This is a genomic window from Acinetobacter sp. GG2, assembly GCF_000292385.1.
GTDB lineage: Bacteria > Pseudomonadota > Gammaproteobacteria > Pseudomonadales > Moraxellaceae > Acinetobacter > Acinetobacter seifertii.
The window spans coordinates 57,672-173,014 of record NZ_ALOW01000034.1 but is presented as its reverse complement, the minus strand read 5'-3'; the positions used below and the strand labels follow the sequence as shown (position 1 = coordinate 173,014).

At 40.2% G+C, this 115,343-nt stretch carries 104 protein-coding genes, 2 tRNA genes and 2 pseudogenes (2 of these 108 cut by a window edge); 29 read left to right on the top strand and 79 right to left on the bottom strand.

Annotated elements, in window-relative coordinates:
* From B554_RS0110460 to def, 3 genes are all read right to left on the bottom strand, one after another.
* Positions 1-2,029, bottom strand: partial view of a TonB-dependent copper receptor gene (locus tag B554_RS0110460; protein WP_019458006.1) — the 5' portion only. 86 nt of this gene lie to the left of the window's left edge; 2,029 of the gene's 2,115 nt are visible here — the first part of the coding sequence; its start codon is at positions 2,027-2,029; its stop codon lies off the left edge, out of view.
* A gap of 74 nt (positions 2,030-2,103) precedes the next feature.
* Positions 2,104-2,529 carry a DUF2946 family protein gene (locus B554_RS0110455; protein WP_004705923.1) on the bottom strand — a complete coding sequence of 142 codons (426 nt, stop codon included), beginning with the start codon at positions 2,527-2,529 and terminating at the stop codon, positions 2,104-2,106.
* Positions 2,530-2,564: 35 nt separating this feature from the next.
* Positions 2,565-3,095 carry a peptide deformylase gene (gene def, locus B554_RS0110450; protein WP_004705924.1) on the bottom strand — a complete coding sequence of 177 codons (531 nt, stop codon included), beginning with the start codon at positions 3,093-3,095 and terminating at the stop codon, positions 2,565-2,567.
* Between the two features lie 122 nt (positions 3,096-3,217).
* Here def and B554_RS0110445 point away from each other — a divergent pair, with 122 nt between their 5' ends.
* From B554_RS0110445 to B554_RS0110435, 3 genes are read left to right on the top strand one after another with little or no spacing between them, the layout of a single operon-like run.
* Positions 3,218-4,372, top strand: coding sequence for a LysM peptidoglycan-binding domain-containing protein (locus tag B554_RS0110445; protein ID WP_019458005.1), 1,155 nt, complete (start codon positions 3,218-3,220; stop codon positions 4,370-4,372).
* Positions 4,373-4,392: 20 nt separating this feature from the next.
* Positions 4,393-5,523 (top strand): DNA-processing protein DprA, encoded by a 1,131-nt coding sequence (dprA, locus tag B554_RS0110440; protein ID WP_019458004.1) that lies wholly within the window; start codon positions 4,393-4,395, stop codon positions 5,521-5,523.
* A 50-nt stretch (positions 5,524-5,573) separates the two neighbouring features.
* Positions 5,574-6,143, top strand: a complete 570-nt coding sequence (locus tag B554_RS0110435; RefSeq protein ID WP_019458003.1) for an L-threonylcarbamoyladenylate synthase — start codon at positions 5,574-5,576, stop codon at positions 6,141-6,143.
* A 390-nt stretch (positions 6,144-6,533) separates the two neighbouring features.
* On the opposite strand, the gene B554_RS0110430 is transcribed toward B554_RS0110435, so the two are convergent.
* A complete protein-coding gene (locus B554_RS0110430) occupies positions 6,534-7,454 on the bottom strand; it encodes a DMT family transporter (protein ID WP_081400353.1) in 921 nt (306 codons plus the stop codon).
* 106 nt (positions 7,455-7,560) lie between these two features.
* Positions 7,561-8,214, bottom strand: a complete 654-nt coding sequence (locus tag B554_RS0110425; RefSeq protein ID WP_081400352.1) for a TetR/AcrR family transcriptional regulator — start codon at positions 8,212-8,214, stop codon at positions 7,561-7,563.
* 135 nt (positions 8,215-8,349) lie between these two features.
* Here B554_RS0110425 and B554_RS0110420 point away from each other — a divergent pair, with 135 nt between their 5' ends.
* From B554_RS0110420 to B554_RS0110405, 4 genes are all read left to right on the top strand, one after another.
* Positions 8,350-9,564 (top strand): MFS transporter, encoded by a 1,215-nt coding sequence (locus B554_RS0110420; protein ID WP_019458000.1) that lies wholly within the window; start codon positions 8,350-8,352, stop codon positions 9,562-9,564.
* A gap of 20 nt (positions 9,565-9,584) precedes the next feature.
* On the top strand, positions 9,585-10,349 hold the full coding sequence (locus B554_RS0110415) for an AraC family transcriptional regulator (protein WP_019457999.1): 765 nt from the start codon (positions 9,585-9,587) through the stop codon (positions 10,347-10,349).
* 121 nt (positions 10,350-10,470) lie between these two features.
* Positions 10,471-11,016 carry a glutathione peroxidase gene (locus tag B554_RS0110410; protein WP_019457998.1) on the top strand — a complete coding sequence of 182 codons (546 nt, stop codon included), beginning with the start codon at positions 10,471-10,473 and terminating at the stop codon, positions 11,014-11,016.
* Between the two features lie 145 nt (positions 11,017-11,161).
* Positions 11,162-11,761, top strand: coding sequence for a hypothetical protein (locus B554_RS0110405; RefSeq protein WP_019457997.1), 600 nt, complete (start codon positions 11,162-11,164; stop codon positions 11,759-11,761).
* 61 nt (positions 11,762-11,822) lie between these two features.
* Here B554_RS0110405 and B554_RS0110400 read toward each other — a convergent pair whose 3' ends face one another.
* The 10 genes from B554_RS0110400 to B554_RS0110355 form a co-directional block, all read right to left on the bottom strand.
* Positions 11,823-12,242 carry a F0F1 ATP synthase subunit epsilon gene (locus tag B554_RS0110400; RefSeq protein ID WP_004705935.1) on the bottom strand — a complete coding sequence of 140 codons (420 nt, stop codon included), beginning with the start codon at positions 12,240-12,242 and terminating at the stop codon, positions 11,823-11,825.
* A gap of 17 nt (positions 12,243-12,259) precedes the next feature.
* On the bottom strand, positions 12,260-13,654 hold the full coding sequence (atpD, locus tag B554_RS0110395) for a F0F1 ATP synthase subunit beta (protein ID WP_004705936.1): 1,395 nt from the start codon (positions 13,652-13,654) through the stop codon (positions 12,260-12,262).
* A 30-nt stretch (positions 13,655-13,684) separates the two neighbouring features.
* Complete coding sequence (gene atpG, locus B554_RS0110390) at positions 13,685-14,554, bottom strand: F0F1 ATP synthase subunit gamma (protein ID WP_002114131.1); 870 nt, start codon at positions 14,552-14,554, stop codon at positions 13,685-13,687.
* 77 nt (positions 14,555-14,631) lie between these two features.
* Entirely contained in the window at positions 14,632-16,176 is a 1,545-nt protein-coding gene (gene atpA, locus B554_RS0110385; protein ID WP_004705937.1) for a F0F1 ATP synthase subunit alpha, read from the bottom strand.
* A gap of 46 nt (positions 16,177-16,222) precedes the next feature.
* Positions 16,223-16,759, bottom strand: coding sequence for a F0F1 ATP synthase subunit delta (locus B554_RS0110380; RefSeq protein WP_004705938.1), 537 nt, complete (start codon positions 16,757-16,759; stop codon positions 16,223-16,225).
* A 12-nt stretch (positions 16,760-16,771) separates the two neighbouring features.
* Positions 16,772-17,242: a F0F1 ATP synthase subunit B gene (locus B554_RS0110375; RefSeq protein WP_002054137.1), complete on the bottom strand. Its 471-nt coding sequence runs from the start codon at positions 17,240-17,242 to the stop codon at positions 16,772-16,774.
* Between the two features lie 38 nt (positions 17,243-17,280).
* The gene (atpE, locus tag B554_RS0110370; RefSeq protein ID WP_000424060.1) at positions 17,281-17,526 is read right to left on the bottom strand and encodes a F0F1 ATP synthase subunit C; all 246 of its coding nucleotides are present in this window, start codon (positions 17,524-17,526) and stop codon (positions 17,281-17,283) included.
* An 84-nt stretch (positions 17,527-17,610) separates the two neighbouring features.
* Positions 17,611-18,486: a F0F1 ATP synthase subunit A gene (gene atpB, locus B554_RS0110365; protein ID WP_004705939.1), complete on the bottom strand. Its 876-nt coding sequence runs from the start codon at positions 18,484-18,486 to the stop codon at positions 17,611-17,613.
* 104 nt (positions 18,487-18,590) lie between these two features.
* Positions 18,591-18,989: an ATP synthase subunit I gene (locus B554_RS0110360; protein WP_004705940.1), complete on the bottom strand. Its 399-nt coding sequence runs from the start codon at positions 18,987-18,989 to the stop codon at positions 18,591-18,593.
* A gap of 170 nt (positions 18,990-19,159) precedes the next feature.
* Entirely contained in the window at positions 19,160-19,999 is an 840-nt protein-coding gene (locus tag B554_RS0110355) for a metal ABC transporter solute-binding protein, Zn/Mn family (protein ID WP_019457996.1), read from the bottom strand.
* A gap of 127 nt (positions 20,000-20,126) precedes the next feature.
* On the opposite strand from B554_RS0110355, the gene B554_RS0110350 reads away from it, so the two are divergent.
* From B554_RS0110350 to znuB, 3 genes are read left to right on the top strand one after another with little or no spacing between them, the layout of a single operon-like run.
* Positions 20,127-20,624 (top strand): transcriptional repressor, encoded by a 498-nt coding sequence (locus tag B554_RS0110350; protein ID WP_002054239.1) that lies wholly within the window; start codon positions 20,127-20,129, stop codon positions 20,622-20,624.
* A complete protein-coding gene (gene znuC, locus B554_RS0110345; RefSeq protein ID WP_004705942.1) occupies positions 20,597-21,385 on the top strand; it encodes a zinc ABC transporter ATP-binding protein ZnuC in 789 nt (262 codons plus the stop codon). Before B554_RS0110350 ends, znuC begins: the two co-directional genes overlap by 28 nt.
* Positions 21,386-21,388: 3 nt before the next feature.
* Positions 21,389-22,198 carry a zinc ABC transporter permease subunit ZnuB gene (gene znuB / locus B554_RS0110340; RefSeq protein ID WP_019457995.1) on the top strand — a complete coding sequence of 270 codons (810 nt, stop codon included), beginning with the start codon at positions 21,389-21,391 and terminating at the stop codon, positions 22,196-22,198.
* Here znuB and B554_RS0110335 read toward each other — a convergent pair.
* Positions 22,195-22,824: a LysE family transporter gene (locus B554_RS0110335; RefSeq protein WP_019457994.1), complete on the bottom strand. Its 630-nt coding sequence runs from the start codon at positions 22,822-22,824 to the stop codon at positions 22,195-22,197. The two genes, znuB and B554_RS0110335, sit on opposite strands and share 4 nt — an antisense overlap.
* A 157-nt stretch (positions 22,825-22,981) precedes the next feature.
* Here B554_RS0110335 and B554_RS0110330 point away from each other — a divergent pair, with 157 nt between their 5' ends.
* Positions 22,982-23,902: a Dyp-type peroxidase gene (locus B554_RS0110330; RefSeq protein ID WP_019457993.1), complete on the top strand. Its 921-nt coding sequence runs from the start codon at positions 22,982-22,984 to the stop codon at positions 23,900-23,902.
* 131 nt (positions 23,903-24,033) lie between these two features.
* Here B554_RS0110330 and B554_RS0110325 read toward each other — a convergent pair whose 3' ends face one another.
* A complete protein-coding gene (locus B554_RS0110325; RefSeq protein ID WP_019457992.1) occupies positions 24,034-24,471 on the bottom strand; it encodes a hypothetical protein in 438 nt (145 codons plus the stop codon).
* A 238-nt stretch (positions 24,472-24,709) separates the two neighbouring features.
* Positions 24,710-26,407, bottom strand: a complete 1,698-nt coding sequence (locus B554_RS0110320; protein WP_019457991.1) for an NAD-dependent malic enzyme — start codon at positions 26,405-26,407, stop codon at positions 24,710-24,712.
* 496 nt (positions 26,408-26,903) lie between these two features.
* On the opposite strand from B554_RS0110320, the gene argS reads away from it, so the two are divergent.
* Both argS and B554_RS0110310 read left to right on the top strand, forming a co-directional pair.
* Positions 26,904-28,694: an arginine--tRNA ligase gene (gene argS, locus B554_RS0110315; RefSeq protein WP_004705948.1), complete on the top strand. Its 1,791-nt coding sequence runs from the start codon at positions 26,904-26,906 to the stop codon at positions 28,692-28,694.
* A 139-nt stretch (positions 28,695-28,833) separates the two neighbouring features.
* Positions 28,834-29,454 carry an SPOR domain-containing protein gene (locus B554_RS0110310; RefSeq protein WP_004705949.1) on the top strand — a complete coding sequence of 207 codons (621 nt, stop codon included), beginning with the start codon at positions 28,834-28,836 and terminating at the stop codon, positions 29,452-29,454.
* Positions 29,455-29,497: 43 nt separating this feature from the next.
* Here B554_RS0110310 and B554_RS0110305 read toward each other — a convergent pair whose 3' ends face one another.
* The 6 genes from B554_RS0110305 to B554_RS0110280 form a co-directional block, all read right to left on the bottom strand.
* On the bottom strand, positions 29,498-30,166 hold the full coding sequence (locus B554_RS0110305) for a glutathione S-transferase (RefSeq protein WP_019457990.1): 669 nt from the start codon (positions 30,164-30,166) through the stop codon (positions 29,498-29,500).
* Between the two features lie 112 nt (positions 30,167-30,278).
* Positions 30,279-30,686 (bottom strand): OsmC family protein, encoded by a 408-nt coding sequence (locus B554_RS0110300; RefSeq protein ID WP_019457989.1) that lies wholly within the window; start codon positions 30,684-30,686, stop codon positions 30,279-30,281.
* Entirely contained in the window at positions 30,683-31,630 is a 948-nt protein-coding gene (locus tag B554_RS0110295) for a pirin family protein (protein WP_004705952.1), read from the bottom strand. Before B554_RS0110295 ends, B554_RS0110300 begins: the two co-directional genes overlap by 4 nt.
* Before the next feature lie 159 nt (positions 31,631-31,789).
* Positions 31,790-32,095, bottom strand: a complete 306-nt coding sequence (locus B554_RS0110290) for a DUF3861 domain-containing protein (RefSeq protein WP_019457988.1) — start codon at positions 32,093-32,095, stop codon at positions 31,790-31,792.
* Between the two features lie 24 nt (positions 32,096-32,119).
* A complete protein-coding gene (locus tag B554_RS0110285) occupies positions 32,120-32,509 on the bottom strand; it encodes a Fur family transcriptional regulator (RefSeq protein ID WP_019457987.1) in 390 nt (129 codons plus the stop codon).
* 13 nt (positions 32,510-32,522) lie between these two features.
* Positions 32,523-33,050, bottom strand: coding sequence for a PadR family transcriptional regulator (locus tag B554_RS0110280; protein ID WP_019457986.1), 528 nt, complete (start codon positions 33,048-33,050; stop codon positions 32,523-32,525).
* Positions 33,051-33,323: 273 nt separating this feature from the next.
* Here B554_RS0110280 and B554_RS0110275 point away from each other — a divergent pair, with 273 nt between their 5' ends.
* Entirely contained in the window at positions 33,324-33,821 is a 498-nt protein-coding gene (locus B554_RS0110275; protein WP_000549856.1) for a GNAT family N-acetyltransferase, read from the top strand.
* A gap of 55 nt (positions 33,822-33,876) precedes the next feature.
* On the opposite strand, the gene guaA is transcribed toward B554_RS0110275, so the two are convergent.
* A complete protein-coding gene (gene guaA, locus B554_RS0110270; RefSeq protein WP_004705956.1) occupies positions 33,877-35,445 on the bottom strand; it encodes a glutamine-hydrolyzing GMP synthase in 1,569 nt (522 codons plus the stop codon).
* Positions 35,446-35,832: 387 nt separating this feature from the next.
* On the opposite strand from guaA, the gene B554_RS0110265 reads away from it, so the two are divergent.
* The gene (locus B554_RS0110265; protein WP_171057791.1) at positions 35,833-37,050 is read left to right on the top strand and encodes a DUF445 domain-containing protein; all 1,218 of its coding nucleotides are present in this window, start codon (positions 35,833-35,835) and stop codon (positions 37,048-37,050) included.
* A gap of 67 nt (positions 37,051-37,117) precedes the next feature.
* On the opposite strand, the gene B554_RS0110260 is transcribed toward B554_RS0110265, so the two are convergent.
* Positions 37,118-37,555 (bottom strand): DoxX family protein, encoded by a 438-nt coding sequence (locus B554_RS0110260; protein WP_004705959.1) that lies wholly within the window; start codon positions 37,553-37,555, stop codon positions 37,118-37,120.
* A 194-nt stretch (positions 37,556-37,749) separates the two neighbouring features.
* On the opposite strand from B554_RS0110260, the gene B554_RS0110255 reads away from it, so the two are divergent.
* Positions 37,750-38,391 (top strand): DedA family protein, encoded by a 642-nt coding sequence (locus tag B554_RS0110255; protein WP_025465185.1) that lies wholly within the window; start codon positions 37,750-37,752, stop codon positions 38,389-38,391.
* Positions 38,392-38,399: 8 nt separating this feature from the next.
* Here the strand turns inward: B554_RS0110255 and B554_RS0110250 are convergent, their stop codons facing one another.
* The 5 genes from B554_RS0110250 to B554_RS0110230 all read right to left on the bottom strand — a co-directional run bounded on the left by B554_RS0110250 (position 38,400) and on the right by B554_RS0110230 (position 41,233).
* Positions 38,400-38,990: a LysE family translocator gene (locus tag B554_RS0110250; protein ID WP_004883927.1), complete on the bottom strand. Its 591-nt coding sequence runs from the start codon at positions 38,988-38,990 to the stop codon at positions 38,400-38,402.
* 214 nt (positions 38,991-39,204) lie between these two features.
* Complete coding sequence (locus B554_RS0110245) at positions 39,205-39,591, bottom strand: hypothetical protein (RefSeq protein ID WP_005071968.1); 387 nt, start codon at positions 39,589-39,591, stop codon at positions 39,205-39,207.
* A 10-nt stretch (positions 39,592-39,601) separates the two neighbouring features.
* Positions 39,602-40,444 (bottom strand): ParA family protein, encoded by an 843-nt coding sequence (locus B554_RS0110240; RefSeq protein ID WP_019457983.1) that lies wholly within the window; start codon positions 40,442-40,444, stop codon positions 39,602-39,604.
* A 75-nt stretch (positions 40,445-40,519) separates the two neighbouring features.
* On the bottom strand, positions 40,520-40,912 hold the full coding sequence (locus B554_RS0110235) for a SirB2 family protein (RefSeq protein WP_019457982.1): 393 nt from the start codon (positions 40,910-40,912) through the stop codon (positions 40,520-40,522).
* 12 nt (positions 40,913-40,924) lie between these two features.
* On the bottom strand, positions 40,925-41,233 hold the full coding sequence (locus tag B554_RS0110230) for a BolA family protein (RefSeq protein ID WP_019457981.1): 309 nt from the start codon (positions 41,231-41,233) through the stop codon (positions 40,925-40,927).
* A 230-nt stretch (positions 41,234-41,463) separates the two neighbouring features.
* On the opposite strand from B554_RS0110230, the gene B554_RS0110225 reads away from it, so the two are divergent.
* Both B554_RS0110225 and B554_RS0110220 read left to right on the top strand, forming a co-directional pair.
* Positions 41,464-41,539, top strand: a tRNA-Gly gene (locus tag B554_RS0110225).
* Between the two features lie 45 nt (positions 41,540-41,584).
* Positions 41,585-41,660, top strand: a tRNA-Gly gene (locus B554_RS0110220).
* Positions 41,661-41,833: 173 nt separating this feature from the next.
* On the opposite strand, the gene B554_RS0110215 is transcribed toward B554_RS0110220, so the two are convergent.
* From B554_RS0110215 to abaR, 9 genes are all read right to left on the bottom strand, one after another.
* The gene (locus tag B554_RS0110215; protein WP_019457980.1) at positions 41,834-42,595 is read right to left on the bottom strand and encodes a 4'-phosphopantetheinyl transferase family protein; all 762 of its coding nucleotides are present in this window, start codon (positions 42,593-42,595) and stop codon (positions 41,834-41,836) included.
* Positions 42,588-44,453: an alpha/beta fold hydrolase gene (locus B554_RS0110210; RefSeq protein WP_019457979.1), complete on the bottom strand. Its 1,866-nt coding sequence runs from the start codon at positions 44,451-44,453 to the stop codon at positions 42,588-42,590. The genes B554_RS0110215 and B554_RS0110210 overlap by 8 nt, the downstream gene beginning before the upstream one ends.
* A gap of 52 nt (positions 44,454-44,505) precedes the next feature.
* The gene (locus tag B554_RS0110205) at positions 44,506-45,777 is read right to left on the bottom strand and encodes a hypothetical protein (RefSeq protein ID WP_019457978.1); all 1,272 of its coding nucleotides are present in this window, start codon (positions 45,775-45,777) and stop codon (positions 44,506-44,508) included.
* Positions 45,774-49,424, bottom strand: a complete 3,651-nt coding sequence (locus tag B554_RS0110200; protein WP_019457977.1) for an outer membrane lipoprotein-sorting protein — start codon at positions 49,422-49,424, stop codon at positions 45,774-45,776. Before B554_RS0110200 ends, B554_RS0110205 begins: the two co-directional genes overlap by 4 nt.
* Positions 49,425-49,448: 24 nt before the next feature.
* Positions 49,449-53,408, bottom strand: a complete 3,960-nt coding sequence (locus tag B554_RS0110195; RefSeq protein ID WP_019457976.1) for a non-ribosomal peptide synthetase — start codon at positions 53,406-53,408, stop codon at positions 49,449-49,451.
* The gene (locus B554_RS0110190) at positions 53,405-53,665 is read right to left on the bottom strand and encodes an acyl carrier protein (RefSeq protein ID WP_001030690.1); all 261 of its coding nucleotides are present in this window, start codon (positions 53,663-53,665) and stop codon (positions 53,405-53,407) included. The genes B554_RS0110195 and B554_RS0110190 overlap by 4 nt, the downstream gene beginning before the upstream one ends.
* Positions 53,662-55,437, bottom strand: coding sequence for an acyl-CoA dehydrogenase (locus tag B554_RS0110185; RefSeq protein ID WP_081400359.1), 1,776 nt, complete (start codon positions 55,435-55,437; stop codon positions 53,662-53,664). Before B554_RS0110185 ends, B554_RS0110190 begins: the two co-directional genes overlap by 4 nt.
* Before the next feature lie 51 nt (positions 55,438-55,488).
* On the bottom strand, positions 55,489-57,378 hold the full coding sequence (locus tag B554_RS0110180) for a fatty acyl-AMP ligase (protein ID WP_019457974.1): 1,890 nt from the start codon (positions 57,376-57,378) through the stop codon (positions 55,489-55,491).
* Positions 57,379-58,138: 760 nt separating this feature from the next.
* Complete coding sequence (gene abaR / locus B554_RS0110175) at positions 58,139-58,855, bottom strand: LuxR family transcriptional regulator AbaR (RefSeq protein WP_019457973.1); 717 nt, start codon at positions 58,853-58,855, stop codon at positions 58,139-58,141.
* Positions 58,856-59,672: 817 nt separating this feature from the next.
* On the opposite strand from abaR, the gene B554_RS0110170 reads away from it, so the two are divergent.
* On the top strand, positions 59,673-60,089 hold the full coding sequence (locus B554_RS0110170; protein WP_004705983.1) for a DUF4902 domain-containing protein: 417 nt from the start codon (positions 59,673-59,675) through the stop codon (positions 60,087-60,089).
* 63 nt (positions 60,090-60,152) lie between these two features.
* Positions 60,153-60,719, top strand: coding sequence for an acyl-homoserine-lactone synthase AbaI (abaI, locus tag B554_RS0110165; protein ID WP_081400350.1), 567 nt, complete (start codon positions 60,153-60,155; stop codon positions 60,717-60,719).
* A 142-nt stretch (positions 60,720-60,861) separates the two neighbouring features.
* Here the strand turns inward: abaI and B554_RS0110160 are convergent, their stop codons facing one another.
* The 7 genes from B554_RS0110160 to B554_RS0110130 all read right to left on the bottom strand — a co-directional run bounded on the left by B554_RS0110160 (position 60,862) and on the right by B554_RS0110130 (position 69,466).
* The gene (locus B554_RS0110160) at positions 60,862-62,223 is read right to left on the bottom strand and encodes an MFS transporter (RefSeq protein WP_029767766.1); all 1,362 of its coding nucleotides are present in this window, start codon (positions 62,221-62,223) and stop codon (positions 60,862-60,864) included.
* A gap of 120 nt (positions 62,224-62,343) precedes the next feature.
* Positions 62,344-63,369 (bottom strand): enoyl-CoA hydratase/isomerase family protein, encoded by a 1,026-nt coding sequence (locus B554_RS0110155; RefSeq protein WP_019457969.1) that lies wholly within the window; start codon positions 63,367-63,369, stop codon positions 62,344-62,346.
* Positions 63,370-63,381: 12 nt separating this feature from the next.
* Complete coding sequence (locus B554_RS0110150; RefSeq protein ID WP_019457968.1) at positions 63,382-64,155, bottom strand: enoyl-CoA hydratase; 774 nt, start codon at positions 64,153-64,155, stop codon at positions 63,382-63,384.
* Between the two features lie 21 nt (positions 64,156-64,176).
* Positions 64,177-65,304 (bottom strand): acyl-CoA dehydrogenase family protein, encoded by a 1,128-nt coding sequence (locus tag B554_RS0110145; RefSeq protein WP_019457967.1) that lies wholly within the window; start codon positions 65,302-65,304, stop codon positions 64,177-64,179.
* 11 nt (positions 65,305-65,315) lie between these two features.
* Entirely contained in the window at positions 65,316-66,965 is a 1,650-nt protein-coding gene (locus tag B554_RS0110140) for an AMP-binding protein (RefSeq protein WP_019457966.1), read from the bottom strand.
* Between the two features lie 81 nt (positions 66,966-67,046).
* Positions 67,047-67,937, bottom strand: a complete 891-nt coding sequence (gene mmsB / locus B554_RS0110135; RefSeq protein ID WP_019457965.1) for a 3-hydroxyisobutyrate dehydrogenase — start codon at positions 67,935-67,937, stop codon at positions 67,047-67,049.
* Positions 67,938-67,948: 11 nt separating this feature from the next.
* Positions 67,949-69,466, bottom strand: a complete 1,518-nt coding sequence (locus B554_RS0110130; protein WP_019457964.1) for a CoA-acylating methylmalonate-semialdehyde dehydrogenase — start codon at positions 69,464-69,466, stop codon at positions 67,949-67,951.
* Positions 69,467-69,631: 165 nt separating this feature from the next.
* Here B554_RS0110130 and B554_RS0110125 point away from each other — a divergent pair, with 165 nt between their 5' ends.
* A complete protein-coding gene (locus tag B554_RS0110125) occupies positions 69,632-70,513 on the top strand; it encodes a LysR family transcriptional regulator (protein WP_019457963.1) in 882 nt (293 codons plus the stop codon).
* 62 nt (positions 70,514-70,575) lie between these two features.
* Here the strand turns inward: B554_RS0110125 and B554_RS0110120 are convergent, their stop codons facing one another.
* The 5 genes from B554_RS0110120 to B554_RS0110100 form a co-directional block, all read right to left on the bottom strand.
* A complete protein-coding gene (locus B554_RS0110120) occupies positions 70,576-72,000 on the bottom strand; it encodes an amino acid permease (RefSeq protein WP_081400358.1) in 1,425 nt (474 codons plus the stop codon).
* Positions 72,001-72,377: 377 nt separating this feature from the next.
* Complete coding sequence (locus tag B554_RS0110115; RefSeq protein ID WP_019457962.1) at positions 72,378-73,817, bottom strand: amino acid permease; 1,440 nt, start codon at positions 73,815-73,817, stop codon at positions 72,378-72,380.
* A 161-nt stretch (positions 73,818-73,978) separates the two neighbouring features.
* Positions 73,979-74,338 (bottom strand): RidA family protein, encoded by a 360-nt coding sequence (locus B554_RS0110110; protein ID WP_005037543.1) that lies wholly within the window; start codon positions 74,336-74,338, stop codon positions 73,979-73,981.
* Between the two features lie 10 nt (positions 74,339-74,348).
* Positions 74,349-75,452 (bottom strand): alanine racemase, encoded by a 1,104-nt coding sequence (gene alr / locus B554_RS0110105; protein ID WP_019457961.1) that lies wholly within the window; start codon positions 75,450-75,452, stop codon positions 74,349-74,351.
* 20 nt (positions 75,453-75,472) lie between these two features.
* Positions 75,473-76,738, bottom strand: a complete 1,266-nt coding sequence (locus B554_RS0110100; RefSeq protein WP_019457960.1) for a D-amino acid dehydrogenase — start codon at positions 76,736-76,738, stop codon at positions 75,473-75,475.
* 136 nt (positions 76,739-76,874) lie between these two features.
* Between B554_RS0110100 and B554_RS0110095 the strand changes: the two genes are divergently transcribed.
* Positions 76,875-77,342 carry an Lrp/AsnC ligand binding domain-containing protein gene (locus B554_RS0110095; RefSeq protein WP_001247568.1) on the top strand — a complete coding sequence of 156 codons (468 nt, stop codon included), beginning with the start codon at positions 76,875-76,877 and terminating at the stop codon, positions 77,340-77,342.
* A gap of 40 nt (positions 77,343-77,382) precedes the next feature.
* Here the strand turns inward: B554_RS0110095 and B554_RS0110090 are convergent, their stop codons facing one another.
* Positions 77,383-78,528: a DUF1624 domain-containing protein gene (locus B554_RS0110090; protein WP_019457959.1), complete on the bottom strand. Its 1,146-nt coding sequence runs from the start codon at positions 78,526-78,528 to the stop codon at positions 77,383-77,385.
* A gap of 74 nt (positions 78,529-78,602) precedes the next feature.
* Here B554_RS0110090 and B554_RS0110085 point away from each other — a divergent pair, with 74 nt between their 5' ends.
* Entirely contained in the window at positions 78,603-80,693 is a 2,091-nt protein-coding gene (locus B554_RS0110085; protein WP_019457958.1) for a TonB-dependent receptor, read from the top strand.
* A gap of 44 nt (positions 80,694-80,737) precedes the next feature.
* Here the strand turns inward: B554_RS0110085 and B554_RS0110080 are convergent, their stop codons facing one another.
* The 7 genes from B554_RS0110080 to B554_RS0110045 form a co-directional block, all read right to left on the bottom strand.
* Positions 80,738-81,118, bottom strand: coding sequence for a nuclear transport factor 2 family protein (locus tag B554_RS0110080; RefSeq protein WP_019457957.1), 381 nt, complete (start codon positions 81,116-81,118; stop codon positions 80,738-80,740).
* A 25-nt stretch (positions 81,119-81,143) separates the two neighbouring features.
* Positions 81,144-81,524, bottom strand: coding sequence for a ribonuclease E inhibitor RraB (locus B554_RS0110075; RefSeq protein ID WP_019457956.1), 381 nt, complete (start codon positions 81,522-81,524; stop codon positions 81,144-81,146).
* Between the two features lie 127 nt (positions 81,525-81,651).
* The gene (locus B554_RS0110070; protein WP_019457955.1) at positions 81,652-82,317 is read right to left on the bottom strand and encodes an RluA family pseudouridine synthase; all 666 of its coding nucleotides are present in this window, start codon (positions 82,315-82,317) and stop codon (positions 81,652-81,654) included.
* A 110-nt stretch (positions 82,318-82,427) separates the two neighbouring features.
* Complete coding sequence (locus tag B554_RS0110065; RefSeq protein WP_019457954.1) at positions 82,428-83,129, bottom strand: DUF1003 domain-containing protein; 702 nt, start codon at positions 83,127-83,129, stop codon at positions 82,428-82,430.
* A gap of 80 nt (positions 83,130-83,209) precedes the next feature.
* Positions 83,210-83,713, bottom strand: a complete 504-nt coding sequence (locus B554_RS0110060) for a DUF2867 domain-containing protein (RefSeq protein WP_019457953.1) — start codon at positions 83,711-83,713, stop codon at positions 83,210-83,212.
* 488 nt (positions 83,714-84,201) lie between these two features.
* Entirely contained in the window at positions 84,202-85,401 is a 1,200-nt protein-coding gene (locus tag B554_RS0110055; RefSeq protein WP_019457952.1) for an MFS transporter, read from the bottom strand.
* A gap of 197 nt (positions 85,402-85,598) precedes the next feature.
* Positions 85,599-86,183 carry a TetR/AcrR family transcriptional regulator gene (locus B554_RS0110045; protein WP_019457950.1) on the bottom strand — a complete coding sequence of 195 codons (585 nt, stop codon included), beginning with the start codon at positions 86,181-86,183 and terminating at the stop codon, positions 85,599-85,601.
* Positions 86,184-86,499: 316 nt separating this feature from the next.
* Between B554_RS0110045 and B554_RS0110040 the strand changes: the two genes are divergently transcribed.
* On the top strand, positions 86,500-87,201 hold the full coding sequence (locus tag B554_RS0110040; RefSeq protein WP_019457949.1) for an SDR family NAD(P)-dependent oxidoreductase: 702 nt from the start codon (positions 86,500-86,502) through the stop codon (positions 87,199-87,201).
* Between the two features lie 309 nt (positions 87,202-87,510).
* On the opposite strand, the gene B554_RS0110035 is transcribed toward B554_RS0110040, so the two are convergent.
* Both B554_RS0110035 and B554_RS0110030 read right to left on the bottom strand, forming a co-directional pair.
* Positions 87,511-87,984: a DUF4844 domain-containing protein gene (locus tag B554_RS0110035; protein WP_019457948.1), complete on the bottom strand. Its 474-nt coding sequence runs from the start codon at positions 87,982-87,984 to the stop codon at positions 87,511-87,513.
* 129 nt (positions 87,985-88,113) lie between these two features.
* The gene (locus B554_RS0110030; RefSeq protein WP_019457947.1) at positions 88,114-89,343 is read right to left on the bottom strand and encodes a beta-ketoacyl synthase N-terminal-like domain-containing protein; all 1,230 of its coding nucleotides are present in this window, start codon (positions 89,341-89,343) and stop codon (positions 88,114-88,116) included.
* A 678-nt stretch (positions 89,344-90,021) separates the two neighbouring features.
* Between B554_RS0110030 and B554_RS0110025 the strand changes: the two genes are divergently transcribed.
* Entirely contained in the window at positions 90,022-90,306 is a 285-nt protein-coding gene (locus B554_RS0110025) for a hypothetical protein (protein WP_025465182.1), read from the top strand.
* A gap of 192 nt (positions 90,307-90,498) precedes the next feature.
* Complete coding sequence (locus tag B554_RS0110020) at positions 90,499-90,843, top strand: hypothetical protein (RefSeq protein WP_019457946.1); 345 nt, start codon at positions 90,499-90,501, stop codon at positions 90,841-90,843.
* Positions 90,844-91,566: 723 nt separating this feature from the next.
* On the opposite strand, the gene B554_RS0110015 is transcribed toward B554_RS0110020, so the two are convergent.
* The 7 genes from B554_RS0110015 to B554_RS0109990 all read right to left on the bottom strand — a co-directional run bounded on the left by B554_RS0110015 (position 91,567) and on the right by B554_RS0109990 (position 100,191).
* Complete coding sequence (locus B554_RS0110015; RefSeq protein ID WP_019457945.1) at positions 91,567-92,142, bottom strand: DUF4126 domain-containing protein; 576 nt, start codon at positions 92,140-92,142, stop codon at positions 91,567-91,569.
* 122 nt (positions 92,143-92,264) lie between these two features.
* Positions 92,265-92,399: a zinc ribbon-containing protein gene (locus B554_RS19005; protein WP_001983336.1), complete on the bottom strand. Its 135-nt coding sequence runs from the start codon at positions 92,397-92,399 to the stop codon at positions 92,265-92,267.
* A gap of 470 nt (positions 92,400-92,869) precedes the next feature.
* Entirely contained in the window at positions 92,870-94,696 is a 1,827-nt protein-coding gene (locus B554_RS0110010) for an NACHT domain-containing protein (RefSeq protein ID WP_019457944.1), read from the bottom strand.
* Positions 94,697-94,773: 77 nt separating this feature from the next.
* On the bottom strand, positions 94,774-97,380 hold the full coding sequence (gene acnD, locus B554_RS0110005; RefSeq protein WP_019457943.1) for a Fe/S-dependent 2-methylisocitrate dehydratase AcnD: 2,607 nt from the start codon (positions 97,378-97,380) through the stop codon (positions 94,774-94,776).
* Positions 97,380-98,537: a 2-methylcitrate synthase gene (gene prpC, locus B554_RS0110000; protein WP_002050577.1), complete on the bottom strand. Its 1,158-nt coding sequence runs from the start codon at positions 98,535-98,537 to the stop codon at positions 97,380-97,382. The genes acnD and prpC overlap by 1 nt, the downstream gene beginning before the upstream one ends.
* 66 nt (positions 98,538-98,603) lie before the next feature.
* Complete coding sequence (gene prpB, locus B554_RS0109995) at positions 98,604-99,488, bottom strand: methylisocitrate lyase (RefSeq protein WP_004706036.1); 885 nt, start codon at positions 99,486-99,488, stop codon at positions 98,604-98,606.
* Complete coding sequence (locus B554_RS0109990) at positions 99,481-100,191, bottom strand: GntR family transcriptional regulator (protein WP_001153627.1); 711 nt, start codon at positions 100,189-100,191, stop codon at positions 99,481-99,483. The genes prpB and B554_RS0109990 overlap by 8 nt, the downstream gene beginning before the upstream one ends.
* Before the next feature lie 45 nt (positions 100,192-100,236).
* Between B554_RS0109990 and B554_RS18625 the strand changes: the two are divergent.
* Positions 100,237-100,371, top strand: a pseudogene (locus B554_RS18625) (hypothetical protein).
* Between the two features lie 335 nt (positions 100,372-100,706).
* A complete protein-coding gene (locus tag B554_RS0109985; RefSeq protein WP_003655711.1) occupies positions 100,707-101,921 on the top strand; it encodes an aromatic amino acid transaminase in 1,215 nt (404 codons plus the stop codon).
* 49 nt (positions 101,922-101,970) lie between these two features.
* Here the strand turns inward: B554_RS0109985 and dld are convergent, their stop codons facing one another.
* The 4 genes from dld to lldP form a co-directional block, all read right to left on the bottom strand.
* On the bottom strand, positions 101,971-103,677 hold the full coding sequence (dld, locus tag B554_RS0109980) for a D-lactate dehydrogenase (RefSeq protein WP_019457942.1): 1,707 nt from the start codon (positions 103,675-103,677) through the stop codon (positions 101,971-101,973).
* A 380-nt stretch (positions 103,678-104,057) separates the two neighbouring features.
* The gene (gene lldD / locus B554_RS0109975) at positions 104,058-105,209 is read right to left on the bottom strand and encodes an FMN-dependent L-lactate dehydrogenase LldD (protein ID WP_019457941.1); all 1,152 of its coding nucleotides are present in this window, start codon (positions 105,207-105,209) and stop codon (positions 104,058-104,060) included.
* Complete coding sequence (gene lldR, locus B554_RS0109970) at positions 105,206-105,958, bottom strand: transcriptional regulator LldR (RefSeq protein ID WP_019457940.1); 753 nt, start codon at positions 105,956-105,958, stop codon at positions 105,206-105,208. The genes lldD and lldR overlap by 4 nt, the downstream gene beginning before the upstream one ends.
* A 19-nt stretch (positions 105,959-105,977) precedes the next feature.
* Positions 105,978-107,645, bottom strand: coding sequence for an L-lactate permease (gene lldP, locus B554_RS0109965; protein WP_171057789.1), 1,668 nt, complete (start codon positions 107,643-107,645; stop codon positions 105,978-105,980).
* Positions 107,646-108,018: 373 nt separating this feature from the next.
* On the opposite strand from lldP, the gene B554_RS0109960 reads away from it, so the two are divergent.
* Positions 108,019-109,389: a phosphomannomutase/phosphoglucomutase gene (locus B554_RS0109960; protein WP_019457938.1), complete on the top strand. Its 1,371-nt coding sequence runs from the start codon at positions 108,019-108,021 to the stop codon at positions 109,387-109,389.
* 44 nt (positions 109,390-109,433) lie between these two features.
* Here the strand turns inward: B554_RS0109960 and B554_RS0109955 are convergent.
* From B554_RS0109955 to B554_RS0109930, 6 genes and pseudogenes are all read right to left on the bottom strand, one after another.
* Positions 109,434-109,982: pseudogene (locus B554_RS0109955) on the bottom strand (GDP-mannose 4,6-dehydratase); the annotation flags it as partial.
* A 44-nt stretch (positions 109,983-110,026) separates the two neighbouring features.
* The gene (gene pgi / locus B554_RS0109950) at positions 110,027-111,697 is read right to left on the bottom strand and encodes a glucose-6-phosphate isomerase (RefSeq protein ID WP_019457937.1); all 1,671 of its coding nucleotides are present in this window, start codon (positions 111,695-111,697) and stop codon (positions 110,027-110,029) included.
* Entirely contained in the window at positions 111,694-112,956 is a 1,263-nt protein-coding gene (locus tag B554_RS0109945; protein ID WP_019457936.1) for a nucleotide sugar dehydrogenase, read from the bottom strand. The genes pgi and B554_RS0109945 overlap by 4 nt, the downstream gene beginning before the upstream one ends.
* Positions 112,957-113,063: 107 nt before the next feature.
* Complete coding sequence (gene galU / locus B554_RS0109940; RefSeq protein WP_019457935.1) at positions 113,064-113,939, bottom strand: UTP--glucose-1-phosphate uridylyltransferase GalU; 876 nt, start codon at positions 113,937-113,939, stop codon at positions 113,064-113,066.
* A 20-nt stretch (positions 113,940-113,959) separates the two neighbouring features.
* On the bottom strand, positions 113,960-114,580 hold the full coding sequence (locus B554_RS0109935; RefSeq protein WP_019457934.1) for a sugar transferase: 621 nt from the start codon (positions 114,578-114,580) through the stop codon (positions 113,960-113,962).
* 451 nt (positions 114,581-115,031) lie between these two features.
* Positions 115,032-115,343, bottom strand: partial view of a glycosyl transferase gene (locus tag B554_RS0109930; protein WP_019457933.1) — the end only. The gene runs 678 nt beyond the window's last position; the window shows 312 of its 990 coding nt (coding positions 679-990); its start codon lies off the right edge, out of view; it ends in the stop codon at positions 115,032-115,034.

Genomic DNA, 115,343 nt, shown 5'->3' with positions numbered 1-115,343 from the left:
CCGCTTTATTTAAGTGTTCTGTGTAGGTCTTATCTAATACGTTATCGATACCAACAGAGACATCAATATCTTTACGAAGGTTGTAACTTCCGTTTAAAGAAAGTGTTGAGAATCCTTTACTTGGTTTTAGATCATATCCCACGATATTACCTTGATGTAGACTCACACGGTTTTGCTCAGCAACCGCTCGCCACAACAGACCCAAGTTATACTTGTCAGCTACATATCGAATATTTAATCGACCTTCTAAAGGTGAAATTTGAGGTAGCGGCTTGTTATCTGTGGTGTTTTTACCCCATGCATACATCGCACTCAAATCTGCTTGAATATGGTCAGTAAATTGGTATCCAATACCCGCCTCTGCACCAGCAATAGTCGCGTCAACATTTTTGGCACCCGCAGTAATATCATTACTCATATCATGCCCACCCATTCCCATACTTGGGTGATGGTGGTAACTCATTAAGATGTAGTCATCTACTAAACCTGCATAAGCTGAAGCCCATGTATTTAAAGCTCCATGTTGTTGCTGGAAGCCTAGATCCAACTGCAATGTTTTCTCAGGGTTGACACCGTTAAAGGTATTGGTTGAACCAGCGTTACCATGTTTAGGCGAGAAAAGCTCCCAATAATCAGGCATACGCTCTACATAACCTAAACCAATATAGCTTTTTAAGTCATGCTCAGGATGTTGATTTTCCCAGCGAACGAATGCACTCGGTAACGTCTTTTCAAGCTTTGTATTAAAGCCTTGTGCTTTAGAGTCGGCACGTTCATCTTCAACTGTGACTCGATCTAAACGCACACCTGTGACCAGTTTGTTGAGATCGTTCCATTGATAACCAAGTTCACCAAAAGCACCGTATGATTGAAAACGCATATCTTGACGATATGGAATATTCATTGAAGGCATATTTGGCGATGACATGCTACCGCCATGTTTATTAAATTGAGAATCTACACCTGTGATTAGGCTCCACTTATTCCATTCAGAGGTCATGGCTAAGCGCGAATTTAGTGTACGGCGTGTCACTTCCATTGCCATCGCGTTTGGCATAAGCATGGTCATACCACCATGGTTCATTTCAACTAATGGCGGAGTACGTAAGCTAAAGTTATCCATAATATGGTCGTTATAGCTGTAGTTCACCTGCCCTTCAATTTTCTTAATGACATCAGTGATGTTTTTCTTTTCGAACCGGAGACCTAGGCTTTCACGTGCAAATTGAGATCCGTCCATTGAACGTCCAGCATAAAGCGATTCACCATCAGATTTCCCACCCGTGAGCTCGATCCACGTGTTTTCATCTGGAGTGAAGCCAAGTGCTACATCAGCATTCCACTTTTTCCATGCTGAAGGTACGGTATTTCCATCACCGTCTTGATAACTATTAGACTCTGAACGGTTGGCATTTAAACGAATATATTTTTTTTCATCGCCAATTGCCGCTTCAACATTATGGTCAATACGTCCATATGAACCTAGCAGGACACTCGCTTGTCCACGATAAGGTTTTTCAGAGGTGAGCTTTTCAGGCTGACGTTCAAAAAGCACAGTAGCTGCTGAACCTGTATTGGCATATTGAACAGTTTGCGGACCTTTAATGACAGAAATACGGTCATAACTTTCTGGAGAGATATAAGAAGTTGGAGCATCCATACGGTTTGGACATGCACCTAGGTTTTCCGTTCCATCTGTCAAAATTTTGATGCGTGAACCAAACATGCCTCGGAATGTCACATCACCATTTGTTCCACCGCTTTGTATTGAGTTGAAGCCCATAATACTTTGTAGATAGTCTGCCCCATCTGTAGCGGGTACTGGCTGAATTGGTTGTTTCGGATCTGCATGTACAATCAGACCATTTGCATCGTTTCCTTGCTGTGCTGTAACAACAATAGGTGCCAATGAATGAAGCGATTTTGAATCGGCATCATTTTTTTCTGAATCGGCAAAAGCGAAACCCGAATGAGAGACAGCAAGCATCGCAACCCATAAAGGCTGTAATAAGAATTTAGAATGTGGCATTTTTTATACGCTCTAAAACATAAATAAAGTGATATCGAAGTCAATAAAGACCCCAACAAAAAATTGCTTTTTATTTATGCAAATAGAGGCGGTGCACGCCCTTGCGGGAGTAAGAAAAGTCGCTGTAGCGCAAAATAAACATGTCGAAATGCTTGTTGATAAGCGACTAAGCGAACTTGTATACGAACAAGTACTTCTTTTACGCCAAATTCGGGCGGTAAAACCAGATTGGCATAGACGGTACAATATTGACACTGGTGGTTTGCATCATGGTGGTCATGATGTTCAGGTAATTGTGCCTGCTCGATATGACGCTCATGATGCATATGCATGGTATGTGACATGGTTTCCATCTGCGCCTTGGGTTTAAGCAAAGCGCGGGTAATAGTTTCACAGACCGGAGCAATTTGATATTGCTTCGGCAATAGCGGCTGTAGAAATACCGCAATCTGTAAAAACACTGCTGCACATGCGAGCAACAGACCACTACGAAAAACCAAAAATCACATCCACACTATAATGTTTGAAAAAACTTTTAACGTTTCACCGCAACTTTTTCACGCTCGCGTTGACGAACAATTTTTTCGACTTTTTCGCGTGCGCGCTGACGTTTAAGTGGCGACAAATAGTCCACAAACAATTTGCCTTTTAAGTGATCCATTTCATGTTGGATACAAACAGCGAGAAGTCCGTCAGCTTCTATCTCAAATGCTTGACCTTCAAGGTTAATTGCCTCGATTTTCACACGTGACGGGCGATCAACTTTGTCGTATATTTGTGGCACTGATAGACAGCCTTCTTCGTACGGCTGCGTCTCTTCAGTCAGTGGAGTTATTTTGGGGTTAATGAAAACCAAAGGTTCATCTTTAGATTCAGACAAATCTATGACGATAAGCTGAATATGACGATCGACCTGAGAAGCTGCTAAACCAATACCTGGTGCCGCATACATGGTTTCAAGCATATCTGCTGCAAGTTGACGAATTTCATCAGTAACTTCTTCAACAGGCTTAGCAATGGTACGAAGACGGGGATCAGGAAAACTTAAAATAGGTAATAAGGCCATACTGACGTCCTCACTTATGCCATTGATTAAAAAACCAAATGAAGGAAATACTTCATCGAAAAATTGTGTGTTAGCCGCCTATTATAACGCATCTGCACGCATAATTTTTAGGAATTATCATAATGAAAAAGGTTTTTGACGGCATGGTTCAATTTCATGCTTTGGGGATAAAAAAGCATTTACTTGCTTTAGCACTCTGTACAGGAGTTGCATTTGGTACGGTAGCAGAGGTTCATGCTGCCAGTCCGAATCATAATCCGCCTTCTCTTAAAAGCAATGCACCCAATGTGTATGTTGTAAAACGTGGAGATACCTTATGGGATATTTCCGGTCATTTTCTAAATAAACCATGGCGTTGGCCTGAAATCTGGGCAAGCAATCAACATGTGAAAAATCCGCACTGGATTTATCCAGGTGACAGATTACTACTGTGTAGCTTAGATGGACGACCATTGGTAGGTAAAGATGAAGGAGATGGCTGTGTAGGTATTATTCGTCGTTACACAGGCCAAACCACAAACTTGCAACCACAAGTTCGTGTCGAAGCATTAAATAACAGTGTACCGGTTATTCCACTTGAACATATTAAACAGTGGTTAGAGCACAGTACTATTTTACCAGCCGATTCAATTGCCAACACACCTTACATTGTTGGGACAGCAGATCAACGTGTACTTGCAGGAAAAGGCCAAACTATTTATGCAAGAGGAAAAGGTCTAGTTGAAGGTCAGCGCTATGCTGTTTATCGCGAAGGCGAACCTTACTATTTCACAGACAGTAAAGGTAAAAAGCATAGCTTAGGCATAGAGCTGTCACAGGTTGCTTCTGGTGTTGCGATGTCTACTGAAAAAGACATTACCACATTGGAACTTACCGATAGCTATGATGGTGAAGTCCGTCGTGGCGATCGTGTTATGCCTGAAGAACAAGCTAATTTACCAACATTATTTTACCCCGTAGATGCTAAGCAAGTGACTGATGGCGGCAAAATTATTCGCGTCATGGGATCAATTGGTAGAGCTGCAAAAAATAGTGTCGTGACTTTAGACCGCGGTACAGCACAAGGTGTTCAGGTTGGTCAAGTTTTTGATATTGATCAACAAGGCGAGACCATTCGCGATCCAAAAACAAAAGAACCAATTCAGCTACCTGGTCAACAAATTGGTAGTTTAATGGTCTTTAGAACTTTTGATCAGCTGAGCTATGCTTATGTTCTAGAAAGCAGCTTACCAATTAAAGTCGGTTCAAGCATTCAGCCACCTCGTTTTACTGATTAGTGCTGGATGTACCATTTACAATGCTTACCCAACTTTCTTCACACCATTACCACACACTTAAAGTGTGGTATTTGGTGCAACACTCGTTAGTTAGCTTCAAAAAAATTATTGATTATTTTGGAGATTGTGAAAAAGCCACTCAACCTGATGGTTTAGCAAAGTGGCAATCTCTTGGCTTACATGCTAATCACTTAAAGCGTCTAAATGAGTTTCAAACGGCGCAAGGTCAAACCGAGTTTGAACGACTTATACAACAAGTTCAGCAGCATACTGATTTTATTTTAACGCCAGATGATGCTGGCTATCCAACTCAATTACTCCCTTATACAGATCATCCACCTGTTATTTTTGGAAAAGGTCAGGCACAAGCATTATTACAACCGCAAATTGCGATTGTCGGTAGCCGAAAACCTAGCCCACATGGTCGTCAGGTGGCTTATGATTTTGCCTATTATTTAAGTGAAAAGGGTTTTTATGTAAGTAGCGGCTTGGCATACGGCATTGATGAAGCAGCTCATCAAGGTGCATCTGTTCATCAACGTACGATAGCAGTGACAGGTACAGGTTTAGACAGTACCTATCCAGCTCAAAATAAAAAATTGGCAGAACATATTCTGGCTCAGAACGGCGCCATCATTAGTGAGTTTTTACCGGGAACACCACCACTACAGCAGCATTTTCCACGTAGAAACCGAATTGTTAGCGGTCTGAGTTTAGGCGTATTAGTTGTAGAAGCGACTTTAAAAAGTGGCTCCCTCATTACTGCCAATAAAGCAGCTGAGCAAGGCAAAACCGTATTCGCCATTCCAGGCCATATTTACAGTGAATTTCATCAAGGTTGCCATCAACTTATTCGTGAAGGTGCAATTTTAGTCGACCATCCTGAACAAATTATTGAAGACCTCGCCCTACCCACCCAATGGCAGAGCCAACAAAACTCAACAGAGGAGGCAATCGTTTCTTGCACCCCAGAAATTCCAGAGCATTTGATTAATCTTTATCAGTCTTTAGACTGGGTAGGCCAAAATATTGACCAGCTTGTTTTGCATCATTCACAACCTGTTTCTGAACTCACCTCATCATTGATGGAACTAGAACTACTCGGTTTATGTATGCAACAATCAGGATTGTATTTACGTTGTCGTTCTTAATATTAGAGCGCACAATAACGACTCTGTTTGATTGAAAGGAAAGTATTACCATGATTACGACCTCAGTGACCGAAGCAGCCGAATGTTTACAACAAGGTCAAGTTTTGGCATATCCAACTGAGGCAGTCTGGGGACTAGGCTGTGACCCGTTTAATGAGCAAGCTTTTCAAAAAATTCTTGAATTGAAGCAGCGTCCTATCGAAAAAGGCGTCATTTTATTAGCTGGCCACATTAGTCAAGTCGAGCATTTGCTGACTTCTTTACCGCAAACGACTCAACAAGAGATTATTGACTGCTGGTCTAATCATCAACCATCAGAAAGAGCTACGACTTGGTTATTGCCAGCTGATCAACATATACCTTCATGGATTAAGGGCGAACATCCCCTTGTAGCTGTACGAGTAACAACACATCCTTTATGTGTGGCATTGTGCAACGCTTTTCATGGTTTTATTGTGTCGACGAGTGCTAATCCTAGTGGACAAGAACCTGCTCATTCACTACAAGATGCCTGCCAATACTTTGGTTCACAATTAAACTATCTCAATGGCGACTTAGGGCAAAGTCAGCAACCAAGCCGAATCATTAATGCCTTAACTGGTGAAGTCATTCGTCCTTAATTGTAGACAAAAAAAAGCTCAGTTATATAGGGATAACTGAGCATAAAAAAGGATGGGTATATACCGCATCCAGAGGGTTTGGATATCTCTGGAACGAAAGAAAAATTGCTTAAAATAGCGTCTTTCGTAGTGGACGCTATTATGTGGTAAGAGACTATAGTAGAGAAATATATAATTTCTCTAAAAAAAGCATGAAAAGTGTAGGGAATTTAGATTTTTTCGCTTATAAGTTAAAATTATATTAATATTTTTACTCGTCTTTTTTAATATTTATATTTCAACTTGTTTTTATAATCTATTTATAAATCATATAGAAAAACTTTAACTAAGAAAAAAATGGCATATTTTCATCAGTTTTTTCTAAAATATGCCATAGTTTTTTTAATGACTTTAGTTTTGCTCTTGAATTAAGTCTGTTTTTTTAACACTGACCTTTTTTTGAGCCATAATGATACCAATTAAGATCACGATGCCACCTAAGGTATGGTAAATGGTCCACTGTTCAGATAACCAAATGCTTGCAATGACTGCCGTAAAGACAGGAACCAAGTTCATGAAGATGCTGGTTCTATTTGGGCCAAGTTGTTGTACGGCTAACATCCAAACTAACGGCGCAATTAAAGAGGCAAATACTCCAGCATAAATTGCACTTGGCGCATTTGCTGCATTCAAGCCATCAAGACCAAACCAGAAAATTAAAGGCAGATGAAATATCACAGAAAACCCAATCTGCACATATAAGCTTGTCATGATTGGAAGTGGAAGCTGCCATTTTTTAAGGAAGACTCCATAAAATGCGTAGAAGAACACGGCAATAATCATTAATGCATCACCAAGATGTCCACCACCACTTAACAGCTTATGAATATCTCCTTGGGACATGACATATAGCAAACCTGCGAAAGATAAAATACTGCCAAAAACTGCAAATCGATTAGGCACATCTTTTAAAATCGCAAGAGAAACAAAAATAGTAAAGATAGGAATGAATGCGTTCACAATCCCCATGTTAGTTGCAGTGGTATAGTGAGCTGCTGTATAAGCAAGACCTTGATATAGCACCATTCCAAATGCACTTAGCACAGCAAGCTTAGGCAAATATGGTTTTACTAACTGTCTCTGTCTCCAAACTGACACAATCATAAATGGAGTCAAAATGATAAAAGCAATTAGCCATCGATAAAAACTAATGCTCACCGGAGAGATATAATCCGAGACGTATCGAGTGACTACAATATTTAAAGACCAAATCAATACTGCCAAAATGGGGAAAATAAATGCCCATTTGTGATATTTCATGACCTGACTCATAGTAATACACCCTCTACAAAAGAGATTTTATTTTGGAGAATGTCTTAATAAATTGAAATATCGCATTTCCGACATTGATATTGAACTTAGGACATTACTAATTTTTTTAAAATAATGCCCAAGCTTTCATGGCATGCTCTACCACTTTGTGTAGTTGCTCGGTACTCGCGCCATCTCTCGCTTGAATCGTCAGCCCTTGAATAACTGTGGCATAGAAATCTGTCATTTCTTGAAGAGGTGCATCGGCAACTAAGTCACCCTGCTCTACCCCCTGCTCTAGACGTTTTAATAACTTTTCTTTGGTCTTTATTCTCTTATCTAATAAATTTTGCTGTACGTCTTGCGTTGCATCAGAACAATTCATAGCTGCAACTACCAACATACAACCAGCTGGCTTATTAGGTTGAACCAATCTTTTTACGTTGTCATAAAGATATAATTCAAAAGCAATTTTTGCTGTTTTGGCTTCTAAAAAAATTGTTTCTATAGGACATGCTTCATGAGCTAAGTAGTAATCAATACTCTTATAAAACAAGCCTGCCTTATCACCAAAAGTACTATATAAGCTTGGTGCTGTAATTTCTAAAGCCTGCGTTAAGTCACTAATCGACGTTGCTTCATAGCCATGTTCCCAAAAAAGTAACATTGACTTCTCTAACACTTGCTGCTCATCAAAGCATTTAGGGCGTCCACGCTTCTTTTTCAGCGTTTCTTCATTAACAACAAGATCTGTTTCATGCCTATTTGTCATAAAGATCACATCTATTTTTATAACAATCGTTATTAAATTAATTGACGTTCGATTTTTTATCAACTATTTTATTTTCATAATGATCGTTAGTTAATTAAAAAATTGCCTTTCTTCACTCCAAATTTAGCCAAGTCAGGATTTCTTATGGAACAATCTACTACTTCTAAAGCACGACCCACGACCTCCACTCAAGGGAGCTGGTTTGCCATTTTGGCCGTTGCCATTGCAGCATTTGCATTAGTAACAAGTGAATTTTTACCAGTCGGTGTTTTAAATAGCGTTGCGGCTGATTTGCATATTTCTGTAGGTACAGCTGGTCTTATTATTACTGTCCCTGGCATTATGGCAGCGATTGCAGCTCCGCTATTACCTGTTTCAGTCAAACAACTTGACCGTCGTTATGTGCTTATTTTACTCACTGCAATTATGGTCATTGCCAATACCATTACTGCTTTTGCTGAAAACTTCCATGTTTTATTACTGAGCCGCTTAATTTTAGGTATCTCAATCGGTGGTTTTTGGGCCACAGCTATTGCATTAAGTGGCAAGCTCGCACCTGCACATTTGCCTATTGCTAAAGCCACTGCCGTAGTTATGGCTGGTGTAACCTTTGCGACTGTATTAGGAGTACCAATTGGAACTTGGCTAAGTGAGTTTTATGGGTGGCGTAGTGCATTTGGTATTACAGCTGCGATCGGTCTTGTTGTACTCGTACTTCAACTGATTTTCTTACCTAAACTTGTACCAGACTCAGCAATTCATATTCGTGATTTACCTGCATTATTGCGCACACCTAAAGCACGTAGCGGAATGCTGATAGTCTTATTAATTGGCCTTGCTCACTTCTGCGCTTATAGTTATTTGGCGCCTTTCTTTAAGAATATTGCAGGATTTAACGGTACCACCATTAGTTCATTATTATTGCTTTACGGAATTGCTGGTATCTTTGGAAACGCGTTTGCAGGATATAGCGGTAACTTAAATGTCCGTTACACTCTAGCCTTCGTTGGAACATGCTTTGCAATCGTGTTTTTCGGCTTCCCTATCTTTGCTATTCATGAATTTGGTGCCATCGTTCTTACTGCATTATGGGGCTTCGCATTTGGTGCTTTCCCTACCTCCGCCAATATTTGGATGTTTGTACATGCACCCCATGCCGTAGAAAAAGGTATGCCGCTCTTTGTTGGTATGTTCCAAGTCATGATTGCTACAGGTTCATTATTAGGTGGTTATGTAGTTGATCATTTCAATGAAAATACTTTAATTTATGGTGTATTAAGCTTCGTTGCTTTAGCATTAATTAGTACATTTACTTTTGCCAAAGGCTTAAATAATCCTAAAGTAACTTGTGAAAATTAAATATTACTTAGAGTAAATAGATGAAAAATGAGGGCCAACAATTTTCCTTATTGAACCATATAGAAGTTCATGAATTTCTATATGAAAAAGAAGATATTGTTCGTCCTCATGCTTCACTTTGGGGAGATTTTAATTTCAGTTTGAATGGTATTTTGGAAATGCAGGTAGAAGAACAAATCTACTTATCTCCTCCAAGCTATGGACTTTGGATTCCACCTCAAACGGTTCATCAATCTACTCATATCGATCATGAAATTCACTATATCTGTATTCGATTACACCCTAGCCTCTGTTCTATTTTAGGTAATGTCTGTAAATGCTTTAGTATTCAGCCTTTCTTTCGAATCCTCGTTTTACAAATTGTGGAACAGCAAAAACAAAATGGAAAACCTGAATATTTAGAACATCTTTTGCAAGTTCTATTTGATCAGTTACAACAAGCCACAGCATACTCTCATTACTTACCCCAAACACGTCATCCAGTTTTACTACCAATTTTGGAAAAGCTTTCAGACCCATTATTTTTTAATCACTCTTTACAGCAGTTACTTCAGAATTTTTCAGTCAGTGATCGTCATTTATTGCGTTTAAGCCAACAAGAGTTACAACTTTCATTATCAGAATGGCGTAATCGAGCCAAAATTGTTTACGCCATTCATCAAATTCGACAAGGCATGCCAATTAAACGTTTAGCATACGATTTAGGTTATCAACACAGTTCCAGTTTTATTGAATTTTTTAAGAGATATACAGGCCAGACTCCTGTTCAAATCAGAAACAATTAGATCGCAGACAGTTTTTTCTTCTCTTTTTATTTTTTGAACACGAATATTATTGCACTCCTCAAGAATAGCAGTTAAAACAAATGCGTTACTTGATATCAATTACAATCTTTAGGAAAGACTCATGACTCAATCTGTATATCACATTCCAGTAAAATCCATTTCAGGCGAAGCGGTTGACCTTGACCAATATAAAGGTAAGGTTTTATTAATCGTAAACACAGCATCTAAATGTGGTTTAACTCCACAATACGAAGGCTTAGAAAAGCTTTATCAAGCAAAGAAAGATCAAGGTCTTGAAATCTTAGGTTTTCCTGCAAACAACTTTAAAGAACAAGAACCTGGTTCAGATGAAGAAATTCAACAATTCTGTTCATTAAACTACGATGTTAATTTCCCACTTTTCTCTAAAATTTCTGTAGCAGGTGAAGATAAACACCCGCTTTATCAAGCACTCACAACAGCTCAACCAGAACGCGTTGGTGAAGGTCCTTTCCGCGAGCGTTTAGAAGGCCTAGGTATTCCAACTAACCCAGCACCAGAAGTTTTATGGAACTTTGAAAAATTCTTAGTGAATAAAAATGGTGAAGTTGTTGCTCGTTTTGCACCGAACTTAACAGCAGACGACGAACAAATTGTAAAAGCAGTTGAAGCAGAACTCGCTAAATAATTTTTATAGCGATTTAATAAAAAAGAGTGCTGTAGCACTCTTTTTTATTGTCTGGTCAAAATGTTGTTCATTTGCAACAATACCTTATTTCTACATATTTTATGCATATAGTACGCACTTGCTTTAGTTGGTATTGTTTGTAGTTATGAAAAAAGTTTTACAAGGTGCATTTCTTCCTTTTGTGATTTTTGCTTCAGGTATGCTATTACTTGGATGTGATCAAGCACAAGATCGTGCAAAAGATCAAGACTCTGCTCAAGCTACTGAACAAACACTAGATCAAACTGATAATTCTCAAGAAGAAACTCTGCCTAAAAATAATAAAAATGAATTAAAAAATGGGAATGTTTTTTATATTGTTCGAGATGCTGCGAACTTACAACTCAAAGCCGGTGACTATATTGAAAAGCTTAAGGATACTCAACTTGATGTTGAGCAAGCCATTCAAGATAAAGATCAGCAAGAGCTAAAAACAACTGTAACGACACTAAAACAGCAGTTAAAAGGCTTAAATCAAGCACTACTTAGTTTAGATATTAAAAGTCAGGAAGTTGAAAATATTCGTCAAAACTTATTACAGGCAAATCAACAAGTTTTAAGTATGCCTTTATTAAATGGAAAATTACAACAAATCGATTTTGATCAAATTGAGAAACAGCTCAATACAATCCAAATGGATATGGTCAAACTTGCTGCACTAATTGTGGCAGGAGATGACAAATCAGATTCAAAAACTGATTCTTAATTTTCTTTTTAGCAATAAAAAAAGCCACCGTAAGGTGGCTTTTTCAATCTCAAACCGCGTCTTATTGAGCGCGGTTTTTGATTTTACGGATTGTTTCAAGCTGACCTGCAATCTCTGAAAGAGATGCTAAAGCAGCAGCTGAGTCCAAATCACTCTTTTGGTTTGCAAGCAATTGTTCAGCATTTTTACGTGCTTCTAAAATTGCTGCTTCATCCAAATTGTCAGCACGGATAGCAGTATCTGCAAGAACCGTTACAACATGAGGTTGAACTTCTAAAACACCGCCAGATACATAGACGATTTCTTCTGTACCATTTTCCAACTGAACACGAATCGGGCCCGGTTGAAGCAAAGTAACAAGTGGAGCGTGTCCTGGCAAAATACCAAGCTCACCACCTGCACCTTTCGCGATTAACATCGATACTGCGCCAGAGTAAATAGACTCTTTAACACTTACGATATCACATTGCATAGTCGCCATGAGATGATCTCCTTAAATTAGAGTTTCTCAGCTTTAGCAATCACTTCGTCAATACCACCAACCATATAGAACGCTTGTTCTGGGATGTGATCGTATTCACCAGCTAATAGACCTTTAAAGCCACGAATCGTTTCTTTAAGTGGTACTAATTTACCAGGAGCACCAGTAAATACTTCAGCTACGTGGAATGGTTGAGAGAAGAAACGTTGGATTTTACGCGCACGGTAAACAACCAATTTATCTTCTTCTGCCAATTCATCCATACCCAAGATTGCGATGATGTCTTTAAGCTCTTTATAGCGTTGCAATACGTTTTGTACTGCGCGCGCAATTTCATAGTGCTCTTGACCAACAACTAATGGGTCTAACTGACGTGAAGTTGAGTCAAGTGGATCGATCGCTGGGTAAATACCAGAAGATGCGATGTCACGGCTCAATACTACTGTTGCATCTAAGTGAGCAAATGTAGTTGCAGGCGATGGGTCTGTTAAGTCATCGGCAGGTACATATACTGCTTGGATCGATGTGATCGAACCAGATTTAGTAGATGTAATACGCTCTTGAAGAACACCCATTTCTTCTGCAAGTGTAGGTTGGTAACCTACCGCAGATGGCATACGACCTAACAATGCTGATACTTCAGTACCCGCAAGTGTATAACGGTAGATGTTGTCGACGAACAATAATACGTCACGACCTTTACCATTTTCGTCTTTTTGATCACGGAAGTATTCAGCCATAGTCAAACCAGTTAACGCTACGCGTAAACGGTTACCTGGTGGCTCATTCATCTGACCGTAGACCATTGCTACTTTGTCAAGAACGTTAGAATCTTTCATTTCGTGATAGAAGTCGTTACCTTCACGAGTACGCTCACCAACACCAGCAAACACAGATAAACCTGAGTGTGCTTTTGCGATGTTGTTGATCAATTCCATCATGTTAACGGTTTTACCAACACCCGCACCACCGAATAAACCAACTTTACCACCTTTTGCAAACGGGCAAAGTAAGTCAATTACTTTAATACCAGTTTCTAAAAGGTCAGTAGAAGCTGCTTGTTCAGCATAAGAAGGCGCTTGACGGTGAATCGGCAAACGTTCTTCAGTCGCAACAGGACCTGCTTCATCGATAGGGCGACCTAAAACGTCCATGATACGGCCAAGCGTAGCTGGACCCACTGGAACAGAGATCGGTGCGTTTGTACTAGTTACATTAAGGCCACGTTTAAGACCTTCTGTAGAACCCATTGCGATGGTACGAACAACACCATCACCAAGTTGTTGCTGAACTTCTAAAGTAGTTTCAGTACCGTCAACTTGGAGAGCGTCATAGATCTTAGGAACGCTTGTGCGCTCAAACTCGACGTCGATAACCGCGCCGATGATCTGAATGATACGACCGCTACTCATTGCTGTCTCCTCAATTCAAACTTAATAATGTTAAACGGCAGCGGCACCGCCAACGATCTCGGAAATTTCCTGAGTAATCGCGGCTTGACGCAGCTTGTTGTAAATGAGTTGTAGGTCTTTAATCAATTGTCCTGCGTTGTCTGTCGCTGCTTTCATCGCGACCATACGAGCTGACTGCTCACATGCAACGTTCTCAATCACACCTTGATAAACCATAGACTCGATATAGCGAACCAACAAACCATTTAACAATTCTTCTGCTTCTGGTTCGTAGATATAGTCCCAACCATAAGTACGGTTGAGATCATCGCCTTCTTCTGCTGGTGCTAAAGGAACAAGTTGTTCTACTTTAGGCTGCTGAGTCATTGCATTAACGAAGCCATTTGATACGAGGTAGATACGATCTAATTCGCCTTTATCAAATGCATCAAGCATAACCTGCACTGAGCCAGTTAACTGTTCCAAACTCGGCGCATCGCCAAGTTGGGTAGTTGCACCAAGCACTTTACCGCCGTAATTCTTAAAAAACGAAACCGCTTTTTGACCAATTAAAGCAAATTCAACTTCAATTGACTGCTGTTGTTGTGCTTTGACATGCTGCACAACTTTCTTGAACAAGTTAATGTTCAAGCCACCTGCCAAACCACGATCTGAAGACACTACGATATAGCCAACACGCTTAACTGGGCGGTCAACCATATAACGGTGTTTGTATTCAGGGTTTGCTTGTACCAAGTGAGCAATTACACGGCGCATATTATCGGCATACGGACGGCCCTGAGCCATGCGCTCTTGCGCACGACGCATTTTAGAAGCAGCTACCATTTGCATCGCGCGAGTAATCTTTTGCGTGCTCTTGATACTAGCTACTTTGGCGCGAATTTCTTTTAAATTTGCCATACGCTTAACCTAGTATTCGAAAGCCCTTTCGAGCTTCCGAAGGTTGATCCGTGAACCAAACTTAACTAAAACTGAACTTAGTAAGTTTGAGTCGCTTTAAAGCTTTCAATACCTGCTTTGATTGCTGCTTCGATGTCTTTGTTGTAATCACCAGTTTCATCGATTTGTTTCATCAACGGAGCATATTCAGAACGGAAGTAAGCAATTAACGCAGCATCAAAGTCTACGATTTTCTTAACTTCTACGTCAGCCATATAGCCTTCGTTAGATGCATAAACAGAAACAGCTTGGTCAGCAATTGAGTAAGGAGCATATTGTTTTTGCTTCATTAACTCAGTTACACGTTGACCATGTTCAAGTTGCTTACGAGTTGCTTCATCAAGGTCAGAAGCGAACTGAGCAAACGCAGCCAATTCACGGTATTGTGCTAAAGCGGTACGGATACCACCAGACAATTTTTTGATGATCTTAGTTTGAGCAGAACCACCAACACGAGATACAGAGATACCCGCGTTCACAGCAGGACGGATACCTGCGTTGAATAATGATGTTTCTAAGAAGATCTGACCGTCAGTAATCGAAATTACGTTCGTTGGTACGAATGCAGATACGTCACCCGCTTGAGTTTCAATAATTGGCAATGCAGTTAAAGAACCAGTTTGACCAGTTACTGCGCCATTAGTGAATTTCTCAACGTAGTCAGCAGATACACGTGAAGCACGTTCAAGAAGACGTGAGTGAAGATAGAATACGTCACCCGGATACGCTTCACGACCTGGTGGACGACGTAAAAGCAATGAAATTTGACGGTAAGCAACAGCTTGCTTAGACAAATCATCATAAATGATAAGAGCGTCTTCACCACGGTCACGGAAGTATTCACCCATTGTACAGCCAGAGTACGGAGCTAAATACTGCATTGCAGCAGGATCAGCAGCCGCAGCAGCGACAACAGTTGTATACGCCATAGCGCCAGTTTCTTCTAGCTTACGTACAACGTTTGCAATTGTTGATTGTTTTTGACCAATCGCAACGTATACACATTTAATGCCAGAGTTTTTCTGAGCGATGATCGCATCGATCGCCATTGCTGTTTTACCAGTTTGACGGTCACCAATAATCAACTCACGCTGACCACGACCCACAGGAATCATGGTATCAACTGATTTATAACCAGTTTGAACAGGCTCGTCTACAGATTGACGCCAAATTACGCCTGGTGCTACTTTTTCAACAGCATCAGTTAATTTTGCATCAATTGGGCCTTTACCATCAATTGGGTTACCCAAAGCATCTACTACACGGCCAAGAAGTTCAGGACCAACTGGAACTTCTAAAACACGACCTGTACAACGAGCTTTTTGACCTTCTTGAAGGCTTAGGTAGTTACCTAAAACAACGGCACCCACTGAATCCTGTTCTAGGTTCAGTGCCATACCAAATAAGCCGCCGTCGAATTCGATCATTTCACCGTACATTGCATCAGCAAGACCGTGAATACGCACGATACCGTCGGATACCATAACAATGGTACCTTCGTTTTTAGCGGTCGCGCTGGTGTCCAGATCTCCGATACGCTGTTTAATGAGCGCACTGATCTCGGATGGATTCAGTTGTTGCATTGCGCTATTCCTCAATCTTTTATTAGTTCAGTCTTCATCATTTGCATTATGCAAGAAGACGAGTACGCATTTTTTCAAGCTTGTTAAGCGCAGAATCATCTATCACTTGATCGCCTGCACGAATAACCACACCTGCAATCAAAGCAGGATTAACTTCTACAGAAACATTAACTGCTGCCTTGAAGCGTTTTTCTAACGCATGTGCAAGCAATTGTTCCTGAACAGAAGTTAACGGAAACGCCGATTCAATCACGACATCAACCGTATTGTTATTCTGTGATTTAAGCTGTTCATATTCTGCTGCAATTTCAGGTAACAACACTAATCGATCGTTATCTGCAAGAAGTGTCAAAAAGTTAGACACTGCTTGAGATTGATCTTCACCTAAAACTTTAGCAAAAAGCTTCACTTGCTCCGCAGGAGTAAGTTCAGGGCGATTTAAATAAGCGGAAAATGCTTCGTCTTGCACCGCAGCACTGAGCACTTGTAACGCATTCGACCAATTGTCTGTTGCACCTTGCTCAGAAGCATAAGCAAATGCTGCTTTGGCATACGGACGTGCCAACGTCAAGAGTTCAGCCATAATTCGCCTCGCTTAAAGTTTAGCAGCCAGCTGAGACAGCATGGCGTTATGAGCTTCTGCATCAACTTGTTGGTTCAGGATCTTTTCTGCACCAGTTACTGCCAAGGCAGCTACTTGTTGACGTAATTCTTCGCGAGCAGAATTGATCTCTTGATCAACAACTTCTTTAGCTTGTTGACGAATACGCTCACCTTCAGCCGCAGCTTGAGTACGAGCTTCTTCGATCAATTGCGCTGCACGACGGTTCGCTTGTTCGATCAATTGAGCCGCTTGTGCTTTAGCTGCATCAAGTTCTTGCTTCACTTGCGCTTGTGCATCGGCAAGGTCAGCTTTCGCTTTTTCTGCTGCATTTAAGCCATCAGCGATTTTACGCTGACGCTCACTAATCGCATTGATTAGTGGTGGCCAAACAAACTTCATGCAGAATGCGACAAAAAACGCAAACGCAATCGCTTGACCAATCAATGTGAGGTTGATATTCATTGCAATTCCTCAAATAGTGGATTTAGGAATTAAGATGATTAACCTACAAATGGATTAGCGAAGATGAAGAACAAGCCAATACCAACACCGATCATAGGCACAGCATCAAGAAGACCCGCGATTAAGAACATACGAGTTTGAAGTTGTGGAGCTAATTCTGGTTGACGAGCTACAGCTTCTAAAAAGCGACCACCCAAAAGACCAAAACCAATCGCAGTACCCAAAGCACCGAAAGCGATCAAGATAGCAGATGCAATTGCAACTAGACCTAAAGTGAGTTCCATGAAAAATTCCTCAGAGGTTAGGTTATTACCAAATTAAATTAAAAAAATTCAGCCCAACCATCATTTGATAGTTAGGCAATACCATTAATGTTTTTCGCTTGCCATGCTCAAGTAAACGATGGTAAGCATCATAAAGATGAATGCCTGCAACGTGATTACAAGAATGTGGAAGATCGCCCAAGGCACAGATAACGCCCATTGAATCCAAAACGGCAATAATGCAATCAGGATAAAGATTAACTCACCGGCATACATGTTACCGAACAGTCGGAGAGCCAATGAAATAGGACGAGCAAGGAATGTTACCAATTCCAAAATCAAGTTCACTGGAATAAGCAACGCTTTTGCAACTGGATTACTTGGGTTAAATGGGTTAAGTGCCAACTCGCCTACGAAACCGCCAACACCCTTCTCACGGATGCTGTAGAACAAGATAAGTACAAATACAGATAAAGACATACCAAGGGTAATGTTTGGATCTGTAGATGGAACGATCTTGAAGTAAACGTGGTGAGGGTTCATACCAAATACGTTAGCACCAATAAATGCAGCTACTTGAGGAATCCAGTCAACTGGGATCAAGTCCATTAAGTTCATGAGGAAAATCCACACGAAAATAGTAAGTGCAAGTGGAGCGATTAAACGTGATTTGCCATGAAAAGTATCACGGACACTTGAGTCAACAAACTCAATGATCATTTCAATTGCAGATTGGAATTTTGTTGGAACACCAGCTTTCGCAGTTTTCGCAACCATCCAAAATAACAAACAGAAAATCACACCAAGGCCAATTGACCAACCCATTGAATCCAAGTGAATTGCAGTGAACCCCATCGAATGAGCTTCTTCAGCAGTCTCAGCCAATTTCCATGTACCATCTGGCATTTTGCCATAGGTCATATTGGTCAAGTGATGCTTGATATACTCTGTCGAAGTGAGGGCATGTTCTTCAGCAGCCATAAATCACACCTGGTCAATGTCAATTACTAAAAAGAAGGGAAACGAACATCGGCGTACTGTCGATATCTCGCCACCCTCCAAAAAATCTTCAATTCTTCTTGTTTCTATACTCGTTTTTGTAGACGTGAAACCCAAAAAGGAGCAACCCACGACATCATTTGAACGAGGATAAAACCAAACAGCAATGCTAACGGTGATAAAGGTTTAACATTGCTCAAAATCAAAATAAATCCAACGATCATGATTGCAAATTTGCCTAACATGCCCCTATACATGTTAGACAGCACTTGTTTCGATGCTCTCGCACCTGCTGTTCTGAAGGATTGCCACGCAAAATAACTGGTAGCAAGCCAGCAGACCAATGCACCAAGTGCCGCACTTAATGCTGCTGTCATGTCTTTTATGCTCCACGCCACAAGTGCGGAAACAGGGATCATGCATGCTTGTAAGAAGACCAAAGCTTTTGCTAATCGTCGGTCAATCAAGCGACTAGTTTGGCTCATTATTTATCCACTCACAGCATAAATGCTTGACAAGTTTAGCTGATGATCGCTTTTAATCGCAGGCATTATAGAGTTACACCCCTGAACATGCAATCTTTTCCCGACTTTAGTCGGGGTTTTTCGTGACAGGTGGTGCTGACGCTACAGTCAGCCTTTGTTTACTTTTTATCTTACTTTTGCGTATTTAATACGCATTTATCGGTTTTTATAGCCAGTTTCTTCCATGCTGTTACAAAATCGTCCTCATTATTCATACTTTCATCAACGGGTTGGAAGGTAATACTGCCCAGTTTCTGATATTGACCTTTTGTTGTGAAACTTTCTGCAAGTAAACACATCTGAGGTTTTGGTCGATTATCATTAAGATACTTAATTTGAGCCGCTGTAGGCGCAACATGCGGATCATCCGTTAAAGCGCCTGCAAACTTTAAATTAAGCGAGCGTTCCAAATACTGATAAGCATCATGATAAGACCAATAAGGTTTACCATTACTTGAGCTATCGTAAGCTTGAGCTGCCTGCAACATATTCCGAGCAAATGCATTAGCATTATTCCAATACTTCGCTTTACTTTCAGGATGCTGCTGCGAACGCAAAGCCGCAATAAAAAAACCAATCCGCACTGCATTGTTTGGTTCTAACCAGACATGCGTATCTACAGTATTTGGTAAAGCAGCGCCACGCGTATTACGCTGCGGCAAAACAGAAAGAATACCACTGTCTAATAAAGAAATTGCTTTCTTATTGTTACTCAGCAATTTATTTAGTGGAGCTTCATGGGCTTTTCCTAACCAGATCACTAAAGAAGCATCATTAATAGCTTTACGATGCGCCGGGGTGAGTTGTACGTCATGCCCACTTTGACCTTGAAGCAACAACTGAGGCTCTTCAACGCCTTTGGTAATTTCTTTTGCAATCAAATAGATTGGGTGTGTAGAGACAACCAAACCCTGACTCCAACCTAGCGTACTCATTAGAGAGAACATACTGAAAACAAAAACGCGGAACATGACAGACCATCAATTAGTAATAGCTCGAAGCATGTTATAATATAACAAAGTTACAAAAATACCTAAGATTAATCGAATGAAGCATCGCTTCATGCTAATATTCCATTAAAAATTTGAGGTTATGTCTATGAGTTCTTGCACGCATGAACATCATGATTCTTTGCATGGTGTGCATGATCACCATAATGTCGCAAGTCGTTTAGCTGAAGCAGAAACTTTATGTTCTGCGGTTGGTGCACGTCTTACGCCTTTACGTAAAGAAGTTCTTGAACTCATTTTAAATGCTTCAGGTCCAATGGGTGCGTATGACTTATTAGCACGTATTAAAAGTCAAACTGATCGTCCTGCCGCTCCTCCTACTGTTTATAGAACTTTAGACTTCTTATTAGAAAAAGGTCTAATTCATCGCTTAACATCTATTAATGCTTATATTCCATGCTGTCATCCACGCGAAGGACATCAAGCTGCATTCTTAATTTGCACCGAATGTCACACTGTTAAAGAAGCATCTTCACAAGGTCTGACTCAACAACTCGACCAACTTGCAGCTTTAGATGACTTCACAGCACAACACAGCATTATTGAAATTTCGGGGAAATGCCAGCAGTGCCGCACAGCTCGCTAAATCCTGTATTGATTCAACTTGAACAGGTTTCTGTTCACCGTGATGATCGGGATATATTAAAAAAAGTCGATTTTGATCTGCATCAAAATGAAATTGTGACCTTAATTGGTCCAAATGGTGCGGGTAAGTCGACTTTAATTAAAGTTCTACTTGGAATTTTAAAACCAAGTAGCGGACGTGTCATAAGCGACAAAAAACTAAAAATGGCTTATGTCCCTCAAAAGTTTAACCCTTCTCATAGTCTTCCTTTACGTGTTCAAGATTTATTAGATCTTGAAAAATGTAGCCCTGCCCTTCGCCAAGAAATTATTCAAGACACTGGCATTGCAAAGCTACAACAATCAAAAGTACAGCAGCTTTCTGGTGGAGAGCGCCAACGTGTGCTGCTCGCACGTGCTTTACTTAGAAAGCCAGATATCCTCGTTCTTGATGAACCGATGCAAGGTCTAGATATTCAATCTGAAGCTGAGCTTTATGAGTATGTGCGTAGTCTGCCGGAGCGTTATGGATGTGCCATTTTAATTGTTTCACATGACCTACAATGGGTTATGCAAGGGACGCATAGAGTTGTTTGTTTAAATAAACATATATGTTGCAGCGGTTTACCTGAAAATATTCAGCAGCATCCTGAGTACCAAGCAATATTTGGTACCCAGCGAGTCTTTTATCAACACCATCATGACCACTGTGCGCATGGTGATGCAGCACACCCCTGCCCTCACAATAGTCGACCTCACATTCACCCAGAACCGGAAGCTTAAGCCATGATGGAATGGTTACAATTATTGTTGCCCGCATGGATTATGGGAACCTTATTGGTCTTTTTGACCGCACCACTTGGTTGTCTCATGCTATGGAGACGTATGTCTTTTTTTGCAGACACCATGGCACATGGAACCTTACTTGGAGTAGCAATTGCTGGTGCTTTAAGCCTTCCCCTCTGGCTTGGCGTAGCAGGTACTGCCATTTTATTAGTCGCTATTTTATGGGCACTGCATGACAATCGTTTACCAAACGATGCTCTACTTGCCTTATGCTCAGCAACATTACTATGTAGTGGTCTTCTATTTATTCAACATGTTCCAAGTTTAAGACCAGAGCTTTTAAGTTATTTATTCGGTGACTTACTCAGTATCGACTGGCACGATTTACCTGTTTTCACATTAATTATTGCCGTATCACTGGCAATTCTTTATCGCTTTTGGCAACCTCAAATTCAAATTGCCATTGATCCAGACATTGCGATTAGTGAAGGGGTAAATGCGAAATGGCAGCGTCTCATTTTTATGTTACTGCTAGCCTTATTTACAGTATTAGCTTTACGAGCAGTAGGTTCACTTTTAATGGGTGCTTTACTGGTTATTCCAGCATTGAGCGCTCGACTACTCGCTCATTCACCAAAGCAAATGGTTGTTTGGGCTTTTGTTTTAGCTCAACTTGGTGTCAGTGTCGGCCTATGGTCAAGCGCAGCACTAAATATCTCAACTGGCCTCAGTATTGTTTTATGTATGGCTTTGGGTTTTGCTCTTATTTTCATGGTTCAAAAAATCAAAAACCAAACTCAAGCGGCCTAAAAGGCTGCTTGATGAACTGTACTGAGTAATAAAGCCGCGCAACTAAACATGACAGCAAAACCACGATTTAAATATTTTTGTTGTTTAGGTGAGCGAAGTAATCTTAAAACCTTTGATGCCAGCCCTGTATATCCAGCCATTACAATTAAATCAATGGTAATCATAGTAGCTGCCATAATCAGATATTGTATCCATTGAGGTTTGCTTAAATCTAAGAACTGAGGCAAAACCGCCAATAAAAATACAATCGCTTTTGGGTTACTGATATTGACCACAAAGCCATTCAATAGTAGCGCTGAAATAGATTTATTCTTTTTTTCATGTTGAATTTCGATGTCTTTTATAGGTGCTGTCCACTGCAAATAGGCTAAATACAATAAATAAGCTACCCCAAACCATTTAACCATCTGAAAAGCCAACGGCGTCGTCGCGAATAAAACGCCTACGCCCGCTGCTACAATCATGATTTGAATTAACAAAGCAATTTGCAAACCAATCGCATTCCAGTAACCATGTCTAAAACCATAGTTTAGACCACTCGACATAGAAGCAATCGCGCCCGCTCCAGGAGAAATACTAATAACCCAACAGGCCAGCATATAAGCAAACCAAATTTGCAAAGACATAATGAAATAAACAATAAAAGTGGAATTATACCGTTTTATAAAACTATCGCGGCGATAATTCAAACAATAAAATCAAGAAATAGACTACTAACAGCTCTTCGCATCAGGCACAATAATTGAAGCTCATACTAAATTATAATTGAGGAGATACCTTCCAATGACTGCTCAATCTGTCATTTTGCCATTACCATCTGATCATGCCCGTTTTATTGTTCTTCGCTTAAAAGATCTAACAATTGCTGAATTAAAAGAACAACTCGAAGCTTTATTCGAAACACGTGACCGTCTCATTACTCAGCATTCAGACGCGCAAATCAAAACAGCAGTCGCTTTTGGTCCAGAACTCTGGAAACAGCTTTACAGTCAATCTCCTGCTGGCTTTAAACAACTTGAACCAGAAAATGGTGCATTCAATATGCCTGTCGTACCAGCTGATGTGCTTATTCACATTGCCAGTATGCGTTCAGATATTTGTTTTGCATTAAGCCAAGCATTTTTTGAAGGTATTAAAGATAAAGTTGAAGTTCTGGATGAACGTGTTTGTTTCCGCTATTTCGATGGTCGAGATATGACTGGCTTTATAGATGGTACTGAAAATCCTCAATTTCCAGATGACCGTGCAGAAACCGCTCTCCTCCCAGAAAGTGCTGGAGTATTTGCAGATGGTAGTTTCATATTTGCACAGCGCTATGCACATGACTTGGAAAAATGGAAAAAACTTAAAGTCGATGCACAAGAAAATGTCATGGGACGTACCAAGCTTGAATCTATTGAATTAGATGATGACGTTAAACCAGACAATGCTCACGTTGCTCGTACTGTCGTTGAAGATGATGAAGGCGAAGAAATGGAAATCCTACGTCATAGTTTACCTTATGGTGATGGTAAAGGTGATCAAGGCTTATTCTTCATTGCTTACACTAAAGACCTGAACATTATTGATGCTATGTTGAAGCGTATGTTTGGCACAAGTGGCGATGGCATTCATGACCGCCTATTGCATTTTGTAACACCACTAGACGGCGCATATTACTTTGCACCAAGTGAAGAGTTACTAGAAGAAGTTTTAGAGAATTAAGTTTTTTAAAAAGTAGCTATCACCACGGTAGCTACTTTTTTATTTAAAACCAAAGAACAAGGACTTTGACATTTTACAAAGATATTATCTTTACTTTTATAAATTAATAAAAATCACTCTTAAATAAAAACTTAAGGCCCATTCGCATTTCTTATTTCAAGTACTTCATTGCAGTCTTTAGAAGTTAAATAAACAAAAATTCGTTTATCTTGATTTTCTAGTAAAATGGCATCTTTATTTTCACCAAAGGAATTTTTAGAAATATCACACTTATAAGCTGACAGTTGAAAGTTTTTTACCACTTCACATTTAGGCTCAGCAACACTCTCATTAAAACCATACCATCGCGTAATATTTGGATTTGAACAAGAGATTTCCCCTACTTGATCAGCTGCTTTAACTGCCTTACCCGCACTCTCTTTCTTTTCACTTACAGCAGAGCCTGATTGATTTTTATCCGTCCGCACCACATCTGACTTATGACTAGCATCATGTTGGGCTTTATCTGGACTTTTATCGCTACACGCCATTAAAGCGCCTATAAAAATTAAAATATAAATATTTTTCATGAAAAAGTACTCATAATTATGTGTTATTTAAAAACTGATCTTAATTAAAGCCATTACCTAGTAAGTATATCTAATATTAACTAAAGCAAAACTTACAAATAACTTATCATTTTAGATTAGTAATATTTTATAAAAGTGAATCATCTATTTTATTTTTAGAAGATTTAAAAGCCTCTGTAGCCAAATTAAGTTAATAAAAAAGGGAGTACTTTACTCCCTTTTTTACACGTCTAATATTTTAGAAAGGAATTCGCTTATATTTACGGTATTCTGGTTTCCAGAATGATTGTTCAATCTTCTGTTTAAGCAAATCATCGCTAATGGTTACAGCCACACCATCTGCCATTGCAGCTTTTGCTACTTCAAATGCAATCACTTTAGACACTTGTTGAATTTCGCCCAAAGGTGGCAATAAGTCAGCTTGTGGATCTTTCAACAATGGTGAACAGTCTGCTAATGCACTACTTGATGCCATAAGCATGTTTTCTGTAACACGTTTAGCACCTGATGCAACTACACCCAAACCAATACCGGGGAAGATGTATGAGTTGTTACACTGCGAAATATTGTAAAGTTTGCCATGATGATTTACAGGTGCAAACGGACTACCCGTTGCAATTAATGCTTTACCTTCAGTCCATTCCACAATATCAGCCGGTACAGCTTCAACACGTGAAGTAGGGTTAGACAACGGCATGACAATTGGTCGCTCACAATTGGCAGCCATGGTCTTAATAATTTCTTCAGTGAATAGACCTGGTTGGCCAGAAACACCAATTAACACTGTAGGCTTAGCATTTTTAACAACATCAAGTAGTGAAATCACTTCTTCAATATTGCCCCACTGATCAACTACCTCAGCTTTTTGTGCCAACTTACGTTGGAAGTCGAGCAAGTTTGGCTGATTCTCAGTGATCAAACCAAAACGGTCTACCATATAAACGCGAGCACGCGCTTCAGCATCGGTTAAACCTTCAGCAACCATTTGAGCAACAATTTGCTCTGCGATACCACAACCTGCCGAACCAGCACCTAAGAAAGCAATTTTCTGGTCTTTTAATTGTTTGCCTGCTGCACGACTTGCAGCAATCAAACTACCAACAGATACCGCTGCTGTTCCTTGAATATCATCGTTAAAACAACAAATTTTATCGCGATATTTTTCTAATAATGGCATCGCATTTTTTTGTGCGAAATCTTCAAACTGGATGAGTGCTTTTGGCCAACGACGTTTTACGGCCTCAATCACCATATCTACAAATTCATAATACTCATCACCACTAATACGTGGTTGACGCCATCCCATATAAATCGGGTCATTTAATAATTGAGGGTTATTCGTCCCTACATCAATTGTGATTGGCAATGTGTAAGCAGGGCTAATACCACCACATGCGGTATAAAGTGAGAGTTTCCCAATTGGAATACCCATACCACCAATACCTTGGTCACCAAGACCCAAGATACGCTCACCATCAGTAATTACGATGACTTTAACATTGTTTTTATTAACGTTTTGTAAAATATCATCAATCACATCACGATCTGGATATGAAATAAAAATACCACGATGACGGCGATAGATATCAGAAAAACGCTGGCACGCCTCACCCACAGTTGGGGTGTAAATAATCGGCATCATTTCTTCAAGATGATTTTCGATTAAGTGATAAAAAAGAGTTTCGTTGGTATCTTGGATATTGCGTAAATAGATGTGCTTATTTATATCATCATTAAAAGCACAATATTGCTGATAAGAGCGTTGGCTTTGCTCTTCAATAGTTTCAATAATATGTGGAAGTAACCCGTGTAAGTTAAAGTTACTTCTTTCTTCTTGAGTGAAAGCAGATCCTTTATTTAAAAGGGGTAACTCTAAAAGTGTATAGCCTGCATAAGGGATATAAAGTGGGTGTTTACTTGGGTGTCCTGATATCATTGCCTATCTCATTTTCCAGCTTAGAACTCCGAAAAGTACAGTTTCAGCACTCTCTAAAGTTCGTTGTATGCGTAAGCTTAAGACTATTTGAGACGAAATAGGTATTTTAAACCGTGATATTGAAATTGAAGACTATTTAGTAAATATATAATATAAAATAAATATTAAAAATTAATTACTTATGATTTGTAGTTTTTTTAAAATCATTCTTTATTAACACTATACTTGGCCTAGAAGCTTATAGTTTTTCAGCCTCTTACATTTTTATAAGAAATACCAAGTGTTTTACTATCTTATAATTTAGAAAATATTGTCTAAAAAGCCTATATTTACGAGCTTTAAGGATTTACTTAGGCTTATTTTTCAATATTTACAAAAAAAATAGTTGTAGGGAACGAAAAGAAAGAAATTCAGTGAAAGCGTTAAATGCACTCCCCCAACTCATAGGAAATTTGCTATATTTGACGTTTTTCTGCGACATCTATTTTCGATTGATATGAATACGGCAATACAAGCAGCTCTCGACCATGCAGTGCAAACCCTTCAGCAAGAAGGCGTGCTTCCTTCGGATTGGAATAATTCAAGCAATTTAACGCGCACCAAAGACCGAAGCCATGGCGACTTTGCTTCTAATATTGCCATGATCGGCTCTAAAGCTGCTGGTATGAAACCACGTGATTTAGCTGAAAAAATTCTTGCGGCTCTACCAGAAGTTGCAGATATCAGCAAAGCGGAAATCGCAGGTCCTGGTTTTATCAATTTCTTTTTAAATGCTGACCAGCGTTTTGCGATTCTTGATCAAATTCAAGCTCAAAAAGAAATCTTTGGCCGCAGCCAATCAAATGCAGCGAAAAAGATTCAAGTTGAATTCGTTTCTGCAAACCCGACATCTAGCCTACACGTAGGTCATGGCCGGGGTGCTGCTTATGGTATGACTGTTGCAAACTTGCTTGAAGCAACAGGTGCTAAAGTTGATCGCGAATACTATGTAAATGATGCTGGCCGTCAAATGGATATTTTGGCGACTTCTACCTATTTACGTTATTTAGAATTATTGGGCCAAGACCTTGTATTTCCAAAAAATGCTTATCAAGGCGACTACGTTAAAGAGATTGCCCAAAGTATTATCGACAAAGATAACAATGCATATGTTCGTGATGTAGCAGACGTCTATAAAGATGTGCCAGAAGACGTGCAATATGCAGATGAACTCGATAGCGAAGGCAATAAAGTTGTATTGTCTGGTGACAAAGAAAAGCACATTGATGGTCTTATTGCCAACTCACAACAATTATTAGGTGAAGGCTACCGTGTTTTCCATCAAGCCGCTCTTCATGCGATTTTAGATGACATTAAAGATGACCTTGCTGACTTTGGCGTAACTTTCAATCAATGGTTCAGTGAAGCATCTCTTAGCGCAAAAATTGATGAAGCTTTAGAAACACTTGATCAACGTGGTTTCTTGTATGAAAAAGATGGCAACATCTGGTTTAAATCGACTGAATTTGGCGATGAAAAAGACCGTGTTGTTAAGCGACGTAATGGTCAAACGACTTACTTTGCCTCTGATATTGCTTACCACTTAAATAAATTACAACGTGGTTATACTGACCTTGTTGATATTTGGGGTTCTGACCACCACGGCTATATCTCTCGCGTAAAAGCTGCGATTGATGCGATGGGTTATGACTCGAAAAAATTGACTGTTCTTTTAGTTCAGTTCGTAAGTTTGTGGCGCGGTGGCGAGATGGTTCAAATGTCATCTCGTTCAGGTCAATTCGTGACTTTACGCGACTTACGTAAAGAAGTTGGGAACGATGCTGCTCGTTTTTACTATGTAATGCGTAAAAGCGAACAACACATTGACTTTGACTTAGATCTTGCTGTATCACAAAGCAAAGACAATGCGGTTTATTATATTCAATACGCTCATGCACGTATCTGCCGTATGTTAGAAAAAGCAGCAAGCACTGGCTTACAGTTTGAAGTGGATGCTGCTCGTTCGCATGCTGCACGTTTATCACTTGATGCAGAAACTGAAATTCTTGCTAAACTTGCTGCATATCCAGACGTTGTATTACGTGCTGCTAATGCGTATGAACCACACCAAGTAGGTAACTACTTAAAGGAATTAGCTGCGCTATTCCACGGTTGGTACAATGAACACAAAGTTTTAAGTGATGATGCTGAACTTACACAAGCACGCTTATTACTTTCAATCAATGTACAACAAGTATTGCGTAATGGCTTAGAATTACTTGGTGTTTCTGCACCTGAAGCCATGTAAATAAATGCTGGATATTTGGTAGAACTACATATTCAGCCATGCTGTAAAAGACATCGCTTTGTGATGATATAAACCTTACAGAGCGATGTTTTAAAGTAAACTCGAAAGAAAACAATCAAAAGACAGAGGAATAATCCACGTGTTTGGCAAAACGCAACGCGGTGTATCTGAAAGACCTAATAAGCCTAAAAAGCCTTTAATCCCTAAATGGCTAGGGACACTTGTCGCTATTTTAGTCGTCTTATGCATTGCGGTAATGCTCATGCTGTGGAAACCGTGGCAACCTGTTTCTTCAAAAAATCAGATTACGTCTGATCACTATAAAGAAGAAGAGACCAATAAAGACTATCGCTTTTATGATCTATTGCCTCAGCAACAAGTAACCCCTATTCCGGAACAAGCAATCCCTGAAAGTAAAAATCAGGGTACAGCAATGATTGTAGAGGCGCCTAGTACAGCACAACCTGCTGCATCTGAGTCTGTTGCTACTACTGATAGCGATGACTCTACAGCTGCTGCCCCTCAACAACCAAATTACATTTTACAAGTCCGTAGCTATACAGATCCCGATCAAGCAGATGCTCGTCGTGCAGAAATTATTTTAAATGGCTTATCTGCCGATGTAGTCAAAAGTTCTGAAAATGGTAAGACTTGGTATCGTGTTATTTCTGGTCCATATGATACTCAAGATGCTGCGCTTGCAGCCCAGCAAACATTACAACATAGTGGTATTGACTCTATCGTAATTAAACGCAAATAAAGCAAGAGTGATAAAAAAGGAACAAATATTTGTTCCTTTTCTTTTATATGTCAGCACAATTTCTTTCGTTTGAACCCAAACTCTTTTGTTTTGCCTTTTGAAAAGCTGGCCGCTGCTGAATACGATGTAAAAAGGCTTGAATATGCGGATATTTACCTTGTAAACGGGACTGAAGAGCTTCTAGTGGAAAGCTCATTTGAATATCAGCAAATGAAAAATCCCCTGCAAAATATTCATGTTCAGACAAGTAGTTTTCTAAAAAACTAATATGATCTTTCATACGTGGACGAACAAAACTTGCTTTAACCCCTTCTGTGATTTTTTTTGCGACAGGTTGGATTAACCAAGGTACATGTTTATTCACACTATTCATAACCAAAGTCATCACCAATAAGGGCATAAGCGAACCTTCAGCATAGTGCATCCAGTAAATATACTGCTGCAAATCCTGAGCTTGCTTAGGCTTAAATTGCTGATTTTGATCGTAACGCTGCTGTAAATACTCCAAAATGACCGCTGACTCTGCAATGACTTGTTCATCGTCTGTCAAAATTGGGGCTTTGCCGAGAGGATGAATACATTTCAGTGTTTCTGGCGCAGAATAGTTGGGAAGACGTTGATAATAATGAATATCATAATCTAAGCCTAATTCTTCTAAAGCCCATAAAATCCGAAACGATCGCGAACATTCCAGGTGGTGTACACTAATCATGCTATTGCCTACTTTTATTTTTCTTTTTACATAAAAAACAGCATGTGAACATGCTGTTTTATTCCATTTGTGGGATGGATATAAAATCATCCACCTCAACAAAATAGCATTTTTACACTGTAACAAGCACAGTATGAATGTCTAAACTACGTAACAAAGTTTTAGTAACAGGCGTTTTACTACACACTGTTAATATTTTTTGCTGTAGTTCTTCGCTTGGTAACTGTTTAAAAACAATACGACGTTCAATATGTTCTTCATGCTCACGATTGGTATGAAAATCAATTTCAACCGAGAACTCACCAAAGTCATAATCTTTATGCTTTGCATACATTCTTAAAGTAATAAGTGTACAAGCTGCCAGACTCCCGGTAAGTAAATCATAAGGAGCTGGACCTTGGTCATGCCCTTCCAACTTCTCTGGTTCGTCACAAAAATATTGATGACGACCACTGGTGATTTCGCCCTTCCACTGCTCAGCAAGAGGCTTTGCTTTACTGCTTGCGATTACTGCTGTCATTTTGATGCTCTCATTTGATCTGGAAGAACTGGCGCTTCTAAACGCGCACCCACGTAGTCTGGAATTTCACCAAAACGCACATCATGATTAATCCACTGCTCCCGCGCTTCTTTTAAATCATCCATTGTACGTGCAACAAAGTTCCACCATAGTAAAATTGGAGTTTCAAACGGTTCACCACCTACTAACAGCACACGGTTCCCTTTCTTTACTTCAATTTCAATTTCACTTAAACCCGTATCTAATACAACCATGTTGTCGGCAGTGAGTTCATGGCCATTCACATGGGCAACCCCATCTAATGCCATAAAACCATATTCAAACTCAGGATTTAGTGGAATACGAGTTTTAGTATCTTCGGTAGCAATTAAATCAACACCTACTAACGGCGTATGCACTGCAACTGGGGAAGTAGTTGCCAAGTATTCACCCACAAGGACGGTAAACTCTAAACCATCCTTTTCAACAACAGGTAGTTCTGGGTAGTGTTCAAATTTAGGATCCATATTGCGCTTATGGTCAGGCAATGCGATCCAAAGCTGGGCAGCATGCATTTGAGTTTCTGTATCAGGGGCAACTTCTGTATGAGAGATACCATGACCTGCTGTCATCAGGTTTACTTGTTTAGGACGGATCAATTGCTTTGAACCTAAACTATCAGTATGCATCATGGTGCCTTCAATCATCCACGTGAAGGTTTGCAAACCAATGTGAGGATGAGGACCAACATCTAGACCATCACCAGCTGGAAAAGTTACTGGGCCTGCATGATCTAGGAAACACCACGCACCAATCATTCGCTTTTGACGGCTAGGTAAAGCCCGCTTAATGACTGTCCCCTGTCCAATTTCAGCAGAGCGAATTGGAAATTCCTGAATAAATTGATTGGCAAATTTCTCACAATCTTTTGAATCAGAAATATCGTAATCATTATTATTGCTCATGATATTACTCTCTTTTACCTATGCTTTTGCAATGAGTTGTTATACTGATCTTAACAATACACTCATTATTCAATATAGTCTTTTAGTAATACACAGGGTGTTATGAATGAGACAATCCTTTTTTTAGTTATAAAAATAAATAAAGCTGCATTCAGCAGCTTAAGATGATTGAGTTTTAACGAGCTGTTTTAGATTTTTCATAAATTGCCCGAACTGCGGAAAGAACTCTTGAAACAATGCATGATCTCGATTTTCCAACATGACTTCACTAAATAACTTTAGACCAACAGTAAAAGATTTTGTAGTTTGATCATCGAAAAATTCTACATTCTTTAGCTTTTCAACAATCTCAAAAATATCGTCATGATTACCAGTATAGAACTCAAGTCTTTCCGTATAGGTAGAAACTTCGCCTTTGGCATCTTTTAAATGTTGTACTGTAACGTGATATTGATGTTGTTTCATAGATACATTCTCTCTATTAAAAAATTAATGGTTTTGGATAATTTCAACCTGCTTCAAATCAACTTGAAATTGATTAAATACCGATTGCAAACTCGCTAGAAATTGTTCTTGTTTGGCTTCAGTCAGTTCTGCACAATGAATCTGTAGCAGTTGATTGTTGGCTAAGTCTGATAAGTTAAATTTGGCTTCACCTCGTTGGAATTGAGTATTTGAAATTAGGCCTGCTCCTACCAAATCACTGACCACCCGATAAACTGTTGCTAAACTCAACTTCTGTTTTTGGGTATATAGCTTTTGATAAATCTGTTTAACCGTTAGATCTTCTGCTTGCTGTTGAATTAAAGACAGAACAGTAAGTCTTGGATGAGTGACTTTTAGGCCCGCTTCTTTGATTTTTTGCTGTAGCTCTAACATGTTGTATCTCAACTTATAGACGCCCGATTGCAACCGCAGCCTGATCAATTTTTTCGGCAATTTGATAGATCTGCTCTTGCTTTATGTCAGTAGTATTCAATTTCAAACGTAAGGCTGTTTTCAAATTTTCCATGGCGCGGTGAATTTCAATTAATTGATCATTACTGTGAATTTCACGTCTTAAGCGTAATTTTTCTAACAGTGCACTTAACTTATCTTTTTGTTCAGTTAAATAAGCCTCACCAAACTCCGTAATTTGATATTGCTTGCGCTCTACATCTAGCAAACTAATCAAATTCATTTCTTCAAGACTGGTCAAAGTCGGATAGATTGTTCCCGCACTAGGCGTATAGCCATCACCGACCAAATCACTTATTTCTTTAATAATTTCATAACCATGCTTAGGACTTTGCTGAATAAGGTGAAGGACTAAAAGTTTCATTCGTCCAGCTTCAAAAAGTCTTCCACGACGCCCCGAACGGTGATGGCCGTGGTGATGTTCATTGTGCTCAGTATGATGATGTTCTGATTGTTGTTTCATCTTTGAAGATTCTCTAAAATGTTTAATTTATGCATATTAAGATATATCTTAATATATCTTTTATCAAGTATAAGTAATAATATATGATCTATTGTATTGATAGTTATCAAGATTAATTTTTAGCTTTAAAAGTTAAGCAATAAAAAAAGAGTGCTTAAGCATCTTACTAGCTAGTTTTCTGAGAAGAAGTTTAAGCTAACAAAGAAAATAATATTTAGAATGAATTTCTTATAAAATGTAATATGTTAATTTTTCTTTTTAATCATAAATAATATGCACTTGTGTTATTTAAGCGATTTAACATTAGCAGATGCCTCTAATTTAGTTAGACTTTATACAAATGATACGACTAGAAAGTATTTAGGTGGACCCTTGGAAGTATCTCTAGCTCAAACGCGAGCACATACTGATATTAATACTCCAAGTAAATTACCTATTTGGGCAATTCGATCTTCTACTGATCATAATTTTCTAGGAATTATATCTCTGGATACTCATCATGACGGCTCAGATATCGAAGTATCATATGAATTGCTGCCAGAATATATGGGATATGGATATGCAACTCAAGCACTTGAATTTGTTTTAAATTATTCATTTAATGAGTTAAATCTTAAGAAAGTAATAGCTGAGACTCAAACACAGAACAAAGCATCAATCAAATTACTAGAACGTGTTGGAATGGTTTTTGAGAAATCAGTAGAACGTTTTGGTTCAAATCAAAGTATTTTTTTTATTACTAATCACCAGTATATCGATAAACATAAATAATGCTTTTATCAATAGACATAAAAAAGGCAGGATTAAATCCTGCCTTTTCATTTGCTTATTCCCACTCAATCGTTGCTGGTGGTTTAGATGACACGTCGTATACCACACGTGATACATCTTTAATTTCATTCATAATACGCGTTGAGATTTTATCAACCAATTCATATGGTAAATGCGCAAAACGAGCTGTCATAAAGTCAACCGTTTCAACTGCACGAAGTGCGATTACCCATGCATAACGACGACCATCACCTACTACACCAACTGACTTAACTGGTTGGAATACAGCAAATGCTTGAGCAGTTTTGTCGTACCAACCGCTGTCGCGAAGCTCTTGCATAAAGATGTCATCAGCAAGACGAAGAATATCTGCATATTCTTTTTTAACTTCACCCAAAATACGAACACCTAAACCAGGGCCCGGGAATGGATGACGGTAAATCATGCTGTGTGGCAAGCCAAGTGTAGTACCTAACTTACGTACTTCGTCTTTGAACAAGTCACGTAAAGGTTCAACCAATTCAAACTCTAAATCGTCAGGTAAACCACCCACGTTGTGGTGAGATTTAATAACGTGTGCTTTACCTTGTTTGCTTGCAGCAGATTCGATTACGTCTGGGTAAATCGTACCTTGTGCCAAGAATTTCACGCCATCAAGTTTACGTGCTTCTTCAGCAAATACTTCGATGAATTCACGGCCAATGATCTTACGCTTTTTCTCTGGATCAACTTCACCAGCCAATGCAGTTAAGAAACGTTGTTCAGCATCTGCACGAATCACACGGATACCCATGTTTTCAGCAAACATTTGCATTACTTGGTCACCTTCGTTTAAACGAAGTAAGCCATTATCAACAAATACACATGTTAACTGGTCGCCAATTGCTTTGTGTAAAAGCGCAGCAACAACAGATGAGTCAACACCACCAGAAAGACCTAAAAGAACTTTTTCATCACCGATTTGCTGACGTAATTGTTCTACACGTAAATCGATAATGTGTTCAGGTGTCCAAAGGCCACCACATCCACAAATTTTATGAACGAAGTTTGCAAGTAACTCTTCACCTTTTGCCGTGTGCGTTACTTCTGGGTGGAACTGCACGCCATAGAAACGACGCGCTTCATCACTTACAGCAGCAACTGGACAGCTTGGTGTGCTTGCAGTAATCGTAAAACCTTCTGGAATCTGGCTCACTTTATCGCCGTGGCTCATCCAAACATGAAGTTGGTTTTCACGGTCTTGTAAGTTACCAATAAGTTGGTCACGTTTAACGATATCAACTTCGGCATAACCAAACTCATGTACAGTACCCGGCTCAACTTTACCGCCTAACTGTTCAGACATGGTTTGTAAACCATAGCAAATACCCAATACTGGAACGCCTAATTCAAACACCACCTGTGGTGCTCGTGGGCTGCCCTCTTCATGCACACTCTCAGGTCCACCTGACAAAATAATACCGTTTGGGTTAAAAGCACGAATGTCTTCTTCAGACATATCAAAGGCATACATTTCAGAGTAAACACCAGCTTCACGTACACGACGTGCAATGAGCTGACTATATTGAGAGCCGAAATCCAGAATCAGGATACGATCTTCAGTAATTTGAGTATTGGTAGTCATGACAAACCACTAAATGGCAAAAGAATTAAGCGCGCCATTTTAACATTTTTCACGCTTCGGCGCACCGCAAATCATCATATATCTTGTTTTTTTCATATCATAATCATTTTGATATTTAGATTGATCGATATAAATATAAATTTATTGATATTTATCAATGTACTGCATGCCGCTTAAAATCTTCATACACATTGATAAATTCATCACATTCTATGCAACATCCTCATGAATTTGATGTTAAGATGACCCGATAAAACAGGCATTACCATGGAAAGGTAAATACCATTAAGCGATATTTGTCTGTCCTTAAACAGTGATCCGTTTTTTATGGCTTGTTGCCCCATATCAAAATCAATAGAAATCTAAGGAACAACAATGCTTCAAACTATGATTGCAGATTTCCAGCAACATTTTTGGTTGTATGTCTCTATTCCTTTCATGAGTGGTTTAATTGGCTATGTCACTAAAGTGATTGCCATTCAAATGATGTTCTCACCACTTGAATTTAAAGGTATTAAACCGTTTTTTGGCTGGCAAGGTATTGTGCCTCGTAAAGCTGAAAAAATGGCAACCATTGCTGTTGAACTCATGACAGCCAAGCTGATTAAACCCGAAGAAATTTTTGCTCGTCTTGACCCAAAGCGTATTGCCAAAGAAATTGAAAAACCATTAATGGCAGCAGCAGAAGATATTACGCGTGAAGTTGCGCAAGAGTATCAACCCGGTTTATGGGAAGGCATGCCTGAGTTTGCCCGTCAAAGACTGATCCGCAGAGTTCAATCCAAAGCGCCTGAAATTGTCGAGCACATCATGAGTGAAGTGCAACGTGACGTAAATCGATATTTTGATATTAAGCATTTGGTGATTAGTAATTTGCTTAAAGATAAGCGTTTACTCAACAATATTTTTAAACGTGTAGGCAAACAAGAATTTAAATTTTTCAGTAACGTTGGCTTTGTATTCGGTTTTGGTATTGGTGTGATTCAGATGCTGTGCTGGATTATCACGCAAGGTAAATATCCTTGGATGTTGCCGATGTTTGGCGGATTTGTAGGATTTTTCAGTGACTGGATTGCGCTACAAATGATGTTTAGACCGCTCTATCCTAAAAAGATATTGGGCTATACATGGCAAGGTCTGTTTATTAAACGTCAGAATGAAGTAGCAGCTGACTATGCAGCCTTGATTTCCAAACAGCTTTTAACTTCACGTCATATGATGGAAGAGCTATTTTCCGGCACTCACTCTGCACGCGTGATTGATTTGGTGAACCGCCATGTTAAACAGGAAATTGATATGCAAGCAGGTGTCATTCGTCCACTTGTTGTATACGCAATTGGTGGAGAAAAATACCAGAATATGAAAACACAAGTTGCAGAACGTATTATGCAACAGCTGCCAGAGACCATGAAATATGTTGAGTCTTATGCAGAGGATGCGATGAATATTCGCAGTACTTTAATTGAACGTATGCAAAAATTAACACCCTCCGAATTTGAAGGTATGTTACGTCCTGCGTTTAAAGAAGATGAGTGGGCACTCATTGCAGTAGGTGCAGTACTTGGCTTTGTTGTTGGTGAGCTACAAATCCAGTTTATGCTCTAGCTTTAAAAACCCAGAGATGAAAAAAACCGGATGAATTGCTCATCCGGTTTTTATTTTGTCTTGAATATTATTTTTCAATTGCATGGTCTAGGCTAATACGTCCAGCACCGTGAAGCATTAGGAAGAATAATCCCCCTGCCATTGCAAAATTTTTCATAAAGTGGATGCTATTATTATATTGCGCTGCTGCATCAGCCCCACCTTGGTGGAACAAGAACGCAGTCAAAATACTAAAGATTCCAAGACCAAAAGCTGCAAAACGTGCTTGGAAACCAAATAACAAAGCTAAACCACCACCAAACTCAACCAGAATGACTAATGGTAGAATTCCACCAGGAACCCCCATAGCTTCCATATAACCTGCTGTTGCTGCGTAACCAGTGATTTTTCCCCAGCCAGCAACAAGGAAGATATACGCAATAAGTACGCGAGCAACCAGACTAATAAAACTGTCCGCGCCTGTTTGCGTTACGATATTTTTGACCACCACATTTGGATTAAACATACAGCCACCTTTATTTAAATGCTTATTTGTTGATGAACTCATTCTAGGTTTGGGACATTGATAATTAAATACTCAAAATCCATATATATCGTTGCACAAATAGGATGATTAATTTGTATCTTTTTGATGTTCTATACTGACTTTCTATGGGCTCACTGCTAGGATTTGAGCACGGTTTACCACTCAGCTATCTCATGGAACTTCTTGATTTTATTCTACACGTTGACCAGCATCTCGCCGAATTTATTACAAATTACGGAGTCTGGATTTATGGCATATTATTTTTAATTATTTTTGTCGAAACCGGTTTAGTGGTCATGCCGTTCTTACCGGGCGATAGTTTATTATTTGCAGCAGGGGCTTTAGCGGCATCTACAGGTAAGATGGATCCATGGTTGCTAGGTACTCTGCTCTTTATTGCTGCAGTTCTAGGTGACACAGTCAACTATCATATTGGACGTTTTATCGGTCCACGTGTGTTTGAAATGAACTCTAGATTTATTAATAAGCAGCACTTAACCAAAACTCAAGAATTCTTTGCCCGCCATGGTGGTAAAACGATTATTTTTGCTCGATTCATTCCATTTGCCCGCACATTTGCTCCTTTTGTGGCAGGTGCTGGTAGCATGAATTATAAGTTTTTCCTGACATATAACTTAATTGGAGCATTCTGTTGGGTAGCTTCTTTTGTAACCTTAGGTTATCTATTTGGAAATATGCCAATCGTTAAAGATAACTTTACCCACCTTATTTTCGGCATCATTATTATTAGTGTGCTACCAGGTATTATCGGGTTTATACGTGAGAAGTTAAAAAACCGTAAAGCCAACGTTTAAAGCTTCATTTAGAAGAAACGGAATACCACCGGAAGCATACATAAAATGAGTAACATGGCCGATCCTTTATATAAATGATCGGCTTTTATTTTTTGCATTGAACCTGTCAATAAAGCACGACCAAAAATCATCCAGAAACTCGCCGCAGGAATAAGCGTCAATGTAAAAGCCGCAAAGACCATAAGAAAATTTTCAGGCGAATTCCATGTTTCGGCAGGAAAAATACCAGCTGCAAACAGTAAGGACTTAGGATTTTTTAAAGTAGAGAAGAATAACTGACGTGGGCGAATATTACGATGGTTCTGACTAAACTGCTGTAAATGCGTAGTTTTCCATAAACGAAATGCCATCCAGAACACATATAACACACTGGTAATATGCAAAATGAGCAGTAGCGCAGGCCAAACTGGAGCTGCTAAATGAATAAAGACAGCCCAAAAGCTAATCCCATAGGCATAACCTAACCATTGCATTGGAATAAGCCAGAATGTTTTAGATAAACCTTGTGAGTGAGCGGCGGTTGCAAGTAGTGCGTTTGTCGGCCCAGGAATAAGCAAAACAGCCAACATTGCTAATACAAAAAACCAGCTTTCAATCATAAAGTTTCCACATTGGTAAAGATGGGGCCACCTTAAACGAAATAGACAAAATATAGCAAGTTAAGAGCATAACTTGACGAGAAAAAATACAAGTATCATTGTAACCATCTTAAACTAAGATACTGATTTATATTTATTTTATTATGAAACATTTTGCTAAACTTTAATCATCACAATATGCTTTGACTAGCATATTGTGATGCAAAGATGACTATTAATTCGCCTTTTTACGGACAATAATTGGACAATTCTTAAACTGAGCTGCCTGAACAATTGCTTCTTGTTGGCCTAAAACACGTGAAAGTTCGGTGTTCTTGGTTGAAGAAGATTGCCCCATATTAACAGAGATGGATGGACCGAATCCCCAACCACCTCGTCCCCAGCCACCACCAAGTCCAAGCCCAACACCCATACCTGTGCTTTTTGGAGTTTGTACGCCATTGTCGATATATTGTTGAATACGGTTATATTCACTTTGCAGTTGTTGGCAACTCAAAGATTGATACTGTGTCGGAGACACATAAGTCGGTTTTACCGTTGTAGCACAAGCGCCAAGAAGTAACGTGGCTGCCACCAAAGGCGCAATATATAAGCCTTTCATCATTTTTCTCTTATCGTTTTGGCTCAATCTCACCAAATAATGTCTCATAAGCCTGAGTCAATTTATGTTCTGGTGCCAAATGGGCCAAAGGTAAATTTTTCTGATGCGATTCTTTCATTAAAATTGAAGGCGGTAACATGCTATTGAGCACAGGTAACCCTTCATCTTTCAACTGCTGGACCACTTCCCGAGGTAATTTTGCTTGGGATTGGAACTGGTTCACCACAATTCCTTCAATTTCCAAGCGATCATTATGATCATCTTGCGTTTCGAGAACATTTTCAATCAATGTTTGTAACGCACGCTTTGAAAAGACATCACAGTCGAAAGGAATCAGGACTTTATCTGCTGCAATTAAGGCAGACAACGTGAAAAAGTTAAAAGCCGGTGGTGTATCGATATAAATACGGTCATAGCGCCCAATTAAGCTTTGAATAGAATCTCGCAATTTATAAATTTTATGCTTGCTTTCAAGTGCATGCTCAAGTGCACCAAGCGTAGGGCTTGCTGGAAGTACATCTAATTTATCAAAGGATGTCGAGTGCACAAAACTGTCGAGGTCTTTGTTCCGAGGGGCTTTTAAAATTGAGCCTAATGCATTACCAATTAGACCTTTTTGTTGATTATTCCCCAGCACATCTTCAAAGAAGTTTTCAATATTTGGTTCTAAAACGGCTTTATCAGCAGCGTATGTTGCTTCTTCGCCTAAAAGGTATTGGCTAGAGTTGGCTTGAGGATCCAGATCGATAACCAAGGTCCTAAAGCCATGTTTGGCACTAATCGCAGCCAAATTTACAGTAATACTTGATTTCCCTACACCGCCTTTTTGGTTAAATACCACACGAGTTAACATGTTTCCCTCTGCATATTTTTTATTGTATGCAGTTTAACCTAGAGCTTAAGCAAAAAGGCAAAGAATGTAGAACAATTAAGCAAAAACTGGTTTCACGATGACCAAAATAATAATGGCAATAAATGCGACTGCACTAATAGCTAAACCTGCACGGCGCTGTGCCAATAAAATAGTGTCATCCTTTTTAAAGGCTTTCATTAGTGATGATAACAGCACTAAAAATAAGATAATTTTCGCGTAAAACCATGGTTGAACCTGAAAATTCTTCATCACCAATAAAATTGCACCAGTAATAAAAACCACAGTAAATGACAAATGCTGCAAAGCAACTAATACTTTACGGCCTGCTGGATTAGGTTGTTGCCCCTGAACACCAATGAATAGTGTAGAAGCGCGTAAAACAAACACCATAAGTGCAGCCGCCACCGCAGTCATATGAATAATCTTAGTGATTAAATGTGCATCCATGAAAGTTAACCCTTAGCTTTTAGGTGCATGTGCACATTCTGGGCTCGCTGGCGCTTGACCTTGCCACTCACTTGGCAAATAAGCATGAATTGCTAAAGCATGGATTTGACCTGGATTCATTAAATCAGAAGCCAACGCATACACTTTTTGATGACGTTGAACCAAACGCAAGCCGTTAAACTCTTCACTTACCACAATCACTTTAAAATGTGATTCTTTACCTGGGAAATAACCACCGTGGCCAGCAGACTCGTTAATAACTTCCAAATGGCTAGGTGCAAGGGTTTTTAACCGTTCAATCAACTGTTGTTCAAGGCTCATAGCTTTTCCTTTTACGATTATTCATATATTTGAACCTAGTATACCCTGTCTACACACAAACAAAAGTTGCTCTTGTATGCTTTGACTTCGAATAAAATGTCTATTTATTCGGCAACTTATCAATAAAAATAGCTCTAAATGCTCATTTCTGTTTTTATTTTATGCAATCAGCATAATTATTTGCATAAAGTTGTTGACCCTTGTTTTGCTTAATGTATTATAAGCGGCACGCGGGAATAGCTCAGTTGGTAGAGCATAACCTTGCCAAGGTTGGGGTCGCGAGTTCGAGTCTCGTTTCCCGCTCCAAATTGGTTTTTTTTGAGAAAGTTTTAGTAAAAACTGCTCATATATGCGGGAATAGCTCAGTTGGTAGAGCATAACCTTGCCAAGGTTGGGGTCGCGAGTTCGAGTCTCGTTTCCCGCTCCAAATTTAAAAGGCCCTAGTCGAAAGACTGGGGCTTTTTTCTTTCTACCGATTCTTATTTTTGTACTCTATCGATTCACAGCATAACTTACTGAGAAGAACTCAATTCAATTCCAACGAAAGGCTTTCTACCTTCTACCAGATTCACTTTTTTAAATTGCAGTTCTTCATTTAATTTAGGTATATTCGCAGGGTGTCGGCTTCATTGGATGCATAGATATACACGGCAGTAATTGGAAACATTCCATATTAAAGCGTTCTATATTGTGGCTCTGTTGCAAACATATGGAAAATATAAAATTGCAATCATAAATATAGCTTTGAAAATGATATTGCTCTGTGTCTTGAGTATCCTTGATTGCATCAAGAAACTTTATATGTTCAGCCAAGATATGAAAGTTAAGCTTCTTTAAATGGCTACTCATTCCATGACCAGTACATTTAATATAGGATTCCTTTAAGGTCCATATTTGAAAAAACCGCTGATATACGCTGAATGGATCAGCACTTTCATTTTCCTGAATCCAGTCTATTTCACTCAGCGCTAACACACTGTCGACACGCCTCCATTCGAACTCTCGATTCACTCGTTCAACATCGACGCCTATTTCTCCTTCTCCAGTCAGAGCAAGGACAATAACGTCCGCTGAGTGACTAAGATTAAAATAAATAGTCTTACCGCCTTGTACAAAAGGTTTGCCGTTCGATTGTAATTGAATATTGACTTGATGGGGTGAGATACCCAGCTTATCTGCTAAAACAGACTTCGTTAAGACACGAGAAATCAAGAAAAGACGTGCTGCTTGAGGAAGATATTGATCATATCTCAACTTTTCTGCTGCATTGAGAAAGCTGAGATAATGACTCAATATCACATGATCTTGTGGTACCCGTGAAACAGGGCAAACAAAAACCTGTACTTGGGCTATATCAGACATCACTAAGCTGTGCTGTAGTGCTGATGTATTTAGTTAGAACAGGCGTGAGATAATCATAAACTGCTTCTACATGGGTCACATGCGGATTATGGCCTGCACCAGCAATGCTATGTACAGGAATATTAGGACTGATTGTGGTAACAAGTGGGTCCTTCTCTCCAACAATGATTTCAACTTTAGAGCTAAGCTCGTTTAACAAAGCTGTTTGAGATGCTCGCTGCTGAGGCAAACTAATACGGTGCATATACTCACTAATATGCTTGGCTACCGACACCCGGCGTAATGAATCCATCGCATAACCAACAGATGGATTTTTTTGTCCATCTGGATGTAGGTCTTTAGCAATCATATCTTTTGGCACAAAACGGAAAATCAGATTAGATATCGCTTGTATCTGAAACATTTTAGCAGCCTGTGCCTGAACAAAATAAGGCGATATGAGAATAAGACGCGCAACTTTATCTGGGTATTTCTTTGCAAGGTTCAATGCAAAGAGACATCCTAACGAGTGGGCAATCACAACACTATTTGGCGCTAAAAGCTTTGCAGCAGTATCGATAAACTGATGATTGTTATCTTCAATCACCTCATAACTACCCGAACGCCCAAGTCCGGGTAAGTCCATCATAGCGACCTGATCGTATGTAATTTTATTGATAATTGGAGACCAACATGCACTATCAAATGGAATACCGTGTAAAAATAATGCAGAAGATTTTTCCGAACCAACCGACTGTTTAGTATAAATTTCTGTCCAATATCGGTTTTGATAACTAAAAGAATTAGGTATTGAAACTTGCATACGACCAAAGCGTGTAAGCACCAGACGATCAATCCAACGAGAGAAATATGGAGTGATATTAATCAAGTCCGCGATGCCCATCTTCACTGCCATCGCCTCTGCCCCATCAACATGATAGTGCTCAGTAGAAATGAAAGAGAGTTGTTCTTTAGAACCGTCAAGTAATACTTCAGGTAGTTTTTCTAATAGACCTTTAGGTAGCTGTAAATGTGGTGAGCTAACCCCTAAATGCTCGGCAGCGAGGTGAACGAGGCGATGAAATTTCGGTGTCTTAGGATCAAGCAGCATATACTCCTGAGCAATCGTCTCAGGATAAGACATCGTTCGGATTAAAAAGCTCACGATATACTGCATATTACATAGTGGCAGGAATGTGTCACGGCCACCTGGCAATGCCAGTAGACGTCCCTGATAGAGCTTATCAATCATGTCCGCAATACCGATATATTGCATATCGCCATACTTATAGAAACCATCAATAACTGTAGCTGGATTTATTGCAGTCCATGGCACATTTAAACGCTTACAAGCCTCAATGAAAGCCTGATAACCCAAAATTTTTGAAGCTTCATAGCCACCATGTTTGCAATACAACTCATCAGCCGACTCTTGTGGCGGAGCAGCCACACGATATCCACCAATCCAGATAAATCGCTCAAGCTGCTTCAATGTTGCGGCCCATTCAATCAAGGCGAGTCCTGACTTAACATTTGTACGCTCAGCTTCAGCTTTGCTAATACCCCAATTAAATGATGCTGCAAGATGATAAATTACATGGATCTTTGCCTGAGCATCCGCTAGCAGAGAGTCCAGCTTAAAATCACGGCTCAAATCATATTCAACAAATGAAATAGATGGATCAGCAAGCCCTTCTGTTGCAATAAAACCTAGCAGCTTATCTTTCTTAGTTGCAGCATTACGTAGTGCAGCAATGACTTGGTGACCCTCACGCAAAAGATCAACGACTAGTCTGCTGCCAATAAAACCTGCTGCACCTGTTACTAATATGGTCTTCCGTGAAAAATTATCTTTTTTTGCGTTCTTTAAATTATCCATAAGTCACCTTATTAGGGCTGGGCAATCCAGCATTGTTTTGGAGCGAATTATCTTAAAAGTTATATCGGATCTGGGCATACACCAGACTGTTATCTCTAAATTGTCCTAACACCGTATCATTTTTGCCCCAGAAGCGATCTCCACCTGCATTCAACTGCCAGTGATCATTGAGGTTGTAGTTAATACGCACTCTCAATAATTCATTAGGCTCTGGTGCAAAATAAAACCCTGTAAACTCTAGCTTTAGGTTGTCATTCATTAGGTTAAGTGCATAGCGCAGCATAGCGCCATACTGATTCTGTTGATACTGGTCACTGATGGTTTGTTGATAACGGTAAACTTCTCTCAATAATGGATCTGTTAAGCTATCGGCAGACCTTACATCCTCCGTATGTTTGTACACGCCCATTAAACTCAGCGTGGAATTTTTTAATGATAATTCTGGACCCACGACCACAGTTAAATTATTTTTTTTGTGTGTAAGATCTTCACTACCATCCGAGTCAGTCTTTGTATAAGCAGCTTCACCTCTCCATACGATATCGTTATGGTTATAACTGAAGTCTACTCCATAGACAGACATAGGATTATTTTTCAGCTGTAATGTTGCCCCTGCTGGAGATAACGACTGTAGTGACAAATCAGGCATGTGATCCAAACCTGAAAAATACGATGCCCCGACATCTAGACCATCTACAGAATAATCCCAACGTACTGCAAACATAGGACGACTCTTACGGTCTATGTCATACTGAACACCAGCAATCTGACGCAATGGAATCACATCTGAACGACTACGCGGATACCATAATGCGGTCCATTTATTGGTTCCAGATTCAGGAATATACGTCAATTTGAGTGCATCATTTCCAAGACGTTGATCTGTCTCATCTGGTACTAGACGCGTATAGTCACGAGGCGAGAGATTATCCGTTGGGTTAATGCCATCAGCCCTTCCCCAGATGACAATCTGACGACCAATATCAACATAAACGGTCTGATCCCAGTTATAAGAGGTATATAACTCACGTAAGTTACGGTTTACCTTACTCACTTGATCCGGGTTAACAGTATGGTCCGTTTCGTCTCCAACCACGATGTCGTAATGCAGCTTAAATGCAGGGTTAAACTTGAGCGTACCATTGGACCAGAAACTTGCCTGTCCAATGTTTTTTAACGAACTTAAATCACGATCTGATGACCACACATCGAGTCTGGCTGAGTTCTGGCTCACAAAACTAATTTCACTGTCATCTGCATAAGCATGCTGCAGTAGCATAAAGCTACTGCAGCATGCAAACACCCAATAGGCACCTTGCGTCATTTTTCAAGGCTCTGCGGTGAGAAAAGCTTATCGGATAAAGTTTTTTCTGCCACAAAATCATTGACGATCACTTGCGTCATATGTTGAGTTTGCAGATTTTTCGCCATAGATTTCATGGCTTGCCATCTTGGTTTCACTTTGCCGTAAGGACGGATATCGGTGAACTCAATGTGTTTTAAAGGCTTACCTGCTGTATCCCAAATGTCGATGGTTGCTGTAACAAAGTTATCTTTGAGTATGCACATACGACGTTTGCTATAACCAAAGTCACTCTTCACAGTATTGTTAATTGGCGTTGCTTCAATCATGTAGCAATCTTTACCATTAAATTTGCCATCTGCCAGTTTCGTGTACTTCCAGTCACTGAGCTTATAGCCAAGCACATCACCATAACTAAAGTCCGTACCAATAAAAGCATCACCTTTATTCGCTGATGCAAGACGGCGTACTTTTTTCAATGCAGGCAAATAGACAAACATGCTATCGCTGCCTTTTGCATTTTCAATTAACAGCGTCGTGGTTCCTTGAACATCTGCTGGCGAGATGAACTCAGTCAAACGCATGTTGTTCTGAGTATTTCCAGCAAGCTTAGTCATATTTTTAGTTAAACGTACACGTTGCTCGCCATTTTTAGAGGTCAAAATAAATTTGGCGCTAGCGGTTGAAGACAAGAATTTAGAGGCATCATCACTACGATTAACAATGTCTTGAACTTCATCTGCATGAGATGTTTTAGGTAATGAAAAAGTGAGCGCTGTACCCAACAAAAGGCTTGTCACAACTGTTTGTGCAACAGGAATGCTCTTCTTATTTGAAGAAAAGATAAAACGAGGTTTCAACATCAGAATCATTGTAGGTACCATAATTAAGGTTGCAAATACACTGAACAGCATCGCAATCACAATAAACATTGCGAGCCATTGATGGACGTGGAAGCCTTGTGATAAGGACAATACGCCATACCCACCGGCAACCGCAGTCGCGACAAAAAGAGATGCCTTACCAGCAGTACTTAAAGTTTTACGAATAGCGTCTTTGATATCGCCGCCTTCTTCGCGCAAGATTTCACGCAAGCGGTAGAGGAAGTAAATGGCATAATCCGCACCAATACCTACAGCCATGGCCGAGATGAGTGAGTTTGGAATATTGAGCGGAATGTCGAGCCATCCCATCACACCAAAGATGGCAAGAATTGAGAACAGAAGTGGTGTAAGAACAATCAGTCCTGCTGAAATCGAACGGAAAACCAATGCTGAAATAAAGAATACGGCAAATGAAATTTGTAAAATGTTCATGAGCTTGCCGTGAACCATTGTTTCAGTTAAGGCAATGGTCTGCGTCACATCACCACCAAAACTTACTACAGCCTTATCACCCAATTGACCCGCCATATACGTTTTTAGCGACTCTAGGATTTCTTTAATGCGATGATTACTGCCTGTTTTCAGAAGAACAGTGATCTTGGCATAGCGCTGAGTCGTATCAATGTATGAATCAAAATCAGTCGGCTCACCAGACATTGAATACAACAGCAGATACTGAGCAACGACATCTTTGGTTGCAGGAACCTGAAATGCTTGAGGCTGATCAGCATTCATTGCCTGATTCATTCGTTTGATATAGTCCACGATAGAGATGGTTTTACCGACCTCTGGAATTGAGTTTGCAAACTTTTCTGTATTATCAATCGCTTTTAGGATTTCAGGGTTTTCAATACCATCACGAACCTTCGTATCAACCATAATATAAAGGCTGTTTGTGCCACCAAGAGACTGATTCAAGAATCTGTCGTCTTGTTGCATTGGTAAGTCGCGAGCGAAGAAATTACGGCTATCGTTGTCTACCACAATACGGCTCGTGCCAATAGCAAGAAAGACGCCCATTGCCGCAATCGCGGTCATTAGCATCATTCGTGGACGAACTGATAAAATGACATCACCAATACGGTTTGGAATCCAATCCCAGATTGGCAAGCCTTTGTGTTTGACCTTCACAACCGAAGGCGGTGGCAACATTGAGCGAAGTGCCGGAATAAAAGTCATCTCAATCACCAGCGTACTGATGATCCCGATTCCTGTAAAAATACCGAATGAACGAATAGTGGGAATGTTGAAGGTCAACAGAGAGAAAAATCCAGCCGCTGCAATACCACCAGCCAATACCATAACTGGACCCACACGAACCAAAGACTGCACTACAGCTTCGCTATTGGCAGCTTTAGGTTCCATCCCTTGAGCAATCAGACGATCAAAATCTTCATAGTAGCGTTTGAGCAACTGCACGGCGTGCCCTGCCGCAATAGCTAAAATCAGAATCGGCGTAGGCGAGTTAAAGATATCCATTGGCTGTTTGAACAAGCCCATCATGCCCATACCCCATGCCACAGCCAACAAAGCTGTAACGAGTGGCAGAATCAAACCTTGCTTGCTACGGAATGCTTCAAAGTGCAATAAACCAATCACCAATACAGCAATCGGGAACAAGATATTGATACGCTTAGAGTAGTCTTCAGCTTTATCCAGATACACAGGATTGCCACCGACACTAATGGTCATATCTTTAGATTGTTCACTCTCTACGATTTTGTTGATCGGGCCCATCATCTTTTGGAAGCCCTCTGGACTTTCCTCAAGCTCAAGCAAAATCGCAGCAGTTCGTTGATCTTTCGATACCACTGAATTCATATAGGTTGGATTCAGTGCCAGTAGTTTTTTCAGGTGATCGATATCCTCCTGAGTCACTGAACTGCTTGGTAATAGTTTCTTGGCATCGAAGCCTTCTGCATTCGCCTCGATTCCTTTTGCCTGACGTGCAGCCAGACTCATCATAGTTGAGCGAACTACACCAGGTGCATTATCCACTTCTTCGGTAATGCGTTTGACTTTCTCCAATACTTGCGGCTGATAAATATCACCCTGCTTCGGTGTAATACCGATCACAACCATATATTTGGAGCCAAATTTCTTTTCAATCAGCTTGGTCGAGGTGATGTACGGATGCCCTTTAGGCGCAAGTGCATCTGGGTCAATAATAATTTTTACACCAGATGCCAGATACGCTAGAGCAAGTGTTAAGAGCATCACCACAGTCAACACAATACGACGATGGCTAAGAATCCAACGTGCGTATTTCTCCATTACTTGTTGAGTCTTACGAGGTGGTTTACTGGTCTCGATAGTTGGTTTATTTTCATTGCCAACCGACTCATAGGCTTCACCCTTTTGAGCCAATGCTTGAAGATTATCGACATCTTTCTTGAACTGAGCGAGTACCATCTTTTTTAGCAGCGCTGGCGGCAATACACCAAAAAAGCTACCCGGCTCTGCCTCAAACACCCATTCAATCCACGTACCTTCTGCATGTGGTTTGAAACGGTAAGTACCTGTGTAGTGAAAGGGTCCTTCCACTACTTTAAACGCATACAATTCATTCGGTACTAGATGTGTAATCTCACCTTTAAAGGACATTTCGCGACCAATAAAGCTAAAACCAATCTCGTACTTACTGCCCACACGCGGAGTACTGTCTAGCAGTTCAGAATGCTTACACGACAATTGCCAACCTGCATCATTAGCCGGGTTTGCAAGGTAGTTGAAAACCTTGTCAATCTCGGCCGGTATGAGGAAAGCATGTTCTATGGTCACCATAGTGGTTCTACCTTCTTGTATTTCTTATGCAGGAATTGGATACATCTGATCAATGGTCTGGGCTACAGCCACGACATTCTCAGCGTACATAATTGATGAATGATCACCAGGCAAATCCACTTGTGTAAACGTTTCTTTGACCAGTTGATCCCAACCTAGACTTTCTCCGAAGTCTTCCTGCTCATCTTTGGCCTTGACCAGTAGAATTGGAAAATCTTCAGGATCTGGGAAATAGGTCTGAAGTGCGATGCCATTCGCCAAATAGGTATCAAAGTAAAGTCGGAAATCTGATGGATCAGCATCTAACGGTAGAACATTGATGGCCTTAGCTTCTTTAAGTACATGATCAAACATTTGATCTGGACTCAATTCACGCAAGTATTGCGCTGGGATCGTTAACTTTTTGCCATAAGGTGCAGCTAAATCACGGGCGAACCAAGACAAAAGCATGGCATCGTCGGCATCTTCAGGCACATTTTCTGGAATTGGAGCACGAGTATCGATCATGACAATACCTGTGACCTGTTGCCCCATTTGACGTAACTGACGACTGATCTCATATGCAATCGCACCACCGAAACACCAGCCACCGAGGAAATAAGGGCCTTGAGGCTGCATCTTTTGCATTTCAGCAATATAGAGCGTCGCCATTTCTTCAATCGCCACTTCCGCAGCATCGGCTTCAATCAGTCCAGGAGACTGAATAGCACGTAAAGTACGGTTCGGATTGAGATGACGCGAAAGCTCCATATAACAGAAGGTACTGCCACCAATTGGATGGAACAGCCACAGCGGTTGTTCATAAGTTCCACGGCGTAGTTCAATTACGATAGATGGTTTAATTTCTTTATTTTCGCGAATGATTTCACTCAGACTCGCCACAGTGGAATATTGTGCCAACAAAGCAACTGACAGTTCGGTACCGAAAGCCTTTTTGAGATGGTTGACAAGCTTCACAGCTAATAAAGAATGCCCACCTAATTCAAAGAAATCATCGTGTATACCCACTCGCTTGACCGACAAGATCTGTTCAAAGGTAGTACACAATTCGATTTCGATCGGATCACGCGGTGCAACATAATCATTGCTCTGCTCAAAGATCGGCTCAGGAAATGCCTTACGATCCAACTTATTGTTGGCCGTCATTGGAAATTCATCCAATCGGATAAACGCACTTGGCACCATATAAGCTGGAAGATGGATTTGCAGGGTCTTTTTTAAACCAGCAATATCAAGCTCTTGTCCAGTTACATACGCCACCAGTTTCTGGTCGCTGTCAGCTGTGGTCTTAACCAGCACTACTGCATCTGTGATACCGTCGATCTGTTTGAGAACATTCTCGATTTCACCTAGTTCGATACGGAATCCGCGGATCTTGACTTGGAAATCTAGACGTCCGTGATGAGTCAAGCGTCCATCTGTACGCAGACAGACTTTATCCCCTGTTCGGTAGAGTCGACCGGCATTTGGTAGAGATGGCAATGTTCTAAATTGTGCATCTGTCAATTCAGGTCGATGCCAATAATCAACTGCCAGACCATCACCACCAATCCAAAGCTCACCCATAACGCCTGGCGGAACTAAACGCTGCTGCTCATCAAGGACATAAAGCTGAGTATTCGCCAGTGGTTCACCTAAATCAATATACTTTGCATCGGTGATACGAGCTGCACTAGACCACACTGTAGTTTCAGTCGGTCCATACACATTCCAGAGACAGCCGACTTTATCCAGCAGTTTTTCTGCAAGAATAGTATCTAGCGCTTCGCCTCCACAGAGTGCAGTCAACCCTCCATTGCCGCTCCACTCGCTATCTAAGAGCATTTTCCAAGAAGCCGGTGTAGCCTGCAAGACATTGATAGACTTAGCATTTAGATAGTCTACGAGTTGATTACCATCTTGTGATACTTCACGTGGGCAAACATGCACCACACCGCCGTACATAAGCGGAATGAGTAATTCAAGAATTGAAATATCAAATGCATACGTGGTGATTGCTAACAACTGAGTTTCAGTCATTACTTGCAATCTATCATTCATAGATAGCAAGAAATTGATGATTGAAGGATGCCCAATACGAACACCTTTAGGCTTACCTGTCGAACCTGATGTGTACATCACATAAGCTATGTCACCAAAAGCAAGCGTCTCGCGCACTTTCTCAAGTGCTACAACACCAGCTTGATTGATATCTAAGCGAGGCACAGAACTGTTAAGAGCATCCATTAACTCGGTTTGAGTCAAGATGACTTTAGGTTCGGCATCTTCAATGATGTTCTGTAAACGTTCAGTTGGGAAGTTAGGATCAAGTGGCACATAAGCTGCCCCTGCCGCCCAGATCCCAAGGATTGCTGCTGGCAATAACGCTGTGCGGTCTAACATGAGACCTACACGATCACCACGTGTAATGCCGTGTTCACGCAAATATTCAGCAATACCAGCAATATGTTGACCTAACTCACGGTAGCTAACCGCATGATCATTTGAGGTCAAAGCATGATGATCACCACGATCATCGATCTGCTTTAAAATCATTGCGAATAGATCATGCTGAGCATAATCAGTCGCCTTTCCACGGAGGGCCTCGAACTGAATGCCATCTTTATAATCAGGTGCGATATTTAGCTCAACGATCTTACGTTCTGGATGAGCCACCATCTCAGATAGTACAGCTTGCAGCAGCTGCACCATATTTTCGGCAGACTGCGCAGAAAATAACTCAGTGTTATATTTCAATACACCAACAAGTTCACCCTGATATTCACCGCCCATTTCTAGCGTAATATCCAACTGTCCTTCTTGCTGGCGAACTGGAAAACTTCCTAAAGTTAAATCTTGACCAACCAAAGTAGCTGGGGTCTGGATTGGCAGAAGTAGTTCTTTAAACTCGTCCATCCCCCCTAGACGTTCCCAGAACATTCCTACCTGAGCCAATGGGTTAATACTGCCATCACGCTTTGGTGAAACAGCCTCAACTACTCTAGAAAAAGCAACTTTTTGATGCTTAAGGCTCTGTCTTAATTGTTCCTGAACTTGCTGGGTAAATTGACGTAAAGTCAAATCAGCATCGATGTCCATCTGGATAGCTATTGTGTTGACGAACTGCCCCAATGCATTACGCAAAGAGCGTTCAAGTCGACCAGCTACAGGTGTGGCAATAACTAGATTATTTTCATTAGATAGTTTGTGCAGCAGGATATAGAACCCCGATAGCACAAGTCCGAACAATGTGATCTCATAATCTTTCGCCAAGTTTACAAGACCAGATGACACTGATTCAGGTACACGGAAAGCCAGTGAGCTACCCTTATGCTGCTGTACAGCTGGACGAGGATAATCAAGCGGAATGCTATGCACATGTGGTGCATGCTTCAGTGCATTTTTCCAGAAAAGTAAACTTTCATCAGTATCATCGATTACGCTGCTCTGCTGCTTATCGGCATACTGTGCAAACTCAATTCCGTTCACTGTATCCGATTCTGCAACGAGTCCAAAACGTTTACTAATGTCTCGCAGCAACAGACCAATTGACCAAAAATCCATGAGCGCATGATGAATCACAACGGCAATCACATAGTGATTTTGTCCACGCTCATAACAATGAACACGCCACAATGGTGGCTGAGTCAGGTCAAATGGCTGCTTAGTATCTTGCTCAACCAATTGCGTCAAATCAGAAGCTTCAATATGACGAGCATCAGAAAAGATGATATTCGGATAGACGCAATCCCAGATGAGTTGCTCAATTCCCTGATCATTGGCAGGCATGCTGACACGCAACAGCGGATAATCATGCATGACCGCTTCCAGAATCTCCATCGGCTTGTTGCCTAATGGTTGATTGACCTTCACATCAAAGGCCACCACCATATTGTAGGCACTGCAAGTTGGCTCAAGACGCTGGATGTACCAAATACCAAGCTGTTCCGCAGAAATCGCATGACGCGACAGAACTTCCGGTTCTAGTCGTGCAAGGTTGTTCATGAAGCAACTCCCTGTTGCAACTCAGAAACAAGATATTCGGCCAACGCATTGATTGTTGGGTAATCCCATAAGAGGGTCGGCTCAAGCTCCAGTTTTGTCAGATCTTCTAAGTCCCCAGATACAGACAAAGCAACGATCGAATCAAGACCATAACTGGTAAATTTTTGATCTGGATCAATCGTCTCAGGCTCTACGCGCATTTCTTTGGCTACTAGCGTACGAATAATTGCGCTCCAGTAAGCTTTATCTTTATTCATGGGGTAATCTCCTCTTTAACCGGTTTGGCATCACGTGGTGCCAGTGCAAAATCGATGACGGATAACATATGGTTAGTTGAAATTCGGTCTAGCAAATCTGCCAATGTACTTTCACGCAATGACGTCATAGGAGGAGCTGTCTGTCCTTCAGCGGCATTTAAGAAAATGATCAGCCATGCACCATCCTGTAAAGCTGGTCTTAGGGCCTTACGGTTAAAAACCCAGAAACCCAACACGGCAATACGAGCAAATAACTCGGCGTAGCTACGAGCAAGATTAAAGCGCAACGTTTCAAACTCTTTGCTCTGCTCAGAATTTGAGAAGTAATCCTGAATTTTTTGATCTAAAGAACGTTGTTCAACCAGAAGTTGGCCTGCTTGTTCACGTAGCGTAGTAAGTGTCTTAGCAGACAATCCTGCTGTGACATCGGCATCGTTGAGCATTTCGATGATTGTTTCGAGTGATTCCATCACCAAATCACCATCTCGGTTGAAAATCTCAAGCTCGCGGAAATCAATAGCGCCTGTCTCTACCTGCAAGTCATACAACTGGCGATAGCGTGCTTTAGCTTCTGATTGATTGAGATGGTCGGCTTTTTTGCTACGACCTTTATTGGCAGATTTGAGCTGAAAACTCAGACTGTCTAGGCAAACGGTGCTACTACCGTCAAACACACTAACAATCAGATGGTCTCTGAATGCTTTCTGATACATTCCATCCGCATACGCATTTCTTAAGAAAAAGCGTGACCCAAGTACTGAAGAAGTGATCTTGGCAAGTGATTCTACATACTCAGGTACCAGCACCTTGACGATTGGTGACCATGTACTGAACTGATTGATACATACGTGCAAACCACGCGCACCAACAAGTGATAACACCTCAGCCGCTAAAAGGTAGGCATAAGCTGTAGCGAGCTGCTCACGTACCAACGGAATACTGATTACTTTTTTATTATATAACTCGCGTTCAATAGCAAACTCGGTCGCAATGCGTAGCATCGTATCGCCAGCACCTAGAGAGAAGCTACTGCAATATGCACGTGTTACCTGTAGCGTCTTAAGCCCAAGCTCTAGGCCTTGGCCTTCTTCACCGATCAGGGCATCTTTGTGAATTTCAGCGTTGTTAAAACCAATACCGCTGATATCTAGACCACGCATACCCACTGTTGGTAGTCGGTTCAGGCTATATGTTTCTTTTGAGGCCATATGACGCTTATCGAGCCAGAATGCGCTTAGGCTACGTGGTCCACGATCGTCTGATGTTTTAGCGATCAGACTTAAAGAGTCTCCTAAAGTGGCACGGTTAATTGACCATTTTTCGCCATTTAAAACATATTTACTCTCGGTAGATTGCGCTGTCACTTCACTCGATAGCAGGTCGGCGCCATGGGCTTTCTCGCTATAAGCCAGCGCTGGAGCAGCACCACTCAAAATTCGACTAGCGATGTTTTGGCATTGATTCGCATTACCGCCGATCCAGACAATCACAGACCAAGCATTCGTGCTATAGGTCGAGTTGATAGTTAGATCACGTCGTGCCAGCACGCGATGTAGATATAGCAATTCTTCACCAATTTCCATACGACCTCCAAGTTCTGAAGGTACATAGAAACGGTTCATACCTACCGCATTCAGAAAATCAACAGCACGCTGAGGGTACTGTTCTTTCTCATCACGTTCGATGGCAGCAGACCAAGAAAAGTCGTTGTTAGTATCATGTACGGAGCCTAAAATTTGCTCCAGACGAGCAGCAGATTGAAACTGCCGCAAATTGGACGTAAGTGACATGAATTTTCACTCAAATGATTAAAGGGTAAGGGTTTAAAACAAAGCACTTTTCAGACGATTAAAAATCAGCTTGCGCACTTCACGTTCCTTGATCATTGAGTTGAGTAGATTGGAGCTATAACGAATCAGCTGCCCCCGCTGCTCACGATCACGGATGACTTCTAAACCGTTCTTGACATAGTTTCGAGCAATCACCGTTCTACGGTTTGGATGGGTTAAACAGACCAATTGACCGCGTTCGATCTGCTCTTTAATTTTTCTTCTTCTAATTTTGCCGCTCGTGGTCTTATTTATTCGGCCTTGATGTAGTAAAAAGACACCTTCTACAGGCAAGCCAATCTCAGCTGTCACTTGTTCTTTGACCTGAGTTCTAATGGCTTCAAAATTGAGAGTCTTGTCTAGTGACTTCTTCTTGATTTCAAGTACAACCGTAACACCGTCAGAATCAGCAACATTCACTGCTGCAACACAGCCTTTACGAACAGCAGGATGCGCCATTTCAACAGAGCACTCGATATCTTGTGGATAATAGTTCTTGCCACGGATGATAATCACATCCTTAAGGCGACCAGTCACATATAGGTCTCCATCTTTGACAAAGCCCATATCTCCCGTTCTTAAGTAATGCAATTGGCTAGGCTGACCCGAGTCATCGACAATAGTCGCGGCAAAAGTTTCCTGATTGACCTCTGGCTTCTGCCAGTAACCCGCTGTGACACTCTCACCTGCCAACCAGATTTCACCGACTTCATGAGCAGCTACTTCTTGATGAGTGTGTGGATTGACGATACGGCAATCGATGTGTGCAGAGATCTTGCCACAGCTCACCACTTGTACAGCATTCTGGTCTTGACTGATTTCTACCAAGTGGGCATTTAATTTGTCACGATCAAGTGAAATTGCATTGAGAGGACCAGTCACCCCACTGACTAAAAGCGTGACTTCTGCCAAGCCATAACATGGCAAGAAAGTATCCAGCTTCAATTTCGACTGAGTATTAAACTTCTCCATGAAGCGCTGCATAACGTGAGCTTTGATTGGCTCAGCACCGTTAAACATTACACGAACGCGACTCAGATCAAGCGCTGCAGCGTCCTCATCAGAGATACGATGCAAGCACAACTCATAAGCAAAGTTTGGCCCACCACTGATCGTGACGCCTTTTTCACTAATGAATTGTAGCCATTTCAGCGGTTTTCGAATGAAGTCCAGCGGCGACATAACATAACAAGTCAGTCCGACATAAACGGTCTGTAAAACTGAGCCAATTAATCCCATGTCGTGATAAACAGGCAACCATGTCAGGCCAATATCATCCGGCTGCGTACAAAAGGCTTCGGCAATCATGACCTCATTTGCCATAATATTTTTATGGGTAACGATCACCCCTTTAGGCCAACCTGTTGATCCTGAAGTGTACTGAAGGAAACAAACATCATCTTCATCAATAAGCGGAAAATCTTTTTCCACTACATCACGCTGCAATTGGGCATCAACGGCATGTAATATTAAGCTTTCATTTTGAGCCTTTAATGTGATCAGACCTGATAGCTCAAGAATCTTTTTTGTTGTGAGTACTATCTTTGGCTCACAGTCATTCATAATATTCAAAATATTAGAAAAACCATTACGATTAAACGGTAAGCTGACTGGTACTGCGATGATTTTAGCTTTTAGACAAGCAAAGAACGAAACGATAAAGTCTAGACCAGGTTCAAATAGCAATACTGCACGATCGCCACTATTTACAAGGTTTAGTAATATCTGAGCTTGATATTGAACTCGCTCGTTCAGATCTGCATACGTCAAAGCTTGAATACCACCCGATTGGCGTCCCAAATACTCGAAAGCGGTCTTAGCTCCATTTAATTTCGCGTGGGATTCCAAAGTTGCAATGATATTATCCGTACACATTACAGCCATAACTTACTCCGATTAATTATAATTAACCCTTCAAAGAAACCTGTTGTTTCAGAAATTCAACTTCTAGCTGGGGGTTTTAATAAAAATGAATATACTTTTTGTTTAAAATATAAATTCACATTATATTTTATGTGCGGGTGTTTTTTATTACACCTGTAAGTGTTAACAGGTTAGGCAACTTTTATTTAAAATTAAGAGCTTAGTTATCTTTTATAATCATTTTTATTAAGTTAAAGATTACAAAATTCTTGTAATTAATTAAACTTAAAAAACCACCCTAATAGCCTCGGTTTAGAAAATGTCAAGCCAATATTATTAAGTTTATCTAAACCCAAAAAACATACTGAGTTTGGATTTTCATTTTTTCTTAACTTTAGGTTCTTATTTTAGATAAAATTTATGATTTTAATGGTTATATACAATCTAACTAAAAACCATATTTAATTCCACAACTTTTAGTGCCAATAAAAACCTTAATTTAATTATGCTTAAGCTATGATTAAATACTTAAAACCAAATATATACATAGGTTGTGAAATTTATCTTACTTTCTGACCATAAAAAATAAAAGTTAAATTAGAATTAAATATATTAAAAAGAACATTTTAATTTTGATAATTATTATATTTCAAACAAAAATTAAATTTAAAAAAATAATTAAATTATTTATCTTTATTAAAATAAATAATTTTTTAAATTTAATTTAAAATACACATCACAACCATTTAAATTTAATATTATTTTTATTATAAAGTTAGTTTTACAATAGTCCTAACATTACAGCACGAATTGCTGCTGAAATTTTATTATTCACATTTAGTTTTTGCATTGAATTACTCAGATGGAAATTTATGGTTCTTTCACTTACTCCAAGAATCTGTGCAATCTCAGCTGACGTTTTACCCTCAGCCGTCCAACGTAGTACCTCTTTTTCTCGGTTCGTTAAATATAGATTAAACTGAGAGAACTCAACATCATTTACAATTTTAGCAATGCTGGAATGTACAGTTTGAGTTAGCCAATACATATTTGTATATTGTGCCTTTTGTTCTTTTTCAGATAATTGATCGCTGGATCTTGCCAAAGTTAGCATTCCACGTGTCCCAATGAAATCACGACTTGACTGTGCCCAACCGACATTTAAACCATAAGAACGCGCTTCCTCCCAGAAGTCCTTCTCTGCTTGTGTATGAGTGTATTGACTTGACCAGACAAGAGGTTTCAGTGAAATCATACAGTGCTGAACAGTTGGGTCGACCTTAATATACTGCTGTTCCACATAGCGTTGCTGCCATGCTTGAGGATAATTATTCAGCATAATTGTTTTTGGTTCAGCAATAGATAATGGTGACTGCATACCATAAGCACAATAATCGAATCCAAGCTTTGATGCTGTCGATTTGACGACTTCAAATAACTGGTATTCATCTTGCACGATCAAAAATGCTGATAATAAATCCTCTTGCCAACTTTCCATTTGCTCTCATTAGACTCCGGCCAAAAATCATTTTTTGTTCAGTTTCATCTTATGAATCCAAGCAATCAAATTGAAGTATAGGCCTTATCTTTTACCCTTATTCCAATAAAGCGCTGCGAGAATCTAAAAGATTTTTAGGTACTAAAATATTTGAACACCTATTCCTCTTTTATTGATTTCTCAATTACAGATTTTGAATTCATCATTCAATTAACAACACTTTTAAGCCTAAATGGGTGCAAATTCTTCAGATAAACTAAATTTCTAAAAGCTTTTAAGGTTGTTATATTTCAGGTGCAGATTATGCTTGAAAAATTTTTTTTATAGGATGCATTTTATTCCAAAAAATAATTATTTTTAAATAAATGCTAAGACTCCACTACTTATTATCAACGAGATATTTTTATTAATTTAATTTAATAATAACTTCCAACAATACCTAAAATTATGAAATTTTACCATTTATTATATATAGAAACTAAAAGCATCTACAATAATTTAAAAAATCAAATAATTACATCATAATCTGTATTGCTTATGATTATCCTTTCAATAATGAGAATAGATAATCCATATAAAGTTCATCATCGGTCGTATGATTTCGTAAATTTCAACAAGTTATTTTCGACTAAAGAACTAAAGTTACTCTATTCTCATATAAGTAAATCTTAATATCCAAGTACCCCTCTAATAAGGTCAGCTTAACGATATAGGCCATGGAATTATCTTTAACCTGTTAAATATGACAGTATTTCATTGGCAATAATTTATGTTATTTATCAGTAGAATTCCATTTTAGGTTACTTAAACAGGTAGCATGGTCAGCATACCCACTCACTTTCCAATCTCAGCAGATGGTTTTATTCGGATGAATGAAAACCAGCTTATGAACCACCCTCTCCGACACATCTTATCCATTGTTGAATCAATACAAATCGAAGATTCACAAATTTTCTATTACGGTTTTACTGAATGGGCAACACTAAAGACCCCTGCTTTAAGTACTGGATGGGACTGGGTATTCATTGAGCAAAATGGGTCCGCTAGCTTAAAACGAATTGGCCTGCCGAGAAGCAATATCATGATCGTTGATGTATCTGGTACAGATATTGGATTTGATGTGACTGGATCATTAATCGAGAAGAAAATTGACAGCCTGTTCTGGGAACAGTTCATTTATGCCCAAATCAATACAAGATTAACAAAGTCTAAATTGAGCCCTAATTTCTCCTAGCAACCTGTAAATTTTTACAGTTACCGCCTTCTTAGCTGTTCAGTAAAGTCACATCAAAAATAAGTGGAAGCACTTGTAATGAATATTATTGCTGGATTTCAAAACAATTTTTCAGAAGGCTTATATACCAAATTTAAAAGTTACCGCTACAAGGTGTTTGTTGAACATTTGGGATGGGAGTTAAACTGTCCACATAATGAAGAATTAGATCAATTTGATAAAGTCGATACAGCTTACGTCGTCGCTCAAGACAGAGAGTCCAATATTATTGGTTGTGCCAGATTACTACCTACAACTCAACCGTATTTACTGGGTGAAATATTTCCTCAATTAATGAATGGAATGCCTATTCCCTGCTCACCAGAAATTTGGGAACTCTCAAGGTTTTCTGCCGTAGATTTCTCGAATCCACCTACCACAGCGACTCAAGCAGTATCATCACCTGTTTCGATTGCCATTCTGCAAGAAGCAATTAACTTTGCAAGAGACCAAGGTGCCAAACAACTTATTACCACCTCACCTCTTGGGGTAGAGCGGTTACTACGTGCTGCTGGGTTTCGTGCCCATCGTGCAGGCCCACCAATGAGGATTGATGGATATGCCATGTTTGCATGCTTGATTGAAGTGTAGTTTGTTAAATCAAAGTCTAAGAATATTGGTGACATAGCAAAGATGAAGGTCTTAAGCCCGAATCTCGTTTCATTCGCTAAATTTCAAAAGCCCTAGTCAAAAGATTAGGGCTTTTCTCTATTTGAAAGAATCAAACTTAATATTAAGACTGCTCAGTAATTTTGGTTTTCAAATTTAATTCTGATTTCTTATGGTAAGCCTCATCAGTTTTAGTCTGCCAATCACGTGGCATAAATGAAGTCGATATAATCGCAACGATAGCCATAGATCCAATATAAATCATAATTAAGTAAGGATTACCCTGCCCGATACTTAAAAGTTTGGTCGCAATTAACGGCGCTAAACCACCACCAAGCACCCCTGCTAACTGTACCGAAATTGAAATTCCGCTATAACGAATTTCTGCTGGAAATTGACGTGCAAAAAGCTGAGCTTGCGGCGCATACATAATTGGGAATACAACTCCAATTGCTAAAACAATGGCTGTCCAAACTAATACCGGATCTTTGGTGTTGAGCATGGTAAAAAATGGATAGCTATAAAGCGCCAGTATGCATAGACCAAACATAAACATATTGCGTTGGCCAACCTTATCAGACAGATGTCCACACAACGGCGTCATAAATAAAATGACTATTGCACCGCAGATGGTGGCAAACAAAATGTCTTGGCGTGCGATTCCAAGTTGCGCAGTGGTATAAGCCAATGTAAAGGTTGAAGCAATATAGAACCATGCATTTTCGGCAGCACGCGCCAAAATAATGGTGATGAGTTGCTTTGGATGGTTTTTAAAAACTTGTAAGGCAGGAACTTTGACTTCTTCGGACTGCTGTTTTACTTTTTCAAAATCTGGTGACTCTGGTACTTTTACCCGAATGTACCAACCCACTGCCAGTAAAATAATGCTGGCAAGAAATGGTAAACGCCAGCCCCAGCTAAACAATGCTTGCTCAGGTAATAACGACACCAGTCCTAATGCAATCGAGGCTAGCATTAAACCACCACCCGTACTGGCTTGTGGCAAACTTCCCCAAAAACCCTTACCGCCTTCGGGAGCATGTTCAACGGCCATAAGCACCGCACCGCCCCATTCACCACCCATGGCCATACCTTGAATGAATCGTAAGACAACCAAACCAATTGCAGCCCAGTATCCAATTAATTCGTAAGTCGGTAATAAGCCAATGAGTACCGTTGGAATTCCCATGAGCATCAAGGTCAGTAGTAACATCGATTTACGGCCAATCTTGTCACCAAAATGACCAAAGACTAAACCACCAAGTGGACGGCCAATAAAACCAACGGCATAGGTAGCGAATGCCGCAAGTACACCTGTAAGTGGGTCTAAGTTAGGAAAAAATAGCTTGTTAAAAATCAGCGCTGCCGCCGCACCATAGATAAAAAAGTCATACCACTCAATGGTGGTGCCGACCATGCTAGAGATGCCTGCTAATCGATGTGACGACTTTTTAGGATGTGAACCGTTTCCATGTATTGATTGCATCGTAATATCCTTTTTAGATTTTCTTGTTTTATCTTTTTTATGCTTATGACCAGCCCTGACCATAAGCATTTTCAGGTCTCGCTTTATCTCCTTAAGCTTTTTAGAGTTGCGTAATAAGGCTTAGCTCAATTTTTCTAAAATTGGCTCAAATTTCGAATTACGTTCTTGCCACTGTGGTTGTTTGTCTTTATCGACAATGAGAGCACGGACACCTTCAATAAAGTCACCATGCTCAAACCAAATGTCCTGTAAATCACGTTCAAGCTGCATACACTGCGGTAAAGAAAGCCCACGGCCTAAATGTTGCAGTTTCAAACTGGTTTGTTTGGCAATAAATGAGCGCTGCTGCAAAATACTGAGCATCTTACTTGCCCAAGTCTTTAAGCTTTCATCTTGTTCATTTTCAAGACTTTGCTCAATTTCATCTAAATGCTGATATCCGAAGTGTTTACGGATGCCTTCGGCCAATTGTTTGAGTTCACTTTCGGCAGGGCGAGTAATAAATCGGGTAATGATGCGTTCAATTCCCTCTTTACTTAAACTTGGTGCCTCAACAAGAGCATCTTGCAAAGCTTGTAACTGCTCGCTTGGCACATGGTAGTCAATTAAATCGAGATAGAGCGCATCGCTGCTGCTGATCTGCTCGCCCGTAATTGCCATATAAACGCCAATATCATCAAGGCGAGACAGGAAATGCGTTGCGCCAACGTCTGGGAAAAAGCCAATCGCTGTTTCAGGCATAGCAAATCTGGACTTTTCACTGCTCACAACAATGTGACAAGCTTGAGCCAAGCCAAATCCGCCACCTAAAACATAGCCATCAAGCAAGACGATGACTGGCTTTGCATATTCACGCAGTATATCTAGCATTTTATATTCGGCACTAAAGTAGCCTTTGTAATCAGCCGTGCCATTTTTATAACTGTCGTAGAGATAGCGAATATCGCCACCTGCACAGAAGGCTTTTGGGCTATTTGACTTAATTAATACTGCCTGAACAGCAGCATCATTTCGCCACAGTTCCAATTGGGCACCAATACTTTTAATCATATCTAGCGACAATGCATTGAGATGAGTCACTCGGTCTAAGGTAATCATGCCGAGCTTACCTTGTCGCTCAATCATTAAGTGATTTTCTGTATTCATTTTATTGATCTCTTACTGATTTTTAAAATTTGGTTTACGTTTTTCAACGAACGCCTGCATTCCTTCTTTTTGGTCAAATGTTGCAAATATTGAATGGAACATACGTCTTTCAAAACGCAAGCCTTCGGTGAGGTTTACTTCAAAAGCTCGGTTAATGGTTTCTTTAAGCATGATGTTTGCAGTTAAAGATCGTGCCGCAATTTTTTCAGCTGCTTGCAAGGTTTGTTCAAGTAATTCTTCTTTAGCAAACACACGCGCAACTAAACCACTTTGCTCTGCCTCTACCGCACCCATTTGACGAGCGGTAAGGCACATTTCCATCGCTTTGGCTTTACCAATGGCATGGGTTAATCGTTGTGTGCCACCAATACCCGGAATTACACCCAAGGTCACTTCAGGTAAGCCAAACTTGGCGTTGTCAGCACAATATATAAAGTCACACATGAGTGCCAATTCACAGCCACCACCCAACGCATAGCCACTCACCGCAGCAATTAAAGGTTTACGACGCTGTGCAATACGGTCTGCAAGATGGAAAAAGTCATCTAAATAAATATCAGGGAATGCTAAATCAGCCATTTCTTTAATATCGGCACCTGCGGCAAAAGCCTTTTCAGAACCTGCCAATACGATGCAACCAATTTCGCGGTCTTTTTCGAGCTGATCTAATGCCTGATTAATTTCACTAATTAATTCACTGTTTAAAGCATTGAGCGCTTGAGGGCGATTTAAGGTAATCAGTCCAACCCCATTACGCTTTTCTAATAAAATACTTTGCCACTGCATTATTTATTCCTTGTTCTGGTTTTATAGACTACGTGCGATGACTAAACGCTGGATATCACTTGTGCCTTCGTAAATTTGACAAATACGCGCATCACGATAAATACGCTCAATTGGGAAGTCTCTGAGATAGCCATAGCCACCAAACACTTGTAAGGCGCTTGAACACACGCGTTCAGTCATTTCTGAAGCAAATAACTTGGCCATTGAAGCTTCGTTGAGACATGGTTGACCTGCTTCTTTTAAGCGCGCAGCGTAGTGAACCAGTTGTCTCGCTGCTTCAATTTCAGTTGCCATACTGGCAAGACGAAAAGCGATGGTTTGATGCTCGAAAATTGGTTTTCCAAAAGTAATACGCTCTTTGGCATAACGGGTCGCTTCTTCGAGTGCCGCACGTGCTAAACCGACTGCTTGCGCCGCAATACCAATACGGCCACCTTCTAAATTGGCAAGTGCGATTTTCAAGCCCTCACCTTCTTTGCCTAGCATGAGACTTTTATGAATGCGCACATCGGTCAGAGCAATTTGGCAGGTATCTGAAGCATGCAGACCGAGTTTTTCTTCAACACGAATCACTTCATAGCCCGGTGTTTCGCGTGGGACTAAAAAGGCACTAATACCTTTTTTGCCCGCGCTAGGATCGGTCACGGCAAACACAATAATGACACCGGCATTATTACCCGAGGTAATAAACTGCTTAGCACCATTTAAGATGTAATCATCGCCATCTTTCACCGCTCGGGTTTTAATGGCTCCCGCATCTGAACCTGTATGCGGTTCGGTTAAGGCAAAAGCGCCGATCATTTCACCTTGCGCCAACGGCTTTAAGAAACGTTCTTTTTGCTCATCAGTACCAAACTTTAAAATAGGTACACAACCAACCGAGTTATGTACACTCATGATGGTCGAAGTTGCGCCATCTGCTGCGGCTACTTCTTCGAGTGCTAGTACATAGGCTAAGTTACCTGTATCTGAGCCACCCCATTGCTCTGAAACAAGCATACCCATAAAACCGAGTTGCCCCATTTGAGCCAGAGTCTCTTTTGGGAAAGTTCCGTCTCGATCCCAATCGCTGGCATAAGGCTTGATTTGTTCTTGGGCGAAACTTTTCGCCATGTCACGGATAAGTAATTGTTCTTCGGTAAATTGCATTATTATTTCCTTTACCCTGCTTTAGCTTGTTGTTTAGCAATTTCTTGATTACGCAATAAAAAGCGCTGAATTTTGCCACTTGGAGTTTTAGGTAATTCACTCACAAATTCAACTAAACGTGGGTAAGCATGAGCAGAAAGTCGTCTTTTAACAAACTGGCTGAGTTCTTCAGCAAGTGTTTCTGATGGTTGAGCATCCGTAGCTAAAATTACAAATGCCTTAACCACTTCGGTACGGTCTGGGTCAGGCACACCAATCACTGCGGCCTCAACCACTGCATCATGTTCAAGTAAAGCGCTTTCCACATCGAATGGCCCAATCCTATAACCCGATGTAGTGATTACATCATCACTGCGCCCTACAAAGCTCATGCTGCCATCGGCATGTAACTCGGCAGTGTCGCCAGTTAAATAGTAATGACCAACAAAAGGTGATTTTCGGCTTTCTTTATAGCCACCAAACCACATCATTGGAGACTGGCTAATGTCGACTGCTAAAATTCCTGGGGTGTCCGCTGGAAGTTCTTCACCTTGCTCATTAACAATCGCAACACGGTAGCCTGGACTTGGAAAACCTGCTGAACCAGCATGAATTTCATGTTTTAAACCATGATGATTACACACCACCATACCGACTTCGGTTTGTCCGTAATGGTCATAAATCGGAGCATCAAGCACTTGTTTAAACCAGCGAATTACTTCTGGATTCAGCGGTTCACCTGCACTGCTCACGACACGGAACTGCCCTTTTAACGGCGCCATTTGTGCTGGATCAGCCGCCATCATCATGCGGTAGGCAGTCGGAGCACCTGCCAAGTTGTTAATTTTATAATCTTTCACAATTTGACATAGGCTATCTGTGCTAAAACCACCTTCATAGAACAAAGTAGCGTGGCCCAAGAATAACGGCCCAGTAATCGCGTAGTACAAACCATACGCCCAACCCGGATCGGCAATATTCCAAAACGAGTCTTCTTCTGTTAAACCAATGGCATCTTGCATATATCGCCCAAAGGCAATCAGTGCTTTTAATGGCACTTCCAATGGTTTAGCAGGCCCTGTAGTGCCTGAAGTAAACATGAGCAAGAAAGGATCTTGAATGCTACGCATGACTAGATCACATTGATCAGACTGCTGCTTCACTTCATTCCAAAAGTTAAAATCCCCTGCTTTGAGCGGAGTACCTTGTGCGTCCGCCACCGTCACAATTGCAGGGCATTTTTCAATTTCATCGAGCTTGCTACGGTTGCCCATATCGGTCACCACCAGCTTACTTTGTGCAAGCTGAATACGGTGCTCAATCGCTTTTGGGCCAAATGCTGTGAATAGCGGTTGATAGACTGCACCAATTCGCCAAGCTGCCAAAATAGTCACAATCAGTTCAGGTGTTCTTGGTAATAAACCTGAAATACGGTCCCCAGTTTTCACACCTTGTGCTTTTAAAAAGTTAGCAAACTGACTCGACCATTCTTTTAGTTCACGGAAGGTATATTGCTCTTTACGCCCATCTTTTCCTTGCCAGTACAGCGCGATTTTGTCGCCATCTGCATGTCGATCGCAGCATTCATAACATGCGTTAAGTGCATCAAGTGAACCTGACAACATCTGTTTTGCAGTACTTTCCAAATCGAAAGCCTGTGCAGCATTTTGATAATCCATCATATCTTTTCCCTCAGTCCGGATTTGTTGTTATTCACGACAGGGTTTGATTTATTGGTTTAAAGCCATCCTTTGGCTTTACCGTTATGCCTCTTGTGGTAGGTATTGCTGAATAATGCTCGAAAAATCGAGATTGGCATTACCACGCATACACATTTGCTGATAGAGCTGTTGCACCATGCCACCTAATACCACTGGCTGTTTGACTTGGCCCGCGGCCTCTACAGCGAGTCCTAAATCTTTTAGCATCAACTGAGTCGCAAAGCCATCTTGGTAACCTCGAGATGCTGGCGCATTTTCATTAATATGCGGCCATGGGTTACATACATCCGAACTCCAGCAACGGCCACTTGAGGTGTTAATGACGCCTGCCAATGCTTGTGGGTCGATGCCTAATTTCACACCAAGCGCCATACCTTCGGCCACCGCTGCCATTGAAATACCTAAAATCAGGTTATTGCAAATTTTGGCAATTTGGCCTGCACCGACATCACCACAATGAACAATATTTTTGCCCATGTGGCTGAGCACTGGTTTTACTTCGTTAAAGGTTTGATCATCGGCACCTACCATAAAGGTTAAAGTTCCCGCTTGAGCACCAATGGTTCCACCAGAGACTGGTGCATCACAGATTTTAATATTTTTGCCATGTGCAACAGCGGCAATGTCTTTAATGGTTTGCGGGTCAATGGTACTGCTATCAATGCATAAGCTACCTGCTTTTAGCACCTCCAATACACCATTTTCACCCAAGTAAACGTCTTTAACATGCTTTGCTGCAGGCAACATGGTAATGACTACATCAGCTTGTTTAGCTGCTTCCTGAGGGCTGTCGCAGACTATGCCACCTGCCTCGGCGAAGTGCTGAATAGCAACTTCACTGAGGTCATAACCATAAACTTTGATTCCGGCTTTTAGTAGGTTATGGGCCATTTTGCCGCCCATATTTCCTAGACCGATAAAGGCGATATTCATCCGTGATCCCCTTAACGTAAACTAATGGTTGTGTTTACACCACCAACTTCATGGCTATCTTCAAACCAACGGCTAGTAATGGTTTTGGTTTGCGTATAGAACTGGACAGCCTGTTTGCCGTATGGCCCCAAATCGCCGAGTTTAGAACCTCTTGAACCAGTAAAACTAAAGAACGGTACAGGTACAGGAATTGGAATGTTGATACCGACTTGACCAATATCAATAAGGTTTTGGAAAGTACGTGCAATCGCACCACTTTGTGTGAATAGACCTACACCGTTACCAAATGGATTGGCATTGATAAGAGCAATCGCTTCATCAAGTGTATCTACACAAATAATCGAAAGTACCGGGCCAAAGATTTCTTCTTTATAAATACGCATGTCGGTCTTTACGCCACTAAAAATCGTAGCACCCACAAAGTTACCTGACTCATAACCTTGTACTTGAACATTGCGACCATCAAGCAGAAGTTCTGCTCCTTGTTCAACACCGCTATTAATTAAATCAAGCACACGCGCTTTAGCACGTTTTGAAATGACTGGGCCAATGTCAGTATTTGGCTCATGGCCTGCGTTTACTTTTAAAGTTTTCGCCTTTTCGACTAACTCTTGAATCCATTGTTTGCTGTCGCCAACCATGACTGCGACAGACAATGCCATACAGCGTTGCCCAGCAGCACCAAATGCTGCACCCACCAAGGCATTTAGCGTTTGTTCTTTATTGGCATCTGGCATGACAACTACATGGTTTTTTGCGCCCATCATCGACTGCACGCGTTTGCCATGTTGCCCTGCAAGGTTATAAACATGTGTGCCAACCGCAGTTGAACCCACAAATGAAATCGCTTTAATGTCTTTATGGGTACACAAGCGGTCAACCACTTCTTTGCCGCCATGCACAACGTTCAGCACACCTGCTGGAATACCTGCTTGAATCGCAAGTTCAACCAGCATCATGGTTGATAACGGGTCTTGTTCTGATGGTTTTAAAACAAAGGTGTTGCCGCACACAATTGCCATTGGGAACATCCAAAGTGGAATCATGGCAGGGAAATTAAACGGCGTAATACCAGCACAGACACCCAAAGGTTGCTGCAAAGTATATGTGTCTACGCCACGTGCTACACCTTCGACATATTCTCCCATTTGCAAAGTGCCGATCGAACAGGCATGTTCCACTACTTCTAGACCACGTTGAATATCGCCTTCAGCATCTGCTAAGGTTTTACCCTGTTCAGCCGTTAGTACTTGTGCAATTTCCTTCATGTTGGCACGAATTAAGTCTTGTAACTTAAGCATAATGCGCATACGTGCCTGAATTGGGGTTTGACGCCAAGAAGCAAAAGCATCTTGTGCAGCTTGAATAGCAGCATCGACTTCTTGAACCGTTGCAAATGGTACGCGACCAATCACTTCCTGAGTCGCAGGGTTAACAATGTCTTGCCATTCCTGTGTTTTAGATTCGATAAACTGTCCGTTAATAAGTAATTTAGCGGTGTCCAATTCGATTTTTTGGATTGTGTTCATAACCTCTCCGTAGGCCATATTTTTATTGTGTTCAGTTATTAGAAAATACTGATCTATGTATTTTCTTTATTCAGGTTTCATTTGAGACTAACAAAGAAAGCTTTGACCACCAACGCAAATTCATGCACGATTGTTGTGCAAATATGCACAGGGACAATAACAAAAATGAAAGTGGATTGGGATCATCTACAGTTTTTTCTGGTTTTAGCACGCACTAAAACTCTAACCAATGCTGCACGTCTTATTGGTGTCGAACACAGTACGGTAGCTAGACGAATTCAGGCTCTAGAACTTGCTTTGGGTACAACGTTGTTTAAACGTGAAGCAACAGGCTATGAGTTAACTCTCGAAGGCATGGCACTTGTTCCTCGAGTTGAGCAAATGGAACAAGCCTTCTTACAAATTGAAAAACCACATCAGCCTTTACAAGGTCGTGTGCGAATTGGCACACCTGAGGGCTTTGGCACTGCATTTTTAGCTCGCTTACTGGCTGAGTTCTCTATTCAGTATCCACTACTTACCATTGACCTAATACCCGTGCCAAAAATGATTAAACTCTCCCACCGTGAGGCAGACATTGTCGTGTCGATTGAGCGCCCAACCTCGGGGCCTTATATCATTACTCGCTTGTCAGACTACTGCTTAAAAATTTATGGCAGCCAAAACTATCTAGCGCAAAACCCACCGATTCGCGGTTTAGAAGATTTAACTCAGCATCGCTTTGTAAATTATATTGATGATCTGGTGTATAGCCCTGAGCTGTACTGTTTAGAGCGGTTACCTTTAAAGCTGAATGCTAACTTCCGTAGCAGCAGTATTTTGGCCCAGCAAATTGCAGTGAGTGCTGGTGCAGGGCTTGCAATTTTGCCCAAGTTTCTAGCAGACGATAAACCTGAGCTCGAAGAGGTATTAGAGCAACAAGTTCGTTTTACCCATACCTTCTGGATGCTGACCTTTGTGGATTTACAACATGAACCGCGCATTAAACTGGTCTGGGATTATTTGCGTAAACAAGCCGATAAATATCAGCACTTACTGGTTGATTAGACATCTCAATAAAAAAGCCAATCAATCATGATTGGCTTTTTGGGTAAATCGAGAAAGGATAATTAAAAAACTTCTCGGCCTAGTTTTTTCATACGCGGTTTATAGAATGCATAATAGGTAATGCCCAAAACCACCAACCATACTGGGCTAACATAGAGTGCTTTTAATGTATCTGGCTCTAGTGCCAAAATCACTAAAGTAAACAAGAAGAATGCAATGACAACATACGCCATCAACACCCCACCCGGCATTTTAAAGGTTGATGCTGCGTGAAGCTCAGGACTCAACTTACGGTAACGTAAATAGCATGCCATGATCAGAAGCCATACACTAATAAAGAGAATCACACAGAGTGAACTTGCCAAAGTAAATGCTTCCATGGTGTTTGGAACAAAGTACTGAAGCACTGCCCCGCCCATAATGAAAATACATGAGAAGATTAAACCATTTGAAGGTACGGCACGTTTTGATAAACGTCCCAATGCACTTGGCGCCTGACCATCTTTCGATAAACCGAACAGCATACGACTGGTTGAAAACACACCACTGTTCATTGAAGACATCACTGAAGACAGCACCACTAAGTTCATGATGATGGCTGAAACAGGAATACCCGCATTTAAGAACAACTCAACAAATGGGCTTTTATCTGCACGAATGTGATCCCAAGGTGTTACTGACATCACCACAAAGAGTGCCAACACATAGAATAGAATAATACGTACAGGAATCGCGTTAATTGCCTTCGGTAGATTTTTCTCTGGATCTTTGGTTTCAGCAGCTGTTGTACCAATCAGCTCAACACCAATAAAGGCAAATACGGCGATCTGGAAGCCTGCCAAAAATCCGCTTACGCCTTTTGGAAATATGCCGCCATGCGACCACACATTACTTACACTCACAACCTCACCATGCGGAGCTTGAAAATGAGTAAGGAGCATGTAACCACCGACTCCAATCAGGCCAATAATGGCCAAAATCTTAATGAGTGCGAACCAAAATTCAACTTCACCAAATAACTTCACCGTAAGAAGGTTAAGCCCTAAAATGAATAGTACACAGCCTGTACTAATCATGGCCTGTTGCATTGGTGAGAAACTGGCACCTTCAGGCAGCCAGAAACTTAAATAGTTAATGACCGCAGACAAGTCAGCAATACCGACCAGTACCCAGCCTAACCAATAAGTCCAGCCTATATAATAGCCAGCCCATGGTCCAATCAAATCATATGCCATATCGACAAATGATTTGTAATGTAAGTTGGCAAGCAGTAGTTCACCTAAAGCACGCATCAGAAAAAAGAACATGCCACCAATTATCATGTAAATCACGAGGATTGAAGGACCTGCGAGGGAGATGGTTTTGCCCGAGCCCATGAATAGGCCGGTTCCAATTGCACCGCCAATTGCAATCATTTGTAAGTGGCGATTATTTAATTTCCGTTGTAAATGATCAGGGGAGCTTGCCTCATCGGGATGATGAACCATTGTCATATTAGAAGTCCTTTTTATATTTTGCTTAACTTAAAATCAGCAACCTATAGGGAGAAAACGAACCGTATATCGTGGGTTGCTGAGTCTATACCTCAGGACAAGATGTTCAAGTATATTTTTTCCTTAATTGATAAATCGTTTGTCCTGTTTTTTTAAGTCACATTATTTATGTACTGCCTTCACGGCAATTTTAATTAACATATCTGGATTCTCCAGATTAGCCGGAGTGTAGCATGCGGTAATACAAAATGTCGCTTTTCTACCCCCCTCTAAACTGTGCTATTGATTCAAAAATAAACAACATTATTCCGATAAAAAAACTGATGAAAATAAAAAAAGCCAATCATGATTGATTGGCTTTTTAATAAAACTTAATGATCGTTAATGAGTTCACGTCCTAGCTTTTTCATACGTGGTTTGTACAACATATGATAGGTAACACCTAAAATGACTAGCCATACTGGACTGACATACAGAGCTTTTAAAGTATCTGGCTCTAGCGCCAAGATAACCAAAGTAAAAAGCATAAATGCCAAAACCACATAACTCATCCAAACGCCACCCGGCATTTTGAAAGTCGATTTTTCATGTAATTCAGGACGTAATTTACGATAGCGTAAATAGCACACCATAATGAGACTCCACACACTAATGAATAGAATCACACACAGTGAACTTGCTAAAGTAAATGCTTCCATCGTGTTTGGAACAAAGTACTGAAGCACTGCCCCACCCATAATGAAAATACATGAGAAAATCAAACCATTTGAAGGTACTGCACGTTTTGATAAACGCCCAAATGCACCCGGTGCCTGACCGTCTTTTGATAGACCAAAAAGCATACGGCTGGTTGAAAACACACCGCTGTTCATTGAAGACATCACTGAAGACAGTACCACCAAGTTCATGATAATCGCAGAAACTGGAATACCCGCATTTAAGAATAACTCAACAAACGGGCTTTTATCTGCACGAATGTGATCCCACGGAGTTACTGACATCACAATAAATAGCGCCAACACATAGAACAGAATAATACGTACCGGAATCGCATTAATTGCTTTAGGCAAGTTTTTCTGTGGATCTTTGGTTTCGGCAGCCGTTGTACCTACCAGCTCCACCCCGACAAAAGCAAATACAGCAATCTGGAATCCTGCCAAGAAGCCTTCTGTACCTTTCGGGAATAAACCACCATGTGACCAGACATTACTAATGCTTGCAACAGCACCTTGAGGAGCTTGGAAATGACTGAAAATCATATAGCCACCCACTCCGATCAGGCCAATAATCGCCAGAATCTTAATGAGCGCAAACCAGAATTCAATTTCACCAAATAGGCGTACTGTTAGGAGGTTAAGTCCCATGACAAACAATACGCAGCCTGCACTAATCATGGCTTGTTGTGTTGGAGAGAAGCTTGCTCCATCGGGCAACCAGAAGCTCAAATAGTTAATGACTGCTGAAAGATCCGCAATACCCACCAGTACCCAGCCTAACCAATAAGTCCAGCCCAAATAATAACCAGCCCAAGGACCAATCAGGTCATGAGCCATATCAACAAAAGATTTGTAATGCAGATTTGCAAGGAGTAACTCACCCATTGCACGCATTAAGAAAAAGAACATTCCTCCAATAATCATATAGATTAAAAGAATTGAAGGACCTGCGAGGGAGATGGTTTTACCTGAACCCATAAATAGGCCAGTTCCAATTGCACCGCCAATAGCAATCAGTTGTAAATGACGGTTAGACAGTTTTCGTTGCAGATGATCAGGAGAATTTTCTGCATCTGAATGACGAGCCGTTGTCATATTAAAATTCCTTTTTGAATTCCTTTGTTAAGATCAGCAACCTATGGCGAAAATCGAACCGTATGCCATAGGTCACTGAATCTGTTCACCAAAAATGACTGGATAAACCGTATCTATCTTCCTTCTGTTAGATACATCATCATTTTTGGAGTAAAAACGAATTACTTTTGTGCTGCCGTCACGGCAATTTCAATGAGCCAGTCTGGATTAACCAAATCGGCCTGAATTGTGGCACGCGATGGCGCAACACACCCTTTTAACCAGTCAACCCAAATTGCATTTACGGTTGAAAAGTCAGAAAGATTTTTTAAATAGAGCTGCGCAGAAAGCAAACGAGATTTATCGGTATCAGCAAGTGCCAAAAGTTCATCAATCGTTGCAAGAATTTCACGAGTTTGGCCTGCCACGTCTTGCTCGGTATTTTTAGGTACCTGACCTGACAAATAAACCACTTTGTTAAAAACAGTCACGGCGCTCATGACTTCGTTAGTGTTAATCTTTTGTATATCTGAATTAGACATTCGGACTTCCTTATACCTGATTAATAAATTGAACACGGGCAGTGACAGCACACATCAGTTCATAACCCACCGTACCGGATGAAACTGCGACATCATCAATAGGTAAAACGACGCCTGTACTTGATTGGCCCCAAAGTACAACTTCACTGCCGACTTTGGCACTCTCAATGCCCGTTAAATCGACTGCCAACATATCCATGCTGACACGGCCAATTGTACGAGTGCGTACTGAGTCCACTAAAACAGGCGTGCCTGTTGGTGAAATACGCTGATAACCATCGGCATAGCCGCAAGCGACAATCCCAATCTTCATGGGCTGCTCTGCCACAAAATTTGAGCCATAACCTACGCTTTCATTCGGCTCTAAATGCTGAACAGAAATAATTTCACTGCGTAAGCTCATGGTCGATTGTAAGCCCCAATCCGCAATACTATGCGTTGGGTAATCTGGTGAGCTGCCATAAAGCATGATGCCGCTACGGGCATAATCTGATTTGAGCTGATCTTGATAGCGCAAAATTGCCGCACTATTACTTACCGACCTTTCACCCGGTAAATCCTTCACAATTTCTTCAAAGGCAGTAATTTGATAATCAATACCTTGCTGGCCGAAACGATCGCCATCTGCATCTGAAAAATGCATCATGTGCGTAATCTTGGATACGTTCGCCAAGTTGTTTAAACGCTCCCAAGCCTGAACATAGTGTTGTGGTTTAAAACCAAGACGGTTCATACCACTGTTCATTTTTAGGCAAACATCAAATTGAGCAGGATAAGGATGCTTTTCTACCCACTCGATTTGCGCTTCACTATGAATGGTGAAACTGAGTTGATACTGCACACAATCAAATAAATCTTGAGGAGAAAAAACTCCTTCGAGCAATAAAATTGGACCTGTCCAACCTAGAGCACGAATTCGTTTTGCTTCATCAAGATCAAGTAAGGCAAAGCCATCTGCTGCTTTAAATGCTTCATAAACACGTTCAATTCCGTGTCCATAAGCATTGGCTTTTACAACGGCAAAGACCTTACTGTTTGGCATAGCCTTGCGTACCACCGCCAAGTTATTTTGTAAGGCTTGACGGTGGATGACTGCGGTAATAGGACGAGGCATGATTACTTTCCTAACGTCCGTTATGCAGCATGCGCGTGTGAATAACGCTGAATTGAAAGGCCATCGGTACTGATATCAGTCTTATGATTCAATACGATGTCACTGATTAATTTTCCTGAACCACATGCCATAGTCCAACCTAAAGTACCGTGACCTGTATTCAAGAACAGATTTTTAAAGCGAGTCGCACCAATAATTGGAGTACTGTCTGGAGTCATTGGACGTAGACCCGTCCAGAAAGACGCCTGTGCCATATCACCACCTGGGAACAGGTCCTGAGTCACCATTTGTAAGGTTGCACGGCGGTCTTCGTTTAGACCTAAATTGAAACCGCTTAACTCTGCCATTCCACCTACGCGAATACGTTGGTCAAAACGCGTAATCGCAATTTTGTAGGTTTCATCAAGCACTGTAGATTGCGGAGCAAAAGCAGGGTCAACAATAGGAATCGTCAACGAGTAACCTTTCACAGGATATACAGGCAACTGTAGATCAAGTGGTTTCAAGAAATCACGTGAATAACTACCAAACGCTAGTACATAACGATCTGCGGTTAAGACCTTACCACTGACCTGAACGCCCTTAATTTGATCGCCTTCAACAATCAATTTTTCTACGTTCTGATTAAACTGGAAGTTAACACCCAACTCTTTAGCAATTTGAGCTAAAGCATTGGTAAATAAATAACAGTCACCTGTTTCGTCATTTGGTAAATGTAAACCACCAACGAGTTTATCTTGTGCATTTGCCAACGCTGGTTCTACACGACCAAGTTCGTTACCATTTAATAATTCGTAGCTTACGCCGCACTCTTCAAGCACGCTAATATCGCGTTGAACCGCTTCCATTTGTGCTTCTTTACGGAATAGCTGCAAAGTACCCTTCGCACGGTTTTCGTAGTTAATGCCAGTATCTTTTCTAAGTTCACGTAAACAGTCACGGCTGTACTCAGCTACGCGCATCATACGTTCTTTGTTTACAGCATAACTTTGTGGATTACAGTTTTTTAGCATTTGCGCCATCCACTGTAATTGCCACATGCTGCCATCTAAATTAATCGCAAGCGGTGCATGGTGTTGGAACATCCACTTCACAGCTTTAAAAGGAATTCCTGGTGCTGCCCAAGGAGTCGAATACCCAGGCGAAATTTGACCTGCATTACCAAAACTTGTTTCTTCAGCAGGACCTGACTGGCGATCAAGAACAGTGACCTCAGCTCCTTGTTGAGCTAGATAATAGGCACTTGCCACTCCAATAACGCCGCTACCTAAAACAATTACGCGCATTTCCATTCCCTCACGCACACCAGTTTATTTCACTAGTATATTTCTGCTTCAATAGTTTATTTCACTGTTTTTCAGGCTATAATCTAGGTAAATTTATGTTTTTCTCACGAGAATTTTAAAAAAAGAGGAAATATCTATGCGCCCCCTAGATCGTATAGATCGCATGATTCTGGACATTTTGCAGCGTGAAGGACGAATTGCGATTAGTGAATTGGCATCGAGAGTCAACCTATCGACCACCCCTTGTTCAGAGCGTGTAAAGCGTCTCGAACGCGATGGCATTATCATGGGTTATTACGCCCGTCTAAACCCCGCCTATGTGGATCGTAACCTGCTCGTTTTTTTAGAAATTAAGTTATCTGCCAAATCAGGTGATGTATTTGATCAGGTGGCTAGAGACTTAGTTGAGATTCCTGAAGTACTCGAATGTCACCTTATTTCAGGTGAGTTTGACTACCTTGTAAAAGCGCGCTTAAAGGAAATGAGCGCATATCGTCGCTTATTGGGAGATCTATTAAAGAAACTCCCCGCTTCGGCATCGTCACACAGTTATGTGGTTATGGAAGAAGTCAAAGAAACTCTGTATTTAGATGTAAGCAAGTAAAGCGAGTATTCTTGAACTCGCTTTACTTACGTTTTGGAAATTAGAAATATTTTAAAATCGAAATGTGTTTATTTTGATGCTTAAATTTTGAGAACCATTTAACCGCTGGATAGAGTGCAAAAGACAGCACAATCGTGATTAACCACAGCATCCATACATGATTGACCGACAAATAGTTTCCGTAGTTAGCTCCCCATATACTGAGTGCAAATACATACATCAGTTTCAGCACATATAAATGCAGTAAGTAAAAGAACATCGGCACCGAGCCAAACACCACCAATGGTTTTAAAAACGAGTGCTGCTGCATACGCTCAAAAGCAACCAACACAATCAAACCGATCCCAACATTCAGTAAAATAAACAGTAAAGATGGTGGATACTTGGTGAGATTCAAAAAGCTCATCAAACTCAGTTGTAATGACTCAAAATGTTGCCATGGCTGATCCCCATAGACGTTGATAAAACGCAATAAAACAAATAGCCCAATACTTGCTAAACCAAGGCTGAGTAAAGTGCGGCTTCTTTGCTTTGCTGTATATTTTGAACTAAACAACTGCCCTAAAACGTAGCCTAATAAAATCACTCCAATCCACGGTAAAACAGGGTAACTTGTACGAAGCCTGATACCCGCAAACTCAAGCCAACCACGTTCATGTAAGACAAACCATATATTCTGTAGGATGCCTTGTGAGAAGTGCACAGAATCTAATAAGTTGTGCCCAAAAATAATGACCAACGCTACACCAGCAAGCACTGGCAAAGGCAAACTTACACAACAAGCTAGCACCACCATGCTAATGCCGATCGCCCAAATTACCTGTAAGTAAATGACTTCAGGTGGAAAAGTCGCTGTCCATGCAAAATTTACAAGGGTAAGTTCTAACACAATTAAAAATAAGCCGCGTTTTAATAAAAAGGCACGCGTTTGTTGTAAGTCCTGTTTTTTGGACTGAAATAAAAATGCAGAGATACCCGTTAAAAGTACAAAAACCGGAGCACAAATATGTGCCAATAATCGACTGCCAAATAATGCTGGTTCTGTTACTGTTACGTCCATTGGATCGGTAACTTGTTTATGTAAATAGAAAGTTTCTCTTACATGGTCGAGCAACATAATCAGGATGACCAAACCACGCAATGCATCAATCGACTGTAAACGTTCAATATTTTTTTCTATAGGCATAGCGGTAATAAATAAAATAATGTAACGTTATACTATTACATTATGGTTCTTTTGTCTTTCATGGCTGATTATTTATGCAACACAAATTAGGATTGTTGTCTTCGTTAGGGTTATCTTTTATATCAACATTCTCTTGGGGAGACGAAACCTCAACAGTACTTGAGACCATACGCGTTCAGGCTGAAAGTACCCAAGAAGGTGTGAGCCAAAATAGCTCAGCGACTAAATTTACTCACGATGTTTTAGATGTCCCTTTTAACCGTGCTTATGTTTCAAAACAAATGATGGAACAACAAGACGTTCAACGGATTGATGACGCATTAAGCTTGGTGAGTGGAGTTTTTCATCAAAACAGTTTTGGTGGCGGCTTTTGGGATAACTACTCTTTCCGTGGTTTTAGTACCGATCCCAATTTAGGTGCCTCTATGATCCGTAACGGTTTGAGTGTCAACCGAGGGATTAGCGCTCCAAAAGATGTCGTAAATATTGAATCTTTAGAGTTTTTAAAAGGGCCGATGGCTGCTTTATATGGTCGCGGCGAAACAGGTGGTTTGCTGAACCTCAACAGTAAAAAACCGCAGTGGGAAAGCGAAAGTGAAGTTAACCTACGTGCCAATACCCAAGAACAATATCGAATTAGTCTGGAACATACGGCACCTATTAACGATGAACTGGCCTATCGTGTAGCCGTGGCTCACGAAGATAATCAAAGCTTCCGTGATCATGTCAGTAGTGAACGCTGGTTCTTTTCACCGCAGCTCACATGGAAAATTTCAGACCAAACACAACTCGACTTTGACAGTGAATTTACAGAGCACAAAGGAACCTTTGACCGTGGTGTAAGTACAGTCAATCATGAGTTTGTGATGGACCCGAAAACCTTTACAGGTGAACCTGACGACGGCGATTTGAAAATAAAAGATTACTTTTACCAATTACGTCTTAGTCACGAATTTAACCCTGACTGGAAGCTAAATAGTGCAGTCAGTTATAAAGATGCCAAAATGGTCGGCTTTGCAACCGAACCTCGTCGTATGCAAGCCGATGGACGTACTTTAGAGCGTCAACGTCGCTATCGTGATTATACAAGTCAAGATGTGCTGGCTCAGACAGAGTTACTTGGCAAGGTTGATACTTCGTGGACGCGCCATGAAATTTTACTTTCAACCGAGCTTGGTCAACTCGACTATAAACAAAACCAGCTTCGTCGTAATCACAGTGCTGGCATGCCTAACACAATTGATATTTACCAACCTGAATATGGCAAATATTTACCAAACCTAGCACCGTTTACCAACACCAAAGAACAGCAGCGTTACTTTGCACTCAATATTCAAGACCAGATCTTCTTTAATGATCAATGGAGTGTGCTATTTGGTAACCGTTTTGATCAGGTCGAGCAAGACTTTAAAAATCATCTGACGCAGACTGAAAGCAACCAGACACTTCATCAAAATAGTCCGCGTTTCGGAGTAAATTTTAAAGCCTCTGAGCAATGGGCGTTTTATAGCAACTATGGCCGCTCATTTGCCATGAATAGTGGTATGAACCGAAATGGTCAGACTTTTGCCCCTGAAAAAGGCGAAAGCTATGAGGTCGGCACCAAATATAAATTGAATGACCAAAGTGTGCTGAGTCTCGCTTTGTTTAAAATGAAAAAACGAAATGTACTGACAACCGACCCAATTGACAGTAACTTTCAAACCGCAGCAGGCGAAGTGAGTAGTAAAGGAATTGAGTTTGACTTAAATAGCCAAATCACTGACCGTTGGTTCGTCAATGCCAACTATAGCTATACCGATGCTCAAATTGAAAAAGACCAGGACTTGCCAAAAGGTGCCCGTCTGAGCAATGTGCCAAAACACCAAGGTGCTGTAAGTACCAATTATGAGTTTCTACAAGAAGGCTCAACAAAAGCAGGTGTAGGTGCCAACCTTACTTATGTGGGCGAACGTAGCGGACATAACCTTGATAATGGCTTTAATTTACCAAGCTATACCCTCGTGAACTTAAATGCTTATTATGCCCCATCGGACCGCTTACGTTATCAGCTGAATATAAACAATCTGTTTGATAAAACTTACTATGTTTCAAGCTATAGCGATTTGTGGATTCAACCGGGTGAGCCACTAAACGCCTCAATCTCGGCACAGTGGAAGTTTTAATTTATACATAAATAAAAAAGCCCGAATTATTTCGGGCTTTTTTATTAGAACATACCATTCTCATTGACGAGTGGGTCGGGCTGTACTTGGCCAATATCCCAAAGCTCAGCAATTTTTCCATTTTCAAAACGGCAAATATGAACCACAGCCACAATGGTAGGTTTGTCGTTCATTTGCATTTCAAGTTTCGAATGTACAGCGACTAAAGTTCCATCTTCAATGACATGTTGAACATCAAAGACTTTGTTGGGATTTGCAGCCGCGCTTTCACGCATACCTTCCTTCAACGAAGTCGCATCACCCGCATAATAAGGGTTGTGATGCTTGAAGTTAGGCGCAGTGTAATTGCTGTAGGCTTCATCAACTTCGCCTGCTGCGGCAAGTTCTAAAAACCGTACCGCAATTTGTTTTTGAGATAAGTTCATGAGTATCTCCTACTCTTTTTAGACCTTATTGTAAGAGGTCGTCTTCTTCACTTTCTTCCTCAAAGACATAGGCCATACAGCCCCATCCGTCATATTCGCCCTGAAATTTTTCAGCGATGCTGGCAAACCATTCCTCTAAGTCAACAATGTCTGAATACTCAGGTTCCATATTCACGAAGATGGTAATTACCCACTCGTTTGGTTCAACAGAGTCATCTTGGAAAAGTGAAACTTTTTGTTCTTGGTAAAGTAAATAGAGTGCACATTGCTCTGCATTTTTTTGATCTTGAAATGCAATTGAAAATTCAATTTCATGCAGCTCGGTTAAATCATCCCCATCTTCAGCCATTTGCCAAAGTACATTGCCGTTATCGTCATCTGGAAATTGTTCGTAGTCACGAGTCATAAAGTGATCCTTGTTGTTGTCGCAGTATTAATATTATTCGGACTTAGAATACCCGACTTTTATTGCAGTTTGGGTATATATTCCGTTCCCAATTGCATCAAATTGAATTTTTAATTGTATGTAAATTTTAAAAAGGCACTTGGGATTGAATGACTACATCTGTGCCTTTCAATGGATGCTGAAAAGCCAGATGCGCAGCATGTAAAGCCATACGGCTTAAATGAAAACGTTTAGGTTCAGGATGATATAACTTGTCGCCCATAATTGGATGTCCAATGTGCATCATGTGCACACGCAGCTGATGTGAACGCCCTGTGACTGGTTCAAGTAACACTCGCGTTTGATCTGTTTTTTCGTCATAAACAAGCGGTTGAAACAAAGTTTTAGCATGTTTGCCCAATTCAAAATGTACAATTTGTCTTGGGCGATTTTCCCAGTCAGTAATGAGCGGAACTTCAACACTGCCCTCTTCTGTGACTTGGCCTTGCACCAACGCAATATAATGTTTTTTGACTGTTCTGGCCTGAAACATTTTACTTACCGCAACTTCTGCATCACGGTGCTTGGCAAACATAAGTAGGCCCGACGTTGCCATATCTAAACGATGCGTCACTTTAGCCAAAGGGAACTTTTCTAGCACCCTTAAATAAGCACTGTCATGATGCTCAGGTAAGCGACCCATCACAGACAACAATCCCGCAGGTTTATCAACCACAATTAAATCGTCATCTTCAAATAAAATTGAAAGCGGATCTTGTGGTGGAGCGTAAACAAAGTTGTCGTTTAAAGGCATGGTCGTAGAAACAGCAATGGAGCATGGCGGCAAATCATAAAGAAATTTCAGACCGACCGCAAAACAATCTATAAGCTATCATCATGTTCCACGTGAAACTCGAAAAATCTTTATCGCTTTTTATTCATTTCAGCTAAAAGATCGAGCTGAATTTCTTGAATATGCGCAAGCCTTTCCCACTGATGCGATAAAAGATGGTCCATTTTTTCATGCAAATGGCGAATCTCAAGCTCAGCTTTTAAATTAATTTGATAGTCGTGTTGAGAGCGTAAACGGTCTTTGGCTTCTTGACGGTTCTGACTCATCATAATAATAGGTGCCTGAATTGCCGCTAAGCATGACAACACTAAATTCAGCAAAATAAAGGGATAAGGGTCGACAGGATGCACTACCATCACGACTGTATTTACAATAATCCAGCCAATTAAAAAGACAGCAAAGCAAATCAGGAAAGACCAACTACCACCAAATGTCGCGATCTTATCTGCTAATTTTTCCCCAAACGTCCATTTTTGATCAAAGTCGGATTCGGTATCTCGGCTAATCAGCTCATGGCGTTGCATGCTGCCAATCACTTCGTTTTCTAAATTAGTTAACTCGCCCTTTTCGGAGCGTAATAGTGATTGAACGTATTTAATTCGATAATCTGCCAAATCGGCACGGCAAATAAAGCTTGAGAAAGACCAATCCGGATGATCTTGAATAATTTCCTCACTAATCACATTCCGAATGACTTCACCCGAAACCAGATCTTTTAACGGGAAATTCTTTCCGCATACGGCGCATTGGCGACACTGGTTTTTATTCTCCATTTTATACAGCTCGCAATTATGATCATAGAGATATTATATAGGTGATTTCAGGTGACAACATCGTAAATAAAAAGAATGCTTTAACCCAATATTTGTAAAGTTGCTGGCACTATTTTTCGGTGGGCAGGAATCACAGGAACCATGTAGAGTCTTCCAAGCCAATTTTTAATATGTACCACTGTAGTTATGGTGAGTACTTGAGTCTTTTCATTCTTATAAACAGATAAAGTCACATTTAAGTGCTTGTCATCGTCTCCAATCACCAACTCATTTTCGGTACGTTGCCGTAAGGTAAAAATTCCAATTCGATCGCCTGCGATATATTCATTTTCTTTTTTATTTGAATCAATTTGCTTAAAACTTCCTAAGTCTTTAAGCCCAATCTTTGAAGTAATTTTATTACGTATATTCATGCTCCACTCTATCCACGCTGGAGTGTGTTGAAATAGCTTAATAAGCTGCCCAAATACATTTAGGTCGGGCTGACCAAGCACAATACTCCACGAGTCGTGGAAGTAAGCATTGTTCAATTGAGATGAGATTTGACTGTCGGTAGGTAGCGCGGAAAGATAAGGCTTATTCATTAAATTATATTCTTGTAAAGTATCGTTTTTATTATAGAGAATTTTTTAGGGTGTCAAGGGAAAACATCTATGGTTTACTTCAACAATTATAACTTTGTAAGTTAGAACCTTATGCCTATAAACTTTTGATCTATAGCGTCCTAAGCCGAATCGAGACCTTTTGGGTGAGTACACACTAACGTTATACGTTTTGGTGCATGCTACTCTTTTCGATCCCTATCACACCCTTGAGATATAGTTTAGCCAGCACCCTGCGGGATTGTTTTTCTAAGAAAAGCTAATTTTTAATATTTTTGGGAATTTTTACGCCATTAGACAAATTTAAAAGAATTTATTCCCATTTACCCATAATTAGTTATACTTAAATTCCATTTTATTTGTATTTTTCGGTTTATTTTACCAAAGCATTAACTGTTTTGAGCAATTAGGCACCAGCCTATAAAAAGTAAATTACCCTTCATTTTTTAGTCATGAAGGGCAAAAGTCTTTTATGAAGAAATAAAACCATGTTTACGAGCATGGTAAACAGTAAATAACCCGATCACGGCAAAAGCCAGCATAAACCACGGAAAAGAAGCTGCCCCAAAACTTTCAAGCAATCCTCCGCCAATCATTCCACCAAATGCGATAGCAAGGTTAAATACAGTGACCAACATAGACTGCGCTACATCTGCTTCGTGACCCGCAGTATTTGCCAAGGCTGTTTGTAATAATGTCGGAGCCCCACCAAAAGTAACTCCCCATAACACAACACCCACCAGCACAACAAAACTTGAAGAACTATAAACACCTAACAGCGCTGTTGCGATAGCAAAGATAAATAAGCTTAAAAGCGTTATTTTTCTTAATGAACGATCGATAAACATGCCTGTAATGAGAATCCCGACAATTGAAGAAATGCCGAATATAAACAGGATAGTCTCAACGTTGTATGTCTGCCCTGTCGAGGCCAGAAATGGTGAAATATAAGTATAGAGAATGCTATGCGCCAATATCCAAAGGAAGACGACTGCTAAAACAGCTCTAATGCCCGGCATTAAAAGAACTTTTAAAATGGGTAATCTTTTTTGCGCTGAATGCCCTGCAAAATCAGGAATACTAAAACGAATCCAGATAAATAAAATCAATGCCAATAAAGACATGATCCAAAACACGCCACGCCACTCAAACAATGTTCCCAACCATGCACCCAAAGGCACCCCTATTGATAAAGCAATGGGTTGCCCAACCCCAGCAATTGCTAAAGCTCGTCCTTGATACGATGCAGAGACCATGCGTCTTACATAACCCGCTAAAAGCCCCCAAATAACACCCGCTGCCATCCCTGCAATAAAACGAGCAATCAAAGTCAGAGTATAGTCATTTGATAAGGCAGTAATCGCGTTAAATACAAGTAACCCTGCAATAGCACTGAGTAATAAGGGTCTCCGATTCCAACTACGCGTAAGGCTAATTAGCGGTATTGCCGCTAAAACAGAACCTAAGGCATACACTGCTATAAGCTGCCCTGCATAAGCTTCTGAAATATGTAAGCCTTGACTGATTTGAGGCAAAAGCCCTGCTGGCATGGTTTCTGTCATAATGGTCAGAAAGCCTGCAACTGTAAAAGCCAACAGTTTCCAAATTGGTAATTGAGTAGAGAATTCATCAGTTAACTGATGAGATGTTTCATTACTCTTAGTATTCATAAAGCTTTACTCTCAAATTCTTTTAAAGCGAACTTACTCTGCTCTGTATCGCTATAAGCTTGTTTTATCAGGTTAGGATGGGAAGACATTTGTTCTCCATGTGAACTAAAATCATCATTTTGGAATGATCATTCCATTTTAAGTTAAATAAAAACCTTAACTATTCAACTCAAGCATAGTTAAGGTTTAAATGAGTTTTATAAAACGTTTAAAGCAACCTCGACTACATCCATTAAACATTGCTTTCTTTGTTCAAGTGGACTGCCTTTCCCTAAAACACGTAAACCTTGCATAGTGTTTAGAAAGAAACTTGCTAATGCACGTGGGTTTTGGGTAGAAGCAATTTCACCAGTTTGTTGAGCTTTAATTAATAAACGCTCTAAAGCATGTTGAAGTTTCTGTAGGTTACTTGCAACGAATTGAGAGACATCCTCATCATGTCCAGCCAGTTCCAAACAAGCATTTGCAACGAGGCAGCCTTTATGTTCTGAATCATTCAGCTCATCTTCAACCAAATTTATCAGTAATTGCCGAATCAGTGCTTTTGGTGAACCTGAACCAGACAACAGCTTCACATTGTTAAGTGTGGTTAAAAGTTCATAACGCTGTAACGCTTTTTGATAAAGACCCTGTTTGTTTTGAAAGGTACTGTAAAGGCTACTTCTAGATAGCCCCGTACCATCAACCAAGTCTTGAACTGAAGTTGCAGCATAACCACGACGCCAAAAAACCTGCATTGCAGCATCAGCAATTTCATCAGTTTCAAATTCTTTGGTTCGCATAAACACACTTATCAGGAACGATCGTTCCAATTAATTTAAGATAGACTAATAGAGAAGTCAAACTAAAAAATTATTTGATAGGTAAACATTTCTGCAATTTGAAAATGACGACTCTATATTTTTTATAAAATTAAAAATATTTAATAAAAGCTACGCCATCTGGACTATTCAAACCAAACTGATTGATGAGTGTTTTTCATATTTTTGTCTTGTTCTTTCTGCATTATTTTTAGATTTAATTTTTTCGCTTGAATACATTATAAAAACATATTATAAACTATTTCTAACCAAATAATTGGTTTTTTGGAACTTTATAATGAACAACAATATTATAATTTTTGGTTATGGAACAGGTATTTCCAAAGCCGTAGCACATAAGTTTGGTAAAGAAGGCTATAAAATCGGTTTAGTGGCACGTAATGCTGAAAAACTCGAAAAAGCCATTTTAGAACTTAAAACACAAGGTATTGAAGCTTACGCTTTTACATGTGATTTAGCGGTTCTGGAAGATATACCAAACCTAATTAAACGCATTAAAGATCAATTAGGAGAGATTAAAAATATTCATTGGAATGCTTTCCATGATATTGAAGGCAATATCCTAAAAACCCCGCCACTAGAGCTTACTAAAAGCTTTCATATTCGTGTTTCGAGCTATATTGCGACGGTACAAGCTTGCTTACGTGACTTAGAAAAGAACCACGGTAGCATTTTATCGACAAATGGAATTTTTGCTTTCGATGCAGTGGGCATCGACTTGGTTGCCAAAGAATATTCATCGTTAGCAACTACCGCTGCCGCTCAATACAAGGCCACCAACTTACTTGCTCATAGTCTTGCTGACTCAAATGTTTATGTGAGCCAAGTGATTGTAAACGGTTTCGTAGATGGAACACCTGAAGCGAAGGATAAAACCTACGCGGTACATCCAGAAACAGTTGCAGATCAGTTCTGGTACTTACACCAGCATAAACAAGAAACGGTTTCTCTGTGTGGTGAAGCCATTCAAGCTGCTTAAACTATGTCTTATGATTGAATAGAAATGACTACTTTAATCTGGCTAGTAGCAAGAATTTAATAGCTGATGAAAAGCAAATTAGGCATAGGAGAAGCGTATAAAATACGCTTCTTTATATTTGATTGAATATAAGGTCAAATACTTAGATTTATACAGTTTTTATCTATGTAAAAACTCTTTTTTTCAGCTTTTTACGTGATTTTTGACTACGAGCAACTTTAGTTTGAAATACTTGTATTAGCTGTTCTGAATTCATTTTATCTGAACTATAAATAGTATCTCAGTCCGCATAATTACAGTTGTCAAAACTTAATGTTGATCCTGCTCTAATAACTTACCTATTGCTTCACCGTATACCCATTTATTTAAAATTCCTTCGGAACTTTCTAGGCCTACAATATCGAGAAAACTTTCAAATGTTGTTGCCACTTGTTCTCGATCTTCTGTATCAAGCGTATCAGGATCGATTTGACTAATTCCATAAGCAAGGACATGTAAAAGTTCGGCCTTGGTTGGCTCATTCTTTTGTTGATAGAGAGTAATAAAAGCTTGCGCAGTATCAGCAACTTTGCGATTTAAACTTATAGCTAATGCAGGCTCTTGAACACCCGTATATAGCTGTCCATCTCCAGTAAAATGATCTTGTGTTTTAAACTGTTCTAATTGTTGAATGACAATAGAATTAGAATTTTTAATACTCATTTCGGTTTTATTCTCACTTTTTTGAGCACAAGAAACTTGTGAACTTAAGATGACCATGACTAATACTAAAATTTTTTTCATCTTTCTATTAATTTTTAATTTAAAGACAGTAAATATAAACCAATTTAACCATAAATTTCGATTACTTATAAAACTGTATGGGCCACTTTTTATTCTTTTTCTAAAGCCCATATATATTTCGTATTTAAATTACCCTTCCCATTTTCTAAAAACCAGACAGGTATTTACCCCACCAAAACCAAAGCTATTACTCATGACTGTTTTGAGTTCGGTTTCTCTGCTTGTTTGAACAATATCGAACTTTTTAGCTTCTTCGCGCAGTTCGGTAATATTAATACTCGGCGCAATAAAGTTATTTTGCAGCATTAAAATAGAATAAATAGCCTCGTGTACACCTGCTGCCCCCAAACTATGCCCAGTCATGGACTTGGTCGAACTCAGTGGCGGGACTTTTTCACTGCCAAAAGCTCTTTCTATGGCCAATAGTTCGGGAATGTCGCCTGCTGGCGTTGAAGTGCCATGCGTGTTGATATAGTCGATGGTTTCAGAGCCGTTTTGCTTGGCTTCTGCGAGTGCCAGTTTGATGCAACGAGTCGCGCCTTCACCACTCGGAGCCACCATATCGACACCATCGCTATTGGCAGCGTACCCAACCACTTCTGCCAAAATTTTTGCTCCGCGTTTTTGGGCATGGCTTAAAGACTCCAAAACCACCATGCCACCGCCGCCAGCGATTACAAAACCATCGTTATCGACAGAATATGGGCGTGAAGCCGTTTCTGGTGCATCGTTATATTTAGAACATAAGGCGCCCATTGCATCAAATATTGCCGTTTGCGACCAATGGTCTTCTTCGCCGCCACCCGCCAGCATCAGATCTTGTTTACCAGCCGCAATAAGGTGATATGCATAACCAATTGCGTCGGCTGAAGTCGCGCAGGCACTCGCGACCGATTGAGATACGCCTTTTAAGTTGAAAGCACGCGATAGGTTAGAGCTAATGGTACTAGTGAGGTAGCGTGGCGCTAAATCGGGCGATACCTCGCTTGCGCCTTTTTCTTTTAGGGTATGTAACATGTCGATGATAGACGCTGTTGAGGTGCCGCCTGTTCCCCCAATCACGCCATATTTTGAGTTGTTGGCAATGTCATTTACCTCAAGCTTGGCATGTTGTAGCGCATCGAGTGCCGAGTTGTAGGCATACATCGTGCAAACGCCCATGTGTTTTTTTAATTCTGGATCAATATTTTCAAAATTCATTTCGGCAGTAGCGCTCACGTGACTCCGAAAGTTTAGTTTTGCATAGACTTCGTTATAGCGAATGCCAGAGCGGCCTGCTTTTAAGGACTCGGTTACTGTCTCTAGTGTATTTCCAATACAAGAATTAATTCCCATACCTGTAATGACAACTCGTTCCATTCTTATCTCTATAAAAACGACAAAAATAGATCTTAACAACCAAGTTCTTTTTTGGAACTGGCAAAATATTTCTATATTTATTATTTTTCTCATCGAATATAAATAAAAAGTTAATAATAATATTTTTATTTTAAAATCTATTTAGTTTTATTATTAAATTAAAAATATTTTAAATATTAAATTGACGTATTTAAAATCACCGATTATTATCTCGTTGCTGGCCTACATTGCCAGCCGGTTTTGACAGACCGTTGATCCACCACGGATTGTAGTTCTGCTATAATTCGCTGGACCCTTGCGTCCCCCTTCTTTGCGGTAGGACGGTTGGGGGACGCCCCGTGCGTGCTGGTTCTATGGATCCCAGTCTGTCAACCCCTTTCCGTTCTACCACCCTAATTAATTCGCGGTGATTTGGTGGTAGAACTCCATAATTTTAAGGAGTTGACCATGACAATTTTTAATCTCGTTTTCTCTGTTTTTTAACTATTTTATTGATTTAAAATTTGGTTTTTTACGCCTTATTTTTTTAAATTTACAAACTAATTTTATTTTAAAATTTTAATTATTTTATTTTCCTGTATTTATAGGAGGATTAACTTTTATTTAAAAAATTATTTTAAATCTCAAAGTCATTATATTTTTATTTTAGTTATACGCATAAATAATCATGAGAATAATATGAAAATTTATAAACCGCTTTTGGCTTTAAGTTTCATTCTAGGCAGCTACGGTGTTTCGATTTACGACCCAAAGACTCATCAGGAGTTTGAAAAAATTTGCCTGTCAGGTGGGCATAGCGAGTCGAGCTGTGACTGTATTTACCAGCGACTTGAGCAAGTCTACACCCCCAAGCTGATGCAAGGTCTAGAACATGTCAGTTTGCAAAGTCCTGTTCTCCCACAGGACTTTGCCCCTACTTTTTTCAGCGTCATGCAACGTTGTGACAAAAGTAGTCTGGGCTAAGCATTGGCTTAGCTCTTTATCTCTGTGTCGCAATGGTGTTGTACTTTAAATCAGCGCAAAAAATTAAAGTCTGTTGTGGCACAGAGGCCTAAGTTGTTTGATTTGCCGATCTAGCATTTTGAAAAATCAGATTAATTTTATAACCAATCCAGTTATGCTGTGCTTACATTCAACTTTTGAACATTTATTAGAATGAACTACACATGGGATGAATTTGAGCAAAGACTTATCACATATAGAGATGTAAGGATTGATCTGGCAAGAGTTTTAGATGCGTATGAGCTTCAAATAAAAGAACTTCTTCAACAAATTCAATTGTTAGCTTATGAAGAATCTTTACCTATATTTAATCAGTTATATGAAATACAAGATCATTTAGCTACTGCCAAGTTTCGCTATGACCTCGACCTAAATGAAGCTTTAGATATATTCGTTTATCATTTCGATAGAGATGACAAAGTGCTGATAAGCCAATATTGGTACCAAAAACTCAAGCAAAACAAAGATATTCTTTGGCCTTTGCCTCAAAATGAATAGTAGCTTGTACGTATTATCCTACAAACTTTTAAGGTTTTTGCGGATTGGCGACGCCCTTCTTTTTTCCTAATATGAAGTCATACAGGAACAGGATGTTCCGGAACATAAAACAACAATAATAGGTTCATGCATCAGGATCGTGAGATACGACAGGAGTCATATCTAGTACCCAAATACGAAAAAGCCCAACAGGATGTTGGGCTTTTTTTATATCTGAATATTTATGAGTTTTTCTTTAAGTCTTCAATATAAGTGGTTGTGCTGCCATCCCAGTAACAATGTATACAACACCCCTCTTTAAAAACATGCTCACAATTTGCATATCCATAAATTATAGAAGCACATTCAGGACACAACGAAGCCATGCTAGATTTACTTTTTAAATACTGGCTTTCGCATTCATCACATTTTTCACAACCACTCAGCATGAATATATCTCGATTTAAAACAATGCTATGAGAACATAATGATAAATTAAAAAGCAATCTTGTACGTTTTATCCTACAAACTTTTAGGGATTTTGCGGATTGGCGACTCCCTGCTTTTTTCCTAATATGAAGTCATACAGGAACAGGATGTTCCGGAACATAAAACAACAATAATACGTTCAAGCACCAGGAGCGTGAGATACGACAGGAGTCATATCTAATCACCAAATACAAGAAAGCCCGACAGGATGTCGGGCTTTTTTTATGCTTATTTAAAACTGATATTTATACTCACCTATAGCGGGGTATGCGCCTGTTCTTGTTTTTTATGGCGAATCCAACGTACCACCCAAATAACTGCAATCAGCACCACTATTGCCACAAGCGCAGGCACTAACATTGCTGAAACCGAAAGTAAGATTGCACCAATCCACTCACTTGTTGCGACTACAAAATTTCCTAAACCACCTGTGGTTGCAGTTGAAACACCGCGTGCAGCGACGGTACTCATTTGCACCACACCTGCCGTACCACCACCTACAATAATCGCTGCCGCCCAACTGGCAAACTGAGACATTTCTCCACTACTGACCGCCATTGTCGCTAATGTACCCGCAATCATAGCCGCAGGAGTTGCGACTGTGTCTAAGGCATTATCGACCCACGGAATATAGTAAGCCGCGACTTCACACATCGTTGCCACACCTAAAGCCAAACACACCGATGGCAGAGCTAACCACTCAAAACCTTTCGATGGCTCAAACCATCCCATCATGGTGGCAATGCTCATGACCAGTAGCGGCACAAACACCCGAAAACCGCAGGCAGCGCTCAGGCCCACACCAATACATAAACCCAATATTGTTTCCATAATGGTTTCCTTTTCATGCCCATCAGGGGTCTTGTTATATAAGTCTTATTTTTAAACTAACAAAAAGCCCCATCGGGTGACAGGGCTTTTTGTTAAATGCGAACGCAAATATTATTTCATTCTTAACGTTTAAATTGCGTGCAGTAGCATTTCGTGCAAGGTGGTAAAGGGTCTGTGTTAATTTCTAAAAACACTCTATGTCCGCACTGAGCACAGAAATAGAAGCCTGTTCCGGGTTTTTCGCCAGCTGTTACCATGATTACATTCCTATAATCGTATATATATTAAACAGGAATATAACCCAGTTAGAGTGAATGTCAATTGTCCATTTCGCCCGATGATGATGGCATAAATGCAAAAAATGTTATTTGTACGATTTATCTTACACAGATTTAGGGATTTAGCGGATTGGCGACACCCTGCTTTTTTTCTAATATGAACTCATACAGGAACAGGATGTTCCGGAACACAAAACAACAATAATAGGTTCATGCATCAGGATCGTGAGATACGACAGGAGTCATATCTAGCAACCAAATACGAAAAAGCCCGACAGGATGTCGGGCTTTTTTTATATTAACCATATTCATATAAATAATTTTTAAAGTAGCTCAATATACTTACAAAATAATAAAAATTTTAAGTAAAGGTTGATTTATTCAACCTAAAATACTAAATATTAACTATAACTAAGATCTAAAATTTCTGCGAAATTATATAATCTATATTATTTACCTAGAATTAAAGACATAATATCTACATCTTGTTTAGAATGATGATTTTTCAAAAGATCAGACTGATATTTTAAAAAATCAATTTGTTCAACAACACCTTCGAATAACTGAGACTTCTTTATTAATTGATATGCATAAGGATCAATTCTATTTAAATTTTCCAAGTCTATATCACCATTACATCTAATATAATCAATAAGTTCTTTTTCAAAATACTCTGCATCTTTATTAGTAGTAACTTTTTTATTCAAAGAATACTCTAGATAACTTTCATTATAGAGATCACGTATAAAACTAAAAAAGTAGTTATATTTTTCAACTCCACCAGCATCAAAGACAATCATTTCCTTATCAATATCATAATTATAATATACAGAAATAGATGAGTATACTTTTTGAAAAATCAATAACTCATAATTTTCATAACTATAAAGACTAGAAATATCCATGTTAATTTTATTGATTTTTTTAATAATCCATTCTTTCTCCAATAAAGATGGATTTATATCATAAACCATACTAATAACATTATCTTGTGAACTAATATTAAATACTTTTTCAAACAAATCATATTTATTAGCACTGATTATATTTACTAAAAATTGTGCAGAAAAATACTCCTGAAAAGACCTATGAGTAAAATTAAAACCTAAACCATCTCTTTGCAATATACATACAGAATCTAGCAAATCATTTAAAAAAAATTTAGAATTTGTAGTAACCCCAGAAATATTTATAGAATTATCAAGATATTTATTTATTTCATTTTCACTAAATGAATATGAGCGACCGCTATAACTTAATATACAAAATGCTTCTAAACAACGTTTAAAGTCATCTAAAGGAAGTTGAGAAAATGATTTTCTTTTATACATACTTTTTAATGAATCATGCTTATTAAATAAAGTTAAAAAAGCCTGCTCATAAAATAAATGTATTTTATTTGGTATTTCTGCAATTTGCTCATAGGTTAGAAGCATCATTGTTAATAACAATGGATTTGAAGCAAAACTAGAGTGGGATTCATATAATTTCTTATCCAACTCCCTTAAAAATGAATTCTTAACCTGTCTATCATAATCTAATTTATGCACTAAAGTTAAGGCCTTGTTTTTATCTAATTCAAGAATACCATATTGATAAAACTCCTCCCATGAAGAAAATCTACTATCAAAACGACTGGATAATAATATTTTTACACCGTGATAGTTATTCGACAAATACAATATTTCCTTCTCTATATTTTCTCTATCTTCACTATTTACTTCATCAAAACCATCTAAAATTACTAAAACCTTACCAAGCTTAAGAGCATAATCTAATTGTTCTTTTTTAAATGATGAACTTATAGCCGTCATTGAGTTCAATATAAAGTTATATATGGATTTATCAGAAGAATTATTAAGATGTCTTAACTCAATAAAAATAGGAAAAATGCCTACAGGTTGTTCTATTAATTCTATAAAAATACTTTTACAGAAAGTAGACTTTCCACAACCTGCGCTCCCCAAAATAATTAATCTTTTATTTTTCTTTATTTCATTAATAAACTTCTTTTCATCTACAATTTTTGAGTTAATTATTAAATCGGTTCTTACATAAAAATCTTTAATATTAACAGGGACTTCCCTATATAAGAGAGTTTTAGTCTTTGAATATCTTTCATAATTTCTTTCAAGATACTCAGAGAAACATAGATCAAAGGAAACTTGAATTCTATTATGAGCGTCTTTAGTAATTTTTTTTAAGCCATTATATATTGGTAAAGTAAATTGCTTAATTACTTCAGAAATAAGAACTTTAAGTAGTTCTGTTTGCATACTAATCTCAATATAAAAAACCCCATCATCAAGATAGGGTTCTTTTGAATAACTTTCAACCAGTTATAGACTAAATATTAAGCCACTTGGCCTTCTAAAAAGTCTTGCGCAAAACGCTGTAATACACCGCCCGCTTCATATACAGAAACTTCTTCTTCTGTATCTAAACGGCAAGTCACAGGCACTTCAACAATCTCTTCTTTACCATCCGCTGTGGCACGTTCAATCACTAAAGTTAAAGTCGAACGCGGCGCAATATTACCAATCACGCTATAAAGCTCTGTACCATCTAGTTTTAAAGTCTTGCGGTTTACACCCGGTTTAAACTCAAGTGGTAACACGCCCATACCCACCAAGTTAGTACGGTGAATACGCTCAAAACCTTCTGCCACAATCGCTTCAACACCTGCAAGGCGTACACCTTTTGCAGCCCAGTCACGGCTTGAACCCTGACCGTAGTCAGCACCCGCGATAATAATTAACGGCTGCTTACGGTTCATGTAGGTTTCAATCGCTTCCCACATACGCATCACTTCGCCTTCTGGCTCTACACGCGCTTTTGAACCTTGCTTAATGGTACCGTCTGAACGAACCACCATTTCGTTATAGAGTTTCGGGTTGGCAAATGTTGCACGTTGTGCAGTCAAATGGTCACCACGGTGCGTTGCGTATGAGTTGAAATCTTCTTCTGGTACGCCCATTTTGTGAAGATATTCACCCGCAGCCGAGTCCATCAAAATCGCGTTTGAAGGCGACAAGTGGTCGGTGGTGATGTTGTCACCCAAAATCGCAAGCGGACGCATGTTCGCTAAAGTACGTGGTGCAGCTAACGCCCCTTCCCAATATGGAGGACGGCGGATGTAAGTACTTTGTGGACGCCAGTCGTAAAGTGGACTCTTCGCTTGTTCAACTTCGCCTAAATCAAACATCGGAATGTAGACTTTACGGAACTGTTCAGGCTTCACAGCTTCTTTAACTAAGGCATCAATTTCAGCATCAGATGGCCAAATGTCTTTCAGGTAAATCGGGTTACCTTCTTTGTCATGACCTAACGCATCTTTTTCGATGTCAAAACGAATCGTACCTGCAATTGCATACGCCACAACAAGCGGTGGAGATGCTAGGAATGCTTGTTTTGCATATGGATGGATACGACCATCGAAGTTACGGTTACCAGAGAGTACTGCTGTTGCGTACAAGTCACGGTCAATAATTTCTTGTTGAATGACTGGATCTAACGCACCAGACATACCGTTACACGTTGTACAAGCATAAGCCACAATACCAAAACCAAGTTGCTCTAAGTCTTTTAGAACACCTGCTTCTTCAAGGTAAAGTGCAGCTGCTTTTGAACCTGGTGCAAATGAGGTTTTCACCCACGGTTTACGTGTTAGGCCAAGTTCATTTGCTTTACGTGCCAACAAGCCTGCCGCCACGGTGTTACGTGGGTTAGAAGTATTGGTACATGAAGTAATTGCAGCAATAATGATTGCGCCATCTGGCATTAAGCCGTCAGAACGGTTTTCAACTACACCTGCAATGCCTTTTTCTTTTAGATCGCTGGTTGAAACACGTGCATGCGGGTTTGATGGACCAGCAATGTTACGTGTAACTGTCGATAGGTCAAAACGAAGTACACGTGGGTACTCTGCTTTGGTCATATCAGATGCCCAAAGGCCGATTTCTTTTGCGTACTGTTCAACCAATGCCACTTGAGCATCTTCACGGCCTGTGAGGCGTAAGTAGTCGATTGTGTTTTGGTCGATGTAGAACATTGCAGCCGTAGCGCCATATTCTGGTGTCATGTTCGAAATGGTTGCACGGTCGCCCACAGACATGCTGTCAGCACCTTCACCAAAGAACTCAAGGTAAGCACCGACTACGCGCTCTTTACGCAAGAACTCAGTTAAAGCAAGTACGATATCTGTTGCAGTAATGCCTGCTTGACGCTGACCTACAAACTCAACACCAATAATGTCTGGCAGACGCATCCAAGATGCACGGCCTAACATTACGTTTTCAGCTTCTAAGCCACCGACACCCACAGAAATTACGCCCAAAGCGTCTGTATGTGGTGTGTGTGAGTCTGTACCGACACATGTGTCTGGGAATGCTACACCATCACGCGCCTGAATCACTGGAGACATTTTCTCTAGGTTAATCTGGTGCATAATGCCGTTCCCCGCAGGGATCACATCGACATTTTTAAATGCTGTTTTAGTCCACTCAATAAAGTGGAAACGGTCTTCATTACGACGGTCTTCAACAGCACGGTTTTTTGCAAAAGCGTCTGGGTCAGCGCCACCGTATTCCACTGCTAAAGAGTGATCGACAATCAGCTGAGTCGGCACAACTGGGTTAACTTTAGATGGGTCGCCACCTTTGTCAGCAATCGCATCACGCAAACCTGCAAGGTCAACCAATGCAGTTTGACCCAAAATGTCATGACACACCACGCGCGCAGGATACCAAGGAAAGTCCAAGTCCTGACGGCGCTCAATCAGCTGCGTTAAATAGGCAGTTAAGTTCTCGGCATCGGCACGGCGTACCAATTGCTCTGCGAGTACTTTAGAGGTGTAAGGCAGTTTTTCGTATGCGCCTGGCTGAATATCTTCAACGGCTTGACGCACGTCGTAATATTCAAGCTGGGTGCCTGCCAGCGGTTTACGGTATTTTGTGTTCATTAACCACGCTCCGCCAATGGTTTGAATTTGAGGTTTTCAGGGCCTGTGTAGTTCGCGCTTGGACGAATGATTTTGCCGTCTTGGCGTTGTTCAATCACGTGCGCTGACCAACCTGCTGTACGTGCGATCACGAACAATGGTGTGAACATAGCAGTTGGAACACCCATTAAGTGATAGCTCACCGCACTAAACCAATCGAGGTTCGGGAACATGTTTTTCACTTCTTTCATCACTGCTTCTAAACGCTCAGCGATGAGGTACATTTTGGTGTTCTCTTGTGCTTGTGCCAAGTCATGCGCAACTTTCTTGATGACTTCGTTACGTGGGTCAGAAACTGTATATACAGGGTGACCAAAACCAATCACAACTTCTTTATTTTCAACACGTTTACGGATGTCAGCTTCTGCTTCGTCTGCGTTGTCGTAACGTTGTTGAATCACGAATGCAACTTCGTTCGCACCACCGTGCTTAGGTCCACGAAGTGCACCAATACCGCCCGTAATTGCCGAGTACATGTCTGAACCTGTACCTGCAACCACACGTGAAGTAAATGTAGATGCGTTGAACTCGTGCTCAGCATACAAAATAAGAGATGTATGCATCGCTTGAATCCATTCTTCAGATGGTTTTTCGCCATGAAGTAAGTGTAAAAAATGCGCTGCAATTGAGTCGTCATCTGTTTCAACTTCAATACGACGACCGTTGTTGCTGAAGTGGTACCAATAAAGCAACATTGAGCCTAGGCTTGCCATTAATTTATCAGCAATATCTTTTGCGCCCGCTTCGTTATGGTCTTCGTGTTCTGGTGTTAAACAACCTAGAACTGATACACCTGTACGCATCACGTCCATTGGGTGTGCAGATGGAGGAAGTTGTTCAAGAGCAGTTTTAAGTGCTGCTGGTAAGCCACGAAGTGCTTTTAATTTTGCTTTATACGCTTTGAGTTCAGCTTTGTTTGGTAATTTGCCATGTACGAGCAAGTGAGCAACTTCTTCAAACTGGCTACCCGCTGCAAGGTCAAGAATGTCATAGCCACGATAGTGCAAGTCGTTACCGCTACGTCCTACGGTACAAAGTGCTGTGTTGCCTGCAACTTGTCCACTAAGTGCAACTGATTTTTTTGGTTTGAAGCCTGTTGTTGTTTCATTTGAGCTCATAAGATTTTCCTTTCCTATCTATTTAAATTATTTGGGAAACACGGCATATGTACCGTGTTTTACTTCTTATTTCTTTTTAGCAAATGCGTTGTCCAAGTAGTCTTCAAACGCATAGTAGTTAATGCGTTCATATAACTCTTTACGCGTTTGCATAATATCAACCACGTTCTTTTGCGTACCTTCTTTACGTAAGGTTTCATACACAGTTTCGGCTGCTTTGTTCATGGCACGGAAAGCAGAAAGCGGATAAAGCGCAAGGCTTACATCGGCAGATGCCAATTCTTCAGTAGTAAATAGTGGCGTAGAACCAAACTCTGTGATGTTTGCCAAAATCGGTGCACCAGTCTTCTGAGCAAATTGCTTGTACATATCAAGCTCGGTAATTGCTTCAGGGAACAACATGTCTGCACCCGCTTCAATGTAGGCACCCGCACGGTCAATTGCAGCTTGTAAGCCATCTACTGCCAATGCATCGGTACGTGCCATAATCACGAAGCTGTCATCACCACGCGCATCGACCGCTGCTTTAATACGGTCAACCATTTCTTCTTGAGTCACAATGGCTTTGTTCGGACGGTGTCCACAACGTTTTGCGCCCACTTGGTCTTCAATGTGCATTGCCGCAGCACCAAACTTGATCAGTGCTTTTGTAGTACGGGCAATGTTAAATGCAGAAGCACCAAAACCTGTGTCGGCATCGACCAATAATGGAAGATCACATACATCGGTAATACGGCGTACGTCTGTCAACACATCATCAAGGTTACTAATTCCCAAATCAGGTAAGCCTAAAGAACCAGCGGCTACACCACCACCTGATAAGTAAATCGCTTTATAACCTGCACGTTTTGCCAAAAGTGCATGATTGGCGTTAATGGTTCCAACCACTTGTAATGGCTTTTCTTGGGCTACTGCATCGCGAAATAGCTGACCTGCGGATTGTTTAGCCATTGTTATGTTCTCCTTGTGCTTGTAGCAGTGTTTGCTCAATAATTTTGTAAGAAGCATTGATATGTCGATGCATGAGCAGCTCGGCAAGTTCACCATCGCCTTCTGCAATTGCATCTAAAATACGGATATGTTCGTCCCAAGCTTTGCTCGGTCGATCGGGTGTGTTCGAAAACTGAATTCGGTACATACGGATGAGGTGATAAAGCTCATCACATAGCATTTTTTCTAGGGTTTTATTGCCACTACTTTTGATAATGCAGTAGTGAAAATCGTCCTGCCCTTCTTGCAAGTAATATCCTTTACCTGCTTTAAAGTTTTCATCTTCGGCATGCATACGCAAAACATCACGTAATGCCAAAATCTGCTTTTTATCAATATGCTGAGCAGCAAGTTTGCAAGCCAAACCTTCTAAAGACGCACGAATCTGGTAAAGCTCTTTAAACTGTTGCAGTGAGAGCGAAACCACGCGCGCGCCCACATGTGCAGTACGCTCAACCAAACGTTGCCCTTCAAGGCGATGAATCGCTTCACGCAAAGGCCCACGGCTAATGCCATAAGTCCGTGCCAGTTCAGGCTCAGAAATTTTGCTACCTGCTGGAATTTGACCCAAAACAATCGCCGTCTGTATTTGTTTAAATACATTCTCGGTCAGTGTTCTTCCCTGACTTTGTAATGGCTCTGGTGCGAAGGTCAAATCTTGCATATTGTCGACAATTTTTAATCAATTATGGCTTTTATAGCGGTATGAATGAAAAAAATCAAGGTGATTGTTGACACTTTATAGAACGCATCAGGTCAATTTTTATCGTTTGACTTGTCATTTCACCTTATATTTAAACCATTAAACCAACTGCAATTTAATATATATAAAACAATGATTTAGCTTAAATTTATCTATAGTTTTATGACTCTTTCTTAGTTACTTTTTAGTCATTAAACTTTTGTTTCAAACTTTAGTCTACAACCAATGTATTACAGCAAGATTGTAGACAATCTGCTTGAATGAAAGCATGAGTTATAAATTAGTATCTATTTACCGTAATTTCTTTTAAAACTTTTTATTATTTTCAGCCAGAAAATATCGATATTAGTGAAATTATCAGGTGCTTCACGGTAGCTTTATTGATACATTATTGAACATCGACATAGTTGTGGCGTATTTTTCGAGACAGAAAAAACCCAGCACTATGCATATTGTTGAATGAAAGGACTTTTTTGATGTTTCAACATATCCCCCCATACGCAGGCGATCCAATTCTCTCTTTAATGGAACAGTTCAATGCTGATACTCGTTCTGAAAAAGTAAACTTGAGTATTGGTCTTTATTATAACGAAGACAGTATTGTTCCTCAGTTAGAGACCATTATTGAAGCGCAAAAGCGTATCGAGCCTAAAAACGGTAAAACCAAACTTTATTTGCCAATGGAAGGCTTCAAACCTTACCGTGAAGCAATTCAAGCACTTTTATTTGGTGCAAACAGCCCAGCAGTTAAAGCTGGCCGTGCTGTAACCATCCAAACACTTGGTGGTTCAGGTGCATTGAAAGTTGGTGCGGATTTCTTAAAAACTTATTTCCCAAATTCTGACGTTTGGGTAAGCCAACCAACTTGGGACAACCACGTTGCGATTTTCAATGGTGCTGGTATCAAAACTCATTTCTACCCATATTTCGACAACGAAACACGTGGTGTAGATTTTGACGGTATGCTTTCTACACTTAAAACTTTGCCTGAGCAAAGCATTGTGTTGTTGCACCCATGCTGCCACAACCCAACGGGTGCTGACTTAAACCCAGCACAGTGGGATCAAGTGATTGCAGTATTAAAAGACCGTAACCTTATTCCATTCCTAGACATCGCTTACCAAGGTTTTGGTGACGGTATGGAAGAAGATGCGTATGCAATCCGTGCTTTAGACCAAGCGGGTCTAAACTTCATTGTGAGCAACTCGTTCTCTAAAATCTTCTCTTTATATGGCGAGCGCGTTGGCGGCTTAACTTTCGTATGTGACGATGCAGAAGCTGCTCAGTGCACATTCGGTCAGTTAAAAGCGACTGTACGTCGTATTTACTCTAGCCCTCCTACAACAGGTGCTTGGTTAGTTGATGAAGTGTTAAATGACGCTGAACTTAACCAACAATGGCAAGGTGAAGTGAAAGAGATGCGTGAGCGTATTATTAAAATGCGTAGCATCTTGAAAGACGAACTCACTAAAGCATTACCAGACCGTGACTTTAGCTACCTTGTAAACCAAAAAGGTATGTTCAGTTACACAGGTTTAACTGCTGAACAAGTGGATATCTTGCGTGAAGAATATGCAATCTACTTAGTACGTAGTGGTCGTATTTGTGTTGCTGGTTTAAACATGAACAATGTTTATACTGTTGCTAAAGCAGTTGCAGAAGTGCTTGCTAAATCAACAGAAGCGGCATAATACATCTATTAAAAAAAGGCGCTTTGGCGCCTTTTTTTATGTCTCGATATTAAGATTTAGCTTTGCCCCAATATTTCAGTTTTGAGGTATGACCAATACCCACATTAAAACTGTTGCTTGGATCGAGTTTTTGATAGAAATTTGCTAAGGCAGGCTTGGCAATGTAGAGATGCCCGACATTATGCTCTGCTGGATATTCAGCACGGCGTGCATCGAGCAACTTCCACATTTGATGTTCCACTTCTAAAGGGTCATGGCCCTTTTTCAGAATATAATCTTGATGGAAAACATGACAAAAGAAATGCCCATAATAGAGTTTATGGATGATTTTATTTTCCATCTCGGCTGGTAGTTGCTCTACCCACTCGCGGTCATTACGACGTAACGCAATATCAAGCGCCACAATATCTTCAACTTCACTACGGTGTGTATCACGATAACGAATTGCAGCCCCTGCAATCGCAAAACGGTGTAAGAATGCCTTTCGTCCTTCTTCTTCGCTACATACGAAATAGTGACCTGACTGATGCACTGCAAAATATTCTTTTAGAAACTGCTCGGTCTGAGCTTTTGAATTATTTTCAACACGTAGCACTAAATGATGCTCGTAACGGTCTCGATATTCGGTCATACGCTTAGGCAAATGACTCGGTAAAAAGAAGGTAATCGCCTGTAAAATATGATCTGTTAAGCCTTTAATTTTAAATCGTTCTAAGAAACCATCGATTTTATCTTTCATCGCAAAAGCTTTGGGAACATTGGCTGTGCCAAATTTTTCAATAAATAAGAACGTATCTTTTCCGTACTTTTCACCAATTAAGTAGGCATCTCGGTGAATATATTCGCCAGCGATTGGTAGGCTTGGCAGTGAGGTCAGTAAGTAACGGCGAATCGCTGTTAAATCATCGGCATCATTCGTACCGATATAAAAGACATTACTCTCTACTTTTTCATAAGTATCAAGGCGTACAGCAAACACACAGACTTTACCTGCCGAACCCGATGCTTCAAACAAACGTGACGGATCTGCATTAAAACGAGCAGGCGTATCTTCATCAACTTGAGTCACATCGTGTGCATAGCGATGGTCCGATGCCTGCTTTTCATTGTCATCTAAAATATCTACGGCTTGATATTTCTGCTTCTCTAAACGAGTCAAAATTTCTTCAGGAGTCGAACCTAAATTTACGCCTAAATGGTTCACCAGTTCTAATTGACCAGCAGCATTCACCTGAGCATATAACGCCAGTTCAGTATACGCAGGACCGCGGCGTACCAAGGCACCGCCCGAGTTATTACACACACCGCCGAGTACCGATGCACCAATACAAGATGAACCAATTACTGAATGTGGCTCGCGATCATAGCCTTTTAAAATTTGCTCTAAATTATCTAAGGTCGCACCCGGTAAACAAATCACTTGCTTACCGTCATGAATGACTTGAATGCCCTTTAATCTACGCGTACTCATGACTAAAACAGGACGGTCATAGTCATCACCATATGGGGTTGAACCACCAGTGAGTCCCGTATTTGCCGCCTGCATAATCACAATACAGTCTGCCTCAATTGCAGCTTGGAGCACCTGCCATTGCTCTAGTAATGTGCCCGGTACCACCACAGCAAGCACTTTCCCCTCACCAAAACGACGACCTTGGCGGTATTGACGTGTGCTTTGATCATCGGTCAAAACATGCGAACGCCCTACAATATTTTGTAAGCGTTCGATCACTGCTTGAGGGGAAAATGTTTGCATGATGGTTTCCTTTTGGTCATCCATACCACATAGTTTTTTTAAATTTAGAGCAACACGACGTAGTCTTACAGGGAAACTTCGATGTAAGCAGCTCATTCTGTTACTTTGGTTTTGTCCTGAGTGGCGGCTAAAGCTACGCAAGATCAAAACCATTTCAATTAGCACTAGCAGCTAATCTCTAGGTGTTAGATTTAATTAAAATTGGCTACGCGTTGGCGGCAGGGATGCCGCCTGTTGAGCAACCGTACAAGGAAGTACTGTTTGCTCAACAAAAGGTTTTTGGTTACTTTTGACCTTTCAAAAGTGACAAATGCCTATACGTAAAACATTAGCAAATCACCAAATTCTGAGGCTGTGCTTACTGCTTCACTTACTGTTTCTTAAAGACCTTGTTTAATCGCCTGTACTAAACAATCCGCATTAATATCCGAAATCGACTTAGCACCTGTGAGCGTCATAGCAACACGCATTTCTTTATCAATCAAATCAAGTAAGTTCGACACACCTTGTCCACCTGCTGCTGCCAAGGCATATACAAACGCACGGCCAAGTAATACTGTATCGGCACCGAGTGCCAACATACGCACTACGTCTAGGCCATTACGAATGCCTGAGTCAGCCAAAATCGCCAAATCACCTTTCACTGCATCGGCAATTGCAGGTAATGCACGAGCAGACGACATCACGCCATCTAACTGACGACCACCATGGTTCGATACCACAATTCCATCTGCACCAAAACGCACGGCATCTTTGGCATCTTCAGGGTCTAAAATACCTTTAATCACCATTGGACCATCCCAAAACTCACGGATCCACTCAAGATCTTTCCATGAAATTGATGGGTCAAAGTTCGAGCCTAACCAGCCAATATAGTCTTCAAGCCCAGTCGGTTTGCCTAAATATTTAGAAATATTACCCAAGTCGTGCGGACGACCCATTAAGCCGACATTCCACGACCAATGTGGATGGAACATAGACTGCATATAACGACGCATTGCAGCATTTGGCCCACTCATACCCGAATGTGCATCACGGTAACGTGCACCCGGCACAGGCATATCTACGGTAAACACCAGTGTTGAGCAGCCTGCTGCTTTTGCACGTTCCAAGGCATTCCGCATAAAACCACGGTCACGTAATACATAAAGCTGGAACCACATCGGGCGGTTAATTGCAGGTGAAACTTCTTCAATCGGACATACCGAAACCGTTGAAAGCGTAAATGGAATACCCTTTTTGTCGGCTGCCATCGCTGCCTGCACTTCACCACGGCGCGCATACATGCCTGTTAAACCCACAGGAGCTAATGCAACCGGCATCGACAAGGTTTCGTTAAACAGTTTTGTCTCTAAACTTAACGCTGACATGTCATTCAATACACGTTGACGCAATGCAATTTCTGACAAATCTTGTACGTTACGCTTTAAGGTATATTCCGAATACGCTCCACCATCGATGTAATGAAATAAAAATGGAGGTAAGCGACGTTGTGCCGCAGCACGGTAATCATTGCCAGAAGAAATAATCATTTTGAATCAACTCTATTTAAACGGTTCGCACGTTTCTGACGAGCTTCGTCTTCATTCAGAGAACGTACATGATTAATCACAAATTCAATATGACCGCAAACAGCTTGGCGTGCGGCCTCGGGATCTTTACGATCAATAGCATCCATCACCTGAAAATGCTGCTCGCTGAGCAAGTCACCATTGATGGGGTCGTTATAAACTTTTTTACGTCCCAACAAGACGTTGTATTGCAACAAATCAAATAGGCTACGCATCATTTGAATCAGCACCACATTGTGAGATGCTTCAGCAATTGCTAAGTGGAATTCAGCATCAGCCACAGCAGCCTGTGCTGAGTCACCCGCATTTTGGTGGCGACTAATTTCATTAAAATAATGATGAATTTTGGCGCGATCTTCAGGCGTTGAGCGCAATGCGGCATACCATGCCGTGCCACCTTCAAGTAATAACCGCGCCTCTTGCACATCAAAACGGTACAGCGGATCTTCTTCAATCAAGTTACTAATTGGGTTCACAATCAATTGCTGTGGCCACTGTTCAGGTAACTGCTGAATATAAGTCCCATCTCCACGGCGGCTACTGAGTACCCCTTGACTATTGAGCTGTTGAATCGCTTCACGCAAAGACGGACGAGAAACCCCTAAGCTAGTTGCAAGCTGGCGTTCGGCAGGCAAACGGTCACCTTTTTTCATGTGCCGCTCTTCAATTAATGCCTGCAATTTCATGACCACTTGATCGGAGATTCTCATCGCGTTTCCTTCACTGGAGTTATGGAATCATCCACGGAACCAGATAAGCCTGAACCGTAATAATGATGCCAACAAAGACAGTGAATATGATGCTATGTTTTACCGTGAAACGGAACAAGTCAGATTCTTTTCCAACTAAGCCTACTGCTGCACACGCAATCGCAATTGATTGTGGAGAAATCATCTTACCTGTCACACCACCACTGGTATTGGCAGCCACAAGCAACACTTCCGGAATACCAATTTGCTGCGCTGTAGTCGCCTGTAATGCCGAGAACAAAGCATTTGAAGATGTATCTGAACCCGTAAGGAACACACCAAGCCAACCCAAAAATGGCGAGAAGAAAGTAAACGCATGACCCGTATGCGATAGAGCCAAGGCTAAAGTTGCAGATAAACCTGAATAATTCGCAATAAAAGCAAACGCCAGCACCATACCAATCGAGTAAATCGGTGTTTTCAACTCATTGAGCGTTTCACCAAAAGTCGTTACTGCTTCACTTGCTTTCATTTTCAAGAAAATAGCAGTGATGATTGCAGCAATAAAAATTGCCGTACCTGTTGCAGAGAACCAGTCAAACTTATAAATCGCTTCGTATGGCTTCATCTCTGCCACAATTGGCGGCATTTTCTCGACCAATTTATGCAAATACGGCACTTCAAGTTTAAAAATCCAGTGCTCAAGAGCACCATCTTTTGCAAATAATGCTTTAAATGGCTTAATGCTCCAGATCGTCACCATGACCGTTAAAATAGCAAATGGAGACCACGCCTTAGCAATTTTCCCAATACTGTAACGTTGAACCGTAGTAGGTTGCTGAGTCAAAGTTTGACCAGCTTCAGGTTCAAAACGGAAAATATGTTTTGGTTGCCAAACGCGGAACAGCAAAGTTAAGCTCAACAATGACGCAATTGCAGCGGTAATGTCTGGTAATTCAGGGCCAATAAAGTTAGATGTAAGATATTGGGCAATCGCAAAAGAACCGCCACCAACGACCACCGCAGGCCAAGTTTCCTTAACACCACGCCAACCATCCATAATCGCCATAATCCAGAACAGCACAATCAGCGTTAAAAACGGCAACTGACGCCCAACCATCTGGCTAATTTCCATAGTGTCTACGCCTGACACCTGCCCCGCCACAATAATTGGAATACCCATCGCACCAAATGCAACTGGTGCTGTATTTACAATTAAACATAAACCAGCTGCGTAAAGAGGTTTAAAGCCTAAACCTACAAGGAGTGCAGCCGTAATTGCGACAGGAGCACCAAAACCCGCAGCCCCTTCTAAGAAAGTACCAAATGCAAAACCAACGAGTAACATTTGCAGACGTTGGTCTTCGGTAATTGACAAAATGCTTGAGCGGATAACTTCAAACTGACCTGTTTTTACCGAAATCTTGTATAGAAAAACTGCCCCAATAATGATCCATGAAATTGGCCATAGACCATAGAAGAAACCATAAATAATTGACGCAAAGGCCATTTGACCCGGCATTTGATAGAAAAAGAGAGCAATCAATAATGCAATAATGACTGTGCCCGTACCCGCGATACTGCCTTTTAAACGAAAAACAGCCAACGCCAAAAAGAAGAAAATAATCGGGATTAATGCAACCGCGCTGGACAGCCAAATATTATTTAAAGGGTCATAAAGTTGTTGCCACATATTGAGCATTGTCATCTCCTTGAAATGCCGGGGCGAATTTTTGTACCTTAAAAGTTTAAACATTTAGCACAATTGGTATTACCAATTTAAATTTAAGTGCAAATGTTGTTCCTTAAACCACAGATCGCATCATAAACACAGATATTGGTAAGATCAATCATTAAATTAACATCACAATTGGTATGACCAATATAACTAAGAAAAATAAAGCTATTTCTAATTTATAAATTTATTTATTAGACTAAAGTCGTAAAAATCTTTCTTATAAATTTAGATATGAACTACCGAAATGAAGTGAAAAATTTGAATATAAAAACTATAAATATAATCATTTATTGATAAATGTATAATGTACACACAACTCAAACCACATGTATTGAATTGAATAATGACTACTTTAACTTGTTTTAAAGCCTATGATATCCGAGGCAAACTCGGCACCGAATTGAATGAAGAAATTGCCTATAAAATTGGCCGCGCATACGGACAAATCTATAAACCAAAAACCGTGGTTGTAGGTTGTGATATTCGTCTAAGCAGTGAGTCTTTAAAACAGGCGACCATCCGCGGTTTAAACGATGCGGGTGTCAATGTGCTTGATTTGGGCATGACAGGTACTGAAGAAGTTTACTTCGCCGCTTTCCATTTAGATGTGCAAGGTGGTATCGAAGTTACTGCGAGTCATAATCCAATGGACTATAACGGTATGAAATTGGTTCGAGAAAATGCTCGTCCAATTAGTGCAGATACTGGTTTAAAAGAAATTCAGGCTTTAGCAGAAACCAATAACTTTGAAGAAGTTAGCCAAAAAGGCACAACTCAAAGTTATAACATTTTGCCTGAGTTCGTTGATCACTTAATTACCTATATTGAACCTGCAAAAATCCGCCCACTTAAGTTAGTGGTAAACTCGGGTAATGGTGCAGCTGGTCACGTGATTGATGCAATCGAAGAAAAATTTAAAGCGCTTAATGTACCGGTTGAATTTATTAAAATTCACCATGAAGCAGATGGTACTTTCCCAAATGGGATTCCTAACCCAATTTTAATTGAAAACCGTGACAGTACCCGAAATGCTGTTCTTGAGCATAACGCAGATATGGGTATTGCATGGGACGGTGACTTTGACCGCTGTTTCTTATTTGATGAAAAGGGACAGTTCATTGAGGGCTACTATATTGTTGGTCTATTGGCTCAAGCTTTCTTGATTAAACAAGCAGGCGAGAAAATTGTGCATGACCCACGTTTAGTGTGGAACACATTTGATATTGTAGATGAATACAAAGGTGTTGCTGTACAGTCAAAATCTGGTCACGCGTTCATTAAAGACGTTATGCGTGAACATAATGCTGTATATGGCGGTGAAATGAGTGCCCATCACTATTTCCGTGACTTTGCTTACTGCGACAGCGGCATGATTCCATGGTTACTTACAGTTGCCCTACTTTCTGAAACAGGACAATCACTTTCAACCCTCGTTGAAAATATGATTACCAAGTTTCCTTGTAGTGGTGAAATCAACTTTAAAGTAGCTGATACACAAATCACTATTCAAAAGATTTTCGACTTCTATGCCGAGCAAAATCCAGAAATTGACCGTACCGATGGTGTAAGCCTCGACTTTGGTGCATGGCGTTTTAATGTACGTGCTTCAAACACCGAGCCTTTACTACGTCTTAATATTGAAAGCCGTGCAGATCGCCAAGCTCAACCAATGCAGCATTATGTAGACGAGTTGACTGGGTTAATTCAGAGCTAATCAAAAAAGAAAAAAGGAGCGAATTGCTCCTTTTTTCTTGTTATTTAGTTATAACCATTAGGATTTTGCTTCTGCCAATTCCAGCTATCAGCAAGCATATCTTCTAAACCATATTGAGGCCGCCAACCCAGCTCAGCAATTTCACGGCTATTGTCTGCAAAAGATGTGGCTACATCTCCAGATCTACGCGCGGCAAACTCAAATGCTACAGGTACACCATTAACTTTTTCAAATGTATTCTTAACTTGTAATACAGATGAACCATTGCCCGTACCGATATTCCATGCACGACAGCCCTTCGACTGCAAACGGTTATTTAGAGCACATAAATGTGCACTCGCTAAATCCACCACATGGATATAGTCACGCACACCTGTACCATCCATAGTTTCGTAGTCATTACCATAAATGGATAGTTTCTCACGACGCCCAACGGTAACTTGTGTTACATACGACATTCAATTATTTGGAATTCCTTGAGGGTCTTCACCAATACGTCCGCTCTTATGTGCACCTACTGGGTTAAAATAACGAAGTAATGCGATTGACCACTCTGAGTTAGAAACCGACAACTTTTGTAATAATTGCTCAACACATGTATATAAACCAATATATCCTACGTCCCATGACTAAAATCTTAGCCATCTACTTTTCCTAATAATATTTTAATTAATCCACGTGTTGAAGCATCAAGTGTTGAAAGGTCATTTTGAATACCGTTTAAAATCGGAAGTAACTGATCAGCAATTTGTTTACCTTTCTCAACTCCCCATTGATCAAATGGATTAATATTCCAAATCACTGACTGCACAAAAACTTTATGTTCGTATAAAGCAATCAATATTCCTAAATTATACGGATTAAGTTCTTTTAATAATAAGGTAGAACTTGGCTGATTACCCTCATATTGCTTATAAATTGGTAAATTCTCCAATTCAGTCAGGTCTAAAGCATCATTCCCAAAGCCTAATAAGCGTGATTGCGCCAAGCAATTAGAGAGAGCAAGATGATGTTGCTCAATCAAAGCTTCGGCATTTTCAGCATAGGTAAAGTGATCTGCATTATAACGTTGGATCGGTGCTATAAAATCACAGCTGACTGCTTGGGAGCCTTGATGTAGCAATTGATAGAATGCATGTTGGGCATTTGGGCCGACTTCCCCCCATACAATTGGGCAAGTATCTAATTCGACTTTTTGACCATTACGTTGTACCGATTTACCGTTAGATTCCATTTCGAGTTGTTGTAAATAGGCTGCAAAATATTTTAAACGCCCATCATAAGGTAAGACTGCATGGGTCTGAATATTTAAGAAATTATTATTCCAAATTCCTAAGAGTGCCATCAAAACTGGAATATTTTGATCAAAACTCGTATTTTGAAAATGCTCATCGACGGCGTGTGCTCCTGCTAAAAATTGCTTAAACCCCTCAATACCAATCGTCAAAGCAATAGGTAAACCAATACAAGACCATAGTGAATAGCGGCCACCTACCCAATCCCACAGCAATAATTGATTTTCAGGCGCAATACCCCATTCAGACATTTTGTCAGCTTTTGTGGACACACCAATAAAATGGCTTTTTGATACGCGGGCGTGTTTCCCTAACGTTTTTTCTAACCACTGACGCACTGTTTGGGCATTGGATAAAGTATCAATCGTTCCAAAAGATTTTGAAGAAATAATAAATAAGGTTGTTTCCGGACGTAGTTGATGAAGTAATTCTGATAACTGACTGCCATCCATAGTTGATACAAAATGAACATTGAGTGGCTTGGCTGTTTTTACTTTAAAATCAGACAAAGCATGAGTCACCATTTGAGGTCCTAAATCAGATCCCCCCACTCCAATATTGACAACATCTTGAATGACTTCGCCAGTAGCACCACGATATTGTCCAGCATGGATTTTTTCCACCAAGGCATACATACGTTCTAACTGGCTATGAACTTGTTCTGTTAAATCTGGAAACTTTGAATAATCAGCTGGTAAACGCAATGCCCAGTGCATTGCCTCACGTTGTTCTGTACAGTTAATTTTATCTTGTGAAAAAAGACGATTAAGCCATCCGGTTAAATTTTTACTCTTCGCAAGAGCTACTAGGTGTCCCAGAATATCTTTGGTTACGCGGTGCTTACTATAATCGAAGAATAACTGATCAAATTTTACAGAATAATTTTGAAATCGATCTGGTTCTAAAGCAAATAACTCTTTGATATGTAATTTTGAGTTTTCTTCAGCTAAAGTTCGAAGATGAGCTAGAGGCGAGACTAATTCCTTTGGAAATTGTTCAATTGATTTACTCATAAGCGACCTACTCCTTCATAAGCAAAACCTCTGGCTTTGACATATGCTGGATCATAAATATTACGACCATCTAAAATTAAAGGATGTTTCATTAATTGTTGTAGTTGCTTAAAGTCAGGACTCCAATATTGCTTCCATGCCGTGACTAGACACAATGCATGAGCACCTTGCACCGCTTCATATTGATTAGTGCATAAAATTAAATCTTCACGAGCCCCATAAGTTGCAGCTATTTCATCTAAAGCCTGAGGATCATGTAAACGTACTATTACACCTTGTGCCCATAGCGCAGCTAATAAAATATGAATCGGTGAATTATGTATATTTGAGGTATTCTCTTTAAAAGAAGCTCCCCAAATCGCAACCGTTTTACCATTTAGACTACAGTGATAATAATTCCATAACTTACGGAATAAAATCTCTTTCTGCTGCTCGTTAATCGCCCAAACCTGTTCTAAGAGACGGCTTTTTGTTCCCGTTTCAGATACGGTACTCGAAAGGGTTAAAATATCATGCGAAAAATTCTCACCACCAAATCCCACACCCGGCGATAAATAAGCAGCACCAATACGCGTATCAGCAGCAATACCATGTTTTACATTGGCGATATCAATACCTAACTTTTCAGCAACCATTGCTAAGTCATTCATATAACTAATGCGGGTAGCCAACATGCCCGAGATACTAAGTTTGGTAAACTCCGCATCTAAAATGGGCATAAATAAATATTGATAACTAAATTGGAAAAAAGGGCGCAATAATTCTTGCATGGTTTCACTTGCATCCCTAGATTCAACACCAACAATCACATGTTTTACATTCAAAACACTATTAATTGCATTCCCCTCCTGAATTACATCAGGAAAGTAAACCCATTCATCTTTTGGTAAATGTTGTTTAAGTTTTTCTGTACCATGTAACCCAAAGGTCGAGCCATTAATCATTAATCGAGGATGAACAATAGGTCGCTCGCTTAACTTCTCAACTGTTTTTAAAGCAAGCTCAATTTGTGTTGGACTAAAACAAAATAAATAAACTTCAATATCTAAAGGAATCTCAGAAAAAGCACTTTCTTTTAAAAACCCTGCCTTTCTTTGTTTATTTAAATAATTATTTACTTCTTGATCTTGATAAGAAAGGATAGAAATATCTTCTTCACAACTTACACAGGTACACCAATAAATTTGATTACCATATTCAGCCAATAATGCCGCCATAACACCGGCATGTAACGTTGTTCCAAATACTGCGATTTTCATTGCACACCTGATTTTATAAATTTCTATTCTTTTTACAGCAAAAGAATATACTGCTCTGCTACCATATTCAGCAGTTTTTACAAATACTTAAGCAGAGCTACAAAACTTTATAGTTTAAGTTCTTGAATCAAATGTTTAAATTCCAATCCCAATTTAGGATGTGTAACGCCATAATGTAGTACAGCTTTCAAATAACCAAGTTTACTGCCACAGTCAAAAGTTTGACCTTGCATACGATATGCTTCAACTGTATCTGTTCTTTGAAGCATCGCAATAGCATCAGTTAATTGAATTTCATTGCCAGCACCTTTCGGTGTATTTTCTAAAAGCTGCATAATTTTAGCTGGCAAAATATAACGTCCGACTACAGATAAATTAGAAGGTGCAGAGCCGACAGCAGGCTTTTCGACAATACCCTGCATGACAATACTTTCACCTTCATTTGGACTCTGCTGAACGTCAACAATTCCATATTGATCTACTAAATGATCTGGTACTGCTTCAACCATGATTTGAGCAGCTTGGCTTGCTTCATAACGAGAAATCATACGAGATAGATCATTTTTTCCTGAACCATCTTTGACCAATACATCTGGTAATAACACGGCAAAATCATCTTGGCCTATAATACTTTTTGCGCATAAAACAGCATGCCCCAAGCCCAAAGGTTGAGGCTGTCTTACACTTACTACACTCACATGGGATGGTATAATCTGGGTAATTTCATCAAGCAAATCAAACTTTTTCTTTTGCTCTAACGTCGTTTCAAGTTCAAAGTTTCTATCAAAATAATTTTCAATTGATGCTTTAGATGAATGGGTTACTAAAATAATTTGCTCAATTCCAGCCTCTACAGCTTCACGCACTACATATTCAATCGCAGGACGATCAACGACTGTTACCATTTCTTTAGGAATTGACTTACTTGCCGGTAAAAAACGTGTACCTAATCCAGCTACAGGTAAAACTGCCTTTTTAATCATGTGGGTAACTACTTAATATTTTATAAACTTGCTTTATCTTCATCACGCACTGAACCAGAAAAACGACTCGCGCCAACTAATTGATCTGGTGCATTAATCCCTTCTTTTTTCAGCATAACTAAAACTGTTCTCGCCATAATCTTAAAATCTAGAGATAGATTATGTGTTTCAACATATTCAATATCAAGCTCAAATTTTTCTTCCCAACTTAAGTTATTTCTTCCGCTGATCTGAGCAAGGCCTGTCATTCCAGGTCTAACATCATGGCGACGCATTTGTCGGGAAGTATAATGTTCTAAAAAATCTGCTAATTGAGGTCGAGGACCAACAATACTCATATCACCCTTCAAGACATTAATGAGTTGCGGCATTTCATCCAAAGTAGTAGAACGCAACTTATGCCCAAATGGGGTAATTCTTTCTTCATCTGGTAAGGGATTACCTTCAGAATCGAACGCATCCTTCATAGAACGGAATTTAATCATTTTAAATAATTTTCCGTCTTTCCCCGGTCTTTCTTGATAAAAGAGAACTGGAGAACCTAAATTTTTACGAACCTTATATGCTACCCAAAAAAAGATTGGGGACAAAATGATTAATGCGGTTAAGGAAATTACGATGTCAACTATCCGTTTCATCATGTATTCACTCTTATTTTCAATTGATTTACAAAGAAAACTAAAAAATATGCTTTATTTAGCATTTGTCTCTCTCAAGACGATTTATGCAGAGCATACTACCATAGATTGGATGACGTAACTTTTACCCTGCTATAAATCGTACTTCAATATTACTTATTTGTTATCTAAAAACTCATCCATCTACCTTACTAAATAACTATAACTTTTTGACTTTAAAAAATAAATAAAATATTGATATTTAAAATATTTTGAAACATTTCATCTCTTCAGTATCAACTATAAAATTATGGTTTTCATGTTTTAGATTTTAGTTCTGCATCAATTTCAAAACAAAAATAAACATTTCTCTTCAGGTCTTAGAGACTAAGTTAATCAATGAATTTAGAAAAACTAAAGGGAATATTTATACCATTTTAGAGAAATTTATATATTTATATGAAAATTAAATTTTTTATTCTGGTTTCCCAGCTTTAAAATATAAAGCTAGAAGTATGAGGGGGAGGTAAGCAATTATTAAACCCAAGAATGGAGATATATTTTTATTTATTACTAAAAATGCGCAAGGCATTAACCAAACAAAATTAATTAATAAAACTGCTAACGACACAACTCTATGACTAGAAAAATATATAGCTGCGTATTGATACGCATGACTTCGGTGTGCCTGATAGATTTTTTCACCTCGAAAGATACGTCTCACGAGTGTAAATGTAGCATCTACAATAAAAATTCCTAGACAGATAATCCAAGCCAGAAATAAATT

Coding starts and splice junctions, on each gene's coding strand:
- def (WP_004705924.1), bottom strand. CDS start 3,095: ATGGCCTTATTACCTATTTTAAGTTTTCCTGATCCCCGTCTTCGTACC.
- B554_RS0110445 (WP_019458005.1), top strand. CDS start 3,218: ATGAAAAAGGTTTTTGACGGCATGGTTCAATTTCATGCTTTGGGGATA.
- dprA (WP_019458004.1), top strand. CDS start 4,393: ATGCTTACCCAACTTTCTTCACACCATTACCACACACTTAAAGTGTGG.
- B554_RS0110435 (WP_019458003.1), top strand. CDS start 5,574: ATGATTACGACCTCAGTGACCGAAGCAGCCGAATGTTTACAACAAGGT.
- B554_RS0110430 (WP_081400353.1), bottom strand. CDS start 7,454: ATGAGTCAGGTCATGAAATATCACAAATGGGCATTTATTTTCCCCATT.
- B554_RS0110420 (WP_019458000.1), top strand. CDS start 8,350: ATGGAACAATCTACTACTTCTAAAGCACGACCCACGACCTCCACTCAA.
- B554_RS0110415 (WP_019457999.1), top strand. CDS start 9,585: ATGAAAAATGAGGGCCAACAATTTTCCTTATTGAACCATATAGAAGTT.
- B554_RS0110410 (WP_019457998.1), top strand. CDS start 10,471: ATGACTCAATCTGTATATCACATTCCAGTAAAATCCATTTCAGGCGAA.
- B554_RS0110405 (WP_019457997.1), top strand. CDS start 11,162: ATGAAAAAAGTTTTACAAGGTGCATTTCTTCCTTTTGTGATTTTTGCT.
- B554_RS0110400 (WP_004705935.1), bottom strand. CDS start 12,242: ATGGCGACTATGCAATGTGATATCGTAAGTGTTAAAGAGTCTATTTAC.
- atpD (WP_004705936.1), bottom strand. CDS start 13,654: ATGAGTAGCGGTCGTATCATTCAGATCATCGGCGCGGTTATCGACGTC.
- atpG (WP_002114131.1), bottom strand. CDS start 14,554: ATGGCAAATTTAAAAGAAATTCGCGCCAAAGTAGCTAGTATCAAGAGC.
- atpA (WP_004705937.1), bottom strand. CDS start 16,176: ATGCAACAACTGAATCCATCCGAGATCAGTGCGCTCATTAAACAGCGT.
- B554_RS0110380 (WP_004705938.1), bottom strand. CDS start 16,759: ATGGCTGAACTCTTGACGTTGGCACGTCCGTATGCCAAAGCAGCATTT.
- B554_RS0110375 (WP_002054137.1), bottom strand. CDS start 17,242: ATGAATATCAACCTCACATTGATTGGTCAAGCGATTGCGTTTGCGTTT.
- atpE (WP_000424060.1), bottom strand. CDS start 17,526: ATGGAACTCACTTTAGGTCTAGTTGCAATTGCATCTGCTATCTTGATC.
- atpB (WP_004705939.1), bottom strand. CDS start 18,486: ATGGCTGCTGAAGAACATGCCCTCACTTCGACAGAGTATATCAAGCAT.
- B554_RS0110360 (WP_004705940.1), bottom strand. CDS start 18,989: ATGAGCCAAACTAGTCGCTTGATTGACCGACGATTAGCAAAAGCTTTG.
- B554_RS0110355 (WP_019457996.1), bottom strand. CDS start 19,999: ATGTTCCGCGTTTTTGTTTTCAGTATGTTCTCTCTAATGAGTACGCTA.
- B554_RS0110350 (WP_002054239.1), top strand. CDS start 20,127: ATGAGTTCTTGCACGCATGAACATCATGATTCTTTGCATGGTGTGCAT.
- znuC (WP_004705942.1), top strand. CDS start 20,597: ATGCCAGCAGTGCCGCACAGCTCGCTAAATCCTGTATTGATTCAACTT.
- znuB (WP_019457995.1), top strand. CDS start 21,389: ATGATGGAATGGTTACAATTATTGTTGCCCGCATGGATTATGGGAACC.
- B554_RS0110335 (WP_019457994.1), bottom strand. CDS start 22,824: ATGTCTTTGCAAATTTGGTTTGCTTATATGCTGGCCTGTTGGGTTATT.
- B554_RS0110330 (WP_019457993.1), top strand. CDS start 22,982: ATGACTGCTCAATCTGTCATTTTGCCATTACCATCTGATCATGCCCGT.
- B554_RS0110325 (WP_019457992.1), bottom strand. CDS start 24,471: ATGAAAAATATTTATATTTTAATTTTTATAGGCGCTTTAATGGCGTGT.
- B554_RS0110320 (WP_019457991.1), bottom strand. CDS start 26,407: ATGATATCAGGACACCCAAGTAAACACCCACTTTATATCCCTTATGCA.
- argS (WP_004705948.1), top strand. CDS start 26,904: ATGAATACGGCAATACAAGCAGCTCTCGACCATGCAGTGCAAACCCTT.
- B554_RS0110305 (WP_019457990.1), bottom strand. CDS start 30,166: ATGATTAGTGTACACCACCTGGAATGTTCGCGATCGTTTCGGATTTTA.
- B554_RS0110300 (WP_019457989.1), bottom strand. CDS start 30,686: ATGACAGCAGTAATCGCAAGCAGTAAAGCAAAGCCTCTTGCTGAGCAG.
- B554_RS0110295 (WP_004705952.1), bottom strand. CDS start 31,630: ATGAGCAATAATAATGATTACGATATTTCTGATTCAAAAGATTGTGAG.
- B554_RS0110290 (WP_019457988.1), bottom strand. CDS start 32,095: ATGAAACAACATCAATATCACGTTACAGTACAACATTTAAAAGATGCC.
- B554_RS0110285 (WP_019457987.1), bottom strand. CDS start 32,509: ATGTTAGAGCTACAGCAAAAAATCAAAGAAGCGGGCCTAAAAGTCACT.
- B554_RS0110280 (WP_019457986.1), bottom strand. CDS start 33,050: ATGAAACAACAATCAGAACATCATCATACTGAGCACAATGAACATCAC.
- B554_RS0110275 (WP_000549856.1), top strand. CDS start 33,324: ATGCACTTGTGTTATTTAAGCGATTTAACATTAGCAGATGCCTCTAAT.
- guaA (WP_004705956.1), bottom strand. CDS start 35,445: ATGACTACCAATACTCAAATTACTGAAGATCGTATCCTGATTCTGGAT.
- B554_RS0110265 (WP_171057791.1), top strand. CDS start 35,833: ATGATTGCAGATTTCCAGCAACATTTTTGGTTGTATGTCTCTATTCCT.
- B554_RS0110260 (WP_004705959.1), bottom strand. CDS start 37,555: ATGTTTAATCCAAATGTGGTGGTCAAAAATATCGTAACGCAAACAGGC.
- B554_RS0110255 (WP_025465185.1), top strand. CDS start 37,750: ATGGAACTTCTTGATTTTATTCTACACGTTGACCAGCATCTCGCCGAA.
- B554_RS0110250 (WP_004883927.1), bottom strand. CDS start 38,990: ATGATTGAAAGCTGGTTTTTTGTATTAGCAATGTTGGCTGTTTTGCTT.
- B554_RS0110245 (WP_005071968.1), bottom strand. CDS start 39,591: ATGAAAGGCTTATATATTGCGCCTTTGGTGGCAGCCACGTTACTTCTT.
- B554_RS0110240 (WP_019457983.1), bottom strand. CDS start 40,444: ATGTTAACTCGTGTGGTATTTAACCAAAAAGGCGGTGTAGGGAAATCA.
- B554_RS0110235 (WP_019457982.1), bottom strand. CDS start 40,912: ATGGATGCACATTTAATCACTAAGATTATTCATATGACTGCGGTGGCG.
- B554_RS0110230 (WP_019457981.1), bottom strand. CDS start 41,233: ATGAGCCTTGAACAACAGTTGATTGAACGGTTAAAAACCCTTGCACCT.
- B554_RS0110215 (WP_019457980.1), bottom strand. CDS start 42,595: ATGTCTGATATAGCCCAAGTACAGGTTTTTGTTTGCCCTGTTTCACGG.
- B554_RS0110210 (WP_019457979.1), bottom strand. CDS start 44,453: ATGGATAATTTAAAGAACGCAAAAAAAGATAATTTTTCACGGAAGACC.
- B554_RS0110205 (WP_019457978.1), bottom strand. CDS start 45,777: ATGACGCAAGGTGCCTATTGGGTGTTTGCATGCTGCAGTAGCTTTATG.
- B554_RS0110200 (WP_019457977.1), bottom strand. CDS start 49,424: ATGGTGACCATAGAACATGCTTTCCTCATACCGGCCGAGATTGACAAG.
- B554_RS0110195 (WP_019457976.1), bottom strand. CDS start 53,408: ATGAACAACCTTGCACGACTAGAACCGGAAGTTCTGTCGCGTCATGCG.
- B554_RS0110190 (WP_001030690.1), bottom strand. CDS start 53,665: ATGAATAAAGATAAAGCTTACTGGAGCGCAATTATTCGTACGCTAGTA.
- B554_RS0110180 (WP_019457974.1), bottom strand. CDS start 57,378: ATGGCTGTAATGTGTACGGATAATATCATTGCAACTTTGGAATCCCAC.
- abaR (WP_019457973.1), bottom strand. CDS start 58,855: ATGGAAAGTTGGCAAGAGGATTTATTATCAGCATTTTTGATCGTGCAA.
- B554_RS0110170 (WP_004705983.1), top strand. CDS start 59,673: ATGGTCAGCATACCCACTCACTTTCCAATCTCAGCAGATGGTTTTATT.
- B554_RS0110160 (WP_029767766.1), bottom strand. CDS start 62,223: ATGCAATCAATACATGGAAACGGTTCACATCCTAAAAAGTCGTCACAT.
- B554_RS0110155 (WP_019457969.1), bottom strand. CDS start 63,369: ATGAATACAGAAAATCACTTAATGATTGAGCGACAAGGTAAGCTCGGC.
- B554_RS0110150 (WP_019457968.1), bottom strand. CDS start 64,155: ATGCAGTGGCAAAGTATTTTATTAGAAAAGCGTAATGGGGTTGGACTG.
- B554_RS0110145 (WP_019457967.1), bottom strand. CDS start 65,304: ATGCAATTTACCGAAGAACAATTACTTATCCGTGACATGGCGAAAAGT.
- B554_RS0110140 (WP_019457966.1), bottom strand. CDS start 66,965: ATGATGGATTATCAAAATGCTGCACAGGCTTTCGATTTGGAAAGTACT.
- mmsB (WP_019457965.1), bottom strand. CDS start 67,937: ATGAATATCGCCTTTATCGGTCTAGGAAATATGGGCGGCAAAATGGCC.
- B554_RS0110130 (WP_019457964.1), bottom strand. CDS start 69,466: ATGAACACAATCCAAAAAATCGAATTGGACACCGCTAAATTACTTATT.
- B554_RS0110125 (WP_019457963.1), top strand. CDS start 69,632: ATGAAAGTGGATTGGGATCATCTACAGTTTTTTCTGGTTTTAGCACGC.
- B554_RS0110120 (WP_081400358.1), bottom strand. CDS start 72,000: ATGGTTCATCATCCCGATGAGGCAAGCTCCCCTGATCATTTACAACGG.
- B554_RS0110115 (WP_019457962.1), bottom strand. CDS start 73,817: ATGACAACGGCTCGTCATTCAGATGCAGAAAATTCTCCTGATCATCTG.
- B554_RS0110110 (WP_005037543.1), bottom strand. CDS start 74,338: ATGTCTAATTCAGATATACAAAAGATTAACACTAACGAAGTCATGAGC.
- alr (WP_019457961.1), bottom strand. CDS start 75,452: ATGCCTCGTCCTATTACCGCAGTCATCCACCGTCAAGCCTTACAAAAT.
- B554_RS0110100 (WP_019457960.1), bottom strand. CDS start 76,738: ATGCGCGTAATTGTTTTAGGTAGCGGCGTTATTGGAGTGGCAAGTGCC.
- B554_RS0110095 (WP_001247568.1), top strand. CDS start 76,875: ATGCGCCCCCTAGATCGTATAGATCGCATGATTCTGGACATTTTGCAG.
- B554_RS0110090 (WP_019457959.1), bottom strand. CDS start 78,528: ATGCCTATAGAAAAAAATATTGAACGTTTACAGTCGATTGATGCATTG.
- B554_RS0110085 (WP_019457958.1), top strand. CDS start 78,603: ATGCAACACAAATTAGGATTGTTGTCTTCGTTAGGGTTATCTTTTATA.
- B554_RS0110080 (WP_019457957.1), bottom strand. CDS start 81,118: ATGAACTTATCTCAAAAACAAATTGCGGTACGGTTTTTAGAACTTGCC.
- B554_RS0110075 (WP_019457956.1), bottom strand. CDS start 81,524: ATGACTCGTGACTACGAACAATTTCCAGATGACGATAACGGCAATGTA.
- B554_RS0110070 (WP_019457955.1), bottom strand. CDS start 82,317: ATGCCTTTAAACGACAACTTTGTTTACGCTCCACCACAAGATCCGCTT.
- B554_RS0110065 (WP_019457954.1), bottom strand. CDS start 83,129: ATGGAGAATAAAAACCAGTGTCGCCAATGCGCCGTATGCGGAAAGAAT.
- B554_RS0110060 (WP_019457953.1), bottom strand. CDS start 83,713: ATGAATAAGCCTTATCTTTCCGCGCTACCTACCGACAGTCAAATCTCA.
- B554_RS0110055 (WP_019457952.1), bottom strand. CDS start 85,401: ATGAATACTAAGAGTAATGAAACATCTCATCAGTTAACTGATGAATTC.
- B554_RS0110045 (WP_019457950.1), bottom strand. CDS start 86,183: ATGCGAACCAAAGAATTTGAAACTGATGAAATTGCTGATGCTGCAATG.
- B554_RS0110040 (WP_019457949.1), top strand. CDS start 86,500: ATGAACAACAATATTATAATTTTTGGTTATGGAACAGGTATTTCCAAA.
- B554_RS0110035 (WP_019457948.1), bottom strand. CDS start 87,984: ATGAAAAAAATTTTAGTATTAGTCATGGTCATCTTAAGTTCACAAGTT.
- B554_RS0110030 (WP_019457947.1), bottom strand. CDS start 89,343: ATGGAACGAGTTGTCATTACAGGTATGGGAATTAATTCTTGTATTGGA.
- B554_RS0110025 (WP_025465182.1), top strand. CDS start 90,022: ATGAAAATTTATAAACCGCTTTTGGCTTTAAGTTTCATTCTAGGCAGC.
- B554_RS0110020 (WP_019457946.1), top strand. CDS start 90,499: ATGAACTACACATGGGATGAATTTGAGCAAAGACTTATCACATATAGA.
- B554_RS0110015 (WP_019457945.1), bottom strand. CDS start 92,142: ATGGAAACAATATTGGGTTTATGTATTGGTGTGGGCCTGAGCGCTGCC.
- B554_RS19005 (WP_001983336.1), bottom strand. CDS start 92,399: ATGGTAACAGCTGGCGAAAAACCCGGAACAGGCTTCTATTTCTGTGCT.
- B554_RS0110010 (WP_019457944.1), bottom strand. CDS start 94,696: ATGCAAACAGAACTACTTAAAGTTCTTATTTCTGAAGTAATTAAGCAA.
- acnD (WP_019457943.1), bottom strand. CDS start 97,380: ATGAACACAAAATACCGTAAACCGCTGGCAGGCACCCAGCTTGAATAT.
- prpC (WP_002050577.1), bottom strand. CDS start 98,537: ATGAGCTCAAATGAAACAACAACAGGCTTCAAACCAAAAAAATCAGTT.
- prpB (WP_004706036.1), bottom strand. CDS start 99,488: ATGGCTAAACAATCCGCAGGTCAGCTATTTCGCGATGCAGTAGCCCAA.
- B554_RS0109990 (WP_001153627.1), bottom strand. CDS start 100,191: ATGCAAGATTTGACCTTCGCACCAGAGCCATTACAAAGTCAGGGAAGA.
- B554_RS0109985 (WP_003655711.1), top strand. CDS start 100,707: ATGTTTCAACATATCCCCCCATACGCAGGCGATCCAATTCTCTCTTTA.
- dld (WP_019457942.1), bottom strand. CDS start 103,677: ATGCAAACATTTTCCCCTCAAGCAGTGATCGAACGCTTACAAAATATT.
- lldD (WP_019457941.1), bottom strand. CDS start 105,209: ATGATTATTTCTTCTGGCAATGATTACCGTGCTGCGGCACAACGTCGC.
- lldR (WP_019457940.1), bottom strand. CDS start 105,958: ATGAGAATCTCCGATCAAGTGGTCATGAAATTGCAGGCATTAATTGAA.
- lldP (WP_171057789.1), bottom strand. CDS start 107,645: ATGACAATGCTCAATATGTGGCAACAACTTTATGACCCTTTAAATAAT.
- B554_RS0109960 (WP_019457938.1), top strand. CDS start 108,019: ATGACTACTTTAACTTGTTTTAAAGCCTATGATATCCGAGGCAAACTC.
- pgi (WP_019457937.1), bottom strand. CDS start 111,697: ATGAGTAAATCAATTGAACAATTTCCAAAGGAATTAGTCTCGCCTCTA.
- B554_RS0109945 (WP_019457936.1), bottom strand. CDS start 112,956: ATGAAAATCGCAGTATTTGGAACAACGTTACATGCCGGTGTTATGGCG.
- galU (WP_019457935.1), bottom strand. CDS start 113,939: ATGATTAAAAAGGCAGTTTTACCTGTAGCTGGATTAGGTACACGTTTT.
- B554_RS0109935 (WP_019457934.1), bottom strand. CDS start 114,580: ATGATGAAACGGATAGTTGACATCGTAATTTCCTTAACCGCATTAATC.